The sequence below is a fragment of the Nonomuraea bangladeshensis genome (assembly GCF_039529455.1).
Taxonomy (GTDB): domain Bacteria; phylum Actinomycetota; class Actinomycetes; order Streptosporangiales; family Streptosporangiaceae; genus Nonomuraea; species Nonomuraea bangladeshensis.
Genome location: NZ_BAAAMV010000004.1, coordinates 115,344 through 224,533 on the forward strand (window position 1 = coordinate 115,344; position 109,190 = coordinate 224,533).

Sequence of the window (109,190 nt, forward strand, 5' to 3'; positions counted from 1 at the left end):
CCATCGGCCAGACATCGTCGTCCTTCACGGCTGCTCCATCGCTCGACCTGGTGTTTCGTCGAGTGAGACTCGGGGCGCGGCGAGAACTCATCGGCACAGTGGGGCGCAAGTGGTTCGAGCTTGTCCGAACGCCTTCAGCATCCATGTCTCCTCGGCGGCAACGCTTCCGTCAGGGCTCACGCTCGCGCGCTTGCCACCCGCCTGAGCGGGGCGGCGGTTGTCAGCCTCCAGGTTGGGAACTATTGTTCCGGAACATGTCTTCCGAAAATGTCCGAGAGCTTCGCGACCTCGATGCGCTCCGCGCGGTGGCCAGCCCGGCCCGCCTGGAGATCCTCGAACTGCTCCGCGAGCATCGCGTGCTCACCGCCTCACGCTGCGCGGAGCTGCTCTCGACCACGGCGAAGAGTTGCTCGTACCACCTGCACGTCCTCGCCCGCAGCAAGCTGGTGGAGCAGGTCAGCACCCAGGACCGCCGTGAGCGCCCCTGGCGCCTGACCTATGACGTGGCCGAGACCGCCCCCCTCGGCGACGAGGAGTTCAGGGAGGCCACCGACGAGGTGGTGAGGGTCTCCGCCCATCACACCTACCAGGCGATTCTCCGCTTCATCGCCGCCCGCCACGAGCTTCCCGGGCACTGGCTGCAGGCGACGACGCTCACCTCACGGGTCGCGATGTTCACCGCCGAGGAGCTGCAGGAGTGGGCGGAGGCGGTCGAGGACCTGACCCGCCGGCACGTGGCGAAGGCGAGCAGCTCCACCATGCCCGAACGCCGCCGCGTCCGGCTGGTGACGTACGGGTTCCCGGACGACAGGAGTCCAGCGACCGCACAAGGTCTGGAGCCACCGGACGGGGACCGACCATGAGCGATTCCCCGGGACCGGACGCACCCTCCACCCAGGCCCGCCCCACGCCGCCGCCTTCCGGTGGCGGCTACCCCGCTCTCCTTCGCCACCCCGTCATCCGGCGGGCCGCCCTCGGCGCCTTCATCGGGCGGCTGCCGACCGGCGTCACAGCCCTGGCAATCATGCTGCTGGTCCAGCAGCGCGGCGGCACCTTCCGCGATGCCGGGACGGTCGTCGCCACCTACAGCCTCGCCGCGGCGATCAGCGGGCCCTTCGTCGGGCGGTTGGTCGACCGGGCCGGCCCCCGAGTGCTGTTTGGGTGCGCCGCGGTCAACCTGGCCGGGATGGTCGCCGTCGTCGCCGCCTCCGGCGCCGGCGACCTGCTGTGGACGGCCGCCGCGTCACTTGTCACCGGGGCGGCGCAGCCGTCGCTGACGTCGGCCTTCCGGGCCTTGTGCGCGAACCGGCTGAGCGATCCCCGTACGCGGACCACCGCCTACAGCCTGGACGCGATCACCATAGAGATCATCTTCGTCGCCGGTCCGCCGCTCGCCGCCGCCGGCGCGGCCACCGGTCGTCCCGAGCTGTCACTGTACGGAGCCGGGCTCGCCACAGCGCTCGGCACCGCACTCTTCGTGTCGGCCGCGGGGCTGAGGCCGCAGACCGGCGATGCACGCACCCGCAACCCTGGGTCGCATGTCCTTCGCGAGCGTGTCTTGTGGACGCTCATGGCCGTCTCGGCACTCGCCGCGGCCGCCGTCGCCTTCGCCGAGGTGAGCGTCCTGGCCCGGTCAGTGGAGGCGGGCGCGGGCGCGATCAGCGGGCTGATCCTCGCGCTGTGGGCGGCGGGCAGCATCACGGGCGGCATCGTGTACGGGTCACGCTCCTGGCCAGGAACGAGCCGCGCGCAGCTCGCTCTCGTCCTGACGGCGGCGGCGCTGCTGTTCCTGCCGCTGGCCGCCCCGGGCTCCCTTCTCATCCTGGCTCCGGCCGCGATCGTAGCAGGCATCGCGCTCGCACCCGCCTTGACGATCATCTCCTCCATCCTCGGCTTCTGCGTGCCACCACGCGCGAAGACCGAGGCGTTCGGCTGGGTGGCCGCCGCGTCCACCCTCGGCAGTTCGTTCGGCTACGCACTCGCTGGAGCCGTCACCGACTTGGCGAACGAACGTGTGACCGTCCTTTGCGGCACGGCATTGGCGGCCCTCGCCGTGCCACTCGCGCTCTGCCTGCCGCGCCGCGCTGACAGGGCCGTCACACGGTGAACGGACCTGGCCTGCACCAGACGTACGCCGATCGCGGCCAGCTGGTCCAGCCGGCTGGGTGGTTCTGCTGGTCAGGAGACCTTTAGCACGAGCTTGCCCGTGGTCGTGCCGGACTCGATGCGCCGGTGCGCCTCGGCGGCCTGGTCCAGCGGCAGTTCCTCGACGCGCAGCCGCAGGTCGCCTGCCGCCACGGCGGCGACGGCACGGCGCAGTGCACGTCCCGCCTCTGCGGGAAAGGCGGCGGAGAAGGCGGCCAGGTTGAATCCCGACACGGTCTTGTTGGTGAACCACAGCTCGTTGGCCGGGATGCCGACGTCGTCGGCGCCGCTGGCGTTGCCCATGACGATCAGGCGGCCCATCGGGTTGAGGGCGTCTATTCCGGTACGGCGCGTCGTGCCGCCCACCATGTCGATCACGATGTCGAACCCGGAGGGGTGTTCCTCGCGGAGCACCACTTCCTGGTAGCCGAAGCCCTTGGCGGTCTCGATCTTGGCGTGGCTGCCGACCGTGCCGACCACGCGGCCCGCGCCGAGCAGCCTGGCTGCCTGACCGAGCTGGCTGCCCACCCCGCCGGCCGCCGCGTGCACCAGGACGCTTTCGCCGGGCGCGATGCGGGCCACCTTGTCGAGCACCAGGAACGCGGTGGTGCTGTTGGACGGGATCGCCGCGGCGACGTCCAGGCCGAGGTCCAGGCCGTCAAGTGGGGCGACCAGGTCAGCGGAGGTGGTGACCACCTCGGCGTAGCCGCCGCTGTCGACGATGGTCAGCGCCGCCACGGGCTGACCGACGCGCAGGCCGGTCACACCGGGGCCGAGGGCGCGGACGTGGCCGGAGACTTCGATGCCGGGCACGAAGGGCAGCGGCACCGGGGCGACGCCCTGCCGGTAGAGGATCTCGGCGAAGTTGGCGCCCGCGTAGGCGACGTCGATGGCGACCTGGCCCGGACCGGGCTCGGGGGTCTTCACCTCGGCCGCCCGCAGGACTTCCGCACCGCCGAACTCAGGGATCGTGATAGCTCTCATGCCCACGATCGTGCCGCTTGCCAGGGACGATACCCAGACTCCAGTTATCGTGGGTGTGCCACCACCAGCTTGTCGAGTCTGGTCTCGGTCTCGGTGCCAGGCCGGGGGTTGTGCAGCACGAGATGCAGGCCGGGGTGGTCGTTCAACGGCATCTTCAGGGCTTCGAAGTGGAGGTCGCCGACGTCCGGGTGACGGATCGACTTCACGGCCGAGTTGCTGTTGGTGACGTCATGCCTGGCCCAGATCTCGGCGAACTCGGGGCTGGCCCCGACGAGTTCGCCGGCGATGCGCTCGAACTCCGGGTCGTCGGGGTACTGCGCGGCGTCCGCGCGGAACCTGCCCACCACCTCGGCGGCGTGCTTGGCCCAGTCCAGGCTCATGGCGCGGAAACGCTCGTTGGTGAAGTAGGCGACCAGGCAGTTCTGGTCGGTCTGGCCGTACCCGAAGACCGCGCGGGCGGCGTCGTTCACGGCCACGAAGTTCCAGTGCTTGTTCATGATGTAGGCCGGCCGGGGCATCCAGGCCTCCATCACGCGGCGCAGCTCCGCTGTGACCGAGCCGGCCGCCGTCGCGGCGGGTGGCGGTGGAGTCAGGCCGGCCAGCAGGAACAGGTGCCGGCGTTCGGCGTCATCAAGCCGCAGCGCCCTGCTGATCGCGTTGAGCACCTCGCCGGAGACGGTGATGTCGCGGCCCTGTTCGAGCCAGGTGTACCAGGACACCCCGACTCCTGCCAGCACGGCGACCTCCTCGCGCCGCAGGCCGGGGGTGCGCCGCCGGCCTGCCTCCGGCAGCCCTACGTCGGCAGGGGTGAGCCGGCCGCGCCGCGATCGCAGGAAGTCACGCAGTTCCGCGTGACGGTAGTCATTTGCCACGACTGCCAGGATATGGGCCGAGGGAATCGATCGTGGTCGGCAGACTCCAGTGCTGGTGGCCATGGAGCCGCTGCTGAAGTCCGGCACCCACACCCGCGGCATGGAGCAGCTCAACGCCGATCAGAACGACGAAGCAGAAGAAGACCGGGATTCCAGCCACCTGGGCAATTCTGAACATCACATTTTCCAGCCGGCCTCAGCTCGTACGGAACGTTCGTGCCGGGAGGGAGCTCGGCCGCGGGGCCTTTGATCACCACGGCTTGCAGCCTGTGAATGAGCAGGTTGGCCGCAGCCGCAATCCGGGCGGTGCGTGGTGTGTCGGGCCTCGGTTGCCGGTGGAGTCGTCGGGACGGCGGCGCTATTGCTGGGATGCGTGCCGGTCGAAGCCGCGCCGGTTGTGTGGGCGAGCTGCGCGTTGTGAGGCGCTGGCGGCTGTGGTCATTTCCGCTGAGGCTGCGGTGTTGTTGGAGTCGCTGGCGGCCCGGCAGGCCAGAATCGCGGCGTGGACGCGCTGTCCGCAGTGCGGTGCGCTGGTGTGGGCCGGGGTGAAGCGGCGCGCGGAAGCGGTGCTATTGCTCGGCGCGGTGCCGGACGAGGGACTGGAGGTCGCGGCGGGACGACAGCGCGTCGGATCCGGCTTGTGAGCGTGACGCTTAGCCGTCACCACGGGGTGGACGGGGCGGGTGTCGGTGACGGGTGTGCGTCACGCTGCGGCGGCGAGTGGCGGCTTGGCACGGCAGGGTCGTTTGCGGGTGAGGCGTCGGGTCATCAGGGTGATCGATGTCCAGAGGATGTGTGATTCGCTGTGGCGGGCCAGGCGTTCGTAGTCACGGCAGTTGGGGGGTGTCGATAAGACTGCTGCCACCCGGTACACGCGATTGGGTCAGTGCAGGTCAGCTCTCTTGCTCCGCGGCCGAAACGTCCCGGTACTCCTAATAGCCTGCAGAACAGACGATCAACCATCCCAGATCATTCTGTTAGGAGTCCTCGATCAGGCAGGGCTGTGATGGCGCTCATGACCGGGTGGCGGGGACTACGGGCATGCGCAGTGTCGCCGCTGTCGCGACGAGCAGGGCCGCGAGGAGGACGATCGCCATGAAGACCTGCCCGTGCAGTCCGAGGACGAAGACGGTCCGGTCGGCGAACTGTGGGTCGTAGGTGGCGGTGCCGGGGAGCAGGAGCGCACCGATCATGCCGAGCCATGGGGTGGCCAGGATGGCGGCGGCGTGCAGCAGGGTGTTGCGGCCTGGCCGTAGCGCGAGGGCCAGGCCGGTAAGGCCGAGGAGCACGGTCATCACCATGTATTGGGCGTCGTGGAATTTGGCGTGGGGTGGCCAGGCCGGGTTGAAGGCGTGCTGTGCCGCCAGGTCGGGGATGACGAGGTCGGCGAGCACGGCGCTGACCGTCGTGATCGCTGCGACGGCGATGATCAGGATTCGGGGGAGGGGCATCAGATCGTCCAGGTGTAGGCGGGGGTGAGTGAGCGGGCGAAGAACGCGTTCGGGAGGAGCGGGAGAACCGCGTCCCGCAGGGTGGTCACCGGCGTGGAGGTCCAGTGCGCGGCGGCGCCGGCCTGGCGCGAACGGCGGACGATCAGCTGGGTACGCGGCCTGCGGTCGCGGTCGTAGGCCGCCAGCCCGTCGCGTACGCCGAGGGTGTCCACCGCGTGCGCGAGCGTGACCGCGTCCTCGATCGCCTGGCAGGCGCCCTGCCCCAGGTTGGGCGTCATGGCGTGGGCCGCGTCGCCGAGCACGGCCACGTTCCCCGAGACGTACGCGGGCAGCATCGGCAGTTCGTGGGTGTCGTGTTGCAGCACCGTCTCCTCATCGGCGGAGTCGAGGAGCGCGGGTATGGGGTCGTGCCAGAGGGCGAAGCGTTCGCGCAGCTCGTCCAGGCCGACGCGGGAGCCGGCCGGGGCGTTGGCCATCACGTAGCAGTAGACGCGGCCGTCGGGCATCGGCACCTGCCCGAACCGTTCGCCCCTGCCCCACGTTTCCACGCTCCCGTCGACCGGCTGAGGCGGGGCGATGAGACGCCAGGTGGTGTAGCCGACATAACGCGGCCCGGGAAGATCGGGCCAGAGGGAGCGCCGGGTCACGCTGTGCACGCCGTCGGCGCCCACTACGAGATCCGCGGTGGAGACGCCCCCGTCGTGGCGGACCGTCCCGTCGGGCCGCACATGCTGAACGTCGATGCCGGGCCGCAGGACCTCGGGCGGCAGCGCCTCTCGCAGCACGTCGACCAGGGCGGCCCGGTGCACGGTCACCCACGGACCGAAGCGGCGTTTGAGGCCGCCGACGTCGTTGCGGATCAGCCAGTCCCCGCGCCTGCTGCGGATCCCCGCCAGCGGGTCGGCCAGCCCACCGGCGCGCAGCCGGTCGCCCAGGCCGATGGCGTCCAGCGCGCGCAGGCCGTTGGGCTGGATGGTCAGCCCGGCGCCCACCTCGGTGAACTCGGCGGCGCGTTCGAGGACTTCCACCTGCCAGCCGCGCCGGTGGAAGGCGACGGCCGTGGCGAGTCCGCCGATACCGCCGCCTACGATGATCACTTTCATGTTCGGGTCTCCTTGACGTTAGTGCAGGCCCCGCTGGCCGGGGGCCCAGAACGGTTTGGTCGTGATCGAGGTCCGTGGCCAGTTGCGTTCGCGTACCAGGAAGTCGCGTACCAGCTGGCAGGTTCTGGCCTCGTCTGCCACGTGGGCGGCGCCGGCGTTGCCCGGCAGGTCGAGTTCGGCCACGGCCGCGAGCAGCACCCGGGGGGCGATGGCGGGGGCGCCGTGTCGGTGGACGCGGCGCAGCGGCGGTGCCCCGGGCATGGGCAGGCCGTGCTCGGGGGTCTCGCTCTCCAGGACGCCGAACACCTCGGCCGAGGCTCCCAGCGCTCTGATCATCGGGCCGAAGGCGGCGCCGGCGGTCTCCTCGCCGATGAACACGTGATAGGCCGCCTCACGGGTGAAGAAGTCGCCCTGCGGCCACCAGAAGGTCGCCCGGTCCCCGGGCCGTGCCGCCCGCGCCCACGTCAGGCCGATGCCGTCGCCCGCATACAGATGGACGCGCAGTTCGATCGCCGTCCGGCCGGGGTCGAGGCCCCAGATCGTGTAGGTGCGCAGTGTCTCGGCCGGGGGCGTAGGGGAAGGCGACGGGCTGGTCGGTTTCCTGCCGGATCCGGCGCATGGCGGGGTTGACCTGCTCGGCGACCGGTGACGGTCGCCTCCACGGCGTACTTGCCGAACAAGCGGTCGCGCAGCGTGCGGGCCATGTCAGGAGTCCTTGCGCCGCCGCAGGTGGGCGGACCTGGACATCCGCCACCACACAGCCGTAACCAGCACCACCACCGCGAGAAGAATCCACCACACAGGCCCACTCCTTACGAGCTCTAGATTGTTTAGATCCATTAAGGAAGCATAGATGCCCTAAGATGTCAACGGCGGCCACGGAACGACAAGAGGGGTGATGATGTCCGCACACACCAGCAGGCGGGAACGGCTGCGCCAGGCCACCCTGGAGGAGATCCACGCGGCCGCGCGCAAGCTGCTGGTGGAGCAGGGATCGGCCGCGGTGACCATCAACGCGGTCGCCCGGCAGGTCGGCATGAGCGGCCCGGCCCTCTACCACTACTACTCCGGCCACGACGAGCTGGTCGGCGCGGTGACCGCCGACTTCTTCCGCGAACTGGCCGCCGTCATGGAGCAGGCCCGCGACGCCCGTGCCGACGCGCCGACCGGCGACCGCCTGCTGGCCGCCTGCCGCGCCATGCGCGCCTGGGCCATCGCCCACCCCGCCGAGTTCGGCTGGATCTTCGCCAACCCCATCGCCCCGCCGAACCGGCGGCCGGACTCGGTGCGCCACCAGGCCGCGCTGCGGTTCGAGCAGGTCCTACTTGACCTGACGGTCGAGCTGTGGCAGACACGGCCGTTCCCGGTGCCCGACCTGGCTGGCCTGCCCGCGTCCCTGCGTGAGCAGCTGACCGCCTACTCCGCCGCCATCGACGGACGGCTGCCGCCCCAGGCTGCCCACGTCTTCCTGGCGTGCTGGATCAGGCTGTACGGCCTGCTGTGCATGGAAGTCCTGCACCAACTGGACTTCGCCTACACCGACGTGGAGCCCGTCTTCGAAGAGTGCCTGCGCGGCCTGGCCGCCGCCCTCGACCTCGACGGCCACGCGACGGCATGACGTCCGACACCGGCTGCCGATCTCACTTCCGTCATGGGGCGAACAGGACACGGGATTCGAGGTCGAGACGCGTTGTGGGCGCGGTGGCCGGCGGGTTGAGGTTGAGGATCCAGTTGCCGAATCGGCGGATGACGTGGGTGATGTAGGGCGAGATGGTGGCAAGGTCATCGGGATCGACGGGGCGGCTTCGGCCGCGATCCGAGGCTCCCATCCTCATGCGCGGGTGGGGCCCATCCCAGCGAAGAGGGCGTCGAGGATCCGGTCGACGTAGTCGTGAGTCAGTGGTTCCTGCGTGATCAGCAGCTGGAAGTACAGCGGCCCCGACAGGATCGCCATCGCCAGCTCCAGATCGAACTGCGGGGACAACTGCCCCTGGTCCCGGGCCGCCCTCAACCGGGCGATGGTCTTGTCCGCCTGTGGCGCGATGAACCGCTCGTTGAGCGCCGCGGCGACCTGCGGCTCGTGCTGGGCCTCGCCGATCAGAGCCTGGAACAGGGGCCCGAAGGGCGGCCTGGCCAGCAGATCGACGGCTGCGTGAATCTGGACCCGCAGGTCGGCGGCGATGTCCCCGGTGTCGGGATAGTCCAGGCCCGCCTCGTTCAGCGACAGCAGCGAGTCCAGCAGCAGCGCGCCCTTGGACGGCCATCGCCGGTAGATGGTGTGCTTCCCGGCCCCGGCGCGGGCCGCGACGGCTTCGATGCTCAGGTTGGTGTAGCCGATCTCCTGGCCCAGCTCCAGCGTGGTCCGCATGATGGCCTCGGTCCGGTCGGCGGCGCGTTGGCTGCGCTTGTCGGTCATGAAGTCACCATAGCGGTACGGCACGTGCCGTGTTGACACATTCTCCCCACATTGGCATGCTGCGCTCACGACACGGCACGTGCCGTACTAACATCGGGAGCCTTCCGTGAGATCGCCAACCACAGCGCCGGCACTACGACTCCACGACCTCGTCAAGACGTTCGGCGAGAAGATCGCCGCCGACCATGTCGAGCTCACCGTCCCCCGGGGATCCTTCTACGGCCTGGTCGGGCCGAACGGAGCCGGCAAGACGACCACCCTGTCCATGGCCGTCGGCCTGCTCAGACCGGACGCGGGACGCGCGCTGGTCTGCGGGACCGACGTGTGGAAAGAGCCGCTGGCGTCGCGCCGCCTGATGGGCGTCCTGCCTGACGGACTGGCCATGCCGGAGCGGCTCACCGGCCGCGAACTCCTCGCATACCTTGGACAGCTCCACGGCCTGAACGCCGGGGAGGCCGACCGGCGGGCGGCCGAACTGCTCGCCGTCATGGAACTCGACGGCTCCGCCGAACGCACCCTGGTCGTGGACTACTCCACCGGCATGCGCAAGAAGATCGGCCTGGCGACCACGCTGCTGCACGCCCCCAAGGTCCTGGTGCTCGACGAACCCTTGGAGGCCGTCGACCCGGTCTCCGCCGCCACCATCAAGAAGATCCTCAAGAGGTTCGTGGAACGCGGCGGTTCGGTGCTGCTGTCCAGCCACGTCATGGCGCTCGTAGAGGAGCTCTGCGACACCGTCGCCGTCATGGCCAAGGGACGCATCGTCGCCGAAGGCCCCCTGGATGAGGTCCGCGGCAGTCGTACGCTGGAGGAGGCCTTCGTCGACCTGGTCGGCGTCACGGTCGGCGGCGGGGCGGGGCTCTCGTGGTTGGGGTCCTGATCCGGATGAAGCTGGCCGTGCTGCGCCACAGCAGGACAGATGCGACGCGGGCGCTCAACGGCCTGGGCTACGGCGTCGGGATCTGCCTTGCCGTCACCACCGTCGTCCTGGCCTTCCTTGACTTCTCCCACCCCCGGCTGCTGATGGACCTGCTCGCGGTGACGTTCGCCCTGTGGGCGCTGGGCTGGGTGGCCGGTCCCATCTTCGCGGGTGAGCCGCCGCTCAACGGGGAGCACTTCCACCGCCAGCCCGTTCCGCGCCGCACGCTGGCCATGGGCCTGCTCGCCGCCGCTCTGGCCGCCGTCACCACCGCCGTCACCCTGCTGGCGTTCGGCGCGCTGATCGTCTTCGCCGCCCGGCTGAGCTGGGTGGCCGTCGTGGTATCGGTCCCCGCGGTGGTGCTGCTCCTGCTCCTGGTGGTGCTGTTGTCCCGGGTGGTCACGCTGCTGTTTCGCATGCTGGCCAAGTCCCGGCTCGGCGGGGTCGTCACCGCGACCGTCACCGCCGCGATGGTCTCGCTGTCCTCCTTCTCCTGGATCCTGATCATCGGGGTCTCCCTGCTGCTGGAGTACGGTTTCCCGCCCGCCTTCTCGATGGTGGTGCGGTCGCTGCCGTCCAGCTGGAGCCTGATCGCCGTTGAGGCGGCCGGCCGCGGCGACTGGCCGTGGACGGTGGGACCGCTGCTCGCCCTGGCCGTGGTCGTAGCCGCGCTGTTCCTGGCCTGGAGTGCCCTGCTCGGACCGCAGCGGATCGCCCGCCCGGTGGTCCGCGGCTCCTCCGCGCAGCAGGCCGTACGGTGGGACCCGCTGATCCGAGCCCTGTTCCGCGGCGACCAGGGAGCCATCTACCTCAAGGAGCTGCGTACCTGGTGGCGCGACCCGGTACGCACCCAGAACATCGTGATGGGCCCCGCCTTCTCGATCATCACCGCGCTGTTCCCACTGATCTTCGGCGTCACCGCCGCCTTCCCGTTCGTCGGCGCTGCCGGCGCGCTGATGGCTGCCGCGACCTGCGCCAACTCCTACGGCCAGGACGGCACCGCACTCTGGCTGACTCTGACGGTGCCGGGCCATGAGAAGGCCGACGTCCGTGCCCGCCAGTTGGCGTGGCTGACCGTCTTCGGGCCGCTGACGCTCGCGCTGACACTCGCCGGCTGCCTGCTGCACGGCGACCCTGTCCTGGTGCCGTGGGCGCTGGCCGCCACCCTCGCCGCGCTCGGCGGCGGTTCCGGCCTGCTGGCATGGGTTTCCGTCGTCGCTCTGGTGCCCGGTCCGGACCCGCACAGAAGTAAGAACTCGCCGATGGACCACGGCGATGTCACCGGCCAGTCGTTCCTGATGTGTTTCCTGGTCATCATCACGATGTGCCCCGCGCTCGGGGCCGCCTGGGCGGGCCATGCCCTGGACCTGCCCTCCCTGCTGTGGGCAAGTGTTCCGGTCGCCCTGCTCACCGGCGTGCTCTGTCATGTGATGCTCGGCTCGGCGGCGGCCAGGACGCTGAGGGACAAGGGGCCCGAACTGCTGCACCTGATGCGATCAGGCAAACCGGCCGTCCCCGCCGGGAAGGCGGGGGAGGACGCCGTCGAGTCCCCGTTCTCGACGATGTCGCGCCGGCGTCAGACGCTTCTGTGGTCAGCCATGGCCGTGGGCATCCTCGGACTGTTCCCGCAGGGCCTGGCACCGTTGGGCATCAAGCTCAACGGCTCGCAGGACAAGGTGTGGTTCCTCGCCCTGCACGTACCTGAACCGTGGCAGTGGCCGGTGATCGCCGTCATGATCGCGATCGGCCTCGCCGGCCTCTGGGCCGCCTACCGGGTGTACCGGACGGAGAAGAGCAGGCTGCAGGCAGCCGCTCCCCGAGCCGGGGCGGACCAGCTCACCAGCGCCTGACCTCAGGTCTCCGCTGCCGGCTGCCTCCCCAGGTGCATCGCCGTCGGCTGTCATCGCTGGGGAAGAGATCGGGGATCATGATCGTCGATCTCGGCTGCGGCGGGCGCCGACCGGTGAGGTCTCCGACAGCGAGGATTTCCTTGGCGCCGAAGGCGCGGCTGGCGCCAGAGGGGGTTGCCGTAGTATCCGCCGAACATTCACCACATTTTGCTGTCCAGCGGAAACGCTGGCCAATGACCGGTGGGTCAAAGCCGTGGCAGGCGTCGCTCCGTGCTGGCGTCGCGCTCGCGCAGCATGCGCAGGACGGTGGCCGGGGACGGATGCCGGCCCCTCTTCTTGCCCGTGGTGATGATGAGCCGGGCGGCGATGTCGCGCAGGCTGAAGTTCTGCGCGCGCAGGTGCAGGGCCATGGAGAGCATGGCGTCGTCGGTGACGGCGGCGCCGATGGTCTTGCCCCGGGTACGGGCGGATTCGTGGCCTTCCAGGGTGCGGTCGCGGATGTACTCGCGCTCCATCCCCTACAGCGCAGCCAGCACGGTGAACACCACGCCGGACGGGTCGTGGCTGCCCTGCAGCTCGCCGGTGAGAAACTCCAAGCCGATGGAGGAGGCGCGCAGCTGCTCGGCCAGGGCGGCCAGGTCGAGGCTGCGGCCAAGCCGCTTGTGCTCGTGCACCACGAGGGTGACCGCGACGCCTGCCGAGCGGAGCTCGCGGGCCAGGGCGACGGCCTTGTCGAGCTCGGGCCGGACGGTGGCGCGGGTGGAGATCTTCTCGGCGAAGACGCGGGTGATGCCGGCGGCCGCCAGCGCATCGAGCTGGGTGTCCAGGGACTGGCGGACGGTGGAGGCGCGGGCGTAGCCGATCCGCACATGCCCGGCCGGTTCGGCGCCGGTGGCGGCGGGGCGGGGCAGCTCGATCCAGGCCGTGCCCGGCTTGCGGACGGTCGGGGTTCGCCACGGTGAGTGTCTTGGCGAGCGCGGGCACGAGCCGGAAGCGGGCGGTGTGGTACTGGACGGCGACCTTGCCCTTGCCGGTACGGCAGGGGAGCCGGCCGGGGCGGCGCAGGAGGTCATCGGGCAGGCGTTCCGGTCGACCCCCCTGTGGGTGCGCCGGCAGTACTGGTTTGTGCCTTGTGTGGCGGCAGGTCGGGTGCCGCGGGGACCGTGATGAGAGCGGGCACGCGGCGGGAGTGGATGACTCTCGCGGTGAACCCGACGGCCGCGATGGCGGCGGGCACGGCCAGGTAGCCGCCGCTGAGCACGAGTGTCAGCGCGGTCAGGGCGGTGGCGGCGACGGCGGTCGCGCGCATGCGGCCGGCGGGCAGCAGCCGGGTCGCCGCCAGGGCGCCGATGAACATGACCGCCGCGAGACAGGCGGAGGTCGCCCGCAGCAGCGGGTCCAGGCCGATCGGGCGTACGAGTGCGACCGCGCCGACGACCGCGATGGCCGCTGCGAGCACGGTGAGGCTGCGGTGCGGGGACGATGCGATCCGGCGGGGCAGCAGTCGCTGCTGCGCGAGGGCGACGCCGAGGCGAGACGCTCCGGCGATGTAGGTGTTGATCGCGCCGAAGGTGAGCACGAGGGCCGCGATCCCGGTGACGGGTTCGGCGGCCGCGCCGAGGCTCGTCCGCATCATCGCGGTCAGCGGCACCGGCGAGGACGCCGCACCGGAACCGACGACCGTCACCGCCACGCTCAGGTAGATGACCGTGATCGCCGCCAGCGTGAGAGCGGTCGCGGTGAGCAGGCGCCGGCCCGCGAAGTCGGCGGACAGGTGGCTGGCGGCCTCCCAGCCGACGAAGGCGAAGATCAGCACACCGACCGCGCTGCCGACACCGCCGAAGCCGTACGGCAGGAACGGCTCGAAACGCTCGGCGCTGACCGCGGGCAGGCTCGCCACGATCGCGGTGGCGAGGACCGCGAGCAGCAGGCCGACCATGACGACCTGCATGCGGCCGCTGGTGCGCAGCCCGGCCGCGTTGGCGGCGAACGCGACCGCCAGCAGCGCGAAGGCGATCACCGTGGCGGTCCGGCTGTCCCAGCCGAACGCGTCCGCCGTGTAGATGCCGCCCGCGAGCGCCCCGGCGAGGGTGCCGATCGGCACGGCGGCGATGAACCACCATCCGACCACCGCGTACGCCCAGCGCCCGATCGCGGTCCCGGCGAAGTGGGCGACGCCGCCGCCGTCGGGGTGGCGCAGGCCGAGCAGCGCGAAGGTGAAGGCGATGGGAACGCTGACGATGATCAGCGCCGCCCAGGCGAGCACCGATCCGGGTCCGGCCGCCTCCGCGGCCAGGTGCGGGAGCACGAGCATGCCCGGTCCCAGTACGCCGCCGAGCACGGTCGCGGTTCCTTGCCAGACTCCCAGCCGGTGTCCTGTCATGGCTGCACGGTAGGCAAACGTTCGGCCCCGTGGTGGGTCAGCCGAACGGATGATCGGAATCCGGTGTCATGATGGGTGCGTGGACGAACTTGATGCGGGGATCATCCGCCTTTTGCAGTCAGATGCCCGGCTCTCCAACCGGGAGCTCGCCCGGCAGCTCGGCATCGCCCCGTCGACCTGCCTGGAACGGGTACGGTCACTCGCCCGCCGCGGCGTGATCAAGGGTTACCACGCCGAGATCGACCCCGCCGCCCTGAACCGCGGTGTGCAGGCGATGGTCGCCGTGCAGGTCCGGCCGTTGAGCCGGGCCGTCATCGACACGTTCAAGGCGTCGGCGGCGAAGATGCCCGAGGTGCTCAGCGTCTTCGTGCTGTCCGGCGGCGACGACTTCCTGCTGCACGTGGGCGTGCCCGACCTCGACGCCCTGCACGCGTTCCTTCTCGACCGGCTGAGCAAACGCCGCGAGGTCACCGGCTTCCGTTCATCGGTGATCTTTCAGCAGGTCAGTAACCCGGCGCCGAGTCGCCTGGCTCAGTCTTCCTAGCCCCGGCACTGAGGATCGGCACGCCGACGAACAGGTCGTCCTCGGGAAGGTCGGCCGCGATGCGCGAGCGCGCCACGGACCTCGGGCCGGTCCAAGGCGGGGTCGAGCACGGTGCCGCGTTCACCGCCCGTGCAGGTGACCACCAGGTCTTCGGCCTGCTGGGACCGGCGTTGACCGACTACGCGGTGAGGCCGGTGCGGTGGCGGGAACCGGTCAGTTCGTCAGGGTGAGCGGATTGACCAGATCGGCGTAGACCAGCAGAGCCGCCGTGATCATCATCGCCAGCGCGGCCACGTACGTCAGCGGCAGCACCTTGGCGACATCGACGTGCTTCGGCTTCGGCCGCCGCATGATCATGGCGAAGCCCCGCTTGAGGCCCTCCCAGAGCCCGCCCGCGATGTGCCCGCCGTCCAGCGGCAGCAGCGGGATCAGGTTGAACAGGCCGATCGCCAGGTTGAAGCCGGCCAGCAGGTTGACGAAGGTGGCGATCTTCTCCTTGTCGGACAGGTCGTCGGAGGCCAGGATCTCGCCACCCAAACGGCCCGCGCCGACCATCCCCACCGGGCCGTCGGGGTCGCGTACCTCGCCGGAGAAGGCCGCGTGCCAGACGCCGACCATCTTCTCCGGCAGGTTGACGATCGAGCCCGCCACCTTCGCCGTCAGCCCGCCCATGTAGCCGATCACCTGGCCGACGCTCTGCTGCTCCATCACCTCGGTGGGCCGTACGCCGAGGAAGCCGACGTTTCTGGGCGGTGTCGCGCGCCGACTCGATCAGGCCCTGCCACGGGCCGGTCGCCGTGCTCCTGAGCTTGCCGGGCTCGTCACCGGGACGGGCCTTCGAGGAGGCTAAGCGCAGAAATCAGCGGTAGCGACCTGGGGCTTCTTGGTCTGTTAGTGATCCGTGATGGCCCGGACTCTCACCGCTCCAGCAAGCCGCCCGCTCAGTTGATCAGTGGGTACGGCGACCGGGGCGCCAAAACCTCGGTGACCTTGGCGATGGCCTCAGGCCCGGGCTTGACGTAGCGCATCGCGGTGCGGGGGTTCTTGTGTCGGGTCTTGCCCATGATGAGCTGCAGCGGCACCTCGGTCTCGCCGAGATGGGTGGCGGCGCTGTGGCGCAGCTGGTGCAGGTCGAGGCCGGCGTACTTGTCCAGCAGGACGCGGACGCGGTCGTAGCCGAGGCGGGCGCGGCCGGTGTGCGGGCAGATGTCGGCGGTCGCGGGGCGGCGGGCGGGGACGGGGCGCCGTTCGGACAGGAACAACGGGCCGTGGGTACGTGAGGTGCCAGCAGGAAGCCGGAGCAGGCGAGGGGCAGCAGGTGGGCGGTGCCGCTGTCCCAGTACACCCATTCGATGGCGCCGCCCTTGGAGCGGACGGGGGCGCGGCGGTGCTCCAGGTCGAGGTCCTCGACGTTCAGCGCGAGGATTTCCGCGGCCCTGGCGGCCGTTTCGTAGAGCATGCGCCAGGGCGCCCGCTCGCGCAGCGGGATGTCGCGGCGGGACAGCAGCCGGTGGATGGTGGTCTTGGCCACGGCACGGGTCTCGTCGGCGCTTTCCTTGCGGCGTTCGGCCCCGGCCGGGACTGACGGGGCGGCCCAGTGCTTCTTGGTCTGGCACCAGGTCAGCCAGGAGGTGATGGCGGCGCGGTTGCGGTTCCAGGTCGCCGGCGCGCATCGGCCCCACAACTCGGCGAGCGCGGCGCCGGTGGTACCGGTTGCGGCCGGAGCCGCTGGCGGACATCGACGCCTGGCTCAAACCGTACCGACGGCTGTGGGCCGACCGCCTCGACGCCCTGGAACGCCACCTCGACGCCACCTCAACCGACTAACCCACCATCACCCCACCACCCACCCACGAGCACAGGACCAACAGGACGGGCACCACGGGCGGTGTCGCGGCATGCAGGACGTTGTCAGCCAGGCTGGCGGCGTTCGCGCTCACGTTCGTCCGCCGCGAAGATCTCTAGCGGTCCGCGGCCCAGTGGACGTGGCCGTCGGGGCGGATCAGGGCCGCGCCGACCTCGCGCCACTCCCTTGGCACGTCGTCGCCCAGTTCCCCCTCGTACGTGGCCGCGCCCAGGCGGTGGGCGCGATCGGCGACTGGGGCGGGAACGGCCGGGCCGCTCAGGTCGAGGAGAATGTGGCGGGCCTCGTGCAGCAGTTGGTAGAGCGTGCGACCGTCGCGTAGCGGAAGGTCGGGAACGCGGGCGCCGGTGAGCGGGTGGGCTGCGGGTTCGGCAGATCCAGCGGCACTGGGGACACCGGCAGGTGGGTACGCGACGTCGAGCGCCGCCAGCCGGGCCGCCAGCCTCAGCGACAGCTCCGGGACCTCGGCGATCAGCTTGCCGAGGAGCGCCCGCAACGCCTGCCCCTCCGGGCTGAAGGCCGTGATCAGCGCCGTCTGCGCCTTGCTGCTCTCCAGCAGGTCCGCGCCCACCGGATGGCGTTCGGCGTGGTAGCCGTCGAGCAGGCTCTCCGGGGCACGGCCGTGAACGACCGCGGCCAGCCGCCAGCCGAGGTTCATGGCGTCCTGGACGCCCACGTTGAGCCCGACGCCGCCGGTCGGGAAGTGCATGTGCGCGGCATCGCCGGCGAGCAGGACCCGGCCCGCCCGGTACGCCGCCGCCTGCCGCGAGGCGTTCCCGAACCTGGACAACCACACCGGGTCCCGCATGCCGAGGTCGCGCCCCAGCACCCGTACGACGTACGAGCGCAGCTCCTCCAGCGTCAGGTCGCCGGCAGGCTCGCCGGGCACGACGCCGACGACCCGGTGCAGCCCGCCGGGCATCGCGACGACCATGACCCCGCCGTCCTCGGCGAGGGCGGACGTGCCGGGCCCGGCGGGCGGGTCGTCGAGGCGGACGTCGCCGAGGAAGCCGTACACGGTGGCGTCGGTGCCGGGAAAATCGATGCCTGCGGCGCGGCGCACCGTGCTGCCGGCCCCGTCGCACCCGGCGACGTAGCGGGCGCGGACCGCGTACGGGCCGTCGGGACCCTCAACGGTCAAGGAGACGGCGTCGGCATCCTGCGTCAGCCCGGTCACCGCGTGCCCCCGTAGCACGCGGGCACCGAGCTCGCGGGCGTGCCGTTCCAGCACCTCCTCGGTACGGGCCTGCGGGAAGAACAGCGTGTACGGGTGCCGCGTGGGCAGCGGCCGGAAGTCCAGCCGGGTCTCCAGCATCCCGAAGTGCCCGTTCGGGAGGGTGATGCCGGCGTCCAGGAACTCCTTCTCGATCCCGCGCATGGCCAGCACCTCGATCGTCCGCGGGTGCAGGGTCAGCGCCTTGGAGTGCGGGCTCGGCCGCCCGGCCCGCTCGAGCACGAGGACCGGCACGCCGGCGCGCCGCAGCTCGCCCGCCAGCCACAACCCCACCGGCCCGGCCCCGACGACGATCACGTCTTCCATGAGGACCCTTCCTCTCTTGGTCAGTGACCAACAGTGTGGCCCGGATATCCTTGGTCGGCAACCAAGAGAGGCGAAATGGGGTCCCGGTGGCGAACACGCGGCGGCAGGACGAGATCGCCACGACCGCGCTCGAACTGCTCGACGAGCGGGGCGCGGACGCGGTCAGCCTGCGCGCGGTGGCCGAGCGGATGGGCGTACGGCTGAACACGGTGTCGTGGCACGTCAAGACCAAGGCGCGGCTGCTGGAGCTGATGGCCGACGCGATCGTCGCCCGCGTGTCGCTGGAGGACCTGCCGCCGGACCCGGCCGAGCGGTTCCGGGAGGTGGCGCACCGCTACCGGCGGGCGCTGCTGGGCTTCCGCGACGGCGCCCGGGTGGTCGCGGGGACGTACCCGGCGGGGGAGCACACGCTGCGCACGGCGGAGGCCGTGGTCGGGGCGCTGCTGGAGTGCGGGCTGGACGAGCGGGAGGCGGCGTGGACGGCCTGGACGGCGGTGTACTTCACGCTCGGGTTGACCCAGGAGGAGCAGGGGGCGCCCACCTCGATGGGCGACGTCCTGCGCACGGCGGTGACCCCAGAGGCATATCCGGCGCTCACCCGCACGCTGGGCCACCTGGCCGGGGGGACGTTCGAGGAACGCTTCGCCTTCGGCCTGGACCTGATCTCGCGTCGGGCCGGCCCCTGAGCTGGAACGCGCGTGGGTTCAGCGGTCCTCGGCGGGCTTGCGGTGGATGACGGCCCGGTCCCCCGGCCTCGCCGCTCCCGTCCCCGAAGCCGACCTCGACGACGTGGTCCCGGCCCTCGCTCTCGACCGGCGGGCGGCGCGTGCAGGTCTCCAGCGTGACGCAGACGTGAAAGTCGGAACGCGTCCCCGCCACCACGCGGCCGGGGGCGACGTGGCCTTCGCACGGGCGGCAGCTGTGGTCGAGCGGCGCCTGGTCGGGAGTGGTGGCGGCGAAGGCGGGCGCCTCGCCCTGACATGCCGAGCCGCCGGGTACTGATCAAACCAGGCAAGGCCCGGGGCTACGCGCCGTGGGAGGGCCGGGCGGGTGGGGGCGCGGCCGAGACGATCAGGACGGTGGCCGGTCCGCCACGTGACCACAGCGAATGCCGCGCCGAGGCGTCGAAGTGCAGCGCGTCCCCGGCGGCCAGCGCCACCTCCTCCCCGCCGATCCGCGCCGCGACCTGGCCGCGCACCACGTAAACCCACTCCTCCCCGGCGTGCACGGCGGTCCGCTCGGGCCGGTCGGCGGTGAGGTCCAGGCGCACCGCCTCCAGGGCGGAGCGCGGGCCGAGGCCGGTCATCGTCGCGTAAGGCCCGTCGGGCCCGTCGTGCACGGGCGCGGTGGCGCCGCGCACCACGTGGTGCTCGGCGGGCCGCCCTTCGCCGACGAGCTCGCCCAGCGAGATCCCGTACGCCCGCGCGAGCTGGAACAACGACCCGATGGACGGCTGGCGCTCGCCCTTCTCCATCCGGGACAGGTGCGCGGCGGAGATGCCGGTCCAGTCGGCGAGCGTGGTGAGTGTCAGCCCGCGCTCGCGCCGCAGCTCGCCGAGCCGCGCCGCGACCCGCTGCTCTGGATCTTCGCCGCCCTGCTCGGCCGGCACGTGAGAGGCCACGGCCGGGATTCTAGCGTCTTTGCCTGAGAGACGAATTATCTTGCCTCAGAGGTTGACGTACCAGCCGGGCGCGTCCCATCCTGGGCACACGCCGAAGGGAGCCCACCATGACGATCTCCACCCAGGACGGCCCGCCTCCCGAGCTCGACCTCGACGAGGCCCCCACGTACGCGTCCGCCCCGGTCGAGGAGCAGCGGCTGCACCGCAAGCGCCAGCTCGCCGCCGCGTTCCGGATCTTCGCCAGGTACGGGTACGACGAGGGCGTGGCCGGCCACATCACCGCCCGCGACCCGGAGCTGACCGACCACTTCTGGGTCAACCCGTACTCCGTGCACTTCTCCCGGATCAAGGTGAGCGACCTGCTGCTCGTCGACGCGCGGGGCCGGATCGCGCACGGCGCGCGGCGCACCAACAAGGCCGCGTTCTGGATCCACTCCTCCGTCCACGACGCCCGCCCGGACGTGGTGGCCGTGGCGCACGCGCATACCATCCACGGCCGGGCGTGGGCGGCGATGGACCGGCCGCTGGATCCGATCGTGCAGGAGTCGTGCGCGTTCTGGCGCGACCACGTGCTCTTCGACGAATACCGCGGGCTGGTGCTCGAACGGGACGAGGGCGAGCGGATCGCGGCCCGGCTGGGTCAGGCGCGCGGCGCGATCCTGCGCCATCACGGCCTGCTGACGGTCGGCCGGACCGTGGAGGAGGCCGCCTGGTGGTTCATCGCGATGAACCGCGCCTGCGAGATGCAGCTGCTGGCCGAGGCCGCGGGCACACCGCGGGTCATGACCGACGAGGAGGCCGAGGTGGCGCACCGCCAGTTCGGCAGCGCCAACATGGCCCGCAACAACTTCCAGCTCCTGTCGTCACTGATCTTCGAGGAGGAGCCCGATGTCCTCGACTGACCCGCGCCGGACGTACGTGCTGGTCCACGGCTCGTGGAGCGGCGGCTGGATCTGGTCCCGGCTGTCCCCGCTGCTCGTGGCGGCCGGGCACGAGGTGCTCGCGCCCACGCTGCCCGGGCTCGCCGAGCGGGCCGGCCACCCGCGCGGCGCGGCGATCGGCCTGGCCGCGCACATCGACGATCTGCTCGCCCAGCTGGAGCGTTCCGACCTGCGACAGGTCACGCTGGTGGGGCACAGCTACGGCGGCATGGTGATCACCGGGGTGGCCGGCCGGGCGCCGGAACGGGTGTCCGGGCTGGTCTACCTCGACGCCTTCGTTCCGGAGCCCGGGCAGTCCTGCTTCGACCTGGTGCCGTGGCTGCCCGGCGTGTTCGCCGAGCTGGCCCCGAACGGGGAGTTCGCCCAGCCGCTCGACCCGGCCGCGCTGGGCGTGGACGACCCGGACGACGCCGAGTGGCTGCGCGCCCGTTCCACCGCGATGCCGATACGCACGCACAGCGAGCCCTTGCCAGGACCGGCGTGTCCCGCGGACCTGCCCACGATGTTCGTCCGCTGCCTGGGCTTCGAGGCGTTCGCCGACACCGCCGCGCGGTTCCGGGCGCTCGGCCGGCCGGTCGCGGAGCTCGACTCCCACCACTTCGCCCAGGTGAGCCGACCCGCCGAGCTGGCGGAACTGCTGCTCGCCGACGTGCCCGCCGGAACGGGGACCGCCGCGTGACCGCCCTGGAGCGGGTCGACCCGCCCGCGCTCTGCCAGCCGGTACAGGGCCTGTACACCCAGGTGGTGATCGCTCCGGCCGGGCGGACGGCGTACGTGGCCGGGCAGGTCGCGCTCGACGCCGCCGGCGAGCTGGTCGGGCCGGGCGACTACGCGGCGCAGGCGCGGCAGGCGTTCCGCAACGTCCGGCTGGCGCTGGAGGGCGTCGGCGCCAAGCCCGCCGACCTGGTGCGGCACAACATCTACGTCGTCGACCACCGCCCCGAGCTGGTATCGGTGATCTTCGGGGCCGCCCAGGAGGCGTACGGCGACCCGTGGCCGCTGGCCGCCAGCACCCTCCTCGGCGTCCAGGCCCTCGGCCTTCCCGGCTGGCTCATCGAGGTCGAGGCCACGGCTCTCCTCCCCTGAGCCCCGTCCATCCTCCCGAGGGCGGCCGCCCCTGGGGGGATGGCGACAATCCTCGTTCCACAAGCTTCGCCCGCGAGGCCCTGTTCGGCGGCTTCCAGGGTTCCTGTGATCTGCTCTGACGGTCAGGGGAAATCCTGGTAGGTGGTCAAAGAAGCCGCTGGTAGACGGCCTGTCCGGCCTACTGTGGCTGTGACTGTCTGGACGTGGTGAATCGCCGCCGACGAGATGGGCGTGCCACTTGCGTCCGTACGCGTGGAGTACGGCGACTCCGACCTGCCGCCCGGCCCCGGCGCGATCGGCTCGGGTGCAGACCGCCAGCGCCGCGGCAGGCGTCATCGACGCCTGCGCCAAGCTGAAGAAGACCGTGCTCGCCCTGGCCCGCCGCGCCACTGCACGGCCCAGCCGAGCTTGGTCGCCGCCCGGACGGGCGCCGTCACCGAACCGGTACGAAGATCAACTCCCTGCCGCTGATTTCTGCACTCAGCCTCCTCGAAGGCCGACGCGGCGGCAGCATGCCGATCACGCGGATGTAGCCGCCGAACGGGATCCACTTGACGCCGTACTCGGTCTCGCCTCTGCGCCGGGACCAGGTGGCCGACCTCGTGCAGTGCGATGGAGATCATCAACCCGAGGGGGAAGAGGGCGATCCCCGCGACGTAGAGCGAAAGGTGCGAAGATCCAAGTTAGTCGAACCGGGCCGCTCCTGTCGGCTGCGGGAGGCCGGCTCGGCGGGATCTGGTGAGTGACCACAGGGATGCCGCCATGAGCAGGGCGGTCAGCCCGCCGCAGATCATGACGGTGGAGACCGAGAAGGCGTCGACGACGCGCCCGCCGAGGAAAGCGCCGAGGGCGAAGGTCGCCTGGAAGGAGGAGGTGAAGACGACCGTGGCGGCTTCGGGCGCGTGAGGGGCGGCGGTGAGGAACGAGGCCTGCGAGCAGACGGGCACGCCTCCGTAGGCCAGGCCCCAGATCACGAGCAGCACCACGGCCCCGTTGGCGGTGCCGCCTGCCGAGGGCAGCAGCAGGGTGGTGGCCGCGATCAGGCAGCCGCAGGCCACGAATGCGGCGCGCAGGCGGGTGCCGGTGGCCTTGCCCGCCAGGAAGTTGCCGGCGATTCCGGCGATGCCGTACGCCAGCAGGACGGCGCTGACGGCCGCGGGAGGCAGGCCGGTGAGGTCCTGGAGGAAGGGCGTGACGTAGGTGTAGGTGCCGAAGTGGGCCAGGACGATGAGGAAGGTGGCCGACAGGGCGATGCCGGCGCCCCGGGTGCGTAGCAGGTCGAGCAGGACGCGAGGGGTGGTGACCTGGTGGGCGGGCAGCGGCGGCAGCAGCATCAGCAGGGCGGCCAGGACGAGGACAGCCAGCGCGGCCAGGACCAGGAAGGCGGTCCGCCAGCCGGCGAGGTCGCCGATGAGGGTGCCGGCCGGTACGCCGAGCACGGAGCCCAGCGGCACGGCGGAGAAGATCACGGCGGTGGCGGTGCCGACGGCGTGCGGCGGCATCAGGCGGCCGGCCAGCCCGGCCCCGATCGACCAGAAGCCGCCGATGGTGAGGCCGACGAGCACCCTGGAGATCAGCATGACCCCGTAGGAGGTCGCCACCGCCGCCAGCACGTCGGCCACGGCGAGCACCACCATGAGGGCGCACAGCATCACGCGGCGGTCCAGACGCGCGGTGGTCAGTGTGACGGTGGGCGCGGCGACCGCGGCGACGATGCCGGGCAGGGCCATGGTCAGCCCTGTGATGCCGTCGGAGATGCCGAAGTCGGCGCCGATGGCGGTCAGCAGGCCGATGGGCAGGATCTCGCTGGTGACGATGGCGAAGATGCCCAGCATGAGCGCGGTGACGGCGAGCCAGTTGATGAGGGGCGGGCGGGGTCGTACGAGCGTGATGGTGGACATGGTTCCCGTTCAGGCAGGTGCAAGTGGCGTACAGGGACCACAGCCAAGCAGGGGGGAAGCAGGAGGTGCTGGCATGTTTCGGACGCAACCGTCGCCATGACTCGCGCACCGTCAGCGCTCGTGCGGTCGTCAGGGCTGGAAGGCCGTTAGCACCCGGGCACAGCTTCGAGCCCACTGTCCGGCGCAGGCGCGGCCGGTCCTGTACGGACACGGCCGCGGGCAACGCAGGGCTACTGGATCGCGGCCAGGTCCAAGACGTACATCTCGTTCTTGATCGGGTAGGCCATCAGCCGGTCGAGGCCGCCGTCGGGGATCGCCATCCGTCCTTGCGCGTCCGGCCGTACGCCGAGGTCGGCGGACCTACCGGTGTCGGCGTCGTAGAGCGTCAATATGCCGTGGTTTTCCGGTCCCCTCAACGTGACCTTGAAGAAGCGCTCCAGGCCGGCGTCGTCGCCTTCCTGGAAGGTCATCGGCAGGTCGCGCTCGTGGGAGCCGTCACGGTCGCGGACGAACCATCGCAGGGTGGTCCGGTTCCGTACGGTGTCCGGGCAGCGGCGGGTGCCGCACTTGATCTCCTTGCCGGAGCGGTCGCGGGGACGCTCGACCTTGACGGTCTTGTAGCGCACGGCCACGCCCGCGCACCGTTCGAGGCCGCACCTGACCTCCTCATCGGCCTTGATCACGGCGTCGCGCCGCTCACCGGTCTCGACGTTGAGCAGCTCGCGGAAGGTCGACTTCCCGTCGTGAACGCCCACCCACGGCCACTGCAGGATGTGGTGCCGCTCGGCGCCCTTCACCGGCTGCGGCGAGCCCCCGCTCAGCGGCACCCGGTAGACCCCTCCCTTCTCGTAGGCGAAGACCACGTCCGAACCCGTCACGGCCAGCCCGTTGATGTGCCCCTCCTTCATGACGTTCCCGAGGGGGACGTCGGTCACCGGCCGGGGCCGGCCGCCGGCGGCCGGTACCGTCCAGATCCGGGCGACGCGCGGGCTGCCCGCCTCCTTGTAGGACGCCCACCAGACGATGTTGCCGCCACCGGCGGCGACGCCGTCGGCGAAGATCGCCGATCCCTTCGTCGGGGGAATCTCGGCGATCTTCCTGGGCCGGCCGGTGCCCAGGTCGTAGCTCCACAGGAACTGACGCTTTCCGTCGTTCACGCCCGTCATGACCAGCAGCGTGCGATCGTCGAGGAGCAGCTGCGGGTAGTACGTGCGGCCGTCGGGCAGCTTGGCAGGGATCTTGTGTACGGCCTGCGGCCACACCTTCTCGACGCGTGGCGGAATCTTGTCCGCCGGCGGCTCGGCCTCGCCGGTCGCGCTGACCGCCGGCTGCGGCTCGGCCGACGCGCCCAAGCCGCTCACCGCCGTGCCCACCCCGCCGGCCACCAGGACCACGGCCGTGGCCGCGTACACGGCGGCGGTCCGGGCCCGCCGCCGGCGATGGCGTGTCTTGACCGTTGCGAGCAGCCCGGCCGGCGCCTGCGGCGCCCGCTGCGCCGCACCGGCGAAGGCGTGGCTCAGCTTGTCTTCCAGCTCGGTCATCGCATGCTCCTGTCGATCGCCGGTGCGGAGGAGAGGGAGGAACGCAGCTTGTCCAGGCCCCGGAAGGCCTGGCTGCGCACGGTTCCTGAGGAGATGCCGAGCACCTTGGCGATCTCGGCGTCGCTGAGCTGTTCGTAGTAGCGCAGCACCAGCACGGCACGCTGCCTGCGGGGCAGCGCGGCGAGCTCTTCCCAGAGACCCTGGTCCTCGTCGGGAGGGAAGACCTCGTGGTGAATGCGGTCCGGCGGCTCTCCGGCGAGGTGTTCACGCCTGCGCCGCCGCCAGACGCTGATGTGCAAGCGCGCCATCGTGGTACGGACGTAACTGTGCGGGCTGTCCTTGCGTCTCACTCTCGACCAGGCGCCGCACAGCCGTACCAGAGCCTCCTGGACCAGGTCGGCGGCATCATGGGGGTTTCCCGTCAGGACGTATCCGTAGCGGAGCAGCGCGTCCGTCTGCTCGGCCACGAAGTCGTCGAAGCCGGCTTCGTCATCCACTTGTCGTAGTCCCTTCGGCAGTCACGTCCCAGACGGCCGAAGGGACGAAGATGTTGCATCGCTCGGTCCATGCCTTCTCCGGCACCTGACGAAAGTAGGGGCGCGGGCCGGTCTTTCGGGCATGTCGGGCAGGGTGCCGTCATTCCTACAGTGCTGCGCATGATCAGAACTCGACGCACCCCCGCAGCCCTCCTCCTCGCTCTGGCGCTGGCCCTGCCGGCGTCGCCCGCCGTCGCCTCCACTGCGACCTCCGCCACGACCTCCGCCACGGCCCCCTCCGACGTGCGCTTCGCGATCCCGCACCCCACAGGCCGGTACGCGGTCGGGCGCGACACCCTGCACCTCGTCGACGCCGGCCGCCGCGACCCCTGGGTGCCCACGGCCGCGCGCGAGCTGATGGTGTCGATGTACTATCCGGCTCGCGCCGGCGGGAGCGCCGCTCCGTACATGACCGCCGACGAAGCTAGCGCCCTCCTCCAAGGACAGAGACTCGACACCGTCTTCAAGGCCGAACAGCTCGCCGGCACCGTCACGAACGCCCGCCTCGGCGCCCGCCCGGCCGGCGGCAGGCACCCCCTGGTGGTGCTCTCCCCGGGATTCACCCTGAACCGCGCCACCCTGACCACGCTCGCCGAGGAACTCGCCTCCAAGGGGTACGTCGTCGCCCTCGTGGACCACGCCTACGAGTCGTTCGCGACCACGTTCCCCGGCGGCCGGACCCTGACGTGCGTCGCCTGCGAGACGGTGGAAAGCGCCCCCTCCGACGAGGCGGAGAAGGAGCTGATGGCCAAGGCGGCGCTGAACCGGGCCGCTGATCTGTCCTTCGTCATCGACCGGCTGACGCGCTCCGCGCGATCCGTACCCGTCTGGAAGCACTGGCAGACGATCGACCCGCGCCGCGTCGGCGCCGCCGGCCACTCGCTCGGCGGCAACGCCGCGGCGAGCGTCATGGCCACCGACCGGCGGGTCCGCGCCGGGGTGAACCTGGACGGCTCGTTCTTCGCCCCGGTCCCGGCCGCCGGCCTCGGCGGGAGGCCGTTCCTCATGCTCGGCACCGAGGCCCAGCACGCGCCCGGCGCCGCCGACGCCACCTGGTCGCGGGACTGGTCACGCCTGGACGGCTGGAAGCGCTGGCTGACCGTGGCCGGCTCCGGCCACTTCACCTTCATCGACCTGCCCATCCTGGGCGGGCAGGCCGGGATCACCGACCCTGCCGCGCCGCTGTCGGGCAAGCGGTCGGGCGAGATCACCACGGCGTACGTGGGCGCCTTCTTCGACCAGCACCTCAACGGCGAGCAGCAGCCCCTCCTGGACGGCCCGTCCGCCGCCGACCCGGAAGTGTCCTTCCAGAACCCGTGATGCCCCCGGGCGTCCGGCAGGCCGGACGCCGCCCCTCAGGCCAGCAGCGACGCGCCCGCCGCGCCCGTCAGGACGGCGAGGATCAGGAACCAGCCGCTCAGCGGCAGACGCACCCGATGCCACGCCCGCCGCCCGCCCGTCACCGTCGCGGGCTGTCGGGGCGTGGGCGCGGCTCGTACGGCGGCGGCCGCCCGGACGGTGGCGGCGACAGGCGCCCCGGTACCACTGCTGGGCGAGCGCCTCCCACAGCACCCACTCCTCGTCCTCCGATCCGGCCTCGTGACCCAGGTGCGCGAGCAGGTCGCCGCGGTAGACGTCGAAGGTGACCTTGACCTGCTCGCCGTACAGGCGGGCCGGGCCGAGCGCGCACGCGTAACTGAGCAGCGCGACGGCCGCGCCTCCGGTGTGGCACAGCAGGAACAGCCCGGCCGGCGCGCCGGTGGCGAGCAGGAACAGGCCGGAGGCCGTGGAGAAGAAGCCGGCCAGGAAGGAGATCGTGAGGAAGAACTCCAGGTCGGCGCGTACGGCGGCGAGCGTGGCCCGGTGGTCGGCGGGCAGCAGAGGGTACAGGCGCGGCCAGACGAGCGCGGCGTCGATGTCGTACCGCTCCTCGGGGTGGAGTACGGCGTTCTTGAGGATGTTGCCGAGCCGGGTCGGCATGATCTCCGCGACGTCGGACGGGTAGCCGGAGTAGAGGCGCTGGTAGTCGGGCAGCTCCGCCGGCCGCAGCCCGGCATGGACGTGGGTGTGCCAGTGGCGGCCCGCGCGGGCGAGGAGGCGCCAGGGGCGGCGGGTCCAGTCGCCCTCGTACCAGCGCAGCAGCAGCGTGCTCATGCCGGACAGCCAGGTCGCGACCAGCACCACGGCCGCCAGGAAGGCGATCGAGTACGAGGCCGTGAGCCGCGCGTCCTGCCGGCTCCACGCGGCGAGCCTCGATGTGACAAAACGTTGCGGTCGGTGTGAAAGGTCAGCCCGACGTCTACCCGGGGGGTAGGTCGCTGTGTTCAGCGGTGCTCGGGCTCCACCGGAAGCCACAGTTCGGCGTCGGCCTCGGTCTTCTCCGGCGACAGCTGGACACGGAGGATCTCGGGGCCGGAGCGGGTGCGGTACGGGTTCGACGGGAACCACTCGGTGAACACGTCCCGCCACAGCTCCTGGATGGCCCGTGGCGCGGGCCCGGAGGTGGTGAAGACCGCCCAGGCGCCGGCCGGGACGGCCAGCGTGGTCGTGCCTTCCGGAGCGGCGGCGGAGGTGATCACGCCGTGATGGTAGTCGAGCTCATTACCCTCGGCGCGGCTGGGTTCCAAGTCGTCGCATACCGCGACGATGCCGTACGGTTCCTGATCCGACAGCTTTTCCAGGCGTTCCAGAGCCTGTGGATCGATTCCACGGACAAAGTCGATGATCGCCTGGTTCGGGCCCGCGTGCACCAGCGGTACCCGGGCCTTGAACCCGACGACGGTGAAGTCCGCCCTGTCCACGACGCGGTACCGCATGCTGCTGCTCCCTTCGATGGTGAGGCGGAAGGCCATTCGGGACTGGGAGGTGAGCGCGGCGCCGGTACGCCGGGCCTCGCCTGGTCCGATGCCGTGCATGGCACGAAACGCCCGCGCAAAAGCCTCACCGGAGCCGTAGCCGTAGCGCACCGCGATCTCCAGCAGCGTTTCACGCCCCGCGAGTACTTCGGCGCCCGCTAGGGTGAGACGGCGGCGCCGGACGTACTCCGCGAGCGGCATGCCCGCCAGCGCGGAGAACATCCGGCGCAGGTGCTGCTCCGAGGTGGCCGCGATGCGTGCCAACTCCGCCACGTCGACGGCCTGGTCGAGATGGCCCTCAATGTGCTCCATGGCCTGGTTCAGCCGCTCCAGCATGCGTGCCCTCCGTCCGCGGCCTCTTCAAGGCCGCCTTGCCGACGATAGTCGGCAAGCACCTCTATCCAGCGCCGCCCCCGTCCCGTCCCAGCCCCTGGCGGATCGCAATCTCCACCGGCGAGTACGCGCCGTCGGCCCGATCCAGTTCGTACGGCGCGGCCGGCAGGAGCGGCGGCTGGGCCATGAAGCGCGGCCGTACCCCATGGTGCGACTGCGCAGCGTGCACCAGGAACGGATGGCACAGGAAAACGTCGCCCGGGGACCCGGTGGCGAGGGCGAGCGGCCGGTGGTCGGACGCCGCCACCAGATCGGGTGCGAGGGTCAGCCCGCTCGCCCCGTCCTCCCCGTACTTCTCCAGCACCTTCGGCACGTCGAGGTGTGAGCCGACCCGGATCCGGGTCGGGGCGTCCGCCTCACCGACTTCGCTGAACAGGAACAGCATCAACAGCGCCCGCCCCCGGGAGCGCAAATTCGTGAAGTACCAGCTCTCGCCCTCCGGCAGATAGCTCCCTTCGATGTGCCAGCCCGCGTCGTTCGGCTCCTCCTCGTGGGGGAAGCGCAGTGGGAACGTGCCCAGTGAGTAGCGCGGCTCCCAGCGTCCCGCGCCGACGAGCAGGTCGTACGCATGATGCAGAGCCGGGGAATTGGGTGCGGCCGCGAACGGTCCCTGCGCCATACCGGCCACCCAGTGCACGGGCTGCGTCCACGTCGATGGGTCGTCCGGGTCGCAGCCCGTCTCCCGCCACAGCAGCCGCGCACAGTCGGCGGCCACGCGCGGCGCGACGGCACCCTCCAATTTCACGAAGCCGTCGCGGAGGAAATGGGAGATCAAGGTCGTGTCATCCATGCCCCCATCGTGCGACGACACCGGCCCGGATCGCCCGACATCCTCGCTACCGCTTTTGTCGGGTATGCGGATGGGCGTACGGTCTCCGGCCGCCGCTCCCGCACCATCGCGGCCGGCGAACCCTATCCCCGACAAGGCCGACCAAACGCTGCCGTCGGAAGCGGGACACGATCTTGAGGGTCAGGCCGAGGCGGTCGCGCGCCCAGTCCGCCAGCGGGCACCCGTGGGCGCCGCCGATCGGCCGGGCAACCATGAAGGCCGGCAGCGAGCCGCCGTCAATCCTGAGGAGCCACGCCGGATTCCGGCCGGGTGCGGCTCCTTCTAAGATGATGCGCACGATGACCAAGCCGAACCCCGACAGGGAAACGCTGAGGGTACCCAGCCGGCACGGCCCCGCGTTGCCGGCGTCGCCGTCTGATCGACCAGTTCATCGCCGCGGGCCGTGTCCGGTGGACGGCCGATCCCGATGATCGCAGGCGGATTCCCATCGAACTCACTTAAGACGGCTCGGCCGAGTCACCGGCGCCTACGCGGCGTTGATCGCACTGCATGACGCGAAGCACACCATCGAAAGGACGATCGCAGTTGAGCGCGGAAGAGAATTTCAAGCAGGTCGGCGCTGAGCTGGCCGACCTGGGTGTGCAGCTGTCCAGAATGATGGGGCGTCCCGCGCTCAAAGACCAGGCGGGGAAGGTGTTCGCGAGTTTGCAGCGCGACGGCGCGATGGTGTTCAGGCTGGTCAGGGACACGCCCGAACACGTGGCCGCGCTCCAGTTGCCCGGGGCGTCCCTGTTCGACCCCACGGGGAAGGGCCGGGAGGTGAAGGACTGGGTGGTCGTGCCGCACTCCTCGGCCGATGCATGGACGGACCTGGCCGAGGTGGCACTCAGCCGCCCACGCTGACCATTCTTCGGAGGCCTACGAATATGGTTTCGGCCTGGGCGCAAGACGGGTTGAGCAGATCGCGTCCCGACTTTGCTGTGATCGTTTCTCGGCCGCCGCCGCCCTCCTTCGCTTCCATGGCTTGCCGTCTTTCTGGTCGCCGTCATGGGCTTGCGCATAGAGGCAGCTGTGCAGGACCGTTCATCGCGCTGAACGGTCCTGTCCAATCTTTCGATGGTCGCATCTGTCCCGTGTTTCGGGCGTGATCCGATCGCGGCAGCATCAAGCCCATGAGAAAGATGCTCGCAACTGTGATGGCCTGTGCTGCTCTGCTGACCGGCGCCGCTCCCGCGCAAGCAGTAGTGACCAAGGATCCCGTCCAGGCGCTGAATGCCGTTCTGGTGCCCGGCCACGGTATGCACTTCACCGAGACGACCACCCTCTTAGATGGCACTGACGAACGGTCAGAACGCCGGCGCAAGGGAATCTTCGAGTTCGACGCCAAGGGTGGCGTCAAGTCCTTGGACGTCACCACCACGGGGGGTGAGTACGGTCGCGAACGTGTCATCGGTTTCAACCACGACATCGGCGGCACCGGCTACCAGTCCGGCGGTCTTGTAGGGAAGTGGCTGAAGAAGGGCAAGACCTGGTGGAAGGACTCCCACCAGTTGTACCTCCGGCACACCGAGTTGCTCGACTACGACGAGCAACTCGTCAATCCGGCAGAGCCCGCGACCCTGGCCGCCCTGTTGAGGAACGGGCAGCGGAGCGGGGACACCGTCACCGGCGCGATCACCTTCAGGGAGCTCGAGCGGGCCTCCCGCTGGGCGGAGCACTCGACCCATGCCGGCTGGGATCCGGACACGAGGCTCACCTACACCATCACGCTGACCTCCTCGGGCCTGGTCGGCAGGGTGCAGAGCATGTTCACGTTCTCCGACGGCCTCGACGAACTGGTGGGCAAGACCGTGCACGTCGACACCCGCTACAGCCGGTGGGGCGACAAAGTATCGATCAAGGCGCCAGACCCTCGCAAGACGACCACCGAGCTGTGCATCGAAGGTTTCTGCAATTGGCGCCTTCCGGGCTGACACCGACCGTCGCCTCGACCCCGTCGCAACGGGAACGAGTGGGTGACGGCGGGTCGGGTCGCCGTCACCCGGGCGCCGGGAGGTTACGCGGGCGGCTGGTGGACGGTGACCACGTGGGTGGTCTTCGTCGGCTCGACGGCCGAGCCGCCGACCAACGTGACGTTGTACGTGTGTTCGCCGGCCGTGGTGGGCGTGTCGGAGAAGCTGAACGACCCGTCGGCGGCGGGCGACAACTTCATCAGGCCCTTCATGGTGACGGTGCCGTCCGGGCTGACGACCCTGCGCGTGACGGTGATGAGCGTCGGCGGGAAGGTGATGCCGTAGGCGCCGAAGGTGCCGCTGAAGTCGAGCCGTTCGCCGACGTCGCCCGTCGCCGGTCCGGTCACGGTGAGCGTGGGTTCGTACCGGGCCACCGTGACGGTCACCGAGGAGAGGCTGGGCCCGAACCATGAGTTGCCCGGCCAGTACGCCTGATACTTGAACGCTCCTGCCGACGGCGGGGTGTCGGTGAACTCGTAGGTCCCGTCCGCCGCCGTGGTGATCACCTGGTACGGCCTGGAGGTGCCGTCGGGGAGCCAGCGGTACAGTCCGATCGTCTTTCCACCGGCTGGCATCCCGTTGCTCAGCGTGAGTCGTCCGCTGAAGGTCGACTGCCTGAGCGCGGTCGCCTTGGCGGGAGCCGTCAAGGTCAGCGTGGAGGTGTGGTAGGGCGAGGACAACCACCAGAGGTGCATCCGCCCGGTGCCGGGCTCTCTCAGCACCGCGAAGGTGAGTATCCCGTAGAACTCGATGCTGCCCTCCACCACGGTCTTCCCCTGGTGGGCGGCTGTGGAGATGACCTCCGCGGTGGTCGCGTCGTACACCACGAGTTCGGCCGCGTCGCCCTCGGAGGAGTTCCAGCCGCCCACGACGTAGGCGTCGTCCGCGCTGGCCGCGACAGCGGTGGGGAGGCCGTGCTCGCCGAATCCACTGCTGTCGAAGGCGCGGCGCTGGGTCAGGGTCTTCGTGTCCCAGTCGGTGATCTGGTGGGTGTCGTTCGACGCCGACAGCGCCGTCGACCCGCGCTCGGCGAGTGCGAGATCCCGCAGGTCCGGCAGCCCGTTCTCTCCGCGGATCTCGCCGCGCGAGGTGGCGGGCGTGGTGCTGATGTCGTACACCTTGATGGTGGCGGGGCTGACTCCCGGCTCCGCGGTCGCCAGCCTGTTCCCCCTGATGGCGATGATCGGAGCCCGGGTCGTGGCCGGCCCGAGCCGGACGGGCGTGGGTGTCGCCGCCGTCGGAACGAGGCTGACAACGCCTCCCTCTCCCGGTTCGCCGCAGCCGAAGCCGATCCACAACCGGTAGTCGTACGACTGCACCAGGCTCGACGGGCACGGGTACGCGCTGAGGTCGATGCGTTTGGTGATGGCGAGTGTGGCGGTGTCGATCTCGATCACTTCGTGCGAATCACGCAGCGCCGCGTACACCTTCCCGCCGATCTCCGGCGAGGCCAGGGCGACGGCACCGGACAGGCCGGTGATCCTCTCGATGACGCCGACGATGGACACGACCACGATCTGGTCGCCGGCGGCGACGAAGATCTTGCTGTCGCGCGCCACCACGTCTCCGCCCTTCCCGGAGACGCCGAGGTCGGTGACGGCCGTGTCGGCGGCCGTGGCGGCGGGCGCCTGAATGACGAGCAGGGCCGCCGTCAGGAGCAGGGTCCCGGCCCAGGCGACTAATCGGCGGGACAGAGGAGCACGAGCAGAGGTTGATGGGTGCACAAGCACTCCATTCTGGAGATGAAGGGAGTCGAACACCCCGGCATGACTACGAGGCCCGCTCCCACTGACGATCTTCGTCAACCGAACGAATATTCACATACCGCGGAATTGCCGTCCAGAGCCTGGCCGCGACGCTTGAAGGTGACGGGAGTATCCGATGTAGCCCGGCCGAACAGACCTCGCCCTCTTTGCCGGACCGGCATACCGAACCGGTGTACGACACTGAGAGTTGCGACTGATGACCGTCCGACAAGGATGCGACCCGGTGTGACCCCGCCCACCCGCACGGTACAGCCGCGGCTCTGTACTTCGGCGGCGCCTTGTCGGTCACCGGCGCCGTGGTGCTGATCTTCAGCTCCTCCGCCAGCTCTGGCTCGTCCTGGGCCAGCTGGCCGCCGCGATGGGCGTGGCCCTCGTGCCTGCGCCCTGGCAGCGCTTCTCGCCCCGGCAGCTGCTCATCCATGGCCTGTGCACGATCGCCGTCCTGATCGCCGGGCCGGCCCGCCGCTTCCGCCAGCAGGAATGGCGAACTGATCTCCGCGAGAGCCGCAAGCCCGCGCGCTACGCCCTGGGCCTGGTCAGAGCGAGCGTCCGGACCAGTCTCGAGGACCTGCTGCATCTGTTGCGGCTCGCAGGCTGCTGGGTTCTGAGCACAGAACCGCGCACCTGGAGCCTGCTCATCCCCGTCATGGTCGCGGGACTGCACCAGATCATGCAGTCCCAAGGCTGGTGGTCGGCGCTGCCGGCTGGATGCCAAGGCGCTGGAAGCGCTCGTGTGTTCAGGATCCTGAGGCGGCGCTGGCCGAGCTGAAGGAGCTCGGCCAGCGCCCACCATCCCGGAGGCGATTGCCCGCTTCAGGCTCGCTGTTCGGTGAGCAGCTCCACCACCCGCTCGGCCAGGGGGGCGGCGCTGGCCGGGTTCTGGCCGGTGGCGAGGCGGCCGTCCACCACGACCTGCGCCTGCCAGTTCTCGCCGGGCTCGTGCCGCGCACCGCGCGTAGTCAGCGCGTCGGCCAGCAGGAACGGCACGACGCCCGCCACGCCGCGCAGCTCCTCCTCGGCGTTGGTGAAGGCCGCCACCCGCTTGCCCGCCACCAGGTACGACCCGTCGGACAGCGTCAGGTTCACCAGCGCCGAGGGGCCGTGGCAGACGGCCGCAACGACGCCGCCCCGCTCGTACACCTCGCGCCCGATCCGCCGCACGTCGGGGTCATCAGGGAAGTCCCACATGGTGCCGTGGCCGCCGGCGTACAGGACGGCGTCGTAGCGGGAGGCGTCCACGTCGGCCAGGCGGGCAGTGTCGCGCTGCTCGGGCGAGGCGACGAACGCGGCCTGGGCGGGGTCGCCGGGGTCGTAGCCGTCCTGGGGCGGCTCGCCGCCCTTGACGCTGGCCACGTCCACGTCGAAGCCGGCCTTGCGGAAGATCTCCCACGGGTGGGCGGCCTCGGGCACGTAGTAACCGGTCTTCTCCACGCCGCCGAGGTCGTCGTTGCTGGTCAGGGCGATGAGTACACGCTTCGTCATGCGTTCAGGATGCCTCCGCCGAGCCATCAGCAACAAATAACGAACGCGGCCCCAAGCCATCAGAATAGTGATATGTCGCCACTATCGCTCGACCTGCTGCGCACCTTCCTCGCCGTCTACAGGACCGGCTCCATAACCGCCGCCGCCCAGACGCTCGGCTTGTCGCAGCCGGCGGTGACCGCGCAGGTCAAGACGCTGGAGGCGACGCTGGATCGGCCGCTGTTCGACCGGCTGGCGCGCGGGGTCGCACCCACGCCCGCCGCAGACGAGCTGGCCCGCCGGGTCGCGCCGGGCCTCGACGCGCTGGACGAGGTGGTGGCCTCGGAGCTGCCCTCGGACGAGGCCGTGCACCTGGGCGGGCCCGCCGAATTCCTGAGCGAGGTGGTCATGCCGATGCTGGCCCCGCTCGTCCGGGACGGGCTGCGGCTGCGCGTCACCCTGGGCCTGTCGGACGACCTGCTGGCCGGATTGGCGGCCGGGCGGCTGGACCTCGTGCTGTCCACGATCCGACCCCGGCTGCGCGGCGTGCAGGCCGACCCGGTGTACGACGAGGAGTTCCTGCTGGTCGCCGCGCCCGGCGCCGGGCCGGCGGAGCCGCTGGTCGCCTACGCCGAGGACCTGCCCATCGTGCGCCGCTACTGGCGCAGCGTCTTCGGCCGCCGCCCGTCGATGGCGGCGCAGGTCGTCATGCCCGACCTGCGGGGCGTGCTGAGCGCCGTACGGGCGGGGATGGGCGTGTCGGTGCTGCCCGCGTATCTGTGCCGGCGGGACCTGGAAGCGGGCACGCTCGTGACGCTCGCTGAGCCGGAGGAGCCGCCGATCAACACCGGCTACCTCGCGGTCCGCTCCGGCGCGCGCACCCGGCCGGCCGTGGGCCGCGTGCGCGACCACCTGGTACGGGAGCTGCGCGCCGTGCGATCGTTCTGAAGCGGTTGACATGAGCGGGTCACCGGAAGCCCGACCGGCGGAAACACACACGATCGCGTGATCGCGCTGGATTTACTCCGCTCTGTTCGAGCGTAATCGGCCACAGCACCTCGGTCGGGCCACGCGCTACCTGGGCGGCTCACCGCACCGACCCGAGCCTAGCTTCGCGAGATGCGTGCGCAGTTAGCGATGTTGAGCAGTGAAGTGCCCTCCTCGTCCCGGATCATGGACTTCACGTTGGTCGAGACCGCGGCTGGGCCGCTCGTGGTCTGCGCCGACTCGAGGTATGGAGGAGTGTGAACGTGGGATCCCCTGCGAGACGTGTGGCAGGAGCGGCCGCTGGCCTTCGCCTACGCGGGGGACCCGCTGACCGCCCAGTATCCCCATGCTGACAACGACACCATAGGCGGCTACTGCGGCCACTCACGGTGGCGTTGGAGGGCGAAGGCGGGTATTCCCGAGACGGGGAAGTACCCCTCATCGTGAAGTGAAAGCGGAGGTTGGCTTCATTCAACGATCGTTATCTGAAGAGCACGCCTTGCTAGTGCGAGTCGTAGGGTGGTCGGTGCCCAGCACCCGCTCGCAGTCGGCCGGCGTCGCCTCGTACAGGGGAATGGCCCGGCCCAGATCCCCCGCCGATTCGTAGGCGCCAGGTCTGGTCCGCTTTCCGCCGCAGCCGCTCAGCGGTGTCTCGCTTGACCTTGACACTGTGACAAGGTCTTCACTGGCGTCAAGGAGGTGGTCCCGATGGCCATGGCGAAACAGGACACGGATGCGTTCCCGGCTTTGCAGGGGCTGGAGGCCGGCGACTCGTCAGTACGGCTGCGGGCGGCGCTGGCGCTCGGCACGAGCCCTGACCCGCGTTTCATCGACAAGCTCATCGAACGCTGCGCGGTCGAGCCCGCGTTCCCGGTGCGTGACATGCTGACGTGGGCGCTCACACGCCACCCGGCGTCGATGACGGTCCCGGCGCTGGTCGAGGAAGTCCGCTCGGAGCACGCGCAGGCACGAAGCCAGGCGTTGCACACGCTGTCCAAGATCGGGGACCGGCGCGCGTGGCCGGTGATCACGCGGGCGCTGCTGTGCGACAGCGACGACGAGGTGGCGCGGAGCGCTTGGCGGGCGGCGGTCTTGCTCGTGCCCGACGATGACGTGCCCGAGCTGGTCGCGGTGCTGTCGACGCAGCTCGGGCGGGGCGGGCGTGAGATGTGGCTGAGCCTCAGCAGGGCGCTGGTCGCGCTCGGTGAGGTGATCGAGCCGACGCTGCGCGCCGCCATGACGGACCCCGACCCACGGGTACGCGCGCACGCGATCGCCACGGAGAAGCTGTTGCGCGACCCGGATGCCGGGATGGCGTACGCGATCGAGGAGGCCAAGCGTGTGGTGGCACTCGGAGGCACCGGCGAGGGGGAATGACAGGCCGTGTTGATCGGTGAGGTGGCGCGCCGGTCGGGGGTCAGCGCCCGCATGCTCCGGCACTACGACTCGCTCGGCCTGGTACGGCCGACGGGTCGCAGCGACAGCGGCTATCGCGAGTACTCCAGCGAGGACATCGAGCGGATCTTCCACATCGAGAGCCTGCGCTCGCTGGGGCTGTCGCTGCGCGAAGTCGGGCGCGCGCTCGATGATCCTGACTTCAGGCCCGCGGAACTCGTCGGCGACCTCATCCGCCAGACGCGAGAACGCATCGCCGCCGAGACGCAGCTGCTCACGCGACTGCGCCGGATCGGCGCTGCCGAACCTACGGACTGGCAGGACGTGCTCCAGACCGTCGCGCTCCTGCAAGCGCTGGGCTCGAAGAGCGCCGGCAGGCGCCAGCGCGCGGCCCTGTCCTCCGTCGAGGAGGGTCCGGCGCCGGTGGAAGCGCTGGTCGAGGCGGTGCTGAACGAGACGGACCCGAACGTCGCCGGCGCCCTCCGATGGGCGCTGGCGCAAGCGGGCGACGACGGGTTGGCGCTGCTCGCGGAGGGTCTCGGCTCGCCGGTGGCCGAGGTGCGCAAGCGGGCCGTCCAGTCCATCGCCGAGATCCCGGACGGTACGGCGACGGCGCTGCTGCGCGAAGCCCTCACGAGCCCCGACGTCGTGGTCCGCAGGTACGCGGCTCTGGCACTGGGTGCCCGTGGCGTGGCCGAAGCCGTACCGACGCTCGTCGACATGATCGTCGAGGGGACGAACGACGTCGATGCGGCCGATGCCCTGAGCGCGCTGGCGACTGGTCCCGCGTCGGCGGATCGGATCGCCGCCATGCTCGTCGATCGCCTCGCCCATGACACCGTAGAACCGCCGGCACGCCGGAGGCTGACCCAGGCGTTCGCCGACATCCCTGGCACCACGGCGTCGCGAGCCCTCGCGGACCTGTCGCATGACGAAGACCGTGCCGTCGCGCTCACCGCGGCGTACATCCTCGGGATCCGCGAGCAGGTGTCATGACCGGCATCTACAAGTCCGAAGCCGGGGAACGTGAACTCCTCGAGCACTACCGGCAGGCGCTGGAGGCGTGGCCGGTTCCTGCCGAGCGGCTACGGGTGCCCACCCGTCAGGGCGAGACCTTCGTCCTCGTCTGCGGCCCGCCCGACGCGCCGCCCCTGGTGCTGCTGCACGGTTCGGGGGCGAACGCGTCGATGTGGCGAGGAGATGTCCCCACCTGGTCGCAGGGCTTTCGCACCTACGCCGTCGACCTCGTCGGCGAGCCGGGGCTGAGTGCGCCCTCGCGCCCCGCCCTGGACTCCGACGCCGTGGCGCTCTGGCTGGACGACGTGCTGGAAGGGCTCGGGATCACCGACGCGGCGTTCGTCGGCATTTCTCTCGGCGGCTGGACGGCCCTGGACTACGCCATCCGCCGTCCAGAACGGGTGGCCCGGCTGGCGTTGATGTGCCCAGGGGGCGTGGGACGGCAGAAGGTCGGCTGGATGTTCAAGGCCCTGCTGACCCGCCTGTTCCGGCGTGGCGGACTGCGCGAGTCGGCGATGGCGGTCGCCGGACTGGACGGGGACAGGGACCGGCAGGCGCTCGACGCCGTCGTCCTGACGTTCACGCACTTCAACCCGCGCAGGGAGAGGCTTCCGGTGTTCTCCGACGAGGCGTTGCGCGCTCTCACCATGGACGTCCTCGTCATCGTCGGCGGCCGTGACGCGATGTTCGACTCCCAACAAACGGCGCGGCGGGTACATGAGTGCGTCCCGCACGCGACCGTACGTTTGCTGCCCGAGGTGGGGCACGCTGTCTTCGGCCAGGCTGAGCCGATCGCCACGTTCCTGCGGGCCTGAGGGGCTCTCACCTCCGGGCGCCGGTCGCCGCCAGGTGTCATTCGGCCCAGGCACGCTCCAGCAGGGCGCCGAACGTGGCGGGCTCCCGTCCGATCAGCCCGGCGAGTGTCGGGTCGACGGCGGTGAACTCGCCGTTCCGTGCCGCCGCGAAGATGCTCAGCATCAGGTCGGCGATCGGGGCCGGGGCGCCGTGCGCCAGGAACTGCTCGTGGAAGGCGTCGTCGGAGACGACGGTACGGGTGAAGGGCCGTCCGGTGGCCTGGGAGGCGAGCTCGGCGACGGCGTCGAAGTCGAGCGCCGCCGGGCCGGTGAGCGGCGGGGTGGGCCCCTCGAAGCGGCCCTCCTCGGCGAGGATCGCGGCGGTGGCTTCGGCGAGGTCGTCGTGGCCGGTCCAGGCGACGGGGCCGTCGGCGGGCAGGGCGATGTCGCCGGTGTGGCGGGCGGGCTCCAGGAAGTGCAGGGCGCTGGCCGCGTAGAAGCCGTTGCGCAGCGCGGTCCAGGGCAGGCCGGTGGCGTGCAGCAGGTCCTCGGTCAGGGCGTGGTCGCGGCATGCCTGGAAGCGGGAGTCGTGGGCGGCGCCCATCTGGCTGGTGTAGAGGATGCGGCCGACACCGGCCTTGACGGCGGCGTCGATGGCGTTGCGGTGGCCGGTGACGCACTCCTCGCCGACGCGGTCGAGGGAGACGAGGAGCACCTGCTCGGCGCCTTCGAAGGCGCGCACGAGCGAGGCGGGGTCGTCGAAGCTGCCCTGCCGGACCCGGACGCCGCGGTCGGCGAGGTCCTGGGCCTTGCGGGGATCGCGGACGCTGACGCCGACGCGGTCGGCGGGCACGCGCTCCAGGAGGCGTTCGACAGTGCGGCGGCCGAGCTTTCCGGTGGCTCCGGTCACGATGATCACAGGGTTCTCCCCACGCTGTTTCCAGTGGAATCAATTTCACGTTAACACTGAAATATCAGTGGAACCAAATCCCCGGTATCGTTGGTTCATGGCTACCCGCGACACCACCGACACCACCGACAGCCCCCGCCGCCGCATCGTCGAGGCGGCCGTCGCGCTGCTGGAGAGCGGCGGCCCCGACGCGGTGAGCACCCGCGCGGTCGCCGCCGCGGCCGGCATGCAGCCCCCGGCGATCTACCGGCTCTTCGGCGACAAGGAAGGGCTCCTGGAGGCCGTCGCCGAGCACGGCTACGCCCAGTTCCTGGAGAGCAAGCGCGCGCTGCTCGACCCCGAACCGCAGGACGCGGTGGAGGACCTGCGCCGCGGCTGGGACACGGTGGTGGAGTTCGGGATCTCCCGCCCCGAACTGTTCGCGGTGATGAACAGGGCCACCGGCCGGGGAGCGGACATGGCACACCGCGCGGGCCTGGAGATCCTCCACGGCCGGGTGCGCCGGCTGGCGGCCGGGGGATGGCTGCGGGTCGGCGAGGAGCTGGCCGCCCAGATCATCCAGGCCACCGGCCGGGGCGCGGTCATCGCCTGGCACTCCACCCCGCCGGAACGCCGCGATCCGGCGCTGCTGACCGTTCTGCGCGAGGCCATGGTCGCCGCCATCACCCGCGCCGAACCGATGGTCCCCGCCGAGGAGACGGGCCCCGCCGCGGCGGCCCGCGCGCTGCGCGCCGCTCTGCCCGACGAGGCCGACGAGGCCGGCGTCCTGAGCGAGGCCGAGCAGCACCTGCTGCGCGAGTGGCTCACCCGCCTGGCGGCGGACGGTGGCGCGCCGCGTGATCAGGCGTACCGCCGAGAAGATCACGGCGCTTGACCATGACGTAGCGTCAACGTTTCTAATGACCGCATGAGGATCAGCGAGCTCGCGGCGATGGTCGGGGTGTCCACCCGGACCGTACGCCACTACCACCACCTGGGGCTCCTCCCCGAGCCCGAACGGCTGGCCAACGGCTACCGCGAGTACCGGCTGCGCGACGCGGTGGCGCTCGCCCGCGTACGGCGGCTGGCCGAACTCGGCCTGTCTCTCGACGAGGTCCGCGACGTCCTGGCCGACGACCAGGGCCGGGAGCTGCGGGAGCTGCTTCTGGAGCTGGACGCCGACCTGGCCGGGCAGCAGGCGGCGATCACCGCCAGAAGGGCCCGGCTGGCGGCGCTGCTGGCGGAGGCGGACCTGCACCCCGACTCGACGGTGTCGCCCGACATGGCCGAGGTGCTGCGCGGCCTTCCCACGGGAGGTTCGGCGTTCGCCGAGTTCGACCGCGAGCTGCTGACCCTGGTCGCCACCGTGGGCGATCCGGCGGACCGGGCCGAGTTCGCCGATCTGTTGCGTCCCCTCACCGAGCCCGAGGCGTACGCGCGGGGAAATGCCCTCATCGCCCGGTTGGACGAGCTCGCCGACGCCGACCCCGGTGATCCGCGCGTCGCCGTGGTCGCGCGTGACCTCGCGGACCACCTTCCCGACGAGATGGTCTCGGTGATGCTCGCGAGCCTCGACGACGCCGGCAACGGCCAGTGGCTGGAGGAGCTGCTGCGGGAAGTGCCCGCCGCCCAGGGCGAGGTCTTCCGGCTGCTCGTGACACAGCTGAAGGAGCGCGGGTGATGGTGAAGGTCGCGCGTGCCGCGTTGTTCGCCGTGGTCCCCGTGGAGCTGGTGTTCGCGGTTCTGCTCGTGTCCGGCGTGTCGCTGCCGCTGCCCGTGGTCGCGGTGGCCGAGGTGGTCGTCGTCGCGGTGCTCGTGCTGGAGGCGGTGACCGCGTACCGGCTGTACGCCGCGGCGCGCCGGGGCGGCGCGGACCGCTGGAGGGCATGCCGTGCCGCCTACGAGCAGCTGGTTCCCGAGCAGGTGCGGCGGATCATGGGGTTCGACCTGAAGGGCATGATCAGCCTCGCCCTGTGGGTGGCCCGCCGCCGCCACGGCGTGCCCGACGGCGCCACCGCTGTTTCCTACTCCCGCGCACAGACCCTCACGATGATGATCTTCCTGGGCGCGATGGTCGTGGAGCTGGTCGTCGCGGAAGTCCTGCTGCGGGCGTTCGGCGCGCCCGCCGGCCTGCGCGCCGTGGTCCTGGTCGCCGACGCGTACGCGGTCCTGATCGTGCTCGCGGTCATCGCGGCGTGCGTCACCCGTCCGCACGTCGTCTCGGAGGACGAGGTGCGCATCCGTTACGGGGCGTTCTTCGACCTGCGGGTCCCGCGGGAGCGGATCGCGCAAGTGCGGCAGGTCCGCAACCTCAACGAGAGCGGCACGGTCAAGGTGGACGGTGATCGGCTGGCCGTGGCGGTGGCGTCCCAGACCAACCTGGTGCTGGAGCTGACCGAACCGGTCACGGCCGTCCGGCCACTCGGCAGGCGCGCGGAGGTCCGTACGATCCGCCTGTTCGCCGACGACCCCGCAGCCGCCCTCGCCGTCCTGCGGTCCCGCCGCCTGCGATGCTAGGGTCCGGCCATGACGCACCAGCGATCAACGGGACCGAGCGGCTTCCAGTAGCGCGCCAGGAGATACCTGGCGGTGCTATCGAGGGAGCCTCATGTCCCGCACCGCCCATCACATCGGTCGTCCGACTCTCAGGCGATCGGTGACGATAGTTGATCTCCGTTACAGTGACGCATGCCTGCGCCAGGCCCAGCGGACCGGCCACCGGCCACGCCCGATCCCCCTGCGCCGCCAGGTCGTCGTCTACTCCTGGGCCAGGTCGGACCCCCGAGACCGTTCGGTGTCCGAATGGGCCCACATCGAGGAGCGCCGGGCACGCCAACGCCTGCGTCTCAGGCTCGAGGCCATCCGCCGGAGGATCAACGCCACAACCGGCGGTCCTCTCGCCGTCGAGGCGATCGACGACCTCGAAGTCCACCCCGCGCGGCACCGCCGCAACGCCATCTGGTTGTACTGATCACGGCGTCGGCAGGGGAGAGACGATCCGGCCGGCGGAGGGACGGGTGATCCCATGTCCGATGAGCCACTGGATCATCAGCATATGATCATGCGCATATGAGCGGCATCACCGAACCCCCGATCGCCCGGGTGGACGTCGCCCGCGAGGCCCTCCACGGCATCACGCTCGAGGACCCCTACCGGTGGATGGAAACCGAAGGCGAGGAGTTCCACCACTGGCTGGACGGCCAGGCCAGGCACGCCCGCGAGCACCTGGACGCCCTGCCGCACCGCGCCGCCCTGCTGACCCGGATCCGCGAGCTGGGCAGCGCGCTCACGCGGTACTTCGGCCTCGCGTTGACAGCCGACAAGGTCTTCGCCCTCGTACGCGAGCCGGACGCCCCCGTGCCGGTGCTGACGGTCACCGAGGCCGGCGGAGCGAGCAGACTCCTGTTCGACCCCGGCACGGTGCCCGGCGACGGGCACCACGCCATCGACTGGTACGTGCCTTCCCCCGACGGCCGTCACGTCGCCTGCGCCGTCTCCGCCTCCGGGTCCGAGGACAGCGCCATCCACGTGATCGACGCCGACTCCGGAGCCCTGCGGGAGACGATCCCGCCCACGACGCGTTTCGCCTTCCTGAGCTGGCTGGAGGACAGCCGGTCGTTCGTCTATCACCGCTACGCCGAGCAGCACCGCCTGGACAGCCGCTCCTTCCTGCATCACCTGGGCGCCGACCCGGCGCAGGACACGGTGGTGCTGGCCCGCGGCCTCAACCCCCACGTCGGGCTGACCCCGCGGGACCGGCCTTTCCTGGTGGTGCCGCCGCACGGCGAGTGGATGCTGGCGATCGTCTCCCACGGCGCGCTCAGTCCCTGGCCCTGGACCCGCGAGCAGCTGAGCGACTGCACGATATACGTGGCGCCGCGCACCGGACTGGCCGACCCTGCCACCTGCCCGTGGCGGCTGGTGGCGGGCGCAGCGGACGGCGTGACCGCCTTCGCCACCAGCCACGACACCCTCTACCTGGTCTCCCACCGGGACGCGCCGCGCTCCCGCGTGCTGGCCGTTCCGCTTGCCGCACCAGACCTGTCCCGAGCCCGAGTGGTCGTGCCCGCCAGTGAGCGGGTGGTGGAGACGGTGCGGGTGGTGGGCGACCGGCTGCTGGTGCGCGATCTCGACGGTGGCGTCAGCCGGGTACGGCACGCGCCCCTGTCCGGTGGCGAACTCACGGACCTCCCGATGCCGATGGACGGCGCCATCCTGGAGTGGACCACCCACCCCGAGCGGCCCGAAGCCCTGCTGCTGATGGCCGGCTGGACCGACGCGCCACGGCTCTACCGCTACGACGGCCAGTCCCTCCAGCCCGCCGGGCTGGCGCCCCGCTCACCGGTGGACTTCGGCGACGTGCACGCCCGCACCCTGCACGTGCCCGCGAGGGACGGGACGCCGATCCCGCTCACGGTCATCCACCACAAGGACCTGGAGCTGGACGGCGACAACCCCACCGTGCTCACCGGCTACGGCTCCGACGGGATGATCGACCTGCCGGAGTTCCATCCCGAGATGCTCGCCTGGTACGAGCTCGGCGGCGTCTACGCGGTCGCACACCTGCGCGGCGGCGGCGCCTACGGCCGCGAATGGCACGAGGCCGGGCGCGGCGAGCGCAAGGAGGCCACCATCACGGACTTCATCGACTGCGCCGAACACCTCATCGCCCTCGGCTACACCCGCCCGGCGCGGCTGGCCGCCAAGGGCGTCAGCGCCGGCGGCATCCCCACCGGCGGCGCGCTGGTGCGCCGCCCCGATCTGTGGGCGGCCATGGCACTCCAGGCGCCGACGGTGAACGCCACGCGCAACGAGTTCGGCGAGAGCGGGCCGGTCAACGTGCCGGAGTTCGGCAGCGTCAGCACCGAGGAGGGCCTGCGCGCCCTGCTGATCATCGACGCCTACCTGCGGGTCCGGGACGGCGTGCCGTACCCGGCGGTGCTGCTGACCGCCGGCCTGCGCGACTCGCGGGTGCCGCCGTGGCAGCCGGCGAAGCTGGCCGCCCGCCTGCAGGCGAGCACGGCCTCCGGCAGGCCGGTGCTGCTGCGCGTCGAGGAGCACGGCGGCCACGGCGCCGGCTCGACCAGAGACCAGGAGCAGGCACTGCTCGCCGACGTGCTGGCCTTCGTCCTGCACGCCTCCGACGGGTCATGATGACGACAGACATGTCGATCCCGGCGGAGACGGGGTGTCGGTACACCGAGCCGTACGACAGCAACAGCGCGATGGCGTTGTTGGAGCGGCCCTCCGCCATCATGGCCAGCACCTCGCGTTCCCTCGGGGTGAGCGTGCCCAGGGTTTCCGTGCGGCGGCCGGCGCCCATGGTCTGGGTGACGACGCGGGGTGCAGTCCGAGTCGTACACCGCGCCGACGTCCTCGCCCAGCCCGAGATTTCGGCGTCCGGGCGCAAGGTCTTCGGCCTCGCCATCGCGGGCGTCCGTCTCGCTTGACCTCTTGCGCGTCAGTCCGGCAGCCAGTGCAGCTCGTGCGCCAGGGTTTTGGCGACGGCGCGGATGCGGCGGTGAAGCGGCGACTGCTCGCGTGGGAGGACCAGGTGAATCGTCAGGCTGGGCGCGCCCCGCAGCGGTCGCCAGGTGAGACCGGCCGGTGATGCCGTGACCGCGGCTTCTCCGGCCGGGGCGAGGGTGACCCCGTCGCGCAGGTCGCGCTGAGACATGTCGAAAGAGGCTGCGGGCGTGTGGAATCGGGGGTGTGGTCGGATGTCCCGGAACAGTGCGGACAGCTCATCGTGGATCACGGGGTTGGCCGCGCGGTCCGGGAGTCGCAGCGGATACGCGGCCGCGTCGGCGATCTCGATCTCCGGGTGTTCGGCCAGTGGATGGTGCTGCGCCAGCTGGACCCCGATGCGCTGACGCCGCAGCAGGTGCCGGCGCACGCCACGGCCCGGCTGTTCGCCGCGGGTGATCCCGGCATCGATGCGGCCGTCGGCGACCGCGGGGGAGATCTCCGGTGTCGCCATCGGGACCGCGCCGACCTCGAGTCCGCTGTTGTCGCGAATCAGCCTGTCCACCAGGGCCGGTGCCGTCTCGGCCCCGGCGCTGAGGCTGTATCCGATGCGCAGCGTGCCCAGTTCACCGGCCGCCGCGCTCCGGGCGGTGTCCCATGCCCGGTCCAGCGCCGCCAGCGCGGGCGGCGCGGACTCCGCCAAAGCCGCACCGGCCGTGGTCAAGACGACGCTACGCGTGTTGCGGACCAGCAGGGCCGTACCGAGTTCCGCCTCCAATCGGCGCATCCTGGCGCTGAGTGCGGGCTGTGCGATACCGATCCGTGCGGCCGCGCGGGTGAAGTTCAACTCCTGCGCCAGCACCAGGAAGTACCGCAGGCTCACCGTGTCCGGCGCCACGTGCTCTCCCTGCCGATTGATAACGATCCGTTCTGAGTCTATCCCGTACCGGTCTTTCCCTCGGCCGCACAGCAAGCCCTAACCTGCGCATATGACGATTCAACTGAGTCGGACGTGTCCGGCCGAACACAGGAATTTCCATGGCTAAGGGCTACTGGGTCAGTGTCTACCCCGCCATTTCCGACCCTGAGAGGCTGACTGCCTACGACAAGCTGGCCGGTCAGGCTGTCCAGGCTGGGGGCGGGCGCGTCCTGTCCCGGATCCCGTCCCGTGGCGGTCGAGTCGTCGCCCGCGAAGCCGGAATCACGCAACGCGTCGTTCTGATCGAGTTCGACAGCTTTGAACAGGCCGTCGCGGCGTACGAGAGCGAGGCATACCAGAAGGCGCTGGTGGCCCTCCCCGACGGCTTCGAGCGCGACTTCCGCATCGTCGAAGGCATCGACTGACCGGCGGGCGGTGGAGCCACCACGTTGACGCTCCACGCGGCCCTGACGCGCCAGGAGACCCTGCTCGTCACTGTCGAGGACGACGGACATGGCGGAGCCTCACCGGGAAACGGAACCGGACTCACAGCCGAGGCGCCGCCGCCTTCGCCGAACACATCAACCGCATCTTCGCCAAGCTCGCCCCGGGTGCCGACGACTCCGTTCGCGAACGCGTCCAAGCCGTCCTCACCTGTCTGCGGCGCTGATGCGAGCCCTGCGTCACGCCGGGCGGGTGGCCAGTTCCGCGGGGGCTTCCATCGCCGCGGACCGTTCGATGGCGGCGAGGAGCCGGTGGTGGCGCAGGCCGGTCTCGAAGCTGGGGTGTGGCTGCCGGCCTTCGGTGATGGCCCGGGCGACCTCCTGGTAGAGGGCCGCGATGTTGGCCGGCGGGCCGGACCGAACGCCGGCGGGGACGGTGCGGTAGGCGTCGGGCACGGCCAGGATGTCGTCTCCGATCCTGATGTCCCAGTCGCCCCAGTGGATGAACGTCCCGCGCTGGGCCGGGACGGCGGTCAGGGTTCCGCCGCTGCCGACGAGCTTGAGCAGGAACCCGTCGCGGGCGGGTCCGTTGCCGCCGTGCACGGCGACGGAGGCGGTGGCGCCGCTCGCGAGCAGCCCGTGCAGCAGCACGTGGCTGGGGGTGGCGTTGGGCACGGTCCGCTCCGTCCCGGCGACCAGCACGCGGTCGTGCGTGCGGGGGAGTCGTGCGGAGACCTCGGTCAGCGGGCCCGTGACCCGTTCGAGTGCGGCCAGGAAATGGCCGGCCATGATGGTCAGGATGTTGGTCGCCTCCGCGGGGTCGAGGCCGAACACCAGGTCCGGCGGTATCCGGCTGCCGCCCAGGGGCGCGCCCTCCGCCACCAGCGTGACCGATTCGAGCGTGCCGATCCGGCCTTCGGCCAGGAGGTCGGCGGCGAAGCGGGCGCTCGGCGAGTGGTGCCCCTGGAGGACGACCGCGTGGACGACGCCCGCGGCGCTCGCCGCCTCGGTCAGCTCGCTCGCCTCGTCGGCGTCCACGCCCAGCGGCCACTCGGACACGACGTGCTTGCCGGCGTCGAGCGCGGCCCTGGTCACGGCGGCGTGCCCGGAGGCCTTCACCGAGACGACGACCAGGTCGACCTCGGGGTGTGCGGCGAGCTCGCCCGCGTCGGCGAAGGCGTGCCGTACGCCGTGGGCGGCGGCGGCCCGGTCCGCGCTGGCCTGGTTGGTGGTCGCGACCGCGGTGACGTCGAACTCCTCGAGCGCGGCGAGCGCGGGCAGGTGGGAGCCGCCCGCCCAGCCGCTTGCCCCGACGACTCCGACTCGGATCATGTGCGTCACCCCTTAGTTATGTACCTTGCGGTATGAAACTAGGGCAGTGCGATGCTCTCCCGCAAGAGGTAACGTACCGAGAGGTATAAAACGTGAGAGGAGCACGGAGGACGGCATGCCCGGCGGACGCCCACGCTCGTTCGACGCCGACACCGCACTCGACCGCGCGTTGGAGGTGTTCTGGCGGCATGGCTACGAGGGCGCCTCGCTGGCCGACCTGACCGCCGCGATGGGCATCAACAAGCCCAGCCTCTATGCCGCCTTCGGCAACAAGGAGGAGCTGTTCGGCAAGGTCCTCGCCCGCTACCTCGACGGCCCCGGCGGCTACGCCGCCGCCGCGCTGGACGCCCCCACCGGCCGGGAGGTCGTCGAGCGGCTGATCCGCGGAGCGGTGGACCTGACCGCGGGCGAGCACACGCCCCACGGCTGCCTGTGCGTCAACAGCGTGCACGCCTGCGGGCCCGACGCCCGCACCGTACGCCAGGACGCCATCGCGGTGCGCAAAGCCGGCGAGGCGGCGCTGCGCAGGCGGCTGGAGCAGGCCACCGATCTGCCCTCCCGCTACGAGCCGGCCACCCTGGCCGCGCTCGTCCACACGATCTCGGACGGCATCGCCGTCCAGGCGGCGGCCGGCCGCAGCCACGACGAGCTGCGGCAGATCGGTGAGGCGGCGCTGCGCGCCCTCTGGGACTGAGAGCCGCCCGTCGGAGCATGAGGCATGCCGCCGTACGGGTCACCGCGATCACGGCATCCACCTGCCGCGACGATCGCGTATGAATGACGGATCTTCACGCATTCAGCGTCCAGGATCATCGCTCTAGGGTCGTACGCGTTCCTTCCTGTCACCCGTCGGGAGACGTATGCCCCAGAGCTCGCGCTGGCGCGCGTTCGCCGTGCTCAGCGCCGTCCAACTCATGATCATCATCGATTCGAGCATCGTGTACGTGGCGCTGCCCGCCATCCAGACCCACCTCGGATTCTCCGCCGCGGGCCTCGCCTGGGTCGTCAACGCCTACATGGTCGCCTTCGGTGGCCTGTTGCTGCTGTCCGGGCGGCTGGGCGACCTGATCGGGCGCAAGCGCATGTTCGTCATCGGCCTGAGCGTCTTCACCGTGGCCTCGTTGCTGTGCGGGCTGGCGGTGAGCCAGGAGATGCTGGTCGCCGCCCGGTTCGCGCAGGGGGCGGGCGGGGCGATGGCCTCGGCCGTGGTGATGGGCATCATCGTGACGATCTTCCAGGAGCCGCGGGAGCTGGCCAAGGCGATCGGGGCGAGCGGGTTCGTCGCGGCCGCCGGCGGGGCGGTCGGCGGCGCGGCCGGCGGGCTTGTCACCCAGGTCGCCGGCTGGTCCTGGATCTTCTTCGTGAACGTGCCCATCGGGGTCGTGGCGACGGTCCTGGCCGTACGGCTGGTGGCCGGCGACCGCGGGCCGGGTCTCGCCGCGGGAGCCGACGTCGCGGGCGCCGTCCTGGTCACCGCGGGTCTGATGGCCGGCGTCTACGCCATCGTCAAGGTCGAGGAGCACGGCTGGGGATCGGCGCACACGCTCGGTCTCGGCGCGGTGTCCGTCGTCCTGCTCGTGGCGTTCGTCGCGCGCCAGGCCCGGGCCAGGAGCCCGCTGGTGCCGCTGCGCGTCTTCCGCGCGCCGAACCTCGCGGGCGCCAATCTGGTCCAGGTGCTGATGGTGGGCGCCATGTCCGGATTCCAGTTCCTCACCGTCCTGTACATGCAGCGGGTCCTCGGGTACGGCGCGGCCGAGACGAGCCTGGCGGGACTGCCCGTCGCGGTGGTGTTGGCGGCCGTCTCGCTCGGCCTGTCCGCCCGGATGATCACGCGCTTCGGCCCGCGTGCCGTGCTGCTGGCGGGGCTTTCGCTCCTCACGGCGGCGCTGGTTTGGCTCACCCGTGCCCCGGTGGACGGCCGGTACGCGGTGGACGTCCTGCCGTCGATGGCGCTGCTCGGCGTGGGCGCGGGCCTGGCGATGCCCGCGGTGATGACCCTGGCCATGTCGGGCGTGCGCCCCGGCGATGCCGGGCTCGCCTCCGGCCTGGCCGGTACGGGAGCGCAGGTGGGAGGCTCCCTCGGCCTGGCGGCCCTGGCCTCGCTCGCCTCCGGGCACACCGCCCGGCTGACCGCCGCAGGGCAGGGCGGCCTCCCAGGGCTGAACGCGGGCTACCACCTGGCGTTCGGCGTCGGCGCGGGGCTCCTCGCCGCGGCCGTCGTCGTCGGTCTCCTCATGCTGCGCTCCGCGGGGCCTGACCTCGCGGCCGACCGCGACGACGCCGCGTTCGAGCCGCACCCCCGGTAAACATCCCTCACCAACGGAAGAAGTCAGATGTCCTCCTCCCAGAAGAACCGATCCGTCACCACCACCAGGCCCCTCGCGATCGGCGGCGCGGTGCTGGCCACCGGCCTGCTGTGGCTAGCCGCCCGGCTACTGGAGATCGATCTGCGGGTCGACCAGCCAGGCGACGGGCAGCCACCGGTGACCGTCGGCCTGCCGCTCGTCATCGGGGCGACGCTGGTCCTGTCCCTGCTCGGCTGGGGTGCGCTCGCGGTGCTGGAGCGCTTCACCCGCCGGGCGAGGACCATCTGGAGCGTGAGCGCCTGCGCGGTCCTGCTGATCTCCTTCGTGCCGATCGCCGGCGTCGAGGCCGCCCTGGGCACGAAGATCATCCTGTCCCTGATGCATCTCGCCGTCGCCGCCGTACTGATCCCGATGCTGCGGGCGCCGCGGAACCGAGCGTGAAAGATATGCAGAAAGAGGGACGCCCGGGCGGCCCGGCCCCCGCCATCCTTCCAGAGTGAACACCGCTGCCTCGCTCATCCTCGGCGCCGCTCTCGCCGTCGCACCGGTCACGCCGCCGTCGTGGCAGGACTGCGGCGACGGCCTGCAGTGCGCGCAGCTCCAGGTGCCGGCCGACTGGGCACGCCGATCGGGGCCCAAGGTCGGGATCGGCCTCGCCAAGCTGCCCGCCAGGGACCAGGCCCGCAAGAAGGGCGTGCTGCTGGTCAACACCGGTGGGCCCGGCGAGCAGATCGCGCTGCTCCGGCAGGCCAAGCGGGCGTTCGCCGACCTGACCGAGTGGTTCGACGTGGTGATCTTCGACCCGCGGGGGTTCGGCGGCTCGACGAAGATCAACTGCCCGATCCCCGCGCCCTTCGCCACCGAGTGGGTGTTCCCCACCAAGGCGGCCTACGACGCGTACGCCGCGAAGAACCGCAGCTTCGGCCAAGCCTGCGCCGAGGAGGCCGGCGTCCTGTCGGGCACCCTCAACTCCTGGCAGATCGCGCACGACATGGAGGCGATCAGGAAGGCACTCGGCCAGGCCCGGCTCACCTACTTCGGCAACTCGCACGGCACCGTGCTCGGGCAGGCCTACGCCGAGCTGTTCCCCCGCAGGGTCGGCCGCATGTACCTCGACAGCGTCCTCGACCACACCACTTCCGACCTGCGTGCCTGGCTCCGGCCGCGCGCGAAGGCCCTGGAGGGCAACTTCGCCCGGTTCGCCGCCTGGTGCCGGAGCACCGTGACCTGCGCCCTGCACGGCAAAGACCCGGTGGCGGTCTGGGACGAGGTGATGGCGAGGGCCCGCCGCGAGCCCATCCCCGCCCCCGAGGCCGGTCCCGGGGCGCGGATCAGCGACACCCAGATCGCCTCCCGCGCCACCTTCTCCTTCGCCGACACCTGGGAGCGGCTGGCCGCCGGGCTGGCCCGCGCGCAGGCCGGTGACGCCTCGTACTTCGCCAAGGTGGAGGGGGCTCCGGACCCCGACCTGTCCCGCGTCGTCCTCTGCGCGGACCTGCCCTACCCCGGCTACGACCAGGTCAAGAAGCTGGAGTCCGCCCTGCGCCGGGACACGCCGCACATCGGCTGGCGAGCGGTGTGGCCGATGGCCAACCACTGCGCGGGCCTGCCGGCGACCCGGACCTACCCGCCCCACCCTGTCGCGGCGCCGGGCCTGCCTCCCGTGCTCATCGCCAATGGCGAGAACGACGACACCACCCCGCCCGCCGACGGCCGCCGGCTGGCCGGCCAGCTGCCCGGCGCCCGCTACCTGAAGGCCGCCGGAGGTCATGCCCTTTACCTGTCCGGCGACCCGTGCGTACGCGAGCACGTACACCGCTATCTGGTCGGCGGCCGGCTGCCCCCTGCCGGGACGACGTGTGAGTGATCAGGGGAAGCTTGGACTGACCGGAACGGGAGGAAAAATGGCGGCATGGGCGCGGCGCAGGAAAGGGAGGCTCCTGCTGGGCGGATTGGCCGCGCTGGTCGTGGCGGCGGCGGCCGGGGTGGTGTTGGCCTATCCCTCCGTGGCGGCCACCACCTGCCCCGGCTGTTACGGCCTGGCGGAGCTCCAGCCCGGCGTGTACGCCGAACCGGACCTGTCGGAGGCGCAGCGGCGGCACGTGACCGACGTCGTCGAGCAGGCGCGGCAGCGCGTCGGAGCCTTCTACGGCGGCCGCGAGAGCTCGCCGAGCGTCCTGGTGTGCCTGACGGACGCCTGCTACCGGCGGATCGGCGGCGGCGGGGAGCGGGGGATCGCGGTGCTGAACCGGGCGGTGATGCTGTCGCCGCGCGGCGCCGACCCGGTGATCGCCTCGCACGAGCTGTCCCACGTGGAGCTGCACGTCCGGCTCAGGGGCAAGGAGGAAGAGGTGCCGCAGTGGTTCGACGAGGGCTTGGCGGTGCTCGTCTCCGGCGATCCTCGCTATCTCGCGCCGGAGACGGCCGGGGACCGATGCCTGGTCGACACCGGCGGCGCGCTTCCCGAGTCACTGAAGGACTGGTTCGGCATGGCCGGCCGGGACCCCCAGGCGTACGCGAAGGCCGCCTGCCAGGTGAGCCGCTGGGTCCAGGCGAACGGCGGACGTGACGCGGTGCTGAAACTGATCGACCGGCTCGCGGCCGGGGACGACTTCGCGCAGCTCGTGACGGCGGCACCCTCGGGAGGCGACGCTGCGGACGTTTCGTGAGCGGCTGGTCGGCAGGCTGCCGAAGGGAACCCGGCTGGACGTCCTGGTGGTCGTCATCGCCGCCATCGTCCTCATCGCCGTCACCCTGCTGGAGAAGCGGTTTCCGGCTCCTGGGCTGCCGGTGGTGGCCGGGTTGAGCGTGGCGGGCTGCCTGCCGGTGCTGATCTGGCGCAGGCTGCCCCTCACCGCCGCCGTCCTGTCGGCCGGGGTGGCTCTGGTCGGCATGGTCGTGCCGGGGTGGCCGGGGCGGCTGGTCGCCACCTGCCTGTTCTGCGCGGCCGCCGCCCATCGGACCCGGCGGCCGTGGCTGGTCCTGGCCGCCTCCGTCGTCTGGGTGGTCATCTACGGGACGCTGCTGCCCCAGTCGATCGGGGCCGCCACGCTGACCGACCTGATCGTCCTGGGCGTCGCCCCCGTGGCGGTCGGCCGCATGCTGAGGCTGCACGCCGAGCGGGCCGCGCAGGCGGCACGGCTCGACCACGCCGAGGCCAGGCGCGCGCTCGCCGAGGAACGCGCCGGGCTCGCCCGGGACGTGCACGACAGCGTCGGCCACCACCTCACCGCGATCCGCATCCAGGCCACGGCCACCCGCCGGGCCCTGCGCGGCCGGACGCCCGCCGCCGACAAGGCACTGGGCACCATCGCCGACCTGTCGTCCTCCGCGCTGGAAGAGGTACGCGCCCTCCTCGACACCCTCCGCGAGACCTCCGTGGAACCCGACCAGGGAGACCTCGAAGAGCTGGCCCGCCGGCTCTCCACTCCGCACCTGCGGATCTCGGTCCACCGGACGGGCCACGGCACCCCGCTGCCGCCCGGCGTGAGCCGTACGGTCTACCGCATCGTGCAGGAGGCGCTCACCAACGCCGCCCGCCACTCGGGAGCCACCGAGGTGGAGGTGCGGGTCCGGCGCGGCCGGGCCGCGGTGGCGGTCTCGATCTCCGACAACGGCCACGCCCGCGCCGGGGCGGAGGGGCGCGGCATCAGAGGCATGCGCGAACGCGCGCAGCGGCACGGCGGCACCCTCACGGCGGGCCCCGGCCCGCGGCACGGCTGGCTGGTCGAGGCCACCGTCCCGATCGACGCACCACCGGAGCTCTGAAGGAGGAAGTGGCGTGACCATCCGGGTGTTGATCGCCGACGACCAGCCGGCCGTACGCGAAGCCTTGATCTTGACGCTGGACGGCGAGCCCGACATCGAGGTCGTCGGTGAGGCGGCCGACGGGGCCGAGGCCGTGCACCTGGCGCTGTGGCGGCGGCCCGACGTGGTCGTGATGGACCTGCGCATGCCCTACGTCGACGGGATCGCCGCGATCCGGCAGCTCGCCGAGGTGGAGACGCCGCCGAGGGTGCTGGCGCTGACGACGTTCGACACCGACGAGTACCTGTTCGGGGCGCTCCAGTCGGGGGCCTCGGGGTTCCTGCTGAAGGACAGCGACCCCGAGCTGCTGCTGGAGGCCGTACGGGCGCTGCACGGCGGGCACGGACTGGTGGACCCGAAGGTCACCACCCGGCTGATCCACCGTTTCGCACGGCTGTCGCCCGCGTCGGCCGCCGACGCGCGGCAGCGGCTGACCACCCGTGAGCTGGAGGTGCTCCGCCAACTGGCCCGGGGGCTCAGCAACGCGGAGATCGCCCGTGCCCTCACCATCGAGGAGGGCACGGTCAAGACCCACGTCGCCAGCATCCTGCGCAAACTCGGGCTGCCCTCGCGGGTGCGCGCCGTCATCTACGCCTACGAGCACGGCCTGACCCCGCGCGACTAGACGCAGCCTTTCCGCTTCACGGACGTGGACCAGGCCGGGAGCACGTCGGCGAGCTGCGGGCGGGTGAGGGACCAGACTTCGCGCCCGTGCCCCGGCACGAGCTCCTGGCCGCCCAGGAGGACGTAGGAGCTCCTGTCGAAGATGAGGGATTCGCGGGAGAGGGCACCTCCGGGGCCGCGGTCGTCCACCCGGGTCACGGCGATGCCCGATCGGCCGGTGGCGTCCTTGAGCTCCTCCGTCTCGATGCCCGGCAGAGTCGCGGCGATCCTGAAGATGGCCGCCTGCTGCTCGGGTGGGACCGGCCTGCCGAGGAGGTCGATGACGGCGTTCCAGGTCCGGGCCGCAGCGTCCTTGCCGGCGGTCATCGGGTATCCGGCCAGCTTGCGCCGGAGCTGCTCCTGGTCGGTCGGCCACTTCCGGAGGTCGGCGTAGGCGGGACGTCCGGCGCCGCGTTCGGGGCAGCGGGTCAGGAGTTCCTTGTACTCGGGCCTCTGCGGCCTGGACTTGGGCGGCTTGTGCCAGAGGAGTCCGGGGCGGGAGCCGTCGACGGACTCCCAGACCTCGCCCGTGACGTGGCGCGGGCCGACATTGGGGACCCCGTTCTCGCTGCGGGTCTCCGCGATCCGCTCGTAGTGGAGGTACTGGTCGTCGCGGGGCTCCGGCCACGGAGCGGCGGTCGCGGCCTCGGCCGCCAGCCGCAGGACCTCGGCGGCGTCCGCGGGCGCGGCGGAGCCGAACGTCTGGACGGCGATCACTCCCGCGGCCATCGCCGCGACCAGCCCGCCCGCCAGCGACACGCGCCGCAGCGCGACCGGCCGCCGCTTCGTACGCGCTTCGGCCAGCAGGGCGGTACGGGCGGGGGCCAGGCGCTCCGCCGTGGGGTGCGGCTGGTCGGCGAACAGGTCGCGCAGTTCGGCCAGGTCGGTCCGGTCGTTCATGAGGTCTGCTCCGTCGTGGGGTCGGTGCTGCCGAGGACGTCGCGGACGATGGCCCGCGCACGGTTGAGGCGGGAACGCACGGTCCCGACCGGGATGGACAGGGCGTCGGCGACCTCCTCGTAGGTGAGGTCGGCCCAGGCCACGAGTAAGAGGACGTCGCGGTCGCGGCTCTTGAGCGAGGCGAGCGCCTGGGCGAGCGGCCGGCGGACGGCGTGCGCGCTCGCCCGCTCAAGGGCTTGTTCGGCAGCGTCGCCGGCGTCGGGGAGCGCGCCCACTTTCGCGTACGCCTTGTAGCGGTGTGTCTCGGCGCGCCGATGGCGGCGGATGAAGTTGGTCGCGAAGCCGTACAGCCAGGGAAGGGCCTCCGGCCGGGCGGTGTCGTAGTCGCGGCGCTGCCGGAACGCGGCGAGGAACGTCTCGGAGACGACGTCGTCGGCCACGTCGTCGCCGAGCCGGCGGGCCACATATCGGTGGATCTGTCCGGCGTGCCGGTCGAACAGCAGGGCGAAGTCCTCGGGATCTCGCCATGACCGTTCGATCAGCTCGGCGTCGGACAGGGTCGTGCTGAGCGGCATGTGGTTGGGCCTTTTCAAGGAAGTAGTGTCGCCCGTCTTTCACCTGAGCCGGGAATCGAGTTCACGGCGTGCTCTCCTGCCGTGTGCGGCGATCGCCGCCGCGAGCGCGAAGGCGGCATATCCGCACGTCACCGCCAAACCCGCCCACGGCGAGAGCGGGTAGTAGCCCCCGAGCAGTGACGGACCGACGTCCACGTGCGCGAACGTGGGGACGCTCTGCGTGATCGCGAACCCGGCGGCGGGAGTGACCACCAGCAGCCACGGAGCCAGGCCCGCGATCCCCAGCCCGTACGGCACGACGACCAGCGCGACGGACAGCCCGGCGGCGACGACACCCCGCCTGACCAGCGCGGCCAGGCCCAGCGCCAGCACGGCAGCGGCCGCGGTCAGCGCCGCGTGGCCGACCACCACCCGGAGCCCGGTGGCCAGGGTGATCGGCTGGATCGGATTCTGATGGGCGCGCAACAGCGTCAGACCGGTGGGGACCACCACCCCCGAGGTCACCAGCCCCGCCACGAACGCGACCGCGCCGAGCACCACGGCCCGGGCCACCAGCCGTCGCGCCCGGCGCTCCGCCGTGCAGAACGTCACCGCCGCCACGAGCACCGGGATCAGCCCCACGGCCCCGCCGATCAGCATGAGGTCGGCGCGGATGCCGCCCTCCACCGTGGCGGGCCCGATGTCGCCGCCGCCGGTCACGATGAGCTTGTCGCCGGACTCGACGACCCCGCCCGGGTGGTGCGGGGTCCTGCCGTCGGACTCCAGGCCGACGCCGACGTCGTCGTGCCGCCACGAGCCGTCCGCGCCCTGCAGCGTGATCCGGTCGAAGGTGGCGGTGGCCTGGGCGAAGGCTTTCGCCATGTCCCACAGGACGCCCGGCGAGGTGGCGAACAGCCCGATCTCGACCGTCTCCGGCAGCCCGGCCAGCTCGACCGTGCCGATCCGGGTCCACGTCCTGCCGTCGTCCGACTCGTAGCCGCTGATCGTGTCGCCCGACCTGGCCAGCCTCAGCCACTGCGGGCCGTTGTGAGGACCGCCGGGAATGTCGTGGACGTAGTTGTGCTGCATCCGCACGCCGTGAGCTCCGGTGAGCATGACGGCGGCGTACGGCGTGCCCTGCCTGAGGCTCTGCCTCACGAGGAGCCCGGCCTTGGCCCAGGGCACCACCCCTTCCGCGACGTTGCGCACGCCGGGCACGACGTCCGGCAGCCGCAGCTGCCCGGTCAGGTCCGAGACGCGGGCGGTGATGCCGCCGTTCCCCTTGAGCGGCCGGTGCACGAAGTAGTACTTGTCCTTGACCGCCGTGCCGTCGGGTCCCAGCAGCGGCGCGGGGCAGGGGCCTTCGCCCTTGCCGGTCACGCAGGTGGTGCGGACGCCCCCGGCGATCAGCAGCCCGAGCGACACGGTGACCAGCACGGAGGCCGCCATCGCGAGCAGCAGGCCGCGCGAGGAGCGGAGCCTGGCCCACTCCGCGCGCAGCGCCTGGGAGAAGCCGTCCTGTCCGGCCGTGGATGATCTCATGGCGACGGTTGTACGCGGCGTCCGGTTCCAGCCGGGTCGCACCGGCTGCGACCCGGCTGGAACCCGGCGTCTGGCATCGTGGGCGCATGGCTCCTCGACCCACCGGACGGCCCGCCCGCACGAGGATCGGCGGCGGGCATCGCCCCCTCCGGGCCCGGGGTCACCTGTTACGAGGACGCGCCGGACGGCGGGATCCTCATCCACGCGGGCGTCGAGGTCTCCGCGCCCCTCGGCGAGGACGACGGGCTGCGGATCGTGGACCTGCCGCCCGTCGAGCAGGCGGCGACGGTCATGCACCGCGGCTCGATGGACGCCGTCCTGCCCCCCGTCCAGACCCTGGGCCGCTGGATCGACGCCAACGGTTACCGCTCGATCGGCTATCCCCGCGAGGTCAACCTGGAATGCCCTGACGACCACGACGAGTGGGTCACCGAGCTCCAGGAACCGGTCACCGTCAGAGGTTGACCGCGACCTCGTGGTGCGTGACGCGTTCGTCCCATCGGGTCAGGGCGCGGCGGGCCGCGTCTTCGACGACGGCCTGCTCCGGGTCCTCCCCGGCGAACACGCGCACGTCCTCCATGCCGGCGAAGAACGTGATGGAGGTGAACATCACTTCCTGATCGTCGTGGTGGCGCAGCAGCCGGGCGCCGCGGAAGCCGGTGACCTGCTGGAGATGCTCGGCCACCTCGGACTCGTAGTGGCGCTGATAGTCGTCGGCCGTCGCTGTCGGGGCCCATCCTCGCCATGTTCGCGCGATCATGCGGTGCACCTGGCCTTCCTTGTTCTCGCCCGCGTCTCAGGGTCGGGGGCTCATGCCGGCGAAGACTGCTTGGAGCACCCGATCGTAGTACGCGGGCGTCAGCGGCTCGTGGGAGATCGAACTGCCCCTGCTCCCTGGCGAGAAGCGCTCTCCAGCTGGTTCGGCTCGCCCAACTAGTAGTATTTATTCGCAGAGTCATAGTACTGTGCGGCTGTGCGACGACTCGACATCCCGCGACAGATCCCCCCACCCGCGGAAGGCCACCTGCGGCTGGGCGATCTCCCCGACCAGCCCGACGCGATCACCGTGAACTCCCGGCACCTGAGCCGGAGAGGCAGACCGTGGTTCCCGATCATGGGAGAGTTCCACTACGGCCGCTACCCGGCGGCCGAATGGCGGGAAGAGCTGCTGAAGGTACGAGCGGGCGGGGTGACGGTCGTCGCCACGTACGTCTTCTGGATCCTGCACGAGGAGCGGCGCGGCGTCTTCGACTGGAGCGGCGACCGCGACCTGCGCCGATTCGTGACCACCTGTGCCGAGCTGGGGCTCGACGTGGTGGCGCGGATCGGGCCGTGGGGGCACGGGGAGTCGCGCAACGGCGGCTTCCCCGACTGGGTGCTGGAGGCCGACTGCGTCCCACGCACCGATGACCCCCGCTACCTCGAACTGGTCCGGCCGCTGTACGAGCAGATCGGCGCCCAGCTCGCCGGCCTGACCCGCGAGCACGGCGGTCCGGTGGTGGCGGTGCAGGTGGAGAACGAGCTGTACGACCAGCCGGACCACCTCGTCACGCTCAAGCGCATGGCGAAGGCGGCCGGCATCGACGCGCCGCTGTGGACGGCGACCGGCTGGGGGCACGCGCAGTTGCCGCCGGACGAATTGATCCCGCTGTTCGGCGGGTACTCGGAGGCCGCGTGGGACACCGCCCATGACGGCTGGCCGCAGCAGAGCCGGGCCCACTACTTCTTCGGCCCCGGCCGGGACGACGACTCCATCGGCGCGGACCTGCGCACCACCGAGGTGACCGGCTCGGACGAGAGCCATCTGGCGCGCTACCCGTTCGCCACCTGCGAGCTGGGCGGCGGGATGTACACCTCCTACCACCGCCGGCCGATCGTGAAGGCGCCCGACGTCGCCGCGCTGGGGCTGGTCAAGCTGGGCAGTGGTTCGGTGTGGCAGGGCTACTACATGTACCACGGGGCGTCCCAGAAGATCGGCGTGCTGTCCACGCTGCAGGAGTCGCACGCCACCGGCTACCCCAACGACTGCCCGGTGATCAGCTACGACTTCCAGGCGCCGCTCGGCGAGTACGGCCAGTTCCGCGACTCCTTCCGCCACCTGCGGCTGCAGCATCTGTGGCTGGCCGCCGACGGACCGGACCTGGCCACCATGACGCTGGTGATGCCGCCGGACGCCCCCGACGACACCGCCGACCGGGAGACGTTGCGCTGGTGCGTACGCTCCGACGGCCGCTCGGGTTTCCTGTTCGTCAACAACCACCAGCCGGTCGAGACCCTGCCCGCCCACGAGGACGTGCGGTTCACGGTCGAGCTGGACGGCCGCGAGCTCGTCGTGCCGCGTGAGCCGGTGACGGTGCCGTCCGGGGCGTACTTCGTCTGGCCGCTCGCGCGTCCGGTCGGCGGCAGCCTGCTGCTGACCGCCACCGCGCAGCCCATGGGGGTGCTCGACGCCGACGAGCCGGTCCACGTCTTCTGCCAGACCGCCGGCGTCCCGGTGGAGCTCGTCTTCGACGCCGCCACCGTCGCCGAGGCCGAGGGCCCCGCGACCGTGGAGCGCGACGGCGACCGCCTCGTGATCACCGGCCTCGTCCCGGGCCCCGGCTGCCTGGTGCGGGTGCGCGACGCGTCCGGCGCCCGCGCGGCCGTCCTGGTCCTGGACGCCGCCACGGCGCTGACCGCGGCCCGGGGAACGCTCTGGGGAGCTGACCGGCTGGTGCTGAGCGAGCGGCCGGTGGTGATCGAGGAGGACCGCCTGGTGGTGTACGGCCAGGGCTCCTCCGACGTGCGGATCTTCCCCGCTCCGGACTCCGCGCCGCGGACCGACGGCGTGTTCGGCCTGCTGCCGGCGCCCGCCGCCGGCCAGGTGCCCGAGGCGAAGGTGGAGGAGGTCAGGCAGGCGGGTCCGCCCCGGCGACCGGTGATCGACGCCGCCTCCGGCCGGGCCTCCGCCCCCACCGACGCGGACTTCGAGCAGGCCGCGGTGTACCGGATCACCGTCCCCGCGGAGGCTTTCGCGGGCGCGGGGGAGGTGCTGCTGCGCCTGGACTGGGCCGGCGACGTCGGCCGCGCCTACGTCGGCGGCCGGCTGGTTGCCGACCAGTTCTGGTACGGCCCTGCCTGGGAGATCGGGCTGCGCCGCTTCCGCGAGGAGATCCTGGAGCACGGCATCGAGGTGCGGCTGCTGCCGCTGAGCGAGGACGCCCCTGTGTTCATCTCGCCGGAGGCGCGGCCCGCCTCCTACCCGGGCGGCTCCGTCCTGGAACTGCGCTCGGTCACCCTCATCCCCGTGCCCCGCACCGTGATCACCGAGGACGGGCGATGACGACACTGGACGACGCGCTGGCCGCCCTGCCCGTCATCGCCATCATCAGGGCCGCCGATTCCCGCCACCTCAACGCCGTGCTGGAGACCCTCGCCGGCGCCGGCGTCCGCGCGATGGAGGTCACCATGACGACTCCCGGCGCGGCCGAGGCCATCCGATGGGCCGCCGGGGGCGGGCTTCCCGGAGTGGCGATCGGGGCGGGCACGGTGCTCGACGCGGACGCGGCCCGCCAGGCCGTGGACGCCGGCGCCGGTTACCTGATCACGCCGGCCGTGCTGCCCGAGGTGATCGGGGAAGGCCGACGGCTCGGCGTCCCCGTCCTGCCGGGGGCGTTCACGCCGACGGAGATCCTGCAGGCGTGGTCGCAAGGGGCCGCCATGGTCAAGGTCTTCCCGGCGGGCGCGGCGGGCGGCCCCGGCTACATCAAGGACGTACGTGCCCCGCTGCCGCAGATCCCGCTGGTGCCGACGGGCGGCATCGGCATCGGGGACGTGCCGGGCTACCTACGGGCCGGGGCGCGGGCCGTGGGGATGGGCTCGCCGCTGCTGGGCGACGCGTGCGCGGACGGCGACACGGCGGCGCTGGCCGCCCGCGCCGAACGGCTGGTCGAGACCGTCAGAGGCTCGGATGGGTGAGCTGGTCACCCTGGGCGAGGCGATGGCGGTGACGCGGGTGTCCGGCATCGGCCCGCCGTCGCCCGGCGCCGCGGCCACGCTGTCGTACGCGGGCGCGGAGGCGACCGTCGCCATCGGGGTGTCCAGGCTGGGACACCGCGCCACCTGGCTGGGGCGGCTCGGCCGGGACGCGGCGGCCGACATGATCCTGACCTCGCTGCGGGGCGAGGGCGTGGACGTCTCCCGTGCCGTCCGCGACGACGACCGGCCCACCGGGCAGATGACGCGTCACCGGCGGACCGCCGACCGGGTGGTGGTCGCCTACCACCGCAAGGACGGGGCCGGGGTGCGGCTGTCGCCCGGCGACGTCGCCGCCGAGGCGATCAGTTCGGCGGACGTGCTGCACCTGACGGGGATCACGCCGGCGCTCGGCCCCGGACCCGCGGCCGCCGTGGAGCGGGCGCTGGCGGTCGCCGAGGAAACGAACGTGCCGGTCAGCTTCGACGTCAACTACCGGTCCCTGCTGTGGCCGCCCGAACAGGCCGGCGAGGTGCTGCGGCGGCTCGCCGGCCGGGCGGAGGTGGTGTTCGCCGGCCTGGAGGAGGCGCGGCTCGTCGTGAACGGGCCGCCGGCGGGGGACGACCCGGCCGTGCTGGCCCGGCTGCTGCTGGAGCTGGGGCCGCGCGAGGTCGTCATCAAGCTGGGGCGCGAGGGCGCGTACGTCACCGACGGCGACGAGGCGCTGCGGGTGCCCGCCCGCCAGGTCACCGAGGTGGACCCGGTCGGGGCGGGCGACGCCTTCGTCGCGGGTTACCTGGCCGGGCGGCTGGACGGGCTCGGCCTGGCCGGGCGGGCGGAGCTCGGCGTGACGTGCGGCGCGTTCGCCGTGGCGACGTGGGGCGACTGGGAGGGGCTGCCGCGGCGGCGCGAGCTGGACCTGCTGGCGGCGGGTGACGGTGTGGCCCGCTGACGCTCGGAGAACAGGCCGGACGATCAGGGTCCGGCCTGTTCTCCGTGCACCTTCTTGGCCAGCTCGACGTCCGCGATCGAGCGCTCGATGAGCGCCCGCATCGCGGCCTCGGCCGCCCTGGGCCGCTGCTTGCGCACGGCGAGCAGCACCTCGGCGTGCTTGTCGGCGGACTCGCTGGTGAGCGTCGCGTGCACGAACTGGTCGCGCAGCCGCAGCCCCGCCTCGATCGCGGTGGCCATCTGCGCCATCAGCTCATTGTGCGCGGCGCGCAGCAGGGCGTGGTGGAAGCCCAGGTCGGCCTCCACGTGATCGACGGCCGGCCTGCCCGCCGCGATCCGCATGGCGGCCAGCGCGTCCTCCAGATCGGCCAGGTCACGGTCGGTGCGGCGCTGCGCCGCCATGCGCGCCACGGCCGGCTCGACGGTGAGCCGCACCTCGCCCAGCTCGTCCAGGAACGTCTCGTCCACCCGGTCGGCGAAGCGCCAGCGCAGCACGTCGGCGTCAAGCAGCGCCCAGTGCTCACGCGCCGCGACGAAGGTGCCCCGCCGGGGCCGGGCTCCGACCAGGCCTTTGGCGGCCAGCACGCGCAGCGCCTCGCGCACGGCCGTCCTGCTCACGGAGAAACGCTCCTGCAGCGCCGCCATGTCGAGGTCGTCGTCAGGGGAGATGTCGCCGTTGACGATGGCCGCGCCCAGGCTGTTGACCACCCGGTCGTGCGCGCCGGCTCTCCCGATCTCCGTCATGCCGGAATCATGCCACGCCCGCACTCCGCGCCGCCGTCCTCATAGATCGCTGATGCCTTCCGCTGATCATACTAGTCTAAAAAGTAATCGTATTTATTGTTGACTTTGACGAGGTGGGGCGGCATTCTGCTCGTCAAGTCCCGTATCCGGGCATCTCACACCCCCAACGAAGGAGTCGACGATGAGCGACGTGACGCGCCGGGCCTTCCTGCGTCGGACCGGTCTGATCGGCGGTGGTCTGCTCGCCGCACCGATGCTCGGCGCCTGCGGCGGCGGGGCCGGCGGTGGCCAGGCGGTCACGTCGGGCGCGGTGACGATCGGCTTCTGGACGCACGACCCGGGCTACGTGAAGACCTTCACGGCCTCGGCCAAGCGGCTCAGCGACGCGCCGGGCGGCGCCTTCGACTACACGCTGAAGACCACCCAGGCCGACAGCGAGGCCCTGGTCACCAAGATGGTCTCGCAGGGCGCGGCCGGCACCGGGACCCCCGACATGATCGGCATCGTGATCAGCGTCTTCCCGCGGGTCATGACCGGCGGCATCGGCAAGCAGCTCCTGCTCGACCTGGACGGCCTCGTCGCCCCCGTCAAGGACGACCTGCTGCGCACCGCCCCGTACAGCATCGACGGCAAGCTGTACGCGCTGGAGTCCGACACCTGCCTCAGCGTCATGTACTACCGCGAGGACGAGTTCAAGAAGAACGGCATCCCGGAGGACGTCGGCACCTGGGAGGAGCTGGCGGAGATCGGCGCCCGGCTGCACGAGAAAACCGGGCAGTCGCTGGGCATCGTCGGCACGGGCGACAACACCTCCATCACGAACATGTTCCTGCAGTTGCTGCTGCAGCGTGGCGGCGGTTACTTCGACCAGGGCGGCAACCTCATCCTGGATTCGCCGGAGGCCGTCGAGGTGCTCGACTTCATGGCCAAGGGCGTCGCCAGCGGCTTCCTCCTGGCCCTGCCCGACCCGTACGGCGCCCCGAACACCGCCGCCCTCAAGAACGACAAGCTCATCGCCACCGTGATGCCGAACTGGTACAACGTCTACGGCCTGCAGGCCAACGTGCCCGAGCAGAAGGGCAAGTGGCGCATCCGCAACCTGCCCAAGTTCGCGGGCGGCGGCCACATCGCCTCCGCGCTCGGCGGCACCGGCTTCGCCGTGCTCAAGGACAAGCCCAACACCGCGGCCGCCACCGAGCTGCTCAAGCAGACCTACCTGACCAAGGAAGGGCAGCTGCTGCGCTTCCGGCAGGGCGGCTTCCTGCCCACGCTCAAGCCGCTGTACCAGGACAAGGACTTCCTCGACTTCGAGGACGAGTACCTGGGCGGGCAGCGCCTGTTCGACGTCTACACCCCCGCCTCCCAGGACAGCCCGGTCTTCTACCAGAACGCCCAGCTCAACGTGCTCATCGAAGCGCTCGGCGGCCCCATGCTGGAGACGCTGCAGGGCAAGAAGAAGCCCGCCGAGGCGATCAAGGAGGCGACGGCCGCCTACACCAGCAAGAAGGGCAACTGAGGTGCTGTCCGTCGCGCGGCGTCGAACGTTGGCGCCTTACGCGTTCATCTCCCCGTTCTACCTGCTGTACGCGCTGTTCCTGGTCGTCCCGATCGGCATCGGCGGCTACCTGAGCCTGACCGAGTGGGCCGGGCTCGGCACTCCGCTGTGGGTGGGGCTGGACAACTACATCCGGCTGTTCGGCGACGCGAGCTTCGTGACCGCCGTCGTCAACACCGTGCTGTACGTGCTGTTCTCGGTGTGCGTCGTGGTGCCGGCCGCGCTGCTGATCGCCCAGGCGCTCAACGCGCGCGGCCTGCGCGGCCGGGACTTCTTCCGGCTGACGTTCTTCGTCCCCGTCGTGCTGTCGCCGATCATCATCGCGCTGGTCTTCACGCTGTTCTACGACCGCGAGTACGGCCTGTTCAACGCCGCGCTCCGGGGGTTCTTCGGCTGGGGCGGCATCGACTGGCTGGGCGAGCCCTCCTGGGCGAAGGTCAGCGTGATGCTGCTGGTGCTGTGGCGCTGGACCGGCTACCTGACGATCTTCTTCCTGGCCGGCCTGAAGAACATCCCGCGTGAGCTGTACGAGGCCGCCGACATCGACGGCGCCGGCCGGGTGCACAGCTTCTTCAACGTCACCCTTCCCATGCTCAAGCCCGTCACCGCGTTCGTCGCCGTCACCGTCATGGTCGGCACCGCGCAGATCCTGGAGGAGCCGATGCTGCTGACCAAGGGCGGCCCGGGCGAAGCGACGCTGTCGGTGGCGATGTTCATCTACCGCGAGGCGTTCACCCGCCAGCAGCTCGGCTACGCGGCCGCGGCCGGCGTCGTGATGTTCGTCATCGTCTTCCTCGTCGGGCGCACCGCCAACGCGGTGTTCGGGGTGGGGAGGGAGAAATGAGCCGCGGCTCGGCGACCCGCCGGCCCCGGCTGGTGTACGTCCTGCTGATCGCCCTCGTGGTGATGTTCGTGCTGCCGCTGCTGTGGGCGCTCAGCTCGTCGTTCAAGCACCGCGGCGACATCTTCACCTACCCGCCGCAGCCGTTGCCGTCGCCGTTCACGCTGGAGAACTACACCCGGCTGCTGGAGACGCAGCCGTTCTGGGGCTGGTTCGCGACCAGCACCATCGTGGCCGTGGTGTCCACCGCGGTGTCGGTGTTCGTGTGCGCGCTGGCCGGGTTCGCCTTCGCCAAATACCGCTTCCGCGGCAAGCGGCTGCTGTTCGACGTGATGTTCAGCTCCATGGCCGTGCCGTTCGCGGTGATCGTCGTGCCGTTGTTCGTCATGCTCGTCAAGGCCGGCGTCACCAACGTCTACTTCAGCCTGATCGTGCCGTGGGTGGCCCCCGCGTTCGGGATCTTCATGATGCGCCAGTACGCCGAGCAGGCCGTGCCCGACTCGGTGCTGGAGGCGGCCCGCATCGACGGCGCGTCGGAGTTCGGGCTGTTCACCCGCGTGGTGCTGCCGCTGCTGCGTCCCGCGCTGGGCGCGCTGGCCGTGTGGGGCTTCCTCAACAGCTACAACAGCTTCCTCTGGCCGCTCATCGTGGTCTCCGACCCGGCCCAGTACACGCTGCCGCTGGGCATCCAGTCGCTGTACGCCGCCGAGGCCCGCCAGGTCGACCTGGTGCTGGCCGGCAGCGTGCTCGCCGCCGTCCCCAGCCTGATCATGTTCATCCTGCTGCGCAAGCAGCTGCTCGACGGCCTGACCGCGGGCGCCGTCAAATCCTGAAGGAGCCGATCTCTTGTCCACGTTGACCATCACGCTCTGGGACTTCACCTGGTACACCAGGACCGGCCCCGGAGAGCCGTTCGAAGACCTGGACCGTGCCTTCAGCGAGGCGGTGGCGCGCGGGTACAACACGGTGCGCGTCTGCGCGATGCCGTACCTGCTGTTCGGGTCCGGGCTGGACACCTCCGCGCTGACCTTCGCCCCCTTCGGCCGCGGCTACGGCCTCCGCACCCGCTGGTACGACGTCCGCGAGACCACCACGCTGGACGGCCGCGCGCACCTGCTGGCGCTGTTCCAGGCCGCCCGGCGGCACGGCTGCCAGGTGATCGTCTCCTCCTGGGAGTACCAGCAGAGCTCCAGCTTCCTGACCGACCCCGCCTGGTACGAGGCGTTGCGCGCGGTGCCGGCAGAGCGTCGCGCGAACGCGCTGGCCGAGGCCCTCGCCGACCTGGTGGACTTCGTGGCCGGGCACGGCCTGGCCGAGCAGATCGCGTTCGTCGAGCTGCACAACGAGATCCAGGCCACCTGGCTCACCGAGGCGCTCGCGCCCGGCGAGTCCCCGGTGCTCGGCCTGCGGCCGTACCTGGAGAAGGCCGTCGACGCTTTCAAGACCCGGCACCCGGACACCCCCGTGACGGTGAACTACGCCCGGGTGCCGCACGGCGAGATGCGCGGCATCCCCGCCAACATCGACGTCGCCGTGTTCCACCCCTACGTCTACGGCGTCCTGGACGAGCTCATCGACACCTTCGCGCTGCGCGACACCTCCGTGCCGTTCCCGCAGGAGCGCGCCCGGCGGGAGCTGCTCCGCCCGGACGCCCCCGACCTCGCGGACTGGCACCCGGAGCAGCGGTGGCGCGGCGCGGCCACGGTGGTGCCGCCCCGCGAGGTCTACCTCCACGACTGGTGCGACCCCGCCCGGTTCGACCGCTGGCTGTACGACCGGCACGCGGGGTACCGATACGGCATGGCCGAGAGGCTGCGCATCTGGATCGAGGTGGCCGCCGACTGGGCCGCCGCCCGAGACCTGCCCCTGGTGTTCGGCGAGGGCTGGGTCGGCTACACCCCGCTGCACGGCACCTTCGAGGAGGGGCCCGTAGGAGCCGGGATCTGCCTGGACGCCGTCCGGCACGCCCGGCGCGTCGGCGCGTGGGGCACCGTGGTGTGCTCGAACGCGGCCCCGCACCACCCGATGTGGGCCGACGTGGACCTGCAGGTCACCGCCAACGCGCTGTTCACGGGGCAGCGGTGAACGGCCGCTTCGAGGCCAGGACGGCCCTCGTCACCGGCGCCGCGTCGGGCATCGGCGCGGCCACCGCCCGCCGCCTGGCCGCCGAGGGGGCGCGGGTGCTGCTGGCCGACATCGCCGACGAGCGGGGCCGCGAGGTCGCCGCCGCGATCGGCGAGCGGGCGGCGTTCGTGCACCTGGACGTGTCCTCCGCGCGCGACTGGGCCGTCTGTCTCGACGAGGTGCGTGACCGGTTCGGCCGCCTGGACGTGCTGCACGCCAACGGCCCAGGGCGGGTGATCCCCGCCCGCCCCGCGCACGAGATGCCGGAGGCGGACTGGGACCTGCAGATCGACGTCACGCTCAAGGCCGCCTACCTGGCGGCGCGTACGTTCTGCCCGCTGCTGGCCGAGACCTCGGGCGCCCTGGTCGTCACCTCCTCGGTGCACGCCCAGACCGGCATCCCGGGCTGCGCGCCGTACGCCGCCGCCAAGGGCGGCCTGCAGTCGCTGACCCGGCAGCTCGCCGTCGAGTACGCCCCCCGGGTGCGCGTCAACGCCGTCGTCCCCGGCCCGATCATGAGCCCCGCCTGGGACGGCATCGACGAGCAGGCCCGCGCCGCCACCGTCGCGGAGACCCCGGCAGGCCGCTTCGGCACCCCCGACGAGGTGGCGGCGGCCGTCGCCTTCCTGGCCGCGCCGGAGGCCTCCTTCATCACCGGCGCCTGCCTCAACGTCGACGGCGGCTGGAGCATCTCCACCACCTCCTCCTAGAACGGACCCCCCATGAAAATCGTCTCGATGGACACCTTCCTCGTCCCGCCGCGCTGGCTGTTCCTGCGCGTCCGCACCGACGAGGGCATCACCGGCTGGGGCGAGCCGGTCGTCGAGGGCCGGGCCGAGACCGTCCGGGCCGCCGTCGCCGAGCTGGCCGACCACCTGATCGGCGAGGACCCGCTCCGGATCGAGGACCACTGGCAGGTCCTGACCAAGGGCGGCTTCTACCGGGGCGGGCCGGTGCTGTCCAGCGCGGTCGCCGGCATCGACCAGGCGCTGTGGGACATCGCCGGCAAAGCCGCCGGCCTGCCCGTGCACCAGCTGCTCGGCGGCCCGGTCCGGGAGAAGGTCCGCATGTACGCCTGGATCGGCGGCGACCGCCCCGCCGAGGTGGCCGAGCTCGCCGCGACCCAGATCGAGGCCGGGTTCACCGCCGTCAAGATGAACGGCTCCGCCGAGCTGACCGCCATCGACACCCCGGCCCGCACCATGGAGGTCGTCCAGCGCGTCGCCGCCGTCCGCGAGGCCATCGGCGACCACCACGACCTGGTGGTGGACCTGCACGGCCGGGCCTCCACCGCCATGGCCCGGCGGCTGCTGCCGCTGCTGGAGCCGTACCTGCCGCTGTTCGTGGAGGAGGCGGTGCTGCCCGAGCACTCGCGCAACCTGGCCGCGCTCGCCGCGAGCACCTCGATCCCGCTCGCGACCGGCGAGCGCCTGTACTCGCGGTGGGATTTCCGCGAGGTCATCGGGCACGGCATCGCCGTCGCCCAACCGGACGTCAGCCACGCCGGCGGAATTTCGGAGGTCCGCCGGATCGCCTCGATGGCCGAGACCTATGACGTGACCATGGCCCCGCACTGCCCGCTCGGCCCCGTCTCGCTGGCCGCCAGCCTGCAACTGGCCTTCGCCATCCCCAACTTCCTCATCCAGGAGCAGAGCGTCGGCATCCACTACAACGAGGGCAACGACGTCCTGGACTACCTCGTCGACCCCGCCCCGCTGACCTTCCCCGGCGGGTACGCCACCCGCACCGCCCTCCCCGGCCTCGGCATCGAGATCGACGAGGCCGAGGTGGAGCGGATGGCGCGGCAGGGCCACCGCTGGCGCAGCCCGCTGTGGCGGCACGCCGACGGCTCCTTCGCCGAGTGGTGACGGTTAGGCTCGCCTCACCCTCCCGTCACATCACTCTCCGCTGTCACTCAATTACTTTCAGTGAGAGACGAAGGCGAGGTGGCGGGTGCATCTGACTCCGCATGAACGGGAACGCCTGATGATCCATGTGGCCGCGGACGTGGCCCGCAGGCGCAAGGAACGGAAGATCCCCCTCAACTACCCGGAAACGGTCGCGCTCATCACGGCGCACGTGCTGGAGGCGGCCCGGGAAGGCAAGTCCGTCCACGAGATCATGTCCACCGGCAACGAGATCCTCTCCCGGGACGACCTCATGCCGGGCGTCGCGGAGATGATCTCCGACCTCCAGATCGAGGCCACGTTCCCCGACGGCACCAAGCTGGTCACCATCCGCGACCCCTTCGCGGATGGTGACCAGGCGCGGTCGCCGCTCCATCCGGGGAAGATCGACCACCCGGCCGGCGCTGTGCCGGTGCCCTTCAACGAAGGCCGCGAGATCACGACGGTGACCGTCACCAACACCGACGACCGCCCCATCCAGGTGGGCTCGCACTACCACTTCTACGAGGCCAACCCCCTCCTCGACTTCGAACGCCCCGCCGCCTACGGCAAGCGCCTGCACATCCCCGCCGGCAGCTCGGTCCGGTTCGAACCCCGGTGCACCCGTACGGTGAAGCTCGTCCCCATCGAGGGCAAACGCGTCGTCGCCGGCCTGCGCGGCCAGGTCGGAGGGCCGCTCGATGGATGAGGCCCCGGACGCAGCCGACGCCACCGCGGACACGCTCGCCGAGCCGGTGGCGGACACCCCGCCGCGCGAGCCCGCGCCCGGCGGGGAGACCCCGCCGATCGACCTGCCGCTGACCCGTGTCCAGTACGCCGACCGCTACGGCCCGACGGCCGGCGACCGCGTCCGGCTGGCCGACACCAACCTGCGCATCGAGATCACCGAGGACTGGGCCGGCGGCCCGGGACGCAGCGGCAACGAGGTCATCTTCGGCGGCGGCAAGGTGATCCGCGAGTCGATGGGCCAGTCGAGCGCGCCACGTGACCCGGCGCGTCCCGGCGCGCCGCAGCCGCCCGACACGGTCATCACCGGCGCGCTGATCCTCGACCACTGGGGCGTGGTCAAGGCGGACGTCGGCATCCGCGACGGCCGGATCGTCGCGCTCGGCAAGGCCTACAACGACGACACCATGGACCGGCTGCACGACGGGCACGAGCACGCCACCGACTTCCTCATCGGCCCGGAGACCGAGATCATCGCGGGCAACGGCAAGATCCTCACCGCCGGCGGCATCGACACCCACGTGCACTTCATCTGCCCCGAGCAGGTGCACGAGGCGCTCGCCTCCGGGGTCACCACCCTGATCGGCGGCGGCACCGGCCCCGCCGAGGGCAGCACCGCCACCACCGTCACCCCCGGCTCCTGGCACCTCGCCCGGATGTTCGAGGCGCTGGACGCCTTCCCGGTCAACATCGGGCTGCTCGGCAAGGGCAGCACCATGTCCACCGAGTCCCTCTACAACCAGGTGGAGGCCGGCGTCCTCGGGTTCAAGATCCACGAGGACTGGGGGGCCACCCCGGCGGTGCTGCGCCGCTGCCTGGAGGTGTGCCGGGCCACCGGCGTCCAGCTGGCCCTGCACGCCGACTCGCTCAACGAGGCCGGCGCGGTCGCCGACACCATCGAGGCCATCGGCGACCATCCGATCCACGTCTTCCACGTCGAGGGCGCCGGCGGTGGCCACGCCCCCGACATGCTCACCATGGCGGGGCTGCCGAACGTGCTGCCCGCCTCCACCAACCCCACCCGCCCCCTGACCGTCAACACGGTCAAGGAGCACATCGACATGGTGATGGTCTGCCACCACCTCAATCCGCTGGTCGAAGAGGACCTGGCCTTCGCCGAGTCGCGGATCCGGCCCTCCACCATGGCAGCCGAGGACGTGCTGCACGACCTCGGCGCCATCTCGATCATGTCGTCCGACGCCCAGGCGATGGGCCGCATCGGCGAGATGATCATCCGTACGTGGCAGACCGCGCACGTGAACAAGGCCAGGCGCGGCCCCCTGGACGGCGACCAGGACGGGGCCGACAACCACCGCGCCCGCCGCTACGTCGCCAAATACACCATCAACCCGGCCATCGCGCACGGCATCGACCACGAGGTCGGCTCCGTCGAGGTGGGCAAGCTCGCCGACCTGGTGCTGTGGGAGCCGAAGTTCTTCGGCGTCAAGCCGCACCGGGTGATCAAGGGAGGTCAGATCGCCTACGCGCAGGTGGGCGACGCCAACGCCTCCATCACCACCCCGCAGCCGATCCTGCCCCGGCCGATGTGGGGGGCGACGGGCCGGGCGCCGGCCGCCAACGCGGTCAACTTCGTCACCGAGCACGCCATCCAGGCCGGCCTGGCCGAACGGGTCGGCGTGGGCAAGCCGTTCAAGGCCATCCGCGACACCCGTGGGGTGTTCAAGGCCGACATGCGGGAGAACAACGCCTGCCCCGACATCGACATCGACCCCGACACCTTCGAGGTGGTGATCGGCGGAGCGGAGACCAAGGACGTCAGGACGGAGATCGACGATCAGCCCGTCGACGGCACCCGGTTCGCCGACACGCTGCCCATGGCCCAGCGCTACTTCCTGTTCTGAGCGCTCCCCGATGACGACGGAAGGTGAGCCGCTCACGATGAACCGTGCCGCCCTGCTCGTCCTGGCCGACGGCCGGTTCCCCGCGGGCGGGCACGCCCATTCCGGCGGCGCCGAGGAGGCCGTCGCGGCCGGACGGGTGCGCGACGTGGCGAGCCTGAGGGAGTTCTGCCGCGGCCGGCTGCACACGGCCGGCCTGGTCGCGGCCGGGCTCGCGGCCGCGGCCGCCGCCGGGTACGACCCGCTGCTGCTGGAGGAGGCGGCCGACGCCCGCACCGCCGCCCCCGCCCAGCGGCACACCTCGCGCCGGCTCGGCCGCCAACTGCTGCGCGCCGCCCGGGCCGCTTGGCCGTGCGCCGAGCTGGACGCCCTGGCCGCCGCCTGCCCGCGCGGCGCCCACCAGAGCGTGGTGCTCGGCCTGACCGCCCGGTGCGCGGGGCTGACGCCGCTGGACGCCGGCTACGCCGCGGCCTACGAGAGCATCGGCGGGCCGGTCACCGCGACCGTCCGCCTGCTCCGGCTGGACCCCTTCGACGCCACCGCCGTCCTGGCCCGCCTGGCCGCCGACCTCGACCGCGTGGCCGCGCAGGCGGCCGAGGCCGCGCGGCGGGTCCACACCGACGGAGCCGCCGCGCTGCCGGCCGCCTCGGCGCCGCTGCTCGACATCGCCGCCGAACGGCACGCCACCCGCCCGGCCCGCCTGTTCGCCTCCTGACCACTCCTTCTGCCTGGAGCAGCCATGCACCTTCACCACGACGACACCTTCCCCGAAGGCTCCACGCACGGCCCCGGCGGCTCCACGCGCGGGCGTCCCGGCGGCGGTCATCGCGCCTTGCGCGTCGGGCTGGGCGGGCCGGTCGGCTCCGGCAAGACCGCCACCGTCGCCGCCCTGTGCCGTACGCTGCGCGAACAGCTGTCCCTGGCGGTCGTGACCAACGACATCTACACCCGCGAGGACGCCGAGTTCCTGCTGCGCGAGGCCGTCCTGCCCGCCGAGCGCATCACCGCCGTGCAGACCGGCGCCTGCCCGCACACCGCCATCCGCGACGACATCTCCGCCAACCTCGAAGCCGTCGAGGACCTGGAGGACCGTCTCGGCCCGCTCGACGTGATCCTCATCGAGTCCGGCGGCGACAACCTCACCGCCACCTTCTCCAAAGGGCTCGTCGATGCCCAGATCTTCGTCATCGACGTCGCCGGCGGCGACGACATCCCGCGCAAGGGCGGCCCCGGCGTCACGACCTCCGACCTGCTCGTCATCAACAAGACCGACCTCGCCGTCCACGTCGGCGCCGACCTGGCGGCCATGGCCCGCGACGCCGAGGCCCAGCGCGGCGCCCTGCCCATCGTCCTGACCGCGGTCAAGTCCCCGGAAGGCATCACGCCCGTGGCCGGCTGGGTGCGCGAGCGCCTGGCCGCCTGGACGGCGGGCGCCGCATGAGCCGAACGGCCCTGCCGCCCGTGCTGCCACCCGTGCCTGCTCCGCCACCCGTGCCCGCTCCGACGCGGGGCGTGCACGCCACCGCCCGCATCGAGGCGGCCCGCGTGGGCGGCGGCACCGGCCTGCCCGTGCTCGCGGGCGACGGCCCCTTCGACCTGCGCCGTGCCCGCCCGCACGGCGACCAGGCGCGGGTGTGCGTCCTCGGTGTCATGAGCGCCCCGCTCGGCGGCGACCGGCTGCGCATCGAGGCCACCGCCGGCCGCGACGCCCACCTGCACATCACCACCGCCGCCGCCACCATCGCCCTGCGCGGCCCCACCACCGCCCACGCCACCTTCGACGTGCGCCTGAACGTCGCCGAGCACGCCAGCCTGCACTGGGCGCCCCAGCCCCTGATCTCGGCGGCACGCAGCAACCTGCGTCAGAGCTGCACCGTCGACCTGGCCCCGACCGCCCGGCTCCTGCTGCGCGAGGAGATCGTGCTCGGCCGCTCCGGCGAAGGGCCGGGCCGCCTGTCCACCCGCCTCACGGTCCGCCGCGACGGACGCTCCCTGCTGGAGCAGCAGACCGCGTACGGCCCCGGAGCGCCCGGCTGGGACGGCCCCGCCATCGTGTCCTGCCACCGCGCCGTCGGCCAGATCCTCATCGTCGACCCCGCCCTGGACCGGCGACCGCCCGAGGCCCGCCTGTTCGGGGACGACCCGGCAACCGGTCAGGCCGTGCTGACCCCGCTGGCCGGCCCCGCCGTCCTGATCACCGCGCTGGCCCCGGACACCCTGCACCTGCGCCGCCTGCTGGACGAGGCACAGCCCGCCGCGCTCACCAGGTGACCGGGAGCTCGTGCAGGCCGTAGATGACGGCGTCGGTCTTGTACGGCAGGTCCTCGGCCGGTGCGGCCAGCCGCAGGGTGGGGACGCGGCGGAACAGCGTGTCGAAGACGATCTGCAGCTCCATCCTGGCCAGGTTCTGGCCGAGGCACTGGTGCGGGCCGAAGCCGAAGGCGACGTGGTGGCGGGCCCCGCGCTCGACATCCAGCTCGCCCGGGTCCTGGAACGCCGCCGGGTCCCAGTTGGCCGACAGCATCGAGACGATGACGCCCTCGCCGGCCCGGATCCTCACCCCGCCGATCTCCACGTCTTCGGTGGCCAGCCGGGAGGTCACTCCGTCGGCGATGGTGAAGTAGCGCAGCAGTTCCTCCACGGCGACGGGCGTCCTGCCCGGGTCGGCCTTGATCACGGCCAGCTGCTCCGGATGGGTGAGCAGCCCGACCACGCCGAGCGAGATCATGTTCGCCGTCGTCTCGTGTCCGGCGGTCAGCAGCAGGAAGGCCAGGCTCACCAGGCCCGCGTGGTCGGGGGCGCCCTCCTGGCGTTGCCGGGCGATCTGCCGGCCGAACAGGTCGTCGCCGGGTTCGGACTCCTTGCGGGTGACCAGGTCGTCGAGGTAGGCGCGCAGTTCGGCGAAGGCTTGCCGGCGGCCTTCCGCCGAGGTGCGGCTCACCATCATGGTGGTACGGCTCTGGAAGAAGTCGTGGTCGGCGTACGGGACGCCGAGCAGTTCGCAGATCACCAGGGACGGCACCGGCAGGGAGAGCGCCTGCACCAGGTCGGCCGGGCGCCGGTCGGCGGCGAGCAGGTCGTCGATGAAGTGGTCGACGATGTCCTGAATGCGTGGGCGCAGCGCGGCCAGCCGCTTCACGGTGAACTCGCCGATCACCCGGCGGCGGGCGGCCGAGTGTTCGGCGCCGTCCATGCCGAGCATCAGCGGCGGCTGGCTGCGCAGCTGCCGCAGGGTGGCCGCGTCGAGGGTGTAGAGCGGGAAGCCGTCCTTGCGCTTGTCCGAGGAGAAGCGGCCGTCGGCGAGGACGGCCCGGGCCTCCTCGTACCCGGAGACCCACCACGCCTCGCCGCCGCCGGCCAGGCGGACCTTGTTGATCGGGGCCTGCTCGCGCAGTCGCTCGTAGGCAGCGGGCGGAGCGAACGGGCAGCTCCGCCCGACGGGCACTTCCAGGTCGGCGACGTTGCCTGTCATGAATGACCTCCCGGTAGTTGTTCTGCTTGTGGCTCCCTCGGGAGCGTGGTGGCGGGACGGCTCGCGCGCAGGCCGGTGGCCAGGCACAGCACGACACCGTGGGCGACCGCCGCGCCGGCGCGCGGAGGTCACGATGACCTGCGGGGCGTCGGTGTAAGGGACGTCGTGCAGGGACGAGCGCACGGCCGGCCGGGTCGATGGTGGTCCGGCCGTGACTACCTCAAGGTGAGGGGCGTCTCGGAGGCGATGCGGGTCAGCTTGCGTGGGTTGCGTACGTAGTAGAGGCCGGTGATGCGGGCGTCCTCGACCCGGGCCGCTATGACGCCGTCGATCTCGCCGTCCACGCGGAGGAGGAGCGCCGGGTTGCCGTTGACCACGGTGGGCTCGCTGGTGAGCGCGATCCGGGTCTTGCCGAGGCCGCCGATGATCATGCGGGCCACCTTGCCGGCGCCGATGACCGGCCGGGGCACGGCCTGCTTGACGCCGCCGCCGTCGCTCACCAGGACGACCTCGGGGGCGAGCACGTCGAGCAGGCCCTGCAGGTCCCTGGTGTCGAGCGCGCGCTGGAACGACGCCAAAGCCGCCCGGGCCTGGCCCGGCGAGACCGTCTCGCGGGGCCGCCGGGCGTCGACGTGCCGGCGGGCCCGATGCGCGATCTGGCGTACGGTCGCCGGGGTCTTGCCGACGGCGGCCGCGATCTCGTCGTAGCCGACGTCGAAGACCTCGCGCAGCACGAACACGGCGCGCTCGGTCGGCGACAGCGTCTCCAGGACGAGCATCAGCGCCATCGACACGCTCTCGGCGAGCTCGACGTCCTCGGCCACGTCGGGTGTGGTGAGCAGCGGCTCGGGCAGCCACTGGCCGACGTACTCCTCCTTGCGGCGCTTCATCGTGCGCAGCCGGTCCAGTGCGCGCCGGGTGACGATCCGCACCAGGTAGGCGCGCTGGTCGGACACCTGCTCAAGGTCGACCTTGACCCACCGCAGCCACGTCTCCTGCAGGGCGTCCTCGGCGTCGGCGGCCGAGCCGAGCATCTCGTACGCCACGGTGAACAGCAGGCTGCGGTGGGCGAGGAAGCTCTCGGTCGCCGGGTCCGTCCGGCCACCGTCGGCGATCGGCTCGGTCGTTCCGTTGGGCTCGTTCATGGCTCGCTCCTGCCTGTTCACCCGCACATCCTGCTCCATGCACAAGGCGTCGGCACGCGCCGCCGTGTGACACCCGTGGGCGGTGACACACATCACATGGCTGGTGCTGTCACAAAACTCGCGGCGCCGACGCCGCATGGTCGACCGCTACCGCAGAAAGAACGGAGCACCAAGATGAGCAAGGTCTGGTTCGTCACCGGTTCGTCGCGCGGCCTGGGCCGCGCCTTCGTCGAGGCCGCCCTGTCGCGTGGCGACAAGGTGGCCGCGACCGCGCGGACCGCCGCGAGCCTCGACGACCTGGTCGCCGCCCACGGCGAGGCGGTGCTGGCGCTGGAGATGGACGTGACCGACGAGGCCGCCGTCCGCGAGAGCGTGAAGCGGGCCAGGGAGCACTTCGGCCGTCTCGACGTCATCGTGAACAACGCCGGCTACGCCCAGGTCGGCGCGGTCGAGGAGTTGACCGGGCAGCAGTTGCGCGACCAGCTGGAGACCAACCTGTTCGGCGCGCTGTGGGTGATCCAGGCCGCGCTGCCCTACCTCCGTGAGCAGGGCTCGGGGCACATCATCCAGCTGTCCTCGGCGGCCGGGCTCATAGCGATGCCGCTCAGCGGCGCCTACAGCGCGTCCAGGTGGGCCCTCGAAGCACTGAACGAAGCCCTCGCCCAGGAGGTGGCCGACTTCGGGATCAAGGTGACCTTGGTCGAGCCCGGCGGCTACGCCACCCGCGCCGGCAAGAACCCCAACCCGCTGGACAACGGCCACGTGGCCGAGCCCGACCCGATCTACGACGGCCTTCGCCGGCGCATCGCCGCCTTCGCGGGGAAGCAGCCCGCGGGCGACCCGGCCGCCGCGGCGCAGGCGCTGCTCAAGCTCGTCGACTCCGACAACCCGCCCCTGCGGGTGCTCTTCGGGCAGGGCTTCTACCCCATGCTCCAGCAGGTGTACGCCGACCGGCTCAAGACCTGGGCCGACTGGCAGGACCTCTCGGCGGAGGCTCAGGGCCCCCTCCCTCAGGAAGACGCATGAAACACCGCATCGTGGTCCTCGGCGCCGGCTATGCCGGGGCGTACGTGGCCGGGAACCTGGCCCGCCGGCTGTCACCGAAGGACACCGTCATCACCGTGGTCAACGCCGTGCCGGACTTCGTCCAGCGCATGCGGCTGCACCAGCTCGCGGCCGGCCGGGACATCGAGGCTCCGCCGCTGGCCGACGTCTTCGCGGGCACGGGGATACGGCTGCGCCTGGCCCGGATCACCGCCGTCGACCCCGAGCGGCGAGTCGTCACCGTCAGCGGCGGTGACGAACTCGGCCATGACACGCTCGGCTACGACACGCTCGTCTACGCGCTCGGCAGCCACGGCGCCGGCCACGTGGTCCCCGGAGCGGCCGAGCACGCCTTCGACGTCTCCGCCAGGCCCGCGGCGCTGCGCCTGCGGGAGCGACTGGACGGCCTGGGCCAGGGCGCGAGAGTGCTGATCGTCGGCGACGGGTTGACCGGCATCGAGGCCGCCACGGAGATCGCCGAGTCCCGGCCCGGCCTGTCGGTGGCGCTCGTCGCACGCGGCGAGCTGGGCGCCCGGCTCTCCGCCGGAGCCCGCGGCCACCTGCGCCGGGCCTGCGACCGGCTGGGGATCACCGTCCTGGAGCACACCAGCGTGGACGCCGTCGAGGCGACGCGGGTGCTGTGCGCCGACGGGACCGCCCTCGCGTCCGACGCGACCGTGTGGACGGCCGGGTTCGCGGTCAGCCCCATCGCCGCCGCCGGCGGGCTGGAGGTGACCGAGAACGGCCAGATCATCGTCGACCGGACCATGCGGTCGGTCTCGCACCCGGACGTCTACGCCGTCGGTGACAGCACCCACGCCATGGGCGACAACGGCCGGCCGCTGCCGATGTCCTGCGCGTCGGCCGGCTACACCGGCCGGCAGGCCATCGAGGCGATCGTGGGACGCCTGACCGGGCGCACGGTCGCGACCACCAAGCTGGTCTACGCCTACAACCACATCAGCCTCGGGCGGCGGGACGCGATCCTGCAGCTGGTCGACGACGAAGGACGGGCGAAGCCGACGTACCTGGGCGGCCGGCAGCCCGCACGGATCAAGGCGGGCATTCTCGGGATGGCGCTGTGGGCCACGTCGCACCCGACGTACGGCATGCCGACGCGCAGGCACCGCCTGGCTCCCACGCCGGACACGACCGCCGAGAGGATGATCGCCTAGCCGCCTCGTAGGCAGTGGCCCGCGCCGCAACGGGCCTGACCCGTCAACTCTGGACGGTCGTACCGCTCGGGTCGCCGCGGTGCACGAGCGGATGCCGGCGCGGTGGGACGGCCGGGCCCCAGAGGGTCAGGCCGGCCCGCCGAGCGCCAGTTCGACGGCCGTCTCGACGTGGATGCGGGTGGAGTCGAACACCGGGACCGGGCTGTCGGCCGGACCGACCAGCAGGGTGATCTCGGTGCAGCCGAGGATCACCCCCTGCGCGCCGCGCCGGGCGAGGCCGGCGATGATGCGCCGGTACTCCTCGCGGGAGGAGTCCTCGACGCGGCCCTGGGTCAGCTCCTGGTAGATGACGTCGTGGACGACCGTGCGATCGGGCTCGTCCGGCACCATGACCTCCACGCCGTGGTGACGCATGCGGTCGCGGTAGAAGTCCATCTCCATGGTGAAACGGGTGGCCAGCAGGCCCACCGTGGTGATCCCCGCATCGGCGACGCGGCGCGCGGTGGCATCGACGAGGTGCACGAACGGCACGTCGACGGCCGCTTCGATCGCGCCGGCCACCCGGTGCATGGTGTTCGTGCACAGCAGCACCATGTCGGCGCCCGCCCGCTCCAAGCTGGTGGCCGCCTCGGCGAGGGCGTGCGCGGCGTCGTCCCATCGGCCTTCGCGCTGCATCGCCTCGATGTCGGCGAAGTCGACGGTCAGCAGGATGCTCTTGGCGCAGTGGTGCCCGCCCAGGCGTTCGCGGGTCTCCTCGTTGAGGAGCCGGTAGTACTCGGCGGAGGATTCCCAGCTCATGCCGCCCAGCAGGCCGATCGTTCGCATCATGGGTCCGATCGTGCCGGACGAGGCTGCTCGTAGGTAGCCCTGTACTTGTTGGCTGACACCCAAGCCATACTTATGGCATGGACGTGCAGCGGATGCTGATCTTCCGGGAGATCGCCCGTACCGGGTCGATCGCGGGCGCCGCCCGTGTCCTCGGCTGGACGCAGCCGGCCGTCAGCCAGCACCTGCGCCACCTGGAACGTCAGGCGGGCGCGCCCCTGGTGCTGCGGCGGCCGCGCGGCGTCCAGCTCACCGAGGCGGGGCGGGCCCTGCTGCGGCACGCCGACGCCATCGCCACCCGCATCCAGGCCGCGACCGCCGACCTGGAGGCGATGGTCCAGCTCCGCGCCGGAACCGTACGGCTGGCCGCCTTCCCCTCCGCGGGCGCCACCCTCATCCCCGCCGCGATGAGCCTGCTCGCCGAACGCCACCCCGGCCTCGACGTACGCCTGCGCGCGGCCGAGCCCCCGCAGGCCATCGCCCAGCTCGACGCCGGCGAGGTGGACCTGGCCGTCACCTTCACCCATGCCGGCCAGACACCCCCCGGCAGCGGCGAGCTGACCCGGATCCCGGCCGGGCATGACCCGCTCCGGCTGGTCCTGCCCCTCACCCACCCCAAAGCCGGCCCGGAGGACACGCCGCTGGACCTGCGCGAACTCGCGGACGACACCTGGATCGGCGGCTGCGAACGCTGCACGGCCCACCTGCTCCAGACCTGCGAGCTGGCCGGCTTCACCCCCGACATCCGCCACGGCACCGACGACTACGTCCTGACCCAGGCGCTCATCGCCCGCGGCCTGGCCGTCGGGCTGCTGCCCCAGCTGGCCCTGGACGCCGCCCGCGACCCGCGCGTCGCCGTGCGGCCCGTACTGGACGTACGGCCCAGAGCCCTGTACGTCCTGCACCACCGCGAGGCCGAGCAGATCCCCGCCGTCCGCAGCGCCCTGCGCGCGATCCTCGACATCGTCGCCGTCAAGGGACGGGTCTGACGCGTGAGTGCGGCGCGAGGAACCAGTCGGCGGCGATCCCGGTCCCCGTGATGCGTCCGACCAGCGCCAGGGCCGAGCTGATGCTCTCCATCTCCTCCACGCGGTCGTCGAGGACGTCGTCGTCGGAGATCTGGAAGCGCAGCCCGTCCATCAGGCGGTCGAGCGCGTGCGGGTCGCTGCCGGACCGCCGCTCCGGCCAGGTGGGGTCGAAGGAGACGACCATGCGCCCGTCGCGGGCGTAGTCGAAGGAGGCGTGGCTGCCGTACATGAGAAGGCCGATGGCCTCGCCGCCGCCTTCGGTGACGGCGCGTACGCGCTCGCTGTCGGCGTGCGCCGGCACGACGCCGATCCAGCCGCCGACCTCGGCCACCCAGGTGGACCCGTCGTCGATGTTGCGGTCGAGGATCTCGCTCAGGTGGCACGGTGCCCGGGTGGCGAGGTCCAGGTCGAAGGCCGCGGCGAGGGCGTCGAGGCCCACGCCCTTGATCCACATGGCGCTGAAGCCCAGCGCCCACAGGTCCATGTCGGCATCCAGTCCCTCGGTGAAGAGGGTCGAGACCAGCAGGTCGTGCAGGTAGGTCCGTGACTCCATAAGCCTGACCCTTCTCTCAGCGGTTCTGGACGAGGTTCGCCTCGTAGGCGGCGATGACCAGGTGGACCCTGGTGCGGGCGTCGAGTTTCAGCAGCAGACTGCTGACGTGCGTCTTGACCGTGCTCAGGGTGACGTACAGGGTCTGCGCGATCTCCGCGTTGGACAGGCCGCGCGCCACCAGGACCAGCACCTCGCGCTCGCGTTCCGTGATGTCCAGGCGGCGGGCCGGCGGGCGCACGTGACGCTCGATCAGCCGCCTCGTGGCGCTGGGCCCGAGCAGCGAGTCGCCGGACGCGACGGCCTGCACGCCCCTGACCAGCTCGGCCGGCGGGGTGTCCTTGAGCAGGAAGCCCGCGGCGCCGGCGCGGAGCGCTCCGTAGACGTACTCATCCAGGTCGAAGGTGGTCACGACGAGCACGCGGGCCCGCGGATCGGCGGCGCAGATGCGGCGGGTGGCCTCGATGCCGTCCATCTCGGGCATCCGTACGTCCATCAGCACCAGGCCGGGCGGATCGCTCGCGGCGAGGGCCACCGCCTCCGCGCCCGTCGCCGCCTCGCCGCACACCTGGAACCCCGGCACGCGGTCGATCAGCCGGCGGAAGCTCGCCCTGATGAGCGGCTGGTCGTCGGCCACCAGCACCTTGATCACAGCGGTAACCTCGCCCTCACCCGGAATCCCCCTGCAGTGCGGACGCCTGCCTCGAACTCGCCGCCGAACATGCGTACGCGCTCGCGAAGCCCCGTCAGCCCGTGACCGTGGGGACGCTCCCGCGCGTTCCCGCCGTCGTCGGTGATCTCCACGACAAGCTCCTCCTGCCGCCGCTCGATGAGCACGGTCGCCTTCCTGGTCCCGGCGTGCTTGAGCACGTTGGTCAGCGATTCCTGCACGATCCGGTAGACCGTGAGCTCCATCTCGCCCCGGACCTCGCCGTCGAGGCGTAACTCCACCTCCAGGCCGGCGGCCCTGGTCCTGGCCAGGAGATCGTCGAGGTCGCCGAGCCCAGGAGCGGGGGTCAGGTCGGCGGGGCCGTCCTCGCGCAGCACGCCGAGCAGGCGCCTGGTCTCGCGCAGCGCCGACCTGCTGGTCTGCTCGATCGAGGCCAGCGCCCGGCTCATCTCCCCGGCGTCGCCGACGTGCCGTTCGACGCCGGCCTGGACGGCGATCGTGCTGAGGCTGTGGCCGATGACGTCGTGCAGCTCGCGGGCCATGCGCAGACGCTCCCTGGCCGCCTCGGCGCGGGCCCGCTCCTCGGCCTTGGCGGCCAGTTGCTCGGTGTAGAGCCTGCGCTGCCGTACGGCGGTGCCGGTGGTCCAGGCCGCCACCACGATCGCCAGCACCAGCCCGAGCTGGTCGAGGACCTGGCCCCGCAGCGGGAACTCGACCACCCCCTGCGCCGTGACCGCCACCGCCACGAGCAGCGGGGGCACCGCCCTGCTCCGGGTGGCCAGCGTGTAGAGCACGAGCGGCAGGCCGAACGGGTCCGCCTGCGGGATGAGGAACTCCCGCATCCCCAGCCCGCCGGCCAGCACGATCACGAACACCGCCCGCGGCCACAGGCGCCTGACCGCGACGGGCAGGCTGGTGGCCAGCGCCACCGTGAAGTCGAGCGCGTCGGGCGGCGCGGAATTACGCGTATGGACAAGCCCGAGGAAGCCGGCTGCCAGCAGCAGGGCCACCACGGTGTCGAGGGACACCCAGGCCCAGTCCGGGATCCGGCTCAACAGGGGGAGCCGCGGCTGATCACGCACGTCCTCGACCTTAGCCAGCGGGTACGGCGGCGCGTATCGGTCCCAGGACCGATGCGCGGGCCGGCCGCCGGAGCGGATCGTGACGGACATGATCGACGTCATCGGATTGACCAGACGTTTCGGGCAGAGCGTCGCCGTCCACGACCTGTCCTTCACCGTCACCTCCGGAAAGATCACCGGGTTCCTCGGGCCGAACGGCGCGGGCAAGACCACCACTTTGCGGATCATCCTCGGGCTCGACCGGCCGACCTCCGGACGGGCGACCGTGAACGGCGTGCCGTACCGGACGTTGAACCGGCCCCTCACCCACGTCGGCGCGTTGCTCGACGCGACCGCCGTGCAGGGCGGACGGCGTGCCGAGCAGCACCTGCGGTGGCTGGCCAGGACCAACGGGATCTCCCGTACGCGCATCGCCGGGCTGCTGGAGCTGGTCGGGCTGGGCGACGCGGGGCGCAAGCGGGTGGGCGGCTTCTCGCTCGGCATGAAGCAGCGGCTGGGCCTGGCCGCCGCCCTGCTCGGCGATCCCGAGGTGCTGCTGCTCGACGAGCCGCTGAACGGGCTCGATCCCGAGGGCATCCGGTGGCTGCGCGGGCTGCTGAAGTCGCTGGCCGCCGAGGGGCGGACCGTGCTGGTCTCCAGCCACCTCATGCACGAGATGGCGGTCACCGCCGACCACCTGATCGTCATCGGGCGGGGCCGGCTGCTGGCCGACACGGAGATCACACGGTTCGTACGGCCAGGGAGGTCGCTGGAGGACACGTTCATGGAGGTCATCGAGGGGAGCGCGCCGTGAATGCCGTCGCCGCCGAGTGGATCAAGTTGCGTACGTTGCGTTCGACCTGGTGGGCGCTGGGTGTGGGGGTGCTGACGGCGCTCGCGCTCACCGCGCTCGGCGCGTCCACCGTGATCTCGCGCTGGGACCCCGGCCAGACGGGGGAGCGGGCCGCGATGGGGATCGTGGTGGCCGTGTACGTCGGAGTCGTGCTGGCGCAGCTGCCGCTCGGCATGCTCGGCACGATGTCGATCAGCGGCGAGCACACCTCCGGCATGATCCACACGACCTTCGTGGCGGTGCCGTCCCGCCCACGGGTGCTGCTCGCCAAGGCGTGCGTGCTGGGCGGGGTCGCGGTCGCCGCCTCGCTGCTCATCGCGATCCCCGGCTACCTGTACGGACACGCGGTGGCCGCCGGGTTCCACCCCACGCTGCCACCCCCGGCGGCGGCGTGGGTGGTGATCGGCGGCGGCACCCTCATGATCGTGACGACCACGATGCTCGGGCTGGCCCTCGGTGCGATCTTCCGCAACGGCGTCGTGGCCATCTCGGTGCTCGTGGTGCTGATGGTGCTGGTTCCCTTCGCCGGGCGGATGCTGCCGGGTGGCGAGGTGGTCAACCGGGTCCTGCCGGGCTATCCGGCGCTCCAGCTCATCGAGCAGCTGCCGGACATCATGCCGGACGCGGCCGCCTTCGCCGCCCTGGTCGCCTGGGCCGTCGTGCCGCTGCTGATCGCGGCCCTCGCCAACCGGCGCGTGTCCTAGAGCCTGTACGGAGTTGAGATCACAGGGATTGCCTGCGGTGTAGCCAGCAGTCCTGGTAAGCCATCGGGGTTGGCGCGTGGATGGTGCTTGATCGAGCCTCACTTACCGCTGGGCGAGCGGGCCCGATCCCGGCTCTGCGGCGGCTGTTCAACGCGGGTGATGTGGCAGTTACCGACAGCCCTTGACGGGAGCTGCCGACGGAGTACGGGCCCTGGTCCACCGCCTACGACCGGTTCCGCTCCTGTGCTGAACGACGTGTTCGACCGGCTGATGCAGGCGATGGTCGCCGAGGCCCCGGTCCGCGGGCAGGCCGACCTCGACCTGGTCAGCGGCAACTCCCCTCACCGCGCGCGCCCATCATCACTCCGCCGGGATGCTCTTGGACGACGCGCTGAGCCGCAGCTCTGGAAGAAGCCGCCAGACGCGAAAGGGGCTACGTCAAAGACGGTCGCCGGGCTTTCGGTTTTGTTGCCAGCGATATAGGTGACTCTTGTAATCACAGCTGAAGAACCCACCGACGCTGTGAACAACAGGTTGAACCTTTGTGACACTATTTCCCAGCTCGGCTTCGGAGCGATCTTCGGCATGATCGTCACGAATGCGGCCGCATAACAGGACTGAACGCTTCCGAAAGAGCAGGCTCGGCCTGTCGAGCGCGAGCACCTTGCCCAGCTTGTCCACCCAGCCGCGTGACCGACCTCGACCCCAGCATCTCGAACCGGCCAGCTGGCACTAGGTCTTCCAAGTCCAGCCACTCCTTCAGTCTCGGCGTTGGTCACCAGCTGCCCATCAGCGTGGGTATGGTGTCGCCCTCCGCAGAGGCGCTTTCCTACGGCCTGCCGCCCTTCACACGCGACCACCCAGCGGCCTCCCGACCGCTGTACCGAACAGAACCGGGGCCACCTTTCCGACGTCGGTGTCCAGAAATGCCAGGGAGTGGGTGGGCGTTCACGATCGACACGTCTACCGTCGATTCATGGGATGGATGTTCGCGCTGTGGGGACTGGGCGGCGGCTTGGCCATCGAAGCGCTCGACTTCATCAAAGCCGTGCGACGTGTCGGCCATGGCTGGCCGTGGCGCTACCCGCACGGGCCCGGCGGCGGCCCGTACCTTGTGTCGGTGCTCGGCCGCGCCGCGGCCAGCGCGCTGCTTGCGGGCGCCGCTGGCGCGTCCGTCAACGGCATGACACCGCTCATCGCGCTCGCGCTAGGCGTGGCCGCACCTCTCATCTTGGAGAAACTCAGCCAGCAGATCCCCATAGCGGCCAGCCTTCCCCTGGCTGGCGGGCCTCCTGACCAGCCGACTGACAGCGACGCGGGCGACACCATCAGCGCGCAGTTCCCCTCCTCCAATGAGACGGTCACCCAGCAGGTAGGAGAAGGCGATGCGACCTGACTCGCTCCCAAGCCGTATCGTCGCGGCCTTCGCCCGCACGTCGCCTGTCTTCCGGCCAAGCGGGGATGGGGCGGTTCGCAGGTCCTGGTGGCGCGCCTGGACGCGCACCAGCCCGTCGTTCGCCCGCTCCTCGTCGTTCATTGGGCCCGGCCTGGACCTGCACCATGCAGCGTTCGTCTTCGCGAACCTCACCCACGCGGACCTGACGCGCGCCAACCTGACCGGCGCGAACCTCGTCTTGGCGAACCTGACCCACGCGAACTTGACTGAAGCGAACCTGACCGGCGCACGCCTAGCCAGCGCCCGGCTGATCAGCGTCAACCTGACCGGCGCCATTCTCACCGAGGCACGCTTGACGAACGCGAACCTGACCGGTGCAAACCTGACCGAGGCACGCTTGACGAATGCGAACCTGACCAGTGCCAACTTGACAGACACGACCCTGATAGGCGCAGAACTGACCGGCGCGGTGTGGAATGAGCAGACTCGGTGGCCAACCGCCGAATGGACAGAACGTCTGCACGCATCCTCCGAACGCCTGCAGGACGGCCGGCTACAAATCCGCGTCTGGGGCTCGTCCAACAACGCCGTCGTCCACGCTTGACCATCTCCCCAGCCGTGAACACCTTCCTGCTCCGCCGCAGGTCCGGGAGCGGGCCCCGCTCACCCAGCGGTAAGTGAGGCTCGATCAAGCACCATCCACGCGCCGACCCCGATGGCTTACCAGGACTGCTGGCTATACAGGGGCTCGTCAACGGAAGAGGTGGACGTTCTCGTGGACCCAGTCGTGGAGGGTCAGCGGCGGCTCGCCGGTGAGCCTTTCGACCGTGTCGAAGGTCTTCCAGTCCCAGGCGGCCGACTGGCGTTTGAGCTCCAGCAGCGCCTCCAGGCGGGGTCCGGACCAGCCGAGCCGGTCGAACTCCGCCTGGGTCTCGGCCTGGCTGCGTTCGACGAGCTTGATCGGCCGGCCGAGGGTCTGGCCGATGACGTCGGCCTGGTCCCGGGGGGAGAGGGCCTGGCCGCCGGTGAGGGTGTAGGCCCGGCCGTCGTGGCCGGGGGTGGTGAGGACGTGTGCGGCGACGGCGGCGATGTCGCGGGGGTGGATCATCGCGGAGACGGGGTCGCCTTCGGTGACGTACATGGTGTGCTCGGCGGCGATGGTCGGGGCGTAGCCGTACAGGTAGGTCATGAAGGTGCCGGGGCGCAGCATCGTCCACGGCAGGCCGGCGCGCATGACGACCTGTTCGCCGAGGCGATGGCCGGTGCTGATGGGGTCGGTGGCGTCGAAGGTGACGCCGCTGGTGGACAGCTTGACCAGGTGGGAGACCCCGGCCCTGGCCGCCGCGGCGGTCAGGTTGCGTTCCTGTACGGGGCCGTCGGGGCCGTAGCCGGGCGGCAGGACGAAGACCTTCTCGATGCCGTCGAGGGCGGCGTCGAGGCTGTCGGGCCGGTCGAAGTCGCCGGTGGCGACCTCGACGCCGGCGGGGAACGCGGCCTTGGCGGGATCGCGGGTCATGGCCCGGACGGGGACGTTACGGCCGGCGAGCAGGGCGAGGAGTTCGGAGCCGACGGTGCCGGTGGCGCCGGTGACGAGGATCATGAGAGGTCCTTTCGTTCAGGAACGGGACAGCTTGGTGTCAGGGAGGAACAGGGACAGGGCCAGCCCGATCAGCGCGATCGGGATGACGGCGAGGAAGACCAGGTGCAGCGCGTCGGCGTAGGCGGCCGGGCCGGGTTGGGCCGGGAGCCGGCTGGTCACGAGGGCGGCGAAGAAGGAGGTGCCCAGCGCGGTGCCCGTCTGCCTGGCCATGGTGGCGGTGCCCTGGACGGCGCCGATGTCGTCACGGCCGGCGGCGTTGCGGGCGGCCAGGGTCAGGGCCTGGGAGTTGAGTCCGCCGGCGATGCCGTACAGCAGCAGGAACACGGTCGCGAGCACCGGGCCGGCGTCGACGGCCACGCACAGCAGCCCGGTCAGCGCGAACAGGGCCATGCTCGCGACGGGATGGCGGCGGTAGGAGCCGGTGCGGGCGATCAGCTTGGTGGAGGCGTACGAGGTGAGCACGACGCCGAGCATCATCGCGGTGAGCAGGTAGCCGGAGGTCCGGACGCTGAGGGACAGGACGGCCTGCAGCCAGAGCACCAGATAGTTGACGATGCCCAGGCCGAGGAACCCGGCGACGAAGCCGACCGCCACGACGACGGAGAACGTACGGTCGCGGAACAGGCGCAAGGGGATGACCGGGTCCGCCGCGCGGCGCTGGGCGAGCACGAACAGCACCGGCAGCAGCACGCAGGCGGCGGCCAGGCCGAGGGTGATCGGGGAGGTCCAGGCATGGGCGGTGCCGACCCAGGTGGTGAGCAGGTTCACCGCGACGATCGCGGCGGCCAGGAGGACGACGCCGAGGTAGTCGATCCGGGCGTGTCCGCGCCGGGCGGGCAGGTGCAGCCGGATCGCGACGACGGCCACGACGAGCACGCCGAGGGGCAGGTTGACCAGGAAGATCGAACGCCAGCCTGCCAGGTCGGTGAGCAGGCCGCCGATGGTCGGGCCGGTCAGGGACGCCGCGCCGAAGGTCAGCGAGAACCAGCCGTAGTAGCGGGCGCCCTGCTGCGGGGTGAACAGCTCGCCGAGGACGGCCAGGACCGAGATGAACAGGCCGCCGCTGCCGATGCCCTGGACGACGCGGAAGGCGATCAGCTGGGTCATGGTCTGGGCCAGGCCGCAGGCGGCCGAGCCGGCCAGGAAGACCAGGATCGAGACGAGGAAGACGCGCTTGCGGCCGTACAGGTCGCCGAGCTTGCCGTGGACGGGGACGGCGGCGCTGCCGGCGATGAGGTAGCCGGTGGTGACCCAGGCGAACCGGTCCAGGCCGCCGAGGTCGGCGACGATGCGGGGGAGTGCGGTGGCGACGATCTGCGCGTCGAGCAGGGACAGGAAGACCGCTGCCAGCAGGAGGGCCACGATGGTGGTGTCACCGGACAACGTGGGCGTGGAAGAACGGGAGGTCACGGACATCCTTGCGATCAGGGAGGCAAGCTCCGCAGCGGAGCCTGCCGAACGAACGGGAGAAGAACATCGGCCCTGAACGGGCGATGGAGATGGGATTGGTCAGGTGTGAACCTGACGCGAACCGGCCTACTTGGCCCTCTCAACCCTGATCCGCCCCGGTCGCGGGGTCATCGATCAAGGTTCTCCGTGGTGTTCGTCTGTTCTCGAGGCTCCTGATGGATCGCTAGGTGCGGATCGTCCGGGAGGTGATCAACCGGACGCGGGTGACGGTAACACCCGATGCCGGGGCGGTGCAACTCCGGGACGCCTACCCGGAGGGCAGGGGGTCCTGGCCGAGGAAGCGGGCGCCGTTGGCGGCGGAGACGCGGACCGCGGCGAACCCGGCGTCGATCATCTCCTGCTCGTACGAGCCCAGCGCCGGGATGAGCGGCCCGCCGCGGGCGAGTGCCGCGCTGAGCGCCGCCGCGTCGCGCAGGGCGAGGTTGGCCCCGGCCCCGGCCGCCGGGCTCATGGCGTGGGCGGCGTCGCCGAGCAGCGTGACGCGGGTGGTCCGCCAGGGCGGGACCGGGACGCTGGTGCGCAGCTCCAGAGGGAAGACCTCGTGCCACTCGGCGATCATTCGCCGGACGAGGGGGTGCCAGCCGTCCGTCATGTCCATGACGAGAGACCTGAGCTGATCCTGCGTCATCACGTCCAGGCCGGATGGGAGGTCTTCGGCGCGGGCGCCGAAGGAGCAGGTGGCGTAGTCGCGGGTGCGCCCGACGCCCACCGTGCGGTGGCCCGGACCGGTGATCGCGGTGAACACGTTGTCCATGCCCTCGGCCAGCCGGACGGGGATCTTGCCGTAGAGCTGGACGAGGCCGGTGCCGGCGATGCGGGCGTGCGGCAGGTACTGGCGGCGGACCGCCGAGTTGATGCCGTCGGCGCCGACCAGGACGTCGCCTGTGACGGCGGTGCCGTCGTCGAAGCGCGCCGTAACGTGGTCGGCCGCGAGCTGGAAGCCGGTCAGCCGGCTGCCGTACGTGATCGTCTCCGCCACGTCGGCCAGCAGGGCGTCGCGGAGCGTGCGCCGGTCGACCGACAGGTGGCGTCCGCCGTGTTCGACGACGTCGGACTCCTTGAGCGTGGGATCGAAGCGGACGAAGCGGGGCGCGGGCGTGTGGGCGGTGGCTAGGAGGGCCGCGCGCCGTTCCGGTGTCAGCACGCTGGTCAGCGCGTCGATGCCGACGTCGCTGAGGTGCAGGCGGTAGCCCTGGCGGCGGACGAGCGGCGACCGGTCGCGTTCATGGACGGCCACGTCGATGCCGGCTCCGCGCAGTCCGTTGGCGAGGGCCAGCCCGCCGAGGCCGGCGCCGGCCACGATCACCTTCATCGCGGGTCACCGCCGAAGTCGGCGGCGTGCTCGGCGGCCCACGCCGACAGTCTCGTGGCGGGCGCCCCCGTGATGTCGGGCACCGTGGAGGTGACCTCCGGCGGCGGGGCGGCGGCCATCTTGGCGTAGCCGTCGAGCAGCTCGTCGACGAAGTCGTCGGGGAAGCCGGGATCGGCCAGCAGGCGGGCGCGCTCCTGCTCCGGCGTGAGCTCCTGCCAGCGCAGCGGGCGGCCGATGGCCTCGCCGATCAGCCGTACCTGCTCGGCCTGGGTCAGTGCCTCGGGGCCGGTGAGGGTGTGGCGGTGTCCTTCGTGCCCCGTTTCGGTCAGCGCGTGTACGGCCACCGCCGCGATGTCGTCCTCGTGGATCGGCGTCGTCGCCAGCGAGCCGAAGGCCCCGCGGACACGGTCGCCCGCCCTGATCTGCGCGCTCCACCACAGGGCGTTGGCCATGAAGGTGCTCGGGCTCAGCACCGTCCACTCCATGCCGGACTGCTTGATCAGCTGCTCCACGGTGGCGTGCCAGCGGGCGACCGGGCTGGGCTGCTTCTCGGGCTCGACTCCGGGCAGTACGCCGCCGCCGGTCATGAAGACGACGCGGCGGACGCGGCGCTGGAGCGCCTCGACGATGGGGCGGGCGGGCTCGGCCGAGTGGAAGGGCCACATGAGGAACGCGGCGTCGACGCCGTCGAGAGCGCCGGGCGCGTCCAGGGCGGGAGTGATCACCTCGACGCCCTGGGGCAGCTTCGCGGCCTCTGGGGTGCGGCTCGTGGCTCGTACGGCGGCGCCGCTCCAGGCCAGCCGCTCGGCCACCCTTCTGCCGACGTTGCCGGTCGCGCCGAAGACCAGGTAAGTGCTCATGCGGCAAAGAATCCCTTCGCCGCGGCGGTCACGCACTCCACGCGCCACCTTGTGGCGATAAATCGCGTTTACTGGTGAAGCATGGCGATAACTAGCGCTCTGGACGCGCTGGACCACGCTCTCGTGCACGCGCTCCAGATCGACGGCCGCGCCTCCTTCCGTACGATCGCCGACGCGCTCGACGTCTCCGAGCACACCGTCGCCCGCCGCTACCGGAGGCTGCGCGCGCACGGCGTCCTGCGCGTGGCAGGCTGGCTCAACGGCGGGCGCCTCGGCCGTACCTCGTGGTCGGTGCGCCTGGTGTGCGCGCCCGACGCGGCGGGCCGGGTGGCCGAGGCCATCGCCCGGCGTGACGACACCTCCTGGGTCCGCCTGCTGTCCGGCGGCACCGAGATCGCCTGCGGCGTCCAGGCGGGCGACGACCAGGACGGGGACGCCCTGCTGCTGAAGAAGCTGCCGCGGACCCCGCGCATCGTGGCCATGTCCGCGCACGCGACCCTGCACCTGTTCGCCGGATGGCGCAGCCGGGTCGCGGTGCTCACGGACGAGCAGGCCGAGCGGATCCGGCCCGCGCTGCCGTACGAGAAGGAGGTGGCGCTGAGCGCCCAGGACCACACCCTGGTGCGCGTGCTGGCCCAGGACGGGCGGGCCGGGATCGGCGAGCTGGCGGCGGCCAGCGGGTGGTCGCCCACGACCGTACGGCGTCGCCTCGGCGAACTGCGAGCCGGCGACACGCTCAGGTTCGACGTCGAGATCTCCCCGCAGGCCCTGGGCTACCACGCCGAGGCTTGGTTGTGGATGAAGGTCGAGCCGTCGGCCCTGGTCGCGGTCGGCGAAGCCATGGCCGCCCACCCCGAGGCCGACGTGGTGGCGGCCACCACCGGCCCCACCAACCTCATGGCCGGGGTGACCTGCCGCGACACGGGCGACCTCTACCGCTACCTCACCGAGCGGGTGGCGCCGCTGCACGGCGTGCGTGAGCTGGAGACCGCGCCAGTGATCCGTACGGTCAAGCGCGTGGGCGCCTTGCCGCGCTGACTTCCGCTGATCGTGCGTCATCGCCGTCCCGTTGGTGGCAACCGGGTCATACCGTAACGTCACCGGCGGAACATACCGGCGGCAAGACGAGATGATCACCAGGGGCGCATGACGATGAGCGACGAACTACCGGAACTGACCGTTACCGACGCCCGAGCCTGGCGGGAGTGGCTCAGCACGCACCACGCCAGCTCGGCAGGGGTGTGGCTGGTCCTCGCCAAGCAGAACACGACCCGGCCCACCAGCCTGACCTATGACCAGGCGCTCGACGAGGCCCTGTGCCACGGCTGGATCGACGGTCAGCTACGACGGCGGGACGAGCTCACCTTCTGCCGGCGCTTCACCCCTCGCGGAAGGCAGAGCGCCTGGTCGGCGCGGAACGTCTCCCTCGTCACCCGGCTGATCAGCGAGGGCCGGATGCATCCGGCCGGAATGACCGAGGTCGAACGCGCCAAGGCCGACGGCCGCTGGGACGCGGCCTACGCGGGACAGGCCGGCATCGAGGTGCCGGCCGACCTGGCCGCCGCATTGGCCGCGAGCCCCCAGGCGCAGGCGATGTTCGACATCCTCACCTCCCAGAACCGCTACGCGATCCTCTACCGGATCACGAACGCCAAACGCGCCGAGACCCGGGCCCGCCGTATCGCCCAGTTCGTCGACATGCTCGCCCGCGGCGAGACGCTCCACCCGCAGAAGCGCACCCTCGGCGGCACGGCTCAGAATCGGTAGCGGAGGATTCGGGCCCCTTGCCGGGACAAGGCCGTGCTGCGGGCGGTGAGACGGGTCAGCGCGCGCAGGGGTTGCGGGAACCGGGCCACCTCCGGTGCGCGGGTGAGGATCTGCTCCTCGACCAGCTTGAGGCCGGCATCCCAGGACTCCGGTTCGTGCGGGTCGTCGAAGCCCTGGGCGGCTTTGATGCCGAGAGCCTTGATGGTCGGGTGGTACTTCATGGCCCAGGCCGCGAAGCGGGTGTAGCCGTTGAGCGCGAGCTCGCCCGAAGGGAAATGGGCGGTCAGCGCGCGGGTCATCGCCTGGAAGGAGTCGCCGGGCATGAAGGGCAGCAGCCCCTCGGCGACGATCATCGCCGGCCGGTCACCGGGGATGGCGGTGAGCCAGTCGGAGCTGGTGAGGTCGGCTCCCACCAGGTGGGAACGGCCGGGCAGACATGCGGCCCGCAGGTGCACCACTTCGGGGAAGTCGATGTCGTACCAGTCGACGCCGGGCGGGGGAGCACAGCGGAACATCCTGGTGTCCAGGCCGCAGCCCAGGTCGAGCACCACGCATCCGGGGTGAGCGGCGGTGTAGGCGCGTACGACCTCGTCGAGCTTCTTGGCGCGCAGCGCCGTGGTGAGGACGAGGTTGGGCTTGACCTTCAGCTTGCCGAAGTCGTAGTCGATGGTGCCGGCCAGGTCGGCGGAGAGCGTGTCGCCGAGGATCGGGCTGGGCTGCCCGGCGTCCAGGGCTCGGGCATGGAGGGTGAGCAGCAGTGTTTCCTGGATCAGCCCGAGCTTGGGTTGCCAGCGTTGCATGGGGATTCCTTAACGGCGTAGCGGATGACGGGCCGCGAGGTTCTGCAGCCACGTCAGGGAGTCGTGGGCGGCCTTGATGCGCTCGGTGCGGTGCCCGTCGCCGCCCACGATGTCGAGCCCTTCGTCGGCGATCTCGCCGAACGCGCTCAGGCTGTCGAGCTTGCGCTGGATGACCTTCTGCCAGGCGTCGTCCTCGATGCGGTAGTAGGAGACGCGATCGCCGGGCCTTCTCACCTTCTTGACCAGGCCGATGGCGGTGAGGAAGCGCATGTTCGAGGTGAGCGAGGCCCGGCTGGCCTGGATGACGTCCGCGATCTGGCCGGCGGACTGCTCGGCCGGGTCGCAGATCATGAGCCAGCCGAGGATGCGTCCGGTGATGGGCGGCAGCCCCCACTCCTCGACGCAGAAGGCGGCCACCCGCTCCACCCAGCGGAGCTGCCGGTCCTGCGTTTCCTCAGTGCTCATCGTCGCGTCCTCCGTTGTTGATCGTGTGCCGGTTCACTGTGTCATGGCGGCCACCGACTCGTACGTGGGTGTCGGGGTGATGTCCGCGAGCCGGGTCCTGCGCAGGTAGAGGTCGAACCAGTCGATGGCGAGCGCCATCGCCTCCTCCAGGCCGGGGCCGGTGTAGAGGCCGAGCACGTCGTACGGCAGGACCGCGAGCCGCTTGGGCTCGCCCGCCCTGGCGAAGGCGCTCTGCGCCTCCTCCAGCATGTGGTACGGGTCCCAGCCGCCGTTCGCGATCATCAGCAGCGGCGTCGGCGCGAGCCGGTGGATGAGGTTCTCCGGCGCGAAGGTGAGCAGGTGCTCGGCCGAGTCGAGGGCCTTCTCGTTGCGGTAGGTGGGGAACAGGCGCGTCGACATGTCCGGGGTGTCCTTCACGCTGTCGCCCTCCAGCGTCAGGTGCGGCACGCGCGCGCTCTGCCCGCCTTCGTAGCGCCGCTGCCAGTCCTGCTGCAGCTGGTCGCGCAGCGCTTGGACGCCGGCACGGCCGAGGAGGCGTTCCATGTACCGCCATCCGTTCCAGACGCTGGGGCTCTGCACGACGACGCACTTGATGCGCCGATCGAGCACGGCGGCCTGGGTGGCGACCGAGCCGCCGATGCTCACCCCCCACACCCCGATCCGATCCGGCTGCACTTCGGGACGGGTCTGCAGGTAGGACACGGCGCTGCGGAAGTCCTCGACCTGCCGCTCCGGGTAGTCCAGGCCGCGCGGCTCGCCCTCGCTGGAGCCGACCGTCCGGTAGTCGATGGCCAGCACGGCGAAGCCGGCCTTCACGAAGTACGGCGCGAAGAACGCCAGCGCCTCCTTGACCATCACCCCGCTGTGCCCGAGCACGAGCCCGGGGACGGGGTCGCTCGTCTCGGGCAGGTAGAGGTCGCCCGCGCAGCGGGTGCCGAGGCTGTTGAAGGTCACGTGTTCCATGGGTTGCTCCACGCTTGGTTGCTAGTTATTTCAAACATGACTGAAATAGCTAGCAATGTCAATCCAAGAAGGGGAGTGACCCAACCATCTGCCGATCACGGGCGTCGGTACGGGCGAGAGGAGTCATCTTGGACCCCAATGACAGCTTCCGCGAGTTCATGGCCGCCCATCAGCAGTCGCTGATGCGGACGGCCTACCTGCTCACGGGGGACGCCCACCTGGCCGAGGACCTGCTGCAGAGTGTGCTGCTGAAGGTGCTGCGCCGCTGGCCCAAGCTGGCGGACGTCGCCAATCCGCAGGCGTACGCCCGCAGGGCCCTGGTCAACCAGTACATCTCCTGGCGCCGGCGTCTGGCCAGGCTGACCGAGCTGCCGAGAGCCGAGCCGCCGGATCGGCCGTATTCCACCGAGGATTCCACGGTTGTCCGGATCGTCATGCTGCGAGCGCTCGCGCAACTACCGCCCAGGCAGCGGGCGGTGATCGTGCTGCGCTACTACGAGGACCTCACCGAACACGAGACCGCCAAGCTGCTGAGCTGCTCGATCGGCACGGTCAAGCACCAGGCCCATCATGCGCTCGCCCGATTACGAGTGCTCGCGCCGGAGCTGGCGCCGAAGTTCGCCGAAATGGAAGACCTGAAGGGAGCACACCGATGACCTGGCTGCGAGACGCGCTGGACGACGTGGCCGGCAACGCGCCCCAGGTAGACCTGACCGAGCGGACGATCGAGATCCGCAAGCGGCGGCGGCGCAGGACGACCTCGCTCGTCGCGGCCGCTGCGGTCGTCGCCATCGCGTTCGGCGTGACGTCCGCTGTACGGCTGCAGCCCGCACGGCCGCACCCCGCCGTCGCGCCCGGGACAGTGACCGACCTGCCGGCGCGAGGGGTCGGGCCGCTGAGCCACGCCTTCATGACGTTCTGCCGGCCGGAGAGGGGCAAGGCACCGGCGGGATGTGTGGACGGCGGCTGGCGGGTGGTCACCCGTGGCGGCACGACGTACCGGGTGGCGCAGGCCCGACCCGGTTCCACGTCGGGGCTCCGGGAGAGCCCGCTGGCGATCAGCCGGGACGGCCGTAAGATCGCGTACTACGACACCGAGGCCGGCACCTTCGCGGTGCGCGACCTCGCCTCCGGAAGGGTGATCACGGCGCCGACGAAGGTGCCCACAGCCTGGCTCGGCAGCATCGCGCACCTCCTGCTGTCGGATGACGGCCGCTTCCTCGCCTTCACCAAGCGACCGCCGCTCAAGGACCCGGCCATGCTGTTCGACCTGCGCGAGCGCATGGCCCGGCCGCTGCCGAACGGCTGGAACCCCATCGGCCTGTCCCCGGACGGTGACACGATCACCTTGGCGGAGTACGCGCCCAGGACCCGGCTGCGGACCATCACCCGGCTCTGGCAGACATCCACTGCGGGCAACACGGCAACCGTCGACGTCGCCGGGCGCTACCTGGTCGGCGCGCTCGGGCCCGACGGGAACAGCGTCGTCGCGGTGGAGAGTGTGCAGGCGGGCATCGCCGGATGCCTGAGAAGCGGCGCCGACCTCGTGCATCTGGACCGGAAAACCGGCAAGGTGCTCCGGAAGGTGTCCGTGCGGGGCCTGTCCATGACAGCCAACCAGGTCCACCTGCGCGGCTGGACCGGCCCTCACGAGATCACGGCCCTGGCCAAGCCCCTGGTCTGCCATGAGCGCGACGATGACGCGCCCGCGCCGAGCCTCGACCCGCCGTACGTTCCCTTCACGGCCTACGCGGTGAACGTCGAGACCGGCCAGGCCAGAAAACTCGCCACCTACACTGCCCAAGGCTTCTTCCACCTCGTGCTCCCGGGCTTCCCCGGCACCCTGTGACGGATCATCTACGGGGGCCGAGGCAGCGGCGCAGGGCTTCTCGCCCGCCTGGGACGAAGGGCCCTCGCTCGACCACCTCCCGCAGGTCGAGCTCGGTGAGCCAGGCATGCCAGGCGATCTCGGACGGGTCCGGAGTCAACGGCTCGGTGATCAGAGCCTCGTGCACCCCGAACCAGACAGGGCCGATCCCGTCCCGGCACAGGAACTTGAACAGGAAGCGGACCGGGACGCCGGTGCCCAGCTCCTCGACCAGTTCGCGGGCCGCCGCGTCCTCATAGGATTCGCCTACGCCCACGGCACCGCCGACCATCACGTCATAGTGGCCGGGAAAGCGGACATGCCCCTCGGCTCGGCGCAGCACGAGGATCCGCCCCGTCGGATCGCGGCAGATCGTCGTCGCGATCCGATGCATCCACCGCCGGCGCACCGCCTCCGCGCGCTCCACGACTTCCAGCACGCGGTCCTGTTCATCCACCCGCTCGACCAGCTCACCCATGCGGCACACGGTCGCACAGGCCACTGACAAGCCCTTGGTGGCGGCCCTGCCCATCGCTGCAGGTCAGGCAAGTCCGATGGAAATTTCCCCGGGACTACAGCGAGGCCGAGGAGGGCGGCCTGACGCTCACCGTGGAGCTGCCCGCGAGCTGACTTCTCTTCAAGGCATTGCCGTGACCAGGATCACACCACCATGATCGTGGGCGACCGACATCCCCCATGGAGGAACGACCATGCTGACTGTGATCGGCGCGGGCTTCCCGCGCACCGGCACGAGCTCGATGAAGGCGGCGCTGGAGAGGCTGGGGTTCGGGCCCTGCCATCACATGTTCGACGTGGGGTCCGACCCCGACCGCGCCCGGCGCTGGGCGCCCCTGGCCGACCCGGCCGTGGTGCCCGACTGGGAACACGTCTTAGAGGGCTTCCGCTCCTCGGTCGACTGGCCGGCCGCGTTCTTCTGGCGCGAGCTGGCGCAGGCATACCCGCAGGCCAAGGTGGTCCTCACCGTACGCGACCCGCACACCTGGATCGCGAGCATGCAGACGCTCATCGCCAACGGCCCGGCCCGCCTGCAGAGCGAGAACCTGGCGCCCGAGATGGCCGGGCTGGTGGAGAACATGAACACCACCCGTCCGCTGCTCGAGCGCATGATCAGGGAGGGGCTCGGCAGCGACAAGCCCTTCGGCGTGCCGCTCGACGAGAAGGACAGCCTGCTGGCGTTCGAGCGACACGTCGCCACGGTGAAGGCGAGCGTGCCGCCTGAGCGGCTGCTGGTGTTCGACGTGCGCGAGGGCTGGGAGCCGCTGTGCGCGTTCCTGGGCGTGGATGTCCCGGTGGGTGAGCCGTTCCCGCACCTCAACGACAGCAAGGTGATGCAGGAGTCGATCGACCGGCTCATGCAGGGCGAGAACATCGGCCTCCCCTTCCACCCCGCCACCTGACGCACAACGGGCGCGGCGGCTCGATCGTGACGATCCGGGTGGGCACGCCGGTGCGTGACACCCGGCCGTCCGGGGGTGACGTGGCCGGCGTCACCACCGGATCCCTGCCGGGGTGCCCGGCCCGGCGGCCGGGCACCGGTCATCGGGTCACTGGACGATGATCTGATGGGTGGCCTGGGCCGGTCCGGTCCCGCCGTCCCCCGCATAGCTCGCGAGGTAGCTGTACCTGCCGGCGTTGACGGGCGTGTCGGTGAACGTGTACGTGCCGTCGGCGTTCACCCTCACCGGCGGGAGCTTCACTGTCCTACCGATGGTGCCCTTGATGTACAGGGTGCGCTGCACGGTGAGCGTGGACCCCGGAGAGGGCGGCCTGCCGCCCGAGGTCAGGACGCCGCTCAGCTCCACGGCCGTGCCGGCGACGCCGGACTGCGGCCCTGTCAGGGTGAGCGCGGCTTCGCGCTTGACCGTCACGGTGACGGAGGCGCTGCTGCGGCGGTGGCTGTCGTCGCCGTCCCAGAACACCCAGTAGATCACCTCGCCGATGTACGGCGGCAGTTCGAAGACGGGCGTGTCCTGGAAGGTGAACGTGCCGTCCTGCCGCGTCGTCACGCCGATGATCGGCACTTTCGTCCAGCCAGGCAGGTACTGGATCACCGTGAGCGGCTTGAGCCCGAGCGCCTCGCCGTCGGCGCGGGTGAGTCGCCCCTCGACGGTGATCGGCGAGCCTGCGTACGCGTCCGCGGGGCCCGTCATCGTGAGCTTGGTGGCCGGTAGCGCGACGCCCGTCACCCGCCACAGCAGCAGCCGGTCCGTGGAACTGCGCAGCAGCGCGAAGACGTCCGTGCCGGAGAACGCGACGCCGTCCGGGAGCAGTTCGGCGTCCGGCTGGTCGGCCGCGAAAAGCTCCGCGCCCGTCGCGGCGTCGTAGAGGGTGAGGTCGGTGCTGCCCCACTGGCGTCCGGCCGCGACGTACGCGCCGTCCGAGCCGAGCGCCACGGCGGACGGGTACCCGTCCCAGCCGTCGCCGTAGGTGCCGGTCGCCGCCAGGGTCCTGGTGTCGTACCTGGTGAAGTGACCGGGAGTGTCGGCCGCGCTGAACAGGGTGCCGCCGTCGGAGCTCAGGGTGAGGTCGCGCAGGGAGTTGATGCGCCACTTCGCGCCATCGATCGTGCCGCGCAGCGTGGGGGCGCCGTCGCCGAGGTCGTAGACCAGCATGTCGGCGTGGTGCAGGGCGGTCTGGCCGACCACGAGCGTGTCGCCGGCGGCCGCGAGCACGGGAGGCCGCAGGTGCTCGCCCCCAACCGCCACGGGCGCCGGGGCGCTCGCGCTGAGATCCAGGCCGACGACGCCGCCGGGGCCGTTGTCGCATCCGTGCCCCACCCACAACCGCTCGCCCAGCAACGCCAGGGTGGACGGGCACGGGTGGGCCGACAGGTCGATCCGGCGGGTGACGGCGAGGCTCGCGGTGTCGATCTCGGCGACCTCGTTCGAGCCGGTGAGAGCCGCGTACAGGCGGGTGCCGTCCGCGTTCACGGCCAGCTCTTGGACGCCGGGCAGGCCGGTGACGACGCCGCCGGTGAGGTTTCCGTCAGTGCCGGCCACGATGATGCGGTCGCCGACGGGGACGAACACCCGGCCGCCGCCGACGGCCAGGTCGGCGGTGTAGGAGTCGGTGGCCCCGAGGTCGGTGGTGGTGCCGGCCGCCGAGGCGGCGGGGGTCGTGACGGTGAGCAGGCCGGCGATCAGGCCGGCGGCGCCGCAGTAAGCGGCTAATCGGCGAACCAGGGATGGGGACACGAGAGCCTCCTGCCGGGATGGGAACGTGTGTTCTAAATAACGACTCACAGATGCTCCCACGTCAAGATCATTCGGTCGCGCGACACCAAACCGTGATCAAGCATCCTCCAGCGTTCGAGACCGGGACGATCCCGCGGCAAGCTCAAGGGCACGATGGGGACGACGGCTACTGAAATTTCGCGTCAGGGCAGGTCAGCGACAGCTGTTGGCCTTTCGGGACCTCTTGCAGGAAGGGCAGTACGGCTCCGCCCACGACGCCCAGGGCGAGCGAGAGTGCGCCGGCGACGTACGCCACCCCGGCGGGCCAGGAGCGCCGGCCGGCATGAGGGGGCTCGGCGACGGGTGAGGGGGCGGGCCGGAAGAGCGGGGTGAGCCAGCGCAGGTAGTAGAAGAGGGAGGCCACGGTGTTGACGACGGCGAGCACGGCGAGCCAGGCGTAGCCACCGTCCATCGCGGCGCTGAAGACCCCCAGCTTGCCGAGGAAGACGCCGGTGGGCGGGGTGCCGACCAGGCCGAGCAGGCAGACGACCAGGACGGCCGCCAGGCCGGGGCGGCGGCGGGCGAGCCCGCGGTAGTCGTCGATGGCGCGAGCACGGGGGAGCTCGGCCACCACGGCGAACGCGCCCAGGTTGGTCAGGGCGTAGGCGGCCAGATAGAACAGCAGGGCCGGCCGGGCCAGCTCGCTGCGGGTGGCGACGGCGACGGCCATCAGCAGATAGCCGACCTGGCTGATGGCGGAGTAGGCCAGCAGGCGCGTGACGGAGGCCTGAAAGAACGCCGCCAGATTGCCCAGCGTCATGGAGGCGGCGGCGAGCACGGCGATCAGCAGCGGCCAGTCGACGCCGGAAGGCAGGGCCTGGTGCAGGAACCGGTGGGCGGCGATCAGCGCGCCGATCTTGGGCAGGGTGGTGACGTAGGCGGCGATCGGCGCGGTGGCCCCCTCGGCGACGTCGGGCACCCAGAAGTGCGCCGGTACGGCGCCGGCCTTGAACAGCACCCCGGCCAGCACCGCGACGAGCCCGGCGGCGACCAGGGCGTGCGGGGCGGCGGGCAGCCCCGCACGCAGGCCGGCGTACAGGGTGGCGTGGCCCGCGCCGTAGAGCGCGGCCACCCCGGCCAGCATGACGGTGCCCAGCAGCGCTCCCATCAGGTAGTACTTCAGTGCGGCCTCGGTGCCGGCGTCGTCCTTGGCGAAGCCGGCGAGGGCGTAGGCGGGGACGCTGGCCAGCAGGTAGCCGGCGAAGAGCATCAGCAGGTCGGCGGCGCCGATCATGGCGAGGGTGCCGGCGCCGGTCAGGAGCAGCAGCACGTAGTACTCGGCCTCACGCCTGTCCCGGCGCATCCTGGTCGCGGACATGCCGCAGACCAGCAGCAGGGCGAGGAGAACGATCAGCCGCCCCGCCGCGGTGGCCGTGTCGACGGCGAAGGTGCCCGAGAACACCGTACGCGCCCGCCCGGGAGCGCCGGCGGCCGCGCCGATGCCGGTCACGCAGGCCGCGGCGGCCAGTGCCGCGACGATCCACTGGCGGCGGCGGGGCAGCCAGGAGCCGATGAGCAGCCCGGCGACGGCCGCGGCGAGGAGCGCGAGTTCGGGGGCGAGGGCGAGCAGGTCCTCCTTCACCGGGAGACCAGCCCCACCAGGACCCGGCCGGCGGGCTCGACCACGTCCAGCAGCAGGCGCGGCGCGACGCCGATGACCAGGGCGAGCGCCAGCAGCGGCACGATGGACCACGTCTCGGCGGCGGCCAGGTCGCGGAAGCCGTGCGCGCCGACGGACGGCGGCAGGCGTACGGACCCCAGGAACATGCCGCGCAGGGCGCGCAGGAACAGCGCGGCGGTGATGACGATGCCGGTCAGGGCCACGGCGGTGGCGACCGCCTGGGAGGCCAGGCTGCCGGTGAAGATCTGGAACTCGGCGATGAAGCCGGAGAAGCCGGGAATGCCGAGGCTCGCGAACGCCGCGACGCCCGTGGCGGCGGCCAGCCTCGGCGACGGCCCGGCCAGACCGGAGTAGGCGGCCATCTCGTAGGTGGCGCCCCGGTCGTACAGCACGCCGGCGATCAGGAAGAGGGCGCCCGTGATCAGGCCGTGGCTGACCATCTGGGTGACCGCACCGGTGACGGCGAGGGCGCGGGCCTGCGCGTCGGTGCCGGCCAGCACGCCCGCCGCGCCGGCCGCGAGGATGACGTACCCCATGTGGTTGACGGAGGTGTAGGCGATCATCCGTTTGAAGTCGGTCTGGGCCAGGGCCACCAGCGCTCCGTAGACGGCGCTGACGGCGCCGACGACGACGAAGACCAGGGCGTGGTCACGCCAGCTGCCCGGCAGCAGCGGCATCGCGATGCGCACCAGGCCGTAGGTGCCCATCTTCAGCAGGATCCCGGCGAGGATGGCCGACCCGGCGGCCGGGGCCTCGGTGTGCGCGGGCGGCAGCCAGGTGTGGAAGGGCACCGTTGGCGTCTTGACGGCCAGGCCGACGCCGACCGCGAGCAGCACCAGGGCCGCGTACGTGCCCTGCCCGGCCAGCGGGTTGGCCCGCGTCAGCTCGACCAGGTCGAAGGTGTGCGGCGTGGCCGCCAGGTACAGCCCGATGAAGCCCAGCAGCAGGGCGAGCGAGCCGACGAACGTGTAGAGGAAGAACTTCAGCGCCGCCGCTCGTCCCCGCTCGCCGTGGCCCCAGCCGGCGATGACGAAGAACATGCCGACGATCGACAGGTCGAAGAAGACGAAGAACAGGATGAGGTCCTGCGCGGCGAACAGCCCCAGGCAGACCGTCTGCAGGAACAGGAACAGGCACACGTACGAGCGGACCCGGCGTTCCTCGCGCAGCGAGTAGGCGGCCACGGCGAGGAAGAGCAGACACGTCAGCGCCACCAGCGGCAGCGACAGGCCGTCCACGCCGACGTGGTAGCTCACCCCGGCGCCGGGGATCCAGCGCAGCCGCTGCTCGTACTGCAGTCCGCCGCCGGTCCGGAACCCGAGCCACGCGACGACGACGAGCAGCAGGTCGGCGGCCGCGACGGCGATCCACACCCGGAGGTACGTACGGTCGCGCAGCCGTACGAGCAGCAGCGCGGCACACGCCGCCAGCGGCAGGAAGACGATGACGCTCAGCACCCGGTCACCCCGTCAGCAGCACGAGAAGGAGCAGCACCGCGAGGCCGATCACGGCCTGGGCGTAGTACTGGTGCAGCAGCCCGGTCTGCGGGCGGCGCGCCCACCGGCCGAGCCGGCGCGCCCCGGCGGCGACCGCGCCGACCAGGGCGTCGATGCCGCCGTCGTCAGTGCGGGCCGACAGCCGGGCCGCCGCCAGACCCGCCTGCGCGACGCCGTGGACCGCTCCGTCCACGCGGCGATCGTCGAACCGGGCCGCCAGCCGGGCGGTGGACAGGCCGCCGAGGGCCAGCCGCCGCACCGCCGCGTCGATGACGCGGTCGTCGATGCCGGCCAGGAGCCGGGCCAGCGCCGTCACGGGCCGGACGACCAGCGCACGGGCGGCCCGTTCCAGCCCCAGCCACCCGGCCGCCCAGCCGATCGCGGGCAGCGGGCGCGGCCCCCGCCGCCAGGCGAACGCCGCGGCGGTCAGGGCGGCGCCCGCCGACAGCGCGACCTCCCACGGCCGCGGGGAGTGCCCTCCGGCGTCGCCCACCAGCGTGCGCAGGCGGTCGGCCGGTCCGGGGAGCGCGAGCACCCCCAGTGTGGCGGCGGCGCACGCCAGCACCGGCAGCGGTGCCCTCATGAGCCGGGTGACGCGGCGGGTGCCCGGCCGTTCGGTGTCGTAGCCGTCGGCGGCGCCGGGCGGCAGCGGCCGCCAGACGTACCAGAGGGCTTTGACGCTGTAGAGGGTCGAGACGACGGCCGCCGCCAGGCCCACCGCGTACAGCCCCCAGCCGTGTGCGCGGGCGGCGGCCAGCACCTCGTCCTTGGCGGCCCACAGCGACAGTGGTGGCAGCCCCGCCAGGGTGAGCGCCCCCACCGTGAAGGCGGCGCCGACCACGGGGTGGGTACGGGCGGCGCCGCGCAGCGCGGGCAGCCGCTTGGTGCCCAGTGCGGACAGCCAGGCCCCGGCGGCCAGGAACAGCCCGGCCTTGGTCGCGGCGTGCGCGACGAGCTGCGTCGTCCCGGCGGCGACGGCGGCGCAGCCCGCGCCGAGCACCATGAAGCCGACCTGCGCCGCGGTGGAGGCCGCGAGGAGCTGTTTCAGGTCTGTCTGGGCGACGGCGACGAGTCCCAGGAGCAGCGCGGTGCCCGCGCCGGCCCACGCCACCAGCGGTCCGGCCCAGCCGGTGGCGGCCTGTAGCGGCGCGAGCCGCAGCAGCAGGTACGCGCCGGCCGCGACCATGGCGGCCGAGTGCAGCAGAGCGGAGACCGGGCTCGGGCCCTCCATCGCCCGCGACAGCCAGAAGGAGAACGGCAGTTGCGCGGACTTGCCCAGCGCCGCGACCACCACCCCAGCGGCGGCCACGTGCAGCCACGGGGACGCGGCCGTGGGCAGGGCGTCCAGACGCAGCGTGCCGACGCCGCCGGCCAGGGCGGCGCCGGCCGCGAGGTACAGGCCGAGGTCGGCGGTCCGGGTGGTGAGGAAGGCGACGCCCGCGGCCCGTGCCCGCTCCGGCTCCTGCCACCGGTAGCCGATGAGCGCCCAGCTCGTGGCGCCCATCGCCTCCCACGCCATGAGCAGCGGCGGCAGCGTGGTCGCCGTGACGGTGACCAGCATGGACCCGGCGAACAGCAGCATGAGCCCGAAGAAGCGCCCCCGGTTCGCCTCCCGCCCGAGCTCGCCGGCCGCGTACACCAGCACGGCGACGGTGACGGCGGCGACGGTGACCGCCGTCACGGCCGACAGGCCGTCCACCCGCAGCCCGGCCTCGATCCCCGCCAGCAACGGCGCGCTCGCCGCGGGCCGCAGCAGCGCCGCGGCGACGGCCAGGACGAGCGTCACCACGGCGGCGGCGACGCCCAGGGCCGGCGCCGGCCGGTTCCAGCGGCGGCCGGTGACGCCGAGCAGCGCTCCGGCGGCCAGCGGTACGGCGACCAGCGCCCAGGCGAGGGCGCTCACTCCTTGAGGTCCTTGGCCATGTCGGTCATGTCGACCTGCCGGGCGCGGTAGATGGCGGTGGTGACGGCGAAGCCCATCGCCATCTCGACGGCCATCGCCACGACCGCCGTCACGACGATCACCTGCCCGCCGGCCGCCGGCGCCAGGAACCGCCAGAACGCGGCCGCGCCGACGACGACTCCGCCGATCATCAGCTCGACCCCCATCATGATCATGACGATGGACTGCTGGGACAGCGCCCCGAACAGGCCGATCGCGAACAACCCCGCCGCGAGCAGCAGGAACAGCTGCAGGTTCACCAGCCCACCCCTCCGCCCGCCGGATCGTCGGCCGGCCGCCGGTCGAGGTCGTCGCCGAACCGGTCGTAGCGGCCCCGCCGGGTCGCCAGCGCCGTGGCGCCCACCATCGTCGCCAGCAGCACGAACCCCAGCGTCATCATCGTCAGCATCTGCCCGCCCATCAGCGACGCGCCGAGCTGGAACGTCGTGTCCGCAGGCGGGACGGCGACCGGGGCCGGCCACGGCACGAGCAGGATCCCGGCGGCCAGGGCCAGGAAGACGCCGGCGCTGATGGCCAGCGCGCCGCGCTTGTTGTGCAGCATCGACATCGGCGTGAGGCCGCCGGGGTTCATCATGTACGCGACCATGAACACGGCCATGATCACCATCTCCATGACCATCATCAGCACGACCACGACCCCCAGGTACGGCAGCCCCAGCAGCACCAGCTCGCCGCCGACGCAGATCAGCGCCGCCAGCAGCGCGAACGTCGCCCGCGCCATCGAGGCGACGCGGAACACCAGCGCGCCCCCGGCCAGCGCCGCCACGGCCGGCACCCAGAACAGCGCCGACTCCATCGGCGATCCCCCTCTCACAGCACGACCAGCGCCGGGACCAGCGCCTGAAGGACGCTCAGGGGCAGCAGCACGACCCAGGCCACCTCCATGTACCGGTCGGCGCGGACCACCGGCAGCCGCCTGCGCGCCCACACCAGCAGCGCGAGCACGGCCACGGTCTTGACCAGCGACCACGCCCATCCGGGCAGCCAGGGCCCGGCGCCGCCCCCGAGGAACAGCGGCACCGCCATGGCCGACCCCGCGGCCAGCCACAGCCACCGGCCCGCCGACAGCAGCAGTCGGTCCGGCCCGGACGTCTCACCGAACACGCCCCCGGCGATGTCGCCGCCGGCCGGGTAGGCGAACGGGCCCGTGAAGCTGAACGCCAGCACGCTCCCGAGATGGACGGCGAACGCCACCGGCATCCACACCGCGAACCACAGCCCGCCCTGCGCGGCGGCGATGTCCCCGATCCGCAACGACTGCGCCCCGATGGCCGGCGTCATCAGCGCGAGCATCAGCGGCAGTTCGTACGCCAGTCCCTGGGCGAGATAGCGGTAACCGCCGACCAGGCTGAACGCGGCGTTCGGCCCCCATCCGGCCAGCCACAGCCCGGCCCAGGTCAGCACCTCCATCGCGTTGAACCACACCAGCCCCACGGACAGGCCGGAGATCGCGAACGGCCCCAAGGGCACGACCACGACCGACAGCACGGCCGCGACCGGCACCGTCACCACGCCGATCCGCCACAGCGGGACGTCGGGCGCGGGCAGCCGGCGCGGCTGCTCCACCAGCAGTCGTGGCACCTCCAGCAGCGGACGCGCCACCGCGGACAGGGTGACGGGCCGCCCCGCCGCCCGCGCGGACAGCGCGCCGTCACCGGCGACCGCGAGCAGCGCGAGGGCCACCAGGAGGGCCGGGGCGGCGAGCACGCCCCACCACGGCGCGGCGTCACTCAGGAGGGCCGGGGCGGCGAGCACGCTCCACCACGGCGCGGCGTCACTCATGAGCCGTCCCCACAGGGCAGGCCGCCGCCTCGTCCGGGTCAGGATCGAGGCTGGCGACGATCAGCCGGGCCGCGGCCAGTTCGGCGCCCTCCAGGAGGCGCGGCAGCAGCGAGGCCAGCGCCGCCGACGGCCCCCTCGGCGCGGACAGCGGACCGCGCGGGGGCTCGTGGCGGGCCGGATCGAGCGGGGCGCGCTCCTCCAGCCGGTCCACGTCCTCCAGGACCGCCGTCAGCCAGAGCCGATAGCGGGCCGGGACGTCGCCGTCCGCCCGCGCCGCCGGCCCGGCGACGCCTGCCGCCGCGGCTTCGCGCACGGACAGCGGCCCCAGGCCACGGGTCAGCCAGTACAGAGTGCGCGAGTTGCCGACCCGCCGGGCGAGGCGGGCCGCGCGTGGCGAGACGGTCTCGCGGCTCGCTCCGTCCAGCAGGTCGTCACGCAGCCGGCGTGCGCTCGTGGCCGCCGCCGGCCATCCCGCGACGGCGAGGAACCGTCCGAGGCTGTCGAGATGCGCGGCCGCCCGGCGGCGGGCCGCCTCCCCGGCCTGGACCCGCTCGCCCGCGGCGGCCCGCGCCCACGGCTGCGTCCAGAAGGAGGCTGCGGGCGGCACGCGGCACGCGGGCGGACCCGCGACCTCGGCCCGCTGGACGACGTCGCCCTGCAGGGTCACGCGCACCGTCAGCCCGTGCGGCCAGTCAGGCAGGAACGGACCGAGCGACACGTGCAGCCGGTCGAAGGTGAGCCCGTCACGGTCCGGCCCTCGTTCGGCCATCGGCAGCCCCGCCGGCTCGTCGCTGTCGTCGCCTTCCGCGCCGGCGCGCTGTCCCGCTCCGGCATTCTCCCGGCGGGCCAGACGGGCACGAGCGTCCTCGACGGCCGCGGCGACCTCCCGCGGACCCTCGGCGTGTGCCCGCCGGCGCGGCGCGGGCATGTCCTGCCACAACCGCTCCACCGCCGCCTCCAGCTCGGAGCAGGCGGGTCCGGCGACGAGCAGGATGTCGGCGTCCGCGGGCGTGAGCGCGACCGGCAGGTCACGCAGGCGAAGCTCCCGTTCCAGGGCCAGCCGTGCCGGCGTCCCGCCGGGCATGCTCGCCAGGAGCACGTGCGGGCGGACGGCCGCCGCGCGCAGCAGCGCGGCGGTCAGGTCCATCGCAGGGCTCCCTCGCGCCACGCGTACACGACGCCGGCCAGCAGGATCGCCAGGAAGGCGAACATCTCGATCACCGCGCTCGCGCCGACGGCGGAGATGACCCTGACCCAGGGGTACATGAACACCATCTCCATGTCGAAGGCGAGGAACAGCATCGTCACCGGGTACCAGCGGACGTGGTACCGGCTCATCGCGTGCTCCGCCGGCTCCCGTCCCGAGTTGAAGGGCGAGGCGGACAGGGGGACGGCGCT

The 109,190-nt window shown here is 71.6% G+C and carries 112 protein-coding genes and 3 pseudogenes (2 of these 115 cut by a window edge); 61 read left to right on the top strand and 54 right to left on the bottom strand.

Annotation, left to right across the window (positions count from 1 at the left end; all coding sequences use genetic code 11):
• On the bottom strand, window positions 1–28 hold the start of the coding sequence (locus tag ABD292_RS12280) for a maleylpyruvate isomerase family mycothiol-dependent enzyme (protein ID WP_344207255.1). Its footprint begins 602 nt before the window's first position; only the first 28 of its 630 coding nucleotides appear in the window; the start codon lies at window positions 26–28; its stop codon lies beyond the left edge, outside the window.
• Between the two features lie 226 nt (window positions 29–254).
• On the opposite strand from ABD292_RS12280, the gene ABD292_RS12285 reads away from it, so the two are divergent.
• Together ABD292_RS12285 and ABD292_RS12290 are read left to right on the top strand one after the other, a co-directional pair.
• Window positions 255–863 (top strand): winged helix-turn-helix domain-containing protein, encoded by a 609-nt coding sequence (locus ABD292_RS12285; RefSeq protein WP_344207256.1) that lies wholly within the window; start codon window positions 255–257, stop codon window positions 861–863.
• Window positions 860–2,107, top strand: a complete 1,248-nt coding sequence (locus tag ABD292_RS12290; protein WP_344207257.1) for an MFS transporter — start codon at window positions 860–862, stop codon at window positions 2,105–2,107. Before ABD292_RS12285 ends, ABD292_RS12290 begins: the two co-directional genes overlap by 4 nt.
• A 71-nt stretch (window positions 2,108–2,178) precedes the next feature.
• On the opposite strand, the gene ABD292_RS12295 is transcribed toward ABD292_RS12290, so the two are convergent.
• On the bottom strand, window positions 2,179–3,129 hold the full coding sequence (locus tag ABD292_RS12295) for a quinone oxidoreductase family protein (protein ID WP_344207258.1): 951 nt from the start codon (window positions 3,127–3,129) through the stop codon (window positions 2,179–2,181).
• A gap of 44 nt (window positions 3,130–3,173) precedes the next feature.
• Window positions 3,174–4,001, bottom strand: a complete 828-nt coding sequence (locus ABD292_RS12300) for a helix-turn-helix transcriptional regulator (RefSeq protein WP_344207259.1) — start codon at window positions 3,999–4,001, stop codon at window positions 3,174–3,176.
• A gap of 61 nt (window positions 4,002–4,062) precedes the next feature.
• Here ABD292_RS12300 and ABD292_RS12305 point away from each other — a divergent pair, with 61 nt between their 5' ends.
• The gene (locus ABD292_RS12305; protein ID WP_344207260.1) at window positions 4,063–4,251 is read left to right on the top strand and encodes a hypothetical protein; all 189 of its coding nucleotides are present in this window, start codon (window positions 4,063–4,065) and stop codon (window positions 4,249–4,251) included.
• A gap of 763 nt (window positions 4,252–5,014) precedes the next feature.
• On the opposite strand, the gene ABD292_RS12310 is transcribed toward ABD292_RS12305, so the two are convergent.
• The 4 genes and pseudogenes from ABD292_RS12310 to ABD292_RS48940 form a co-directional block, all read right to left on the bottom strand.
• A complete protein-coding gene (locus tag ABD292_RS12310; protein ID WP_344207261.1) occupies window positions 5,015–5,452 on the bottom strand; it encodes a DUF6640 family protein in 438 nt (145 codons plus the stop codon).
• Window positions 5,452–6,555, bottom strand: coding sequence for an FAD-dependent monooxygenase (locus ABD292_RS12315; RefSeq protein ID WP_344207262.1), 1,104 nt, complete (start codon window positions 6,553–6,555; stop codon window positions 5,452–5,454). The genes ABD292_RS12310 and ABD292_RS12315 overlap by 1 nt, the downstream gene beginning before the upstream one ends.
• An 18-nt stretch (window positions 6,556–6,573) precedes the next feature.
• Window positions 6,574–6,933, bottom strand: a complete 360-nt coding sequence (locus ABD292_RS12320) for a siderophore-interacting protein (RefSeq protein WP_344207263.1) — start codon at window positions 6,931–6,933, stop codon at window positions 6,574–6,576.
• 87 nt (window positions 6,934–7,020) lie between these two features.
• A pseudogene (locus ABD292_RS48940) lies at window positions 7,021–7,110 on the bottom strand (siderophore-interacting protein); the annotation flags it as partial.
• Window positions 7,111–7,453: 343 nt separating this feature from the next.
• Between ABD292_RS48940 and ABD292_RS12325 the strand changes: the two are divergent.
• The gene (locus tag ABD292_RS12325; protein WP_344207264.1) at window positions 7,454–8,173 is read left to right on the top strand and encodes a TetR/AcrR family transcriptional regulator; all 720 of its coding nucleotides are present in this window, start codon (window positions 7,454–7,456) and stop codon (window positions 8,171–8,173) included.
• A gap of 213 nt (window positions 8,174–8,386) precedes the next feature.
• Here the strand turns inward: ABD292_RS12325 and ABD292_RS12330 are convergent, their stop codons facing one another.
• Window positions 8,387–8,971, bottom strand: coding sequence for a TetR/AcrR family transcriptional regulator (locus tag ABD292_RS12330; protein WP_344207265.1), 585 nt, complete (start codon window positions 8,969–8,971; stop codon window positions 8,387–8,389).
• 106 nt (window positions 8,972–9,077) lie between these two features.
• Here ABD292_RS12330 and ABD292_RS12335 point away from each other — a divergent pair, with 106 nt between their 5' ends.
• Both ABD292_RS12335 and ABD292_RS12340 read left to right on the top strand, forming a co-directional pair.
• Window positions 9,078–9,851 (top strand): ABC transporter ATP-binding protein, encoded by a 774-nt coding sequence (locus ABD292_RS12335; protein ID WP_344207266.1) that lies wholly within the window; start codon window positions 9,078–9,080, stop codon window positions 9,849–9,851.
• Window positions 9,836–11,740 carry a hypothetical protein gene (locus ABD292_RS12340; RefSeq protein ID WP_344207267.1) on the top strand — a complete coding sequence of 635 codons (1,905 nt, stop codon included), beginning with the start codon at window positions 9,836–9,838 and terminating at the stop codon, window positions 11,738–11,740. Before ABD292_RS12335 ends, ABD292_RS12340 begins: the two co-directional genes overlap by 16 nt.
• Window positions 11,741–11,985: 245 nt before the next feature.
• On the opposite strand, the gene ABD292_RS12345 is transcribed toward ABD292_RS12340, so the two are convergent.
• The 3 genes from ABD292_RS12345 to ABD292_RS12355 form a co-directional block, all read right to left on the bottom strand.
• Entirely contained in the window at window positions 11,986–12,255 is a 270-nt protein-coding gene (locus tag ABD292_RS12345; protein WP_344207268.1) for a hypothetical protein, read from the bottom strand.
• Between the two features lie 3 nt (window positions 12,256–12,258).
• Window positions 12,259–12,609, bottom strand: a complete 351-nt coding sequence (locus ABD292_RS12350; protein ID WP_344207269.1) for a recombinase family protein — start codon at window positions 12,607–12,609, stop codon at window positions 12,259–12,261.
• Between the two features lie 200 nt (window positions 12,610–12,809).
• On the bottom strand, window positions 12,810–14,123 hold the full coding sequence (locus tag ABD292_RS12355; protein ID WP_344207270.1) for an APC family permease: 1,314 nt from the start codon (window positions 14,121–14,123) through the stop codon (window positions 12,810–12,812).
• Between the two features lie 79 nt (window positions 14,124–14,202).
• On the opposite strand from ABD292_RS12355, the gene ABD292_RS12360 reads away from it, so the two are divergent.
• On the top strand, window positions 14,203–14,667 hold the full coding sequence (locus ABD292_RS12360; RefSeq protein WP_344207271.1) for an Lrp/AsnC family transcriptional regulator: 465 nt from the start codon (window positions 14,203–14,205) through the stop codon (window positions 14,665–14,667).
• Window positions 14,668–14,726: 59 nt separating this feature from the next.
• The gene (locus ABD292_RS12365) at window positions 14,727–14,897 is read left to right on the top strand and encodes a hypothetical protein (protein WP_344207272.1); all 171 of its coding nucleotides are present in this window, start codon (window positions 14,727–14,729) and stop codon (window positions 14,895–14,897) included.
• Here the strand turns inward: ABD292_RS12365 and ABD292_RS12370 are convergent.
• Together ABD292_RS12370 and ABD292_RS12375 are read right to left on the bottom strand one after the other, a co-directional pair.
• Window positions 14,881–15,375, bottom strand: a complete 495-nt coding sequence (locus ABD292_RS12370) for a site-2 protease family protein (protein ID WP_344207273.1) — start codon at window positions 15,373–15,375, stop codon at window positions 14,881–14,883. The two genes, ABD292_RS12365 and ABD292_RS12370, sit on opposite strands and share 17 nt — an antisense overlap.
• 233 nt (window positions 15,376–15,608) lie before the next feature.
• Window positions 15,609–15,929, bottom strand: coding sequence for a tyrosine-type recombinase/integrase (locus ABD292_RS12375; protein WP_344207274.1), 321 nt, complete (start codon window positions 15,927–15,929; stop codon window positions 15,609–15,611).
• 125 nt (window positions 15,930–16,054) lie between these two features.
• On the opposite strand from ABD292_RS12375, the gene ABD292_RS12380 reads away from it, so the two are divergent.
• Window positions 16,055–16,252 (top strand): hypothetical protein, encoded by a 198-nt coding sequence (locus ABD292_RS12380; protein ID WP_344207275.1) that lies wholly within the window; start codon window positions 16,055–16,057, stop codon window positions 16,250–16,252.
• A gap of 376 nt (window positions 16,253–16,628) precedes the next feature.
• Here the strand turns inward: ABD292_RS12380 and ABD292_RS12385 are convergent, their stop codons facing one another.
• Window positions 16,629–18,071, bottom strand: a complete 1,443-nt coding sequence (locus ABD292_RS12385; protein ID WP_344207276.1) for an FAD-dependent monooxygenase — start codon at window positions 18,069–18,071, stop codon at window positions 16,629–16,631.
• A gap of 86 nt (window positions 18,072–18,157) precedes the next feature.
• On the opposite strand from ABD292_RS12385, the gene ABD292_RS12390 reads away from it, so the two are divergent.
• Window positions 18,158–18,757: a TetR/AcrR family transcriptional regulator C-terminal domain-containing protein gene (locus ABD292_RS12390; protein ID WP_344207277.1), complete on the top strand. Its 600-nt coding sequence runs from the start codon at window positions 18,158–18,160 to the stop codon at window positions 18,755–18,757.
• 338 nt (window positions 18,758–19,095) lie between these two features.
• Here ABD292_RS12390 and ABD292_RS12395 read toward each other — a convergent pair whose 3' ends face one another.
• Window positions 19,096–19,692, bottom strand: a complete 597-nt coding sequence (locus ABD292_RS12395; protein WP_344207278.1) for a helix-turn-helix domain-containing protein — start codon at window positions 19,690–19,692, stop codon at window positions 19,096–19,098.
• Between the two features lie 107 nt (window positions 19,693–19,799).
• Between ABD292_RS12395 and ABD292_RS12400 the strand changes: the two genes are divergently transcribed.
• Genes ABD292_RS12400 through ABD292_RS12410 form a run of 3 tightly spaced genes read left to right on the top strand, consistent with a single transcriptional unit; the run spans window position 19,800 to window position 21,719 of the window.
• Window positions 19,800–20,594 carry a class II aldolase/adducin family protein gene (locus ABD292_RS12400; protein WP_344207279.1) on the top strand — a complete coding sequence of 265 codons (795 nt, stop codon included), beginning with the start codon at window positions 19,800–19,802 and terminating at the stop codon, window positions 20,592–20,594.
• Window positions 20,581–21,312 (top strand): alpha/beta fold hydrolase, encoded by a 732-nt coding sequence (locus ABD292_RS12405; protein ID WP_344207280.1) that lies wholly within the window; start codon window positions 20,581–20,583, stop codon window positions 21,310–21,312. The genes ABD292_RS12400 and ABD292_RS12405 overlap by 14 nt, the downstream gene beginning before the upstream one ends.
• Window positions 21,309–21,719 carry a RidA family protein gene (locus tag ABD292_RS12410; protein WP_344207281.1) on the top strand — a complete coding sequence of 137 codons (411 nt, stop codon included), beginning with the start codon at window positions 21,309–21,311 and terminating at the stop codon, window positions 21,717–21,719. Before ABD292_RS12405 ends, ABD292_RS12410 begins: the two co-directional genes overlap by 4 nt.
• A 683-nt stretch (window positions 21,720–22,402) precedes the next feature.
• On the opposite strand, the gene ABD292_RS12415 is transcribed toward ABD292_RS12410, so the two are convergent.
• The 3 genes from ABD292_RS12415 to ABD292_RS12425 form a co-directional block, all read right to left on the bottom strand.
• Window positions 22,403–23,620, bottom strand: a complete 1,218-nt coding sequence (locus ABD292_RS12415; RefSeq protein WP_344207282.1) for an MFS transporter — start codon at window positions 23,618–23,620, stop codon at window positions 22,403–22,405.
• Window positions 23,621–23,850: 230 nt separating this feature from the next.
• Window positions 23,851–25,161 (bottom strand): TolB family protein, encoded by a 1,311-nt coding sequence (locus ABD292_RS12420; protein ID WP_344207283.1) that lies wholly within the window; start codon window positions 25,159–25,161, stop codon window positions 23,851–23,853.
• Window positions 25,158–25,658 carry a SigE family RNA polymerase sigma factor gene (locus ABD292_RS12425; protein WP_344207284.1) on the bottom strand — a complete coding sequence of 167 codons (501 nt, stop codon included), beginning with the start codon at window positions 25,656–25,658 and terminating at the stop codon, window positions 25,158–25,160. The genes ABD292_RS12420 and ABD292_RS12425 overlap by 4 nt, the downstream gene beginning before the upstream one ends.
• A 159-nt stretch (window positions 25,659–25,817) precedes the next feature.
• Here ABD292_RS12425 and ABD292_RS12430 point away from each other — a divergent pair, with 159 nt between their 5' ends.
• Window positions 25,818–27,017 (top strand): alpha/beta hydrolase family protein, encoded by a 1,200-nt coding sequence (locus ABD292_RS12430; RefSeq protein WP_344207285.1) that lies wholly within the window; start codon window positions 25,818–25,820, stop codon window positions 27,015–27,017.
• A 1,004-nt stretch (window positions 27,018–28,021) separates the two neighbouring features.
• Here the strand turns inward: ABD292_RS12430 and ABD292_RS12435 are convergent.
• Both ABD292_RS12435 and ABD292_RS12440 read right to left on the bottom strand, forming a co-directional pair.
• The gene (locus ABD292_RS12435) at window positions 28,022–28,888 is read right to left on the bottom strand and encodes a GyrI-like domain-containing protein (protein ID WP_344207286.1); all 867 of its coding nucleotides are present in this window, start codon (window positions 28,886–28,888) and stop codon (window positions 28,022–28,024) included.
• A 61-nt stretch (window positions 28,889–28,949) separates the two neighbouring features.
• Window positions 28,950–29,735, bottom strand: a complete 786-nt coding sequence (locus tag ABD292_RS12440) for a phytanoyl-CoA dioxygenase family protein (RefSeq protein ID WP_344207287.1) — start codon at window positions 29,733–29,735, stop codon at window positions 28,950–28,952.
• A gap of 585 nt (window positions 29,736–30,320) precedes the next feature.
• Between ABD292_RS12440 and ABD292_RS12445 the strand changes: the two genes are divergently transcribed.
• Window positions 30,321–30,638, top strand: a complete 318-nt coding sequence (locus ABD292_RS12445) for a hypothetical protein (protein ID WP_344207288.1) — start codon at window positions 30,321–30,323, stop codon at window positions 30,636–30,638.
• Window positions 30,639–30,907: 269 nt separating this feature from the next.
• Window positions 30,908–31,708 carry a hypothetical protein gene (locus ABD292_RS12450; protein ID WP_344207289.1) on the top strand — a complete coding sequence of 267 codons (801 nt, stop codon included), beginning with the start codon at window positions 30,908–30,910 and terminating at the stop codon, window positions 31,706–31,708.
• Window positions 31,709–31,791: 83 nt separating this feature from the next.
• On the opposite strand, the gene ABD292_RS12455 is transcribed toward ABD292_RS12450, so the two are convergent.
• Window positions 31,792–33,471, bottom strand: a complete 1,680-nt coding sequence (locus ABD292_RS12455) for a YncE family protein (protein ID WP_344207290.1) — start codon at window positions 33,469–33,471, stop codon at window positions 31,792–31,794.
• 400 nt (window positions 33,472–33,871) lie between these two features.
• On the opposite strand from ABD292_RS12455, the gene ABD292_RS12460 reads away from it, so the two are divergent.
• The gene (locus tag ABD292_RS12460) at window positions 33,872–34,282 is read left to right on the top strand and encodes a hypothetical protein (RefSeq protein ID WP_344207291.1); all 411 of its coding nucleotides are present in this window, start codon (window positions 33,872–33,874) and stop codon (window positions 34,280–34,282) included.
• A 44-nt stretch (window positions 34,283–34,326) separates the two neighbouring features.
• On the opposite strand, the gene ABD292_RS12465 is transcribed toward ABD292_RS12460, so the two are convergent.
• A complete protein-coding gene (locus ABD292_RS12465) occupies window positions 34,327–34,995 on the bottom strand; it encodes a type 1 glutamine amidotransferase domain-containing protein (protein ID WP_344207292.1) in 669 nt (222 codons plus the stop codon).
• A 72-nt stretch (window positions 34,996–35,067) separates the two neighbouring features.
• Here ABD292_RS12465 and ABD292_RS12470 point away from each other — a divergent pair, with 72 nt between their 5' ends.
• The 4 genes from ABD292_RS12470 (at window position 35,068) to ABD292_RS12485 (ending at window position 39,188) form a co-directional block, all read left to right on the top strand.
• Window positions 35,068–35,922 (top strand): LysR family transcriptional regulator, encoded by an 855-nt coding sequence (locus tag ABD292_RS12470; RefSeq protein ID WP_344207293.1) that lies wholly within the window; start codon window positions 35,068–35,070, stop codon window positions 35,920–35,922.
• Between the two features lie 957 nt (window positions 35,923–36,879).
• Window positions 36,880–37,338: a HEAT repeat domain-containing protein gene (locus tag ABD292_RS12475; protein WP_425565080.1), complete on the top strand. Its 459-nt coding sequence runs from the start codon at window positions 36,880–36,882 to the stop codon at window positions 37,336–37,338.
• A gap of 6 nt (window positions 37,339–37,344) precedes the next feature.
• Window positions 37,345–38,352 carry a HEAT repeat domain-containing protein gene (locus ABD292_RS12480; protein WP_344207295.1) on the top strand — a complete coding sequence of 336 codons (1,008 nt, stop codon included), beginning with the start codon at window positions 37,345–37,347 and terminating at the stop codon, window positions 38,350–38,352.
• Window positions 38,349–39,188, top strand: coding sequence for an alpha/beta fold hydrolase (locus ABD292_RS12485; RefSeq protein ID WP_344207296.1), 840 nt, complete (start codon window positions 38,349–38,351; stop codon window positions 39,186–39,188). Before ABD292_RS12480 ends, ABD292_RS12485 begins: the two co-directional genes overlap by 4 nt.
• 37 nt (window positions 39,189–39,225) lie before the next feature.
• On the opposite strand, the gene ABD292_RS12490 is transcribed toward ABD292_RS12485, so the two are convergent.
• Entirely contained in the window at window positions 39,226–40,086 is an 861-nt protein-coding gene (locus ABD292_RS12490; RefSeq protein WP_344207297.1) for an SDR family oxidoreductase, read from the bottom strand.
• Window positions 40,087–40,174: 88 nt separating this feature from the next.
• On the opposite strand from ABD292_RS12490, the gene ABD292_RS12495 reads away from it, so the two are divergent.
• From ABD292_RS12495 to ABD292_RS12515, 5 genes are all read left to right on the top strand, one after another.
• Window positions 40,175–40,951 (top strand): TetR/AcrR family transcriptional regulator, encoded by a 777-nt coding sequence (locus ABD292_RS12495; RefSeq protein WP_344207298.1) that lies wholly within the window; start codon window positions 40,175–40,177, stop codon window positions 40,949–40,951.
• Window positions 40,952–40,984: 33 nt separating this feature from the next.
• Window positions 40,985–41,737: a MerR family transcriptional regulator gene (locus tag ABD292_RS12500; protein ID WP_344207299.1), complete on the top strand. Its 753-nt coding sequence runs from the start codon at window positions 40,985–40,987 to the stop codon at window positions 41,735–41,737.
• Entirely contained in the window at window positions 41,737–42,573 is an 837-nt protein-coding gene (locus ABD292_RS12505; protein ID WP_344207300.1) for a hypothetical protein, read from the top strand. The genes ABD292_RS12500 and ABD292_RS12505 overlap by 1 nt, the downstream gene beginning before the upstream one ends.
• A gap of 91 nt (window positions 42,574–42,664) precedes the next feature.
• Window positions 42,665–43,027 carry a hypothetical protein gene (locus tag ABD292_RS12510; protein ID WP_344207301.1) on the top strand — a complete coding sequence of 121 codons (363 nt, stop codon included), beginning with the start codon at window positions 42,665–42,667 and terminating at the stop codon, window positions 43,025–43,027.
• Window positions 43,028–43,125: 98 nt separating this feature from the next.
• Window positions 43,126–45,210 carry a prolyl oligopeptidase family serine peptidase gene (locus tag ABD292_RS12515; RefSeq protein WP_344207302.1) on the top strand — a complete coding sequence of 695 codons (2,085 nt, stop codon included), beginning with the start codon at window positions 43,126–43,128 and terminating at the stop codon, window positions 45,208–45,210.
• Window positions 45,211–45,283: 73 nt separating this feature from the next.
• Here the strand turns inward: ABD292_RS12515 and ABD292_RS48945 are convergent.
• Together ABD292_RS48945 and ABD292_RS12525 are read right to left on the bottom strand one after the other, a co-directional pair.
• Window positions 45,284–45,484, bottom strand: a pseudogene (locus tag ABD292_RS48945) (LuxR C-terminal-related transcriptional regulator); the annotation flags it as partial.
• Between the two features lie 33 nt (window positions 45,485–45,517).
• Window positions 45,518–46,420, bottom strand: a complete 903-nt coding sequence (locus ABD292_RS12525; protein ID WP_344207303.1) for a LysR family transcriptional regulator — start codon at window positions 46,418–46,420, stop codon at window positions 45,518–45,520.
• A gap of 140 nt (window positions 46,421–46,560) precedes the next feature.
• Here ABD292_RS12525 and ABD292_RS12530 point away from each other — a divergent pair, with 140 nt between their 5' ends.
• A complete protein-coding gene (locus ABD292_RS12530) occupies window positions 46,561–46,866 on the top strand; it encodes a DUF1330 domain-containing protein (RefSeq protein ID WP_344207304.1) in 306 nt (101 codons plus the stop codon).
• Window positions 46,867–47,124: 258 nt separating this feature from the next.
• Here the strand turns inward: ABD292_RS12530 and ABD292_RS12535 are convergent, their stop codons facing one another.
• Window positions 47,125–48,216, bottom strand: a complete 1,092-nt coding sequence (locus ABD292_RS12535) for a Gfo/Idh/MocA family protein (protein ID WP_344207305.1) — start codon at window positions 48,214–48,216, stop codon at window positions 47,125–47,127.
• A 115-nt stretch (window positions 48,217–48,331) separates the two neighbouring features.
• Here ABD292_RS12535 and ABD292_RS12540 point away from each other — a divergent pair, with 115 nt between their 5' ends.
• From ABD292_RS12540 to ABD292_RS12570, 7 genes are all read left to right on the top strand, one after another.
• On the top strand, window positions 48,332–48,910 hold the full coding sequence (locus ABD292_RS12540; protein WP_344207306.1) for a TetR/AcrR family transcriptional regulator: 579 nt from the start codon (window positions 48,332–48,334) through the stop codon (window positions 48,908–48,910).
• A 166-nt stretch (window positions 48,911–49,076) separates the two neighbouring features.
• Window positions 49,077–50,522 (top strand): MFS transporter, encoded by a 1,446-nt coding sequence (locus ABD292_RS12545; protein WP_344207307.1) that lies wholly within the window; start codon window positions 49,077–49,079, stop codon window positions 50,520–50,522.
• Between the two features lie 27 nt (window positions 50,523–50,549).
• Window positions 50,550–50,963 (top strand): DUF6069 family protein, encoded by a 414-nt coding sequence (locus tag ABD292_RS12550; protein ID WP_344207308.1) that lies wholly within the window; start codon window positions 50,550–50,552, stop codon window positions 50,961–50,963.
• A 55-nt stretch (window positions 50,964–51,018) separates the two neighbouring features.
• Window positions 51,019–52,389, top strand: a complete 1,371-nt coding sequence (locus ABD292_RS12555; protein WP_344207309.1) for an alpha/beta hydrolase — start codon at window positions 51,019–51,021, stop codon at window positions 52,387–52,389.
• A gap of 37 nt (window positions 52,390–52,426) precedes the next feature.
• Entirely contained in the window at window positions 52,427–53,191 is a 765-nt protein-coding gene (locus ABD292_RS12560; RefSeq protein ID WP_344207311.1) for a hypothetical protein, read from the top strand.
• A 46-nt stretch (window positions 53,192–53,237) separates the two neighbouring features.
• The gene (locus ABD292_RS12565; protein WP_344207312.1) at window positions 53,238–54,290 is read left to right on the top strand and encodes a sensor histidine kinase; all 1,053 of its coding nucleotides are present in this window, start codon (window positions 53,238–53,240) and stop codon (window positions 54,288–54,290) included.
• A 13-nt stretch (window positions 54,291–54,303) separates the two neighbouring features.
• Window positions 54,304–54,954, top strand: coding sequence for a response regulator (locus ABD292_RS12570; RefSeq protein WP_344207313.1), 651 nt, complete (start codon window positions 54,304–54,306; stop codon window positions 54,952–54,954).
• On the opposite strand, the gene ABD292_RS12575 is transcribed toward ABD292_RS12570, so the two are convergent.
• From ABD292_RS12575 to ABD292_RS12585, 3 genes are read right to left on the bottom strand one after another with little or no spacing between them, the layout of a single operon-like run.
• The gene (locus ABD292_RS12575; protein ID WP_344207314.1) at window positions 54,951–55,892 is read right to left on the bottom strand and encodes a CU044_5270 family protein; all 942 of its coding nucleotides are present in this window, start codon (window positions 55,890–55,892) and stop codon (window positions 54,951–54,953) included. The genes ABD292_RS12570 and ABD292_RS12575 overlap by 4 nt on opposite strands.
• Window positions 55,889–56,467 (bottom strand): RNA polymerase sigma factor, encoded by a 579-nt coding sequence (locus ABD292_RS12580; protein ID WP_344207315.1) that lies wholly within the window; start codon window positions 56,465–56,467, stop codon window positions 55,889–55,891. Before ABD292_RS12580 ends, ABD292_RS12575 begins: the two co-directional genes overlap by 4 nt.
• A 39-nt stretch (window positions 56,468–56,506) precedes the next feature.
• Window positions 56,507–57,988 carry a DUF1349 domain-containing protein gene (locus ABD292_RS12585; RefSeq protein ID WP_344207316.1) on the bottom strand — a complete coding sequence of 494 codons (1,482 nt, stop codon included), beginning with the start codon at window positions 57,986–57,988 and terminating at the stop codon, window positions 56,507–56,509.
• A gap of 78 nt (window positions 57,989–58,066) precedes the next feature.
• On the opposite strand from ABD292_RS12585, the gene ABD292_RS12590 reads away from it, so the two are divergent.
• Window positions 58,067–58,453, top strand: a complete 387-nt coding sequence (locus tag ABD292_RS12590) for a GyrI-like domain-containing protein (protein WP_344207317.1) — start codon at window positions 58,067–58,069, stop codon at window positions 58,451–58,453.
• On the opposite strand, the gene ABD292_RS12595 is transcribed toward ABD292_RS12590, so the two are convergent.
• Complete coding sequence (locus ABD292_RS12595; protein ID WP_344207318.1) at window positions 58,443–58,748, bottom strand: antibiotic biosynthesis monooxygenase family protein; 306 nt, start codon at window positions 58,746–58,748, stop codon at window positions 58,443–58,445. The genes ABD292_RS12590 and ABD292_RS12595 overlap by 11 nt on opposite strands.
• 213 nt (window positions 58,749–58,961) lie before the next feature.
• On the opposite strand from ABD292_RS12595, the gene ABD292_RS12600 reads away from it, so the two are divergent.
• The 3 genes from ABD292_RS12600 to ABD292_RS12610 are packed head-to-tail and all read left to right on the top strand — an operon-like array spanning window position 58,962 to window position 62,894.
• Window positions 58,962–61,310: a beta-galactosidase gene (locus ABD292_RS12600; protein ID WP_344207319.1), complete on the top strand. Its 2,349-nt coding sequence runs from the start codon at window positions 58,962–58,964 to the stop codon at window positions 61,308–61,310.
• Window positions 61,307–61,945 (top strand): bifunctional 4-hydroxy-2-oxoglutarate aldolase/2-dehydro-3-deoxy-phosphogluconate aldolase, encoded by a 639-nt coding sequence (locus ABD292_RS12605; RefSeq protein WP_344207320.1) that lies wholly within the window; start codon window positions 61,307–61,309, stop codon window positions 61,943–61,945. Before ABD292_RS12600 ends, ABD292_RS12605 begins: the two co-directional genes overlap by 4 nt.
• Window positions 61,938–62,894 (top strand): sugar kinase, encoded by a 957-nt coding sequence (locus tag ABD292_RS12610; protein WP_344207321.1) that lies wholly within the window; start codon window positions 61,938–61,940, stop codon window positions 62,892–62,894. Before ABD292_RS12605 ends, ABD292_RS12610 begins: the two co-directional genes overlap by 8 nt.
• A gap of 23 nt (window positions 62,895–62,917) precedes the next feature.
• On the opposite strand, the gene ABD292_RS12615 is transcribed toward ABD292_RS12610, so the two are convergent.
• Window positions 62,918–63,637, bottom strand: coding sequence for a FadR/GntR family transcriptional regulator (locus tag ABD292_RS12615; protein ID WP_344207322.1), 720 nt, complete (start codon window positions 63,635–63,637; stop codon window positions 62,918–62,920).
• Window positions 63,638–63,818: 181 nt separating this feature from the next.
• Here ABD292_RS12615 and ABD292_RS12620 point away from each other — a divergent pair, with 181 nt between their 5' ends.
• The 11 genes from ABD292_RS12620 (at window position 63,819) to ABD292_RS12670 (ending at window position 74,920) form a co-directional block, all read left to right on the top strand.
• Window positions 63,819–65,153, top strand: coding sequence for an ABC transporter substrate-binding protein (locus ABD292_RS12620; protein WP_344207323.1), 1,335 nt, complete (start codon window positions 63,819–63,821; stop codon window positions 65,151–65,153).
• A 28-nt stretch (window positions 65,154–65,181) separates the two neighbouring features.
• Window positions 65,182–66,036 carry a carbohydrate ABC transporter permease gene (locus ABD292_RS12625; protein ID WP_344207324.1) on the top strand — a complete coding sequence of 285 codons (855 nt, stop codon included), beginning with the start codon at window positions 65,182–65,184 and terminating at the stop codon, window positions 66,034–66,036.
• Entirely contained in the window at window positions 66,033–66,866 is an 834-nt protein-coding gene (locus tag ABD292_RS12630) for a carbohydrate ABC transporter permease (protein WP_344207325.1), read from the top strand. Before ABD292_RS12625 ends, ABD292_RS12630 begins: the two co-directional genes overlap by 4 nt.
• A gap of 13 nt (window positions 66,867–66,879) precedes the next feature.
• Window positions 66,880–68,118 (top strand): cellulase-like family protein, encoded by a 1,239-nt coding sequence (locus tag ABD292_RS12635; protein ID WP_344207326.1) that lies wholly within the window; start codon window positions 66,880–66,882, stop codon window positions 68,116–68,118.
• Window positions 68,115–68,867: an SDR family NAD(P)-dependent oxidoreductase gene (locus ABD292_RS12640; RefSeq protein ID WP_344207327.1), complete on the top strand. Its 753-nt coding sequence runs from the start codon at window positions 68,115–68,117 to the stop codon at window positions 68,865–68,867. Before ABD292_RS12635 ends, ABD292_RS12640 begins: the two co-directional genes overlap by 4 nt.
• Window positions 68,868–68,879: 12 nt before the next feature.
• A complete protein-coding gene (dgoD, locus tag ABD292_RS12645; protein WP_344207328.1) occupies window positions 68,880–70,025 on the top strand; it encodes a galactonate dehydratase in 1,146 nt (381 codons plus the stop codon).
• Between the two features lie 85 nt (window positions 70,026–70,110).
• Complete coding sequence (locus tag ABD292_RS12650; RefSeq protein ID WP_344207329.1) at window positions 70,111–70,752, top strand: urease subunit gamma; 642 nt, start codon at window positions 70,111–70,113, stop codon at window positions 70,750–70,752.
• Entirely contained in the window at window positions 70,745–72,652 is a 1,908-nt protein-coding gene (locus tag ABD292_RS12655) for an urease subunit alpha (RefSeq protein WP_425565083.1), read from the top strand. The genes ABD292_RS12650 and ABD292_RS12655 overlap by 8 nt, the downstream gene beginning before the upstream one ends.
• Before the next feature lie 37 nt (window positions 72,653–72,689).
• Window positions 72,690–73,364 (top strand): urease accessory protein UreF, encoded by a 675-nt coding sequence (locus ABD292_RS12660; RefSeq protein WP_344207330.1) that lies wholly within the window; start codon window positions 72,690–72,692, stop codon window positions 73,362–73,364.
• A gap of 24 nt (window positions 73,365–73,388) precedes the next feature.
• Entirely contained in the window at window positions 73,389–74,090 is a 702-nt protein-coding gene (gene ureG / locus ABD292_RS12665) for an urease accessory protein UreG (protein ID WP_344207331.1), read from the top strand.
• Window positions 74,087–74,920 (top strand): urease accessory protein UreD, encoded by an 834-nt coding sequence (locus tag ABD292_RS12670; RefSeq protein ID WP_344207332.1) that lies wholly within the window; start codon window positions 74,087–74,089, stop codon window positions 74,918–74,920. The genes ureG and ABD292_RS12670 overlap by 4 nt, the downstream gene beginning before the upstream one ends.
• Here the strand turns inward: ABD292_RS12670 and ABD292_RS12675 are convergent.
• Window positions 74,910–76,121, bottom strand: coding sequence for a cytochrome P450 (locus ABD292_RS12675; RefSeq protein WP_344207333.1), 1,212 nt, complete (start codon window positions 76,119–76,121; stop codon window positions 74,910–74,912). The genes ABD292_RS12670 and ABD292_RS12675 overlap by 11 nt on opposite strands.
• 215 nt (window positions 76,122–76,336) lie before the next feature.
• Entirely contained in the window at window positions 76,337–77,266 is a 930-nt protein-coding gene (locus tag ABD292_RS12680; RefSeq protein WP_344207334.1) for an RNA polymerase sigma-70 factor, read from the bottom strand.
• Window positions 77,267–77,440: 174 nt separating this feature from the next.
• Here ABD292_RS12680 and ABD292_RS12685 point away from each other — a divergent pair, with 174 nt between their 5' ends.
• Both ABD292_RS12685 and ABD292_RS12690 read left to right on the top strand, forming a co-directional pair.
• Window positions 77,441–78,292, top strand: coding sequence for an SDR family NAD(P)-dependent oxidoreductase (locus tag ABD292_RS12685; RefSeq protein ID WP_344207336.1), 852 nt, complete (start codon window positions 77,441–77,443; stop codon window positions 78,290–78,292).
• Complete coding sequence (locus tag ABD292_RS12690; protein ID WP_344207337.1) at window positions 78,289–79,485, top strand: NAD(P)/FAD-dependent oxidoreductase; 1,197 nt, start codon at window positions 78,289–78,291, stop codon at window positions 79,483–79,485. The genes ABD292_RS12685 and ABD292_RS12690 overlap by 4 nt, the downstream gene beginning before the upstream one ends.
• 126 nt (window positions 79,486–79,611) lie before the next feature.
• On the opposite strand, the gene ABD292_RS12695 is transcribed toward ABD292_RS12690, so the two are convergent.
• Complete coding sequence (locus tag ABD292_RS12695) at window positions 79,612–80,313, bottom strand: aspartate/glutamate racemase family protein (RefSeq protein ID WP_344207338.1); 702 nt, start codon at window positions 80,311–80,313, stop codon at window positions 79,612–79,614.
• A 77-nt stretch (window positions 80,314–80,390) separates the two neighbouring features.
• Between ABD292_RS12695 and ABD292_RS12700 the strand changes: the two genes are divergently transcribed.
• Window positions 80,391–81,299, top strand: coding sequence for a LysR family transcriptional regulator (locus tag ABD292_RS12700; RefSeq protein ID WP_344207339.1), 909 nt, complete (start codon window positions 80,391–80,393; stop codon window positions 81,297–81,299).
• On the opposite strand, the gene ABD292_RS12705 is transcribed toward ABD292_RS12700, so the two are convergent.
• Genes ABD292_RS12705 through ABD292_RS12715 form a run of 3 tightly spaced genes read right to left on the bottom strand, consistent with a single transcriptional unit; the run spans window position 81,283 to window position 83,742 of the window.
• Window positions 81,283–81,891 carry a DUF6461 domain-containing protein gene (locus ABD292_RS12705; RefSeq protein WP_344207340.1) on the bottom strand — a complete coding sequence of 203 codons (609 nt, stop codon included), beginning with the start codon at window positions 81,889–81,891 and terminating at the stop codon, window positions 81,283–81,285. The genes ABD292_RS12700 and ABD292_RS12705 overlap by 17 nt on opposite strands.
• A gap of 16 nt (window positions 81,892–81,907) precedes the next feature.
• Window positions 81,908–82,540: a response regulator gene (locus ABD292_RS12710; RefSeq protein ID WP_344207341.1), complete on the bottom strand. Its 633-nt coding sequence runs from the start codon at window positions 82,538–82,540 to the stop codon at window positions 81,908–81,910.
• Complete coding sequence (locus ABD292_RS12715) at window positions 82,537–83,742, bottom strand: sensor histidine kinase (protein ID WP_344207342.1); 1,206 nt, start codon at window positions 83,740–83,742, stop codon at window positions 82,537–82,539. Before ABD292_RS12715 ends, ABD292_RS12710 begins: the two co-directional genes overlap by 4 nt.
• On the opposite strand from ABD292_RS12715, the pseudogene ABD292_RS12720 reads away from it, so the two are divergent.
• From ABD292_RS12720 to ABD292_RS12735, 4 genes and pseudogenes are all read left to right on the top strand, one after another.
• Window positions 83,729–84,361: pseudogene (locus ABD292_RS12720) on the top strand (ABC transporter ATP-binding protein); the annotation flags it as partial. The gene ABD292_RS12715 and the pseudogene ABD292_RS12720 sit on opposite strands and share 14 nt — an antisense overlap.
• Window positions 84,362–84,429: 68 nt before the next feature.
• Window positions 84,430–85,176, top strand: a complete 747-nt coding sequence (locus ABD292_RS12725; RefSeq protein WP_344207343.1) for an ABC transporter permease — start codon at window positions 84,430–84,432, stop codon at window positions 85,174–85,176.
• A gap of 976 nt (window positions 85,177–86,152) precedes the next feature.
• The gene (locus ABD292_RS12730) at window positions 86,153–86,572 is read left to right on the top strand and encodes a hypothetical protein (RefSeq protein WP_344207344.1); all 420 of its coding nucleotides are present in this window, start codon (window positions 86,153–86,155) and stop codon (window positions 86,570–86,572) included.
• Window positions 86,562–87,176, top strand: coding sequence for a pentapeptide repeat-containing protein (locus ABD292_RS12735; RefSeq protein WP_344207345.1), 615 nt, complete (start codon window positions 86,562–86,564; stop codon window positions 87,174–87,176). Before ABD292_RS12730 ends, ABD292_RS12735 begins: the two co-directional genes overlap by 11 nt.
• A 147-nt stretch (window positions 87,177–87,323) precedes the next feature.
• Here the strand turns inward: ABD292_RS12735 and ABD292_RS12740 are convergent, their stop codons facing one another.
• From ABD292_RS12740 to ABD292_RS12755, 4 genes are all read right to left on the bottom strand, one after another.
• A complete protein-coding gene (locus ABD292_RS12740; RefSeq protein ID WP_344207346.1) occupies window positions 87,324–88,172 on the bottom strand; it encodes an SDR family oxidoreductase in 849 nt (282 codons plus the stop codon).
• A gap of 15 nt (window positions 88,173–88,187) precedes the next feature.
• Window positions 88,188–89,582 (bottom strand): MFS transporter, encoded by a 1,395-nt coding sequence (locus tag ABD292_RS12745; RefSeq protein WP_344207348.1) that lies wholly within the window; start codon window positions 89,580–89,582, stop codon window positions 88,188–88,190.
• A gap of 307 nt (window positions 89,583–89,889) precedes the next feature.
• Complete coding sequence (locus tag ABD292_RS12750) at window positions 89,890–90,954, bottom strand: FAD-dependent oxidoreductase (protein WP_344207349.1); 1,065 nt, start codon at window positions 90,952–90,954, stop codon at window positions 89,890–89,892.
• Window positions 90,951–91,814 carry an NAD(P)H-binding protein gene (locus tag ABD292_RS12755; RefSeq protein ID WP_344207350.1) on the bottom strand — a complete coding sequence of 288 codons (864 nt, stop codon included), beginning with the start codon at window positions 91,812–91,814 and terminating at the stop codon, window positions 90,951–90,953. The genes ABD292_RS12750 and ABD292_RS12755 overlap by 4 nt, the downstream gene beginning before the upstream one ends.
• An 81-nt stretch (window positions 91,815–91,895) precedes the next feature.
• On the opposite strand from ABD292_RS12755, the gene ABD292_RS12760 reads away from it, so the two are divergent.
• Together ABD292_RS12760 and ABD292_RS12765 are read left to right on the top strand one after the other, a co-directional pair.
• Entirely contained in the window at window positions 91,896–92,852 is a 957-nt protein-coding gene (locus tag ABD292_RS12760) for an Lrp/AsnC family transcriptional regulator (RefSeq protein ID WP_344207351.1), read from the top strand.
• A gap of 114 nt (window positions 92,853–92,966) precedes the next feature.
• Window positions 92,967–93,581 (top strand): YdeI/OmpD-associated family protein, encoded by a 615-nt coding sequence (locus tag ABD292_RS12765; protein WP_344207352.1) that lies wholly within the window; start codon window positions 92,967–92,969, stop codon window positions 93,579–93,581.
• Here the strand turns inward: ABD292_RS12765 and ABD292_RS12770 are convergent.
• From ABD292_RS12770 to ABD292_RS12780, 3 genes are read right to left on the bottom strand one after another with little or no spacing between them, the layout of a single operon-like run.
• A complete protein-coding gene (locus ABD292_RS12770; RefSeq protein ID WP_344207353.1) occupies window positions 93,569–94,381 on the bottom strand; it encodes a class I SAM-dependent methyltransferase in 813 nt (270 codons plus the stop codon). The two genes, ABD292_RS12765 and ABD292_RS12770, sit on opposite strands and share 13 nt — an antisense overlap.
• Before the next feature lie 9 nt (window positions 94,382–94,390).
• Window positions 94,391–94,846 carry a GbsR/MarR family transcriptional regulator gene (locus ABD292_RS12775; protein ID WP_344207355.1) on the bottom strand — a complete coding sequence of 152 codons (456 nt, stop codon included), beginning with the start codon at window positions 94,844–94,846 and terminating at the stop codon, window positions 94,391–94,393.
• A gap of 33 nt (window positions 94,847–94,879) precedes the next feature.
• Window positions 94,880–95,809, bottom strand: a complete 930-nt coding sequence (locus tag ABD292_RS12780) for an alpha/beta hydrolase (protein ID WP_344207356.1) — start codon at window positions 95,807–95,809, stop codon at window positions 94,880–94,882.
• 128 nt (window positions 95,810–95,937) lie between these two features.
• Here ABD292_RS12780 and ABD292_RS12785 point away from each other — a divergent pair, with 128 nt between their 5' ends.
• Both ABD292_RS12785 and ABD292_RS12790 read left to right on the top strand, forming a co-directional pair.
• A complete protein-coding gene (locus ABD292_RS12785) occupies window positions 95,938–96,465 on the top strand; it encodes a SigE family RNA polymerase sigma factor (protein WP_344207357.1) in 528 nt (175 codons plus the stop codon).
• On the top strand, window positions 96,462–97,658 hold the full coding sequence (locus tag ABD292_RS12790; RefSeq protein WP_344207358.1) for a TolB-like translocation protein: 1,197 nt from the start codon (window positions 96,462–96,464) through the stop codon (window positions 97,656–97,658). The genes ABD292_RS12785 and ABD292_RS12790 overlap by 4 nt, the downstream gene beginning before the upstream one ends.
• Before the next feature lie 4 nt (window positions 97,659–97,662).
• Here the strand turns inward: ABD292_RS12790 and ABD292_RS12795 are convergent, their stop codons facing one another.
• Window positions 97,663–98,154, bottom strand: coding sequence for an NUDIX hydrolase (locus tag ABD292_RS12795; RefSeq protein WP_344207359.1), 492 nt, complete (start codon window positions 98,152–98,154; stop codon window positions 97,663–97,665).
• 232 nt (window positions 98,155–98,386) lie between these two features.
• Between ABD292_RS12795 and ABD292_RS12800 the strand changes: the two genes are divergently transcribed.
• Entirely contained in the window at window positions 98,387–99,094 is a 708-nt protein-coding gene (locus tag ABD292_RS12800) for a sulfotransferase family protein (protein ID WP_344207360.1), read from the top strand.
• A gap of 147 nt (window positions 99,095–99,241) precedes the next feature.
• Here ABD292_RS12800 and ABD292_RS12805 read toward each other — a convergent pair whose 3' ends face one another.
• The 9 genes from ABD292_RS12805 to ABD292_RS12845 all read right to left on the bottom strand — a co-directional run.
• Window positions 99,242–100,891: a hypothetical protein gene (locus tag ABD292_RS12805; RefSeq protein ID WP_344207361.1), complete on the bottom strand. Its 1,650-nt coding sequence runs from the start codon at window positions 100,889–100,891 to the stop codon at window positions 99,242–99,244.
• A 166-nt stretch (window positions 100,892–101,057) separates the two neighbouring features.
• On the bottom strand, window positions 101,058–102,512 hold the full coding sequence (locus ABD292_RS12810; protein ID WP_344207362.1) for an NADH-quinone oxidoreductase subunit N: 1,455 nt from the start codon (window positions 102,510–102,512) through the stop codon (window positions 101,058–101,060).
• The gene (locus tag ABD292_RS12815; protein ID WP_344207363.1) at window positions 102,509–104,008 is read right to left on the bottom strand and encodes a complex I subunit 4 family protein; all 1,500 of its coding nucleotides are present in this window, start codon (window positions 104,006–104,008) and stop codon (window positions 102,509–102,511) included. The genes ABD292_RS12810 and ABD292_RS12815 overlap by 4 nt, the downstream gene beginning before the upstream one ends.
• 4 nt (window positions 104,009–104,012) lie before the next feature.
• Window positions 104,013–105,950: an NADH-quinone oxidoreductase subunit 5 family protein gene (locus ABD292_RS12820; RefSeq protein WP_344207364.1), complete on the bottom strand. Its 1,938-nt coding sequence runs from the start codon at window positions 105,948–105,950 to the stop codon at window positions 104,013–104,015.
• Window positions 105,947–106,249 (bottom strand): NADH-quinone oxidoreductase subunit NuoK, encoded by a 303-nt coding sequence (locus ABD292_RS12825; protein ID WP_344207366.1) that lies wholly within the window; start codon window positions 106,247–106,249, stop codon window positions 105,947–105,949. Before ABD292_RS12825 ends, ABD292_RS12820 begins: the two co-directional genes overlap by 4 nt.
• Window positions 106,246–106,806: an NADH-quinone oxidoreductase subunit J gene (locus ABD292_RS12830; protein ID WP_344207367.1), complete on the bottom strand. Its 561-nt coding sequence runs from the start codon at window positions 106,804–106,806 to the stop codon at window positions 106,246–106,248. Before ABD292_RS12830 ends, ABD292_RS12825 begins: the two co-directional genes overlap by 4 nt.
• A gap of 14 nt (window positions 106,807–106,820) precedes the next feature.
• The gene (locus ABD292_RS12835) at window positions 106,821–107,792 is read right to left on the bottom strand and encodes a complex I subunit 1 family protein (protein WP_344207368.1); all 972 of its coding nucleotides are present in this window, start codon (window positions 107,790–107,792) and stop codon (window positions 106,821–106,823) included.
• Window positions 107,785–108,939, bottom strand: coding sequence for a hypothetical protein (locus tag ABD292_RS12840; RefSeq protein WP_344207369.1), 1,155 nt, complete (start codon window positions 108,937–108,939; stop codon window positions 107,785–107,787). The genes ABD292_RS12835 and ABD292_RS12840 overlap by 8 nt, the downstream gene beginning before the upstream one ends.
• Window positions 108,930–109,190, bottom strand: the 3' portion of a protein-coding gene (locus tag ABD292_RS12845) for an NADH-quinone oxidoreductase subunit A (RefSeq protein WP_344207371.1). It continues 90 nt past the right edge of the window; only the last 261 of its 351 coding nucleotides appear in the window; its start codon lies beyond the right edge, outside the window; the stop codon is at window positions 108,930–108,932. The genes ABD292_RS12840 and ABD292_RS12845 overlap by 10 nt, the downstream gene beginning before the upstream one ends.

Excerpts from the sequence above, each read along its gene's own strand:
- ABD292_RS12515 (WP_344207302.1), top strand. The coding sequence starts at position 43,126 with ATGAGCGGCATCACCGAACCCCCGATCGCCCGGGTGGACGTCGCCCGC.
- ABD292_RS12615 (WP_344207322.1), bottom strand. The coding sequence starts at position 63,637 with ATGACGGAGATCGGGAGAGCCGGCGCGCACGACCGGGTGGTCAACAGC.
- ABD292_RS12795 (WP_344207359.1), bottom strand. The coding sequence starts at position 98,154 with ATGGGTGAGCTGGTCGAGCGGGTGGATGAACAGGACCGCGTGCTGGAA.
- ABD292_RS12770 (WP_344207353.1), bottom strand. The coding sequence starts at position 94,381 with ATGCAACGCTGGCAACCCAAGCTCGGGCTGATCCAGGAAACACTGCTG.
- ABD292_RS12735 (WP_344207345.1), top strand. The coding sequence starts at position 86,562 with ATGCGACCTGACTCGCTCCCAAGCCGTATCGTCGCGGCCTTCGCCCGC.
- ABD292_RS12485 (WP_344207296.1), top strand. The coding sequence starts at position 38,349 with ATGACCGGCATCTACAAGTCCGAAGCCGGGGAACGTGAACTCCTCGAG.
- ABD292_RS12685 (WP_344207336.1), top strand. The coding sequence starts at position 77,441 with ATGAGCAAGGTCTGGTTCGTCACCGGTTCGTCGCGCGGCCTGGGCCGC.
- ABD292_RS12560 (WP_344207311.1), top strand. The coding sequence starts at position 52,427 with ATGGCGGCATGGGCGCGGCGCAGGAAAGGGAGGCTCCTGCTGGGCGGA.
- ABD292_RS12715 (WP_344207342.1), bottom strand. The coding sequence starts at position 83,742 with ATGACGTCGATCATGTCCGTCACGATCCGCTCCGGCGGCCGGCCCGCG.
- ABD292_RS12325 (WP_344207264.1), top strand. The coding sequence starts at position 7,454 with ATGATGTCCGCACACACCAGCAGGCGGGAACGGCTGCGCCAGGCCACC.
- ureG (WP_344207331.1), top strand. The coding sequence starts at position 73,389 with ATGCACCTTCACCACGACGACACCTTCCCCGAAGGCTCCACGCACGGC.
- ABD292_RS12780 (WP_344207356.1), bottom strand. The coding sequence starts at position 95,809 with ATGGAACACGTGACCTTCAACAGCCTCGGCACCCGCTGCGCGGGCGAC.
- ABD292_RS12285 (WP_344207256.1), top strand. The coding sequence starts at position 255 with ATGTCTTCCGAAAATGTCCGAGAGCTTCGCGACCTCGATGCGCTCCGC.
- ABD292_RS12675 (WP_344207333.1), bottom strand. The coding sequence starts at position 76,121 with ATGACAGGCAACGTCGCCGACCTGGAAGTGCCCGTCGGGCGGAGCTGC.
- ABD292_RS12405 (WP_344207280.1), top strand. The coding sequence starts at position 20,581 with ATGTCCTCGACTGACCCGCGCCGGACGTACGTGCTGGTCCACGGCTCG.
- ABD292_RS12630 (WP_344207325.1), top strand. The coding sequence starts at position 66,033 with ATGAGCCGCGGCTCGGCGACCCGCCGGCCCCGGCTGGTGTACGTCCTG.
- ABD292_RS12585 (WP_344207316.1), bottom strand. The coding sequence starts at position 57,988 with ATGAGATCATCCACGGCCGGACAGGACGGCTTCTCCCAGGCGCTGCGC.
- ABD292_RS12700 (WP_344207339.1), top strand. The coding sequence starts at position 80,391 with ATGGACGTGCAGCGGATGCTGATCTTCCGGGAGATCGCCCGTACCGGG.
- ABD292_RS12440 (WP_344207287.1), bottom strand. The coding sequence starts at position 29,735 with ATGGATGACACGACCTTGATCTCCCATTTCCTCCGCGACGGCTTCGTG.
- dgoD (WP_344207328.1), top strand. The coding sequence starts at position 68,880 with ATGAAAATCGTCTCGATGGACACCTTCCTCGTCCCGCCGCGCTGGCTG.
- ABD292_RS12315 (WP_344207262.1), bottom strand. The coding sequence starts at position 6,555 with ATGAAAGTGATCATCGTAGGCGGCGGTATCGGCGGACTCGCCACGGCC.
- ABD292_RS12765 (WP_344207352.1), top strand. The coding sequence starts at position 92,967 with ATGAGCGACGAACTACCGGAACTGACCGTTACCGACGCCCGAGCCTGG.
- ABD292_RS12595 (WP_344207318.1), bottom strand. The coding sequence starts at position 58,748 with ATGATCGCGCGAACATGGCGAGGATGGGCCCCGACAGCGACGGCCGAC.
- ABD292_RS12830 (WP_344207367.1), bottom strand. The coding sequence starts at position 106,806 with ATGGAGTCGGCGCTGTTCTGGGTGCCGGCCGTGGCGGCGCTGGCCGGG.
- ABD292_RS12500 (WP_344207299.1), top strand. The coding sequence starts at position 40,985 with ATGAGGATCAGCGAGCTCGCGGCGATGGTCGGGGTGTCCACCCGGACC.
- ABD292_RS12330 (WP_344207265.1), bottom strand. The coding sequence starts at position 8,971 with ATGACCGACAAGCGCAGCCAACGCGCCGCCGACCGGACCGAGGCCATC.
- ABD292_RS12365 (WP_344207272.1), top strand. The coding sequence starts at position 14,727 with ATGCGCGAGCGCGCCACGGACCTCGGGCCGGTCCAAGGCGGGGTCGAG.
- ABD292_RS12385 (WP_344207276.1), bottom strand. The coding sequence starts at position 18,071 with ATGGAAGACGTGATCGTCGTCGGGGCCGGGCCGGTGGGGTTGTGGCTG.
- ABD292_RS12420 (WP_344207283.1), bottom strand. The coding sequence starts at position 25,161 with ATGACCGAGCTGGAAGACAAGCTGAGCCACGCCTTCGCCGGTGCGGCG.
- ABD292_RS12740 (WP_344207346.1), bottom strand. The coding sequence starts at position 88,172 with ATGATCCTCGTCACCGGCGCCACCGGCACCGTCGGCTCCGAACTCCTC.
- ABD292_RS12435 (WP_344207286.1), bottom strand. The coding sequence starts at position 28,888 with ATGCTGGAGCGGCTGAACCAGGCCATGGAGCACATTGAGGGCCATCTC.
- ABD292_RS12545 (WP_344207307.1), top strand. The coding sequence starts at position 49,077 with ATGCCCCAGAGCTCGCGCTGGCGCGCGTTCGCCGTGCTCAGCGCCGTC.
- ABD292_RS12575 (WP_344207314.1), bottom strand. The coding sequence starts at position 55,892 with ATGAACGACCGGACCGACCTGGCCGAACTGCGCGACCTGTTCGCCGAC.
- ABD292_RS12755 (WP_344207350.1), bottom strand. The coding sequence starts at position 91,814 with ATGAGCACTTACCTGGTCTTCGGCGCGACCGGCAACGTCGGCAGAAGG.
- ABD292_RS12505 (WP_344207300.1), top strand. The coding sequence starts at position 41,737 with ATGGTGAAGGTCGCGCGTGCCGCGTTGTTCGCCGTGGTCCCCGTGGAG.
- ABD292_RS12670 (WP_344207332.1), top strand. The coding sequence starts at position 74,087 with ATGAGCCGAACGGCCCTGCCGCCCGTGCTGCCACCCGTGCCTGCTCCG.
- ABD292_RS12775 (WP_344207355.1), bottom strand. The coding sequence starts at position 94,846 with ATGAGCACTGAGGAAACGCAGGACCGGCAGCTCCGCTGGGTGGAGCGG.
- ABD292_RS12495 (WP_344207298.1), top strand. The coding sequence starts at position 40,175 with ATGGCTACCCGCGACACCACCGACACCACCGACAGCCCCCGCCGCCGC.
- ABD292_RS12680 (WP_344207334.1), bottom strand. The coding sequence starts at position 77,266 with ATGAACGAGCCCAACGGAACGACCGAGCCGATCGCCGACGGTGGCCGG.
- ABD292_RS12430 (WP_344207285.1), top strand. The coding sequence starts at position 25,818 with ATGATCAGAACTCGACGCACCCCCGCAGCCCTCCTCCTCGCTCTGGCG.
- ABD292_RS12530 (WP_344207304.1), top strand. The coding sequence starts at position 46,561 with ATGGCTAAGGGCTACTGGGTCAGTGTCTACCCCGCCATTTCCGACCCT.
- ABD292_RS12475 (WP_425565080.1), top strand. The coding sequence starts at position 36,880 with ATGACGGTCCCGGCGCTGGTCGAGGAAGTCCGCTCGGAGCACGCGCAG.
- ABD292_RS12415 (WP_344207282.1), bottom strand. The coding sequence starts at position 23,620 with ATGTCCACCATCACGCTCGTACGACCCCGCCCGCCCCTCATCAACTGG.
- ABD292_RS12345 (WP_344207268.1), bottom strand. The coding sequence starts at position 12,255 with ATGGAGCGCGAGTACATCCGCGACCGCACCCTGGAAGGCCACGAATCC.
- ABD292_RS12760 (WP_344207351.1), top strand. The coding sequence starts at position 91,896 with ATGGCGATAACTAGCGCTCTGGACGCGCTGGACCACGCTCTCGTGCAC.
- ABD292_RS12540 (WP_344207306.1), top strand. The coding sequence starts at position 48,332 with ATGCCCGGCGGACGCCCACGCTCGTTCGACGCCGACACCGCACTCGAC.
- ABD292_RS12610 (WP_344207321.1), top strand. The coding sequence starts at position 61,938 with ATGGGTGAGCTGGTCACCCTGGGCGAGGCGATGGCGGTGACGCGGGTG.
- ABD292_RS12705 (WP_344207340.1), bottom strand. The coding sequence starts at position 81,891 with ATGGAGTCACGGACCTACCTGCACGACCTGCTGGTCTCGACCCTCTTC.
- ABD292_RS12730 (WP_344207344.1), top strand. The coding sequence starts at position 86,153 with ATGGGATGGATGTTCGCGCTGTGGGGACTGGGCGGCGGCTTGGCCATC.
- ABD292_RS12400 (WP_344207279.1), top strand. The coding sequence starts at position 19,800 with ATGACGATCTCCACCCAGGACGGCCCGCCTCCCGAGCTCGACCTCGAC.
- ABD292_RS12465 (WP_344207292.1), bottom strand. The coding sequence starts at position 34,995 with ATGACGAAGCGTGTACTCATCGCCCTGACCAGCAACGACGACCTCGGC.
- ABD292_RS12355 (WP_344207270.1), bottom strand. The coding sequence starts at position 14,123 with ATGACAGGACACCGGCTGGGAGTCTGGCAAGGAACCGCGACCGTGCTC.
- ABD292_RS12370 (WP_344207273.1), bottom strand. The coding sequence starts at position 15,375 with ATGGAGCAGCAGAGCGTCGGCCAGGTGATCGGCTACATGGGCGGGCTG.
- ABD292_RS12470 (WP_344207293.1), top strand. The coding sequence starts at position 35,068 with ATGTCGCCACTATCGCTCGACCTGCTGCGCACCTTCCTCGCCGTCTAC.
- ABD292_RS12290 (WP_344207257.1), top strand. The coding sequence starts at position 860 with ATGAGCGATTCCCCGGGACCGGACGCACCCTCCACCCAGGCCCGCCCC.
- ABD292_RS12750 (WP_344207349.1), bottom strand. The coding sequence starts at position 90,954 with ATGAAGGTGATCGTGGCCGGCGCCGGCCTCGGCGGGCTGGCCCTCGCC.
- ABD292_RS12840 (WP_344207369.1), bottom strand. The coding sequence starts at position 108,939 with ATGGACCTGACCGCCGCGCTGCTGCGCGCGGCGGCCGTCCGCCCGCAC.
- ABD292_RS12790 (WP_344207358.1), top strand. The coding sequence starts at position 96,462 with ATGACCTGGCTGCGAGACGCGCTGGACGACGTGGCCGGCAACGCGCCC.
- ABD292_RS12550 (WP_344207308.1), top strand. The coding sequence starts at position 50,550 with ATGTCCTCCTCCCAGAAGAACCGATCCGTCACCACCACCAGGCCCCTC.
- ABD292_RS12510 (WP_344207301.1), top strand. The coding sequence starts at position 42,665 with ATGTCCCGCACCGCCCATCACATCGGTCGTCCGACTCTCAGGCGATCG.
- ABD292_RS12580 (WP_344207315.1), bottom strand. The coding sequence starts at position 56,467 with ATGCCGCTCAGCACGACCCTGTCCGACGCCGAGCTGATCGAACGGTCA.
- ABD292_RS12460 (WP_344207291.1), top strand. The coding sequence starts at position 33,872 with ATGGGCGTGGCCCTCGTGCCTGCGCCCTGGCAGCGCTTCTCGCCCCGG.
- ABD292_RS12535 (WP_344207305.1), bottom strand. The coding sequence starts at position 48,216 with ATGATCCGAGTCGGAGTCGTCGGGGCAAGCGGCTGGGCGGGCGGCTCC.
- ABD292_RS12295 (WP_344207258.1), bottom strand. The coding sequence starts at position 3,129 with ATGAGAGCTATCACGATCCCTGAGTTCGGCGGTGCGGAAGTCCTGCGG.
- ABD292_RS12660 (WP_344207330.1), top strand. The coding sequence starts at position 72,690 with ATGAACCGTGCCGCCCTGCTCGTCCTGGCCGACGGCCGGTTCCCCGCG.
- ABD292_RS12655 (WP_425565083.1), top strand. The coding sequence starts at position 70,745 with ATGGATGAGGCCCCGGACGCAGCCGACGCCACCGCGGACACGCTCGCC.
- ABD292_RS12310 (WP_344207261.1), bottom strand. The coding sequence starts at position 5,452 with ATGCCCCTCCCCCGAATCCTGATCATCGCCGTCGCAGCGATCACGACG.
- ABD292_RS12620 (WP_344207323.1), top strand. The coding sequence starts at position 63,819 with ATGAGCGACGTGACGCGCCGGGCCTTCCTGCGTCGGACCGGTCTGATC.
- ABD292_RS12690 (WP_344207337.1), top strand. The coding sequence starts at position 78,289 with ATGAAACACCGCATCGTGGTCCTCGGCGCCGGCTATGCCGGGGCGTAC.
- ABD292_RS12605 (WP_344207320.1), top strand. The coding sequence starts at position 61,307 with ATGACGACACTGGACGACGCGCTGGCCGCCCTGCCCGTCATCGCCATC.
- ABD292_RS12800 (WP_344207360.1), top strand. The coding sequence starts at position 98,387 with ATGCTGACTGTGATCGGCGCGGGCTTCCCGCGCACCGGCACGAGCTCG.
- ABD292_RS12450 (WP_344207289.1), top strand. The coding sequence starts at position 30,908 with ATGAGAAAGATGCTCGCAACTGTGATGGCCTGTGCTGCTCTGCTGACC.
- ABD292_RS12305 (WP_344207260.1), top strand. The coding sequence starts at position 4,063 with ATGGAGCCGCTGCTGAAGTCCGGCACCCACACCCGCGGCATGGAGCAG.
- ABD292_RS12695 (WP_344207338.1), bottom strand. The coding sequence starts at position 80,313 with ATGATGCGAACGATCGGCCTGCTGGGCGGCATGAGCTGGGAATCCTCC.
- ABD292_RS12835 (WP_344207368.1), bottom strand. The coding sequence starts at position 107,792 with ATGAGTGACGCCGCGCCGTGGTGGAGCGTGCTCGCCGCCCCGGCCCTC.